A 114577-nucleotide genomic window follows, 5' to 3' on the forward strand; every position below is an offset into this window, starting at 1 on the left:
AACCAGCTGGTGCCCCACGGAGCACCCCACCGGGCGCCCACCTCGATCGGTCCGGGCTCGGCCGCGAGCCCTTCGTCGACCGGCACGGGCTCGCCCGGCGCGTGCCACACGGCGACGTCGAGCGGGACGGACTCGGGGTACACGGCGGGACGGATGCGCTCGTCGAGGACGCGCCTGAGGCGGGCTTCCACCAAGCTGCGGTCGTCATGCATGTGGGGTGCTCCGTTTGTTCGTTACCGGTTACCAGGTGTGCGTGACGGTCACGGGATCCGACGAGGTGTACAGCTCCCCTACGGCACGCACTTCGAACCGTGCCGCCGCCTCGCCCTGCTCCGGCTGGAGCCCGGTCAGGTAATAGGCCCGCTGGCCGGTGGCGCCGAGGAAGCGCCGGGTGCCGTCGGGGAGCAGCCGGTGCAGGGTGTAGTGGCGCACAGCGCCGGGGGCGGCGTCCCAAGCGAGGCGCAGGTTTCCGCCGTCGGCCGCCGTGATCCCCGGGTCGGCGGGAGCGGCGGGAGTGCTCACCGCCTCCCGTACGGCTATGGCGCCGAGCCGCCACCGCACGGGCCCGCCGGTGGCGGTGAGCCGGACACCGAGGGCGTGGACGGTGCCGGAGAGGCCGGTGAGCGGGACGGTCGCGGTAGACCAGCCGTCGCCCGAGTCCACCGGCAGATAGGTGTACGGCGGTGCCGCTCCGGCGGTGCCCGGCTCGGCGGTGGCGACGGCGAGCTCGACGTCCACGGCGCCGGCGTCGGTCCGGTACGTCAGTTCGACAACCGTCTGTGCCGAGATCGGCAGCTGGGTCGCGTAGAGGTCCAGCACCACGGGCTGGTCCAGCGCACCGTTGACCAGCACGCTGCTGCCGCCCCGCCAGGCGTCCGCGAAGTCGAAGGTCACGGCCGGCCTGGTGCCCGCCGTCCGCACCGCCCACCGCCGGGACGGCAGCCGGTCCTGCAGACCGAGGTGGTTCCAGGCGGTGTCCGAGGTGACCTCGCCGTCCTCGTACCAGCGCAGCCCGTGCCCGGTGTTGAAGACGCTCGCGAACGGCACCGCCGACACCGTCGACCGGTCCGCCACCGACACGGCCGGCGCCCGCCACGGATCCGTGCCGTCCGGCAGGGACGGGTCCAGTGACCGCCCGGTCCAGAACCGGTCGTCGGCGGCGTGGAAGTCGCCGGGGGTGCGGCTCGCGGGGAGGTGGTTGCGGGTCCACTCGGGCCGGTAGAAGCCGATCGAGGTGACGTGCGCAGAGCCGCTGGGCACGATCGCGTCCCAGTTCACGGAGGTGCTGGACCCGTTGGACTCGACGTCGACACCGGCCCACAACTCATAGCGGCTGCGGCCCAGTTGGACTGCCTTGGTGCCCGAGGAGGCGAGCGTCGAGGTGCTCCAGCGGAAGTCGACGAACATGTCGTCGGCGGTCTGGAAGAAAGCCTGGTTCTGGCTGTTGAGCGCGCCCTGCCAGCTGACCGTCCCGTTCACGGTCATCGCGTCGTACCAGGTCACCCGCTGGCCCCGGCCGGCGGCGAGGGACTTCAGCTCGGTCATGAAACCGAGCATGGCGGTGCCGAGGGCGGTGTTGCCGCCGCCGGTCTCGGCGTTGACGAACCAGCCGTCGAAGCCGTAGGCGGCGGCCACCGCGACCAGTTGGGCGGCGAGCGGATAGTGCCCGGTGGAGTCCTGCTGGACCAGGTCGCGGGTCCACTGCAGCTGGCCGCCGTAGGCGGTGGGCGGCAGGAAGATGTTGCCGAGGACGGGCACGCCGTGCCGGTGGGCGGCGTCCACGATCGGCGCGTTCGGGGCGAGGACGATCCCCTCCCCCGCCGAGCCACCCCAGAAGACCAGCTCGTCGAGGTAGGACCAGTGGGTCAGCGCGTAGTAGTCGGCGGTGGCCGCGCCCTGGGAGGGGTTGCTGGAGGTGGGCCCGAAGGACACCAGCGCCTGGACGCGGGCCTGCCCGGAGCGGGCGGTGGTGTTGGCCGGGGTGGGGGTGAAACGGGCGGCGAGCGGCACGGAGGCGGCGTTGAAGGCGAGGTCCGTGTCCCCCGCCGCCGTCCAGCTCTTCAGGCTGTGCCAGGTGATGCCGGTGCCGGGGCTGCCGGAGGGGAAGGAGTCCGGGTACCAGTAGGAGGCGTACGGCGGGGTGACGGCCGTCGCCTCGGTCGCTGCCGTCGCCTCGGTCGCTGCCGTCGCCGGCAGTGAGCGGGCCAGGGCCGCCGCGGTGGCGGCGATCAGGACGGTACGTCTGCTGGGGTTCACGAGCGGGTGCCTCCTGGTGGGGTGGGGAGTACCTGATCGGGAGTGACGACCTCGGTGATGCCGCGCGCGGCGAGATGGTCCTGGTCGTCGGCGCGGGTGTCGAGGACGGTGGTGGGGCGGGCGCCGTCGGCGGCGAGCCGGAACCAGGCGTCGAAGACAGGCCCGCCTGGCGCGCACCGGGAGCGCCGGGCCGGGTCGGCGGGCACGACGAGCGCCGTGTCGCGTGCCTTCGCCGCCCTGGGCTCGGCCGCCGCGAGGGCGTGCGCGAGGTCCTTGGGCTTGCGGTCGTTGGTCATCAGACCGAGCCCGTATTCGAGTTCGGGGAAGTCGGCGAGGCTCCGGCTGACGTCGTGCGAGCACCACCAGGTGACGCCCCACAGATCTGGGCAGTCCAGTACGGCGGTCAGGGTCGCCTCGGTGAAGGCGGCCGCGTGCTCGGCGGGGATCAGCGGCGCGGGCGCGCCCACTTCCTGGAGCCAGACGGGCCGGTGCGGGTCCGCGGCCCAGGCCTTGCTCAGCTCCACCAGGTACGCGGCGTGCTGCTCGGTCTGCGGGGCGGTGCGGCCGTGGCGCTGGGCGGTGCCGTTGAACACCCAGGAGTGCACGGCGGTGAGGTCGCCGAGGCGGGCCGAGTGGGCGGGGGTGAAGGGCTGGTCGTCCTGGTACCAGGCGGCGTCGTAGGAGGCATGCAGGTGGAGTCTGCCGGGGGCGCCCTCGGCACAGGCGGCCAGCAGCCGTACCAGCCAGCGCTCCGCCTCCTCCTCGGTGGCCCGGTCCGGATCCGGATGCGGGCCGGCGGCGAACTGGTTGACCTCGTTGCCGATCGTCATGCCGATGAAGTTGGGCCGGTCCGCGAGCGCCGCGGCCAGGGTGCGGAGATAGGCGGTCTCCCCCGCCACGACTTCCGGGTCGGTGAAGAGGTTGCGCCGGTGCCAGGTCCGGGTCCAGGCCGGCAGGAAGTCGAAGCTGCTCAAGTGCCCCTGCAGTCCGTCCACGTTGACGTCGAGACCGCGTTCGGCGGCCGCGTCGGCGAGGGCGACGAGCTGCTCGACCGCGCGGGGCCGGATCAGGGTGCGGTCGGGCTGGAAGTAGGGCCACAGCGGAAAGACCCGGATGTGGTCGAGTCCCAGAGCGGCGATCGAGTCGAGGTCGGCGCGTACGGAGTCCAGGTCGAAGTCGAGCCAGTGGTGGAACCACCCTTCGCTGGGGGTGTAGTTGACGCCGAAGCGCACGGCCGGAGGCATGCGGTCTCCTTGCGGGAACGGGGGTTCAGCCTTTGACGGCGCCTTCGCCGACGCCGCGGAAGAAGTACCGCTGGAGGCAGGCGAACAGGGCGATGAGCGGGGCCACGGCGATCACGGTGCCGGCGGCGACGAGGCGTTCGTCGTTGGCGAAGGTGCCGTGCAGGTAGTTGAGGCCGATGGTGAGCGTGAACCTGGACGGGTCGCTGAGCACGATCAGGGGCCAGAGGAAGTCGTCCCAGGCGCCCATGAAGGCGAAGATCGCGACGACGGCGACGGTGCCCTTGACCGACGGCAGGGCGATCCGCAGGAACCGCTGCCAGACATTGGCGCCGTCGACGTAGGCCGCCTCCTCGATCTCGTAGGGCAGGTTGAGGAAGGCGTTGCGCATCAGCAGCACGTTCATGGCGCCGATGGAGCCGGGCAGCACGACGCCGATCAGGGTGTTGTTGAGGCCGAGTTCCCGCATGGTGGTGAACTGGGCGATGATGATCCCCTCCACCGGCACGAGCATCGCGAGGATGAAGACGAGGGTGGCCACGCGGCGGCCTCGGTAGCGCAGCCGGGCCAGGGCGTAGCCGGCGAGCGCCGAGCCGACGCAGTTGGTGACCACGCTCGCGCCCGCCACCTTCAGCGAGTTGAGGGCGTAGTCCCAGACGGGGATGGTGTCGGCGACCCGCTGGTAGTTGTGCAGGGTGGGATGCTCGGGCAGGAAGCTCGGGGGCGAGCTGAAGATGTCCTCGGTCGGCCCCTTGAGCGAGGTCGACAGCTGCCACAGGAAAGGTCCTACGGTGACCGCCAGCACGAGCAGCAGCAGGGCGTACCGCAGGACCAGTTCGCCGATCCGGATGCGGCGCCCGTGCTCGTCGGTGAAGCGTGCCCGGGAGACGCTCATGGGCGGTCCCTCCGGTCGGCGCGCAGCACCAGCAGCATCAGCACGACGGTGACGACGAAGACCACGACGGAGAGCGCCGAGGCATAGCCGACCCGTCCGGTCAGGCCGGTGCCGGTGCGCTGGACGAGCATCACGAGGGTGGTGTCCTCGCCTGCCGGGCCGCCGTCCGGGCCGGCCATCAGGTACACCTCGGAGAACACCTTGAACGCGGCTACCGAGGAGAGCGCGGCGACCAGCACCATCGTGGAGCGTACGGCGGGCACGGTGACGGAGAGGAAGCGGCGCACCGCCCCCGCGCCGTCCACGGCGGCGGCCTCGTGCAGCTCGCGCGGGACGTTGGCGAGCGCCGCCAGATAAATGATCATGTTGTAGCCCAGGCCCTTCCAGACCGTGACCGCCATCGCGCTCAGCAGGAGCAGCCACTGGTCGCTGAGAAAGCCGATCCGGCCGATCCCGACCGTCTCCAGCAGGGAGTTGACCAGGCCGCGTTCGTCGAGCAGCCACACCCAGATGAGCCCGACCACGACGATCGAGGCGACGACCGGGGTGTAGAAGGCGGACCGGAAGAAGGTGATGCCCGGGATGTTCTTCTGCACCAGCAGCGCGAGCAGCAGCGGCAGGACGACGAGGGCGGGCACGACCACGACGATGTACAGGGTGCTGTTGCGCAGGCCGGTCCAGAACATGTCGTCGTGGATCAGCTCACGGAAGTTGGCGAGGCCGACGAACCGGCCGGGGATCAGTGTGCGGCGGTCGGTGAAGGAGTTGACCACCGTCGAGACGAACGGATAGAGCACGAAGGCGCCGATGACCAGCAGCCCGGGAGCGGCGAACAGCCACGGACTGGTGGGCAGTTGACGCCGCACGCGGGACACGCCGGCCATGCCTCGCCCCTCAGCCCTGCTGCTGGAGCAGCTGGTCGCAGGCCTTGACAGCGTTGTCCAGAGCCGCCTTGGGGCTCTCCTTGCCCTGCAAGGCCTTGGCGACCTCGTTGCCCAGCGCGGTCTTCATCTGGTCGCTGAACAGCACCGGCGTGTAATTGACCGCGTTCTTCAGCGACTTGGCGGCGGCGATCCGCACCCGGGTCTCGTCGGTGCCGTCCTCCTTGGTGAAGTACGGGTCGTCGAGGGAACCGGCGGTGCTGGGGAAGATGGCGACCTTCTTGGCGAAGGACATCTGGTTCTGCGCGTCGGTCACGAAGTGCGCGAAGGCGACGGCGGCCGGCGTGTGCTTGGTCTTCGAGTTGACCATCACGCCCATCACGTACATGTTGACGTGCCCGGTGCTGGTGATCTGATCGGTGATGCCGATGTTCTTGTACAGGTTCGGCGCCTGCTTCTTGAAGTTGGCGAGGTCGAGGGCGCTGCCGGGGTTCATGGCGACGGCCTCGGTGAGGAACTTCTTGCCGGACGACTCCGGGGTGGCGGTCAGCGCCTGCGGGTCCAGTGCCTTCGCGTCGTACAACTCCTTGTACTTGGTGAGCAGTTCGATCCCCTTGGCATCGTTGAAGGCGAACCCGGTGCCCGCCTTGTCCATCAGCTCGGCGCCGTAGCGCCCGAAGTCCTCGACGGTGGGGACGTTGGCGAGGGTGGCGACCTTGCCGTCGCTCTGCTGGGCCATCTTCAGTGCGTCGGCGAAGAGGTCGTCATAGGTCTTCGGCGGCTGCGCGGGGTCGAGTCCGGCCTGCTTGAACAGGGCCTTGTTGTAGAAGAGCGGCCCGGTGTTCAGATACCAGGGGAAGGCGTACGTCCCGCTCATCCCCGGTATCTGATGGCTGGCCCAGGCCCCTTCCAGATACTCGGACTTGTACTTGCTCGCCGCCTTGTCGAGGTCGAGGGCGAGGCCCGCCTTGGCGAGCGGGGCGGCGAGGTCCGGGGAGACGTTGACGACGTCGGGCAGGGTGCCGCCGGCCGCGTCCGCGCTGATCTTGTCGGCGTAGCCCTCGGCGGGCTGGTCGATCCACTTCACCTGGGTGTCCGGGTACTTCTTCTCGAAGTCCGCGATCAGGCCCTCGAAGTACGACTTGAAGTTCGCGCGCAGGTTCCACGTCTGGAACGTGATGTCGCCCTCCACCTTGCCCGAGGCGTCGGTGGAGCCGCCGCCGTCCTCCCCGGAACCGCAGGCGCTCAGCGGCAGGGCGAGGAAGGCGGCAGCGGCGAGGGCGAGGGCTCTGCGGGAGATACGCATGGTCCGTTGCTCCTTTGCAGCGGGGGGTGGCCGAAGGTGCCGCGCCAGACCTTGCACGCCGTTTCCGCGACGAGTCAATGGATTCGGCAGAGCTAAAGTCATTAGTGGCTCAAAGCCCCTGCTCAGAAAGGTGTTACGAACGTATTGCGGTCGATCGCTAATGCGCTTTAGGGTGTTCGAACTCAAGCGCATTAGCGGATCACGGTCCCGACCGAATGAGGAAGTGAGTTGGCGGAGAAACGCGTCCCCGCGCGCCGGCCGACGATGAAGGACATCGCGCGCCGGTCCGGAGTCTCCGAGAGCGCGGTCTCCTTCGCGCTCAACGGCCGCCCCGGTGTCTCCGAGACCACCAGGGCCCGGGTGCACCGGGTCGCCGAGCAGCTCGGCTGGCGGCCCAGCACGGCCGCCCGCGCCCTGTCCGGCGAGGGCGCGGCCACGGTGGGCTTCGTCCTCGCCCGTCCCGCGCACTCGCTGGGCGTGGACTCGTTCTTCCTCCAACTGGTCTCCGGCATCCAGGAGGTGCTCGCCGAACGCCATCTCGGCCTGCTCTTCCAGATGGCTGAAGACGTGGCCGACGAGTGCGCGGTGTACCGCCGCTGGTGGGCGGAACACCGCGTCGACGGCATCCTGATGGTGGACCCGCGCGCCGACGACCCCCGCCCCGGCCTCCTCGACGAGCTCGGCCTGCCCGCGGTGGTGATCGGCGGCGCCCCCGACGAACGCCACCCCGGTCTCTCGACGGTCTGGGCGGACGACGCGGCCGCGATGGCGTCGGTGGTCGACGAGCTGACGGCACTGGGGCACCGCAGGATCGTGCACATCGCGGGTCTGCCGGGCCTCGCCCACACCCAGCGCCGGATCCGCACCCTGCGCACGGAGGCGGACGGTCGGGGGCTCTCCGAGGTCCGCTCGGTCACCACCGACTACTCCGACGCCGAGGGCGCGGCCGTCACCCGCCGTGTCCTGCGGGCGACCCCGCCCCCGACGGCCCTGATCTACGACAACGACGTGATGGCGGTGGCCGGGGTCGCGGCCGCCGCCGAACTCGGCTACTCGGTCCCGGACGACGTCTCCGTCGTCTCCTGGGAGGACTCGGCCCTGTGCCGCATGGTCAAGCCATGGCTGTCGGCGCTCTCCCGGGACAGCGCCGAGTTCGGCCGGGTGGCGGCACACGAACTGACGGCCCTCCTGGACGGCGGCTCGGCCCGGGCCATACGGGTGCCGGTACCCCGCCTGACGGTACGGGGCAGCACGGCACCCGCCGCGCGTTCCTAGGGCCTTTCCTGGACCGCCGGGGTCCTCCCTCCTGCGTCAGCCGTGCCACTCCACCTTGAACACCCACACATGTTCTCCGGCCCGCCGGGCCGACTCGGGCACGTCGATCACCAGTGCTCCGCCCACGACGGTCCAGGTCAGCGGCCGGTGGTGCCCGAGCATGGTCACCTTGTCGCCGGGCCGGACCGGTACCGGTGCCTCGACGGTGAGCTTGGCGCCGGGCCGGGCCAGGGAGTGGATGTAGAAGGCCTCGTCCGGGCGGACGGTGAACCGCAGGTCCTCGCCGAGCTGGGCCATGCGCGACCAGTAGGTGGTGCCGTGGATCGCCTCGCCGTTGACCGCGAGCCAGGCGCCGGTCTCCCGCAGCCGGGTCTGCATGATCTCCGGGATGGTGCCGTCGGCGCGGGGGCCGATGTCGAGCAGGAAGTTGCCGTTCTTGGAGACGATGTCGACCAGGCTGTGCACGACCTCCTCGGTGGTCATGTAGGCGTCGTCCGGGGTGGCCCGGTTGTAGCCGTAGCTGCGCGGGTCGAGGCCGCGGCTGGCCTCCCACTTGGCGACGACCGTGTCGGCGTACGTCGTGTACTCGGGCGTGGTGAAGTCGTGGAAGCCGATGCCCGAGCGGTCGTTGACGGTCACGTCGACCGGACGGGCCCGGTTCTTTGCGTGGTTGAAGTACTCGGCGAGGACGTGGACGCTGTCGTTCGCGCCGCCGATGTCGCACCAGATGATCTCCGGGTCGTAGCCGTGGATCAGTTCGAGCATCTGCGGGGCCTGGAAGTCCCGCACGTAGTCCTTGCCGGAGGTGTATCCGGTGTACGGCAGCGGCTCCAGCGTGTACGGGTTGCGCGGGGCGTGGCCCATCCAGGGGCTGTCGGGGTTGAACCACTCGGGCATGGAGAAGTAGAGGCCGCGGTGGAGTTCGGGCGCGTACCGGCGGGACGCCTCGAACAGCTCCTTGACCAGGTCCCGTTTCGGGCCCATCTTGACGGCGTTGCGGTCGGAGAGCTTGGTGTCCCACAGGGCGAAGCCCTCGTGGTGCTTGGAGGTCAGTACGTGGTACTGGGCACCGGCGTCCCGGAACAGCTCCACCCACGCCCGCGGGTCGAACTTCTCGGCGGTGAAACGCGGGATGAAGTCGTCGTAGGCGAAGTCCTCGCCGTAGGTGTCCCGGTGGTAGGCGTAGGTCGGGTTGTTCGGGTCCTGCATCTGGTCCCAGTACCACTCGGCGTACTGCACCCCGACCGGCGCCCACGCGGGCACCGAGTAGACGCCCCAGTGGATGAAGATGCCGAACTTGGCCTCGTTGAACCAGTAGGGCGCCTGATGACCGGTCAGCGAGGTCTCGGTGGGCTGGTAGTCGGCGGTGCCGAGCGTCAACGTGCGCTGGGCGGCGCCGACTTGGGCGCCGAGTCCGCGTACGCTCACCGTGCCGTCCCGCTCGGTGCCCGGCGCTGTGCCGGTGCGGCTGCGGATGCCGACGTGGACGCGGGCCTGTTCGCCGGGGTCGAGGCGGCGGATGCGGGCGGGCTCGACGGTACGGGCGCCGGGGACGTCGACGCGTACCGACACCGCGTCGCGGGCCAGGATCGCGACGGTGCCCGCGTTGACGACGGTGGCCTCGACGCTCTGGGCGCCGGTGGCGTCCAGCAGGGAGCCGGTGGAGCGGGCGTCGCGCAGGGCCAGCGCCCGCCCCTGGGCGACGGGCTGGAGGGAGAGCGCGAAGACGTGCAGGGCGGTCTTGCCCGCCTCGGCCGGGTCGCCGGCCGGCAGGGTGAGGGCGACGGCCTCGCGCTGCGGGTCGATCCACACCTCGGAGGTGCCGATCCCGACGCCGTGCTGGTCCTTGCCGCCGTCCGGCTGGTAGCGGTACGGCGCCGCCAGCGCGCCGCCCACCGCGTACCAGTCGCCGCCGCTCAGGCCGGCGGTGGTGGTCGTGCCGTCGGCGTAGTGGACGGTGGCCCGGCCGGAGGCGTTGCCGTAGCTGCCGGCGGTGAGGAAGACGGCGGACAGGTAGTGGCCCTGGGGGAGGCCGACGCGCTGGCCGCGTGCGACAACGTTGTTCTTGGCGCCCGCCGTCGCGGCGGGGAAGTCGAAGGGGATGCCGTCGACCTCGATACGGCCGGCCGGGAGTTCCTCGCCCGGGAACGTGTAGCCGGAGCCGTCGAAGTCACCGCCTCGGGCCTCGGCGGTGTCGATGCCGTCGTTGTCGTAGAGGGAGTCGAGCGGTACGGGGACCGGAGCGGGGACGGGGACCCATGGCGAGGCGGCACCCGCAGCGGCCGACCCGGCGGCGCGAGCCTCGGCAGGCTCGGCGGCGTGCGCCGGGGTCGACGCGGCGAGCGGCAGGGCGGCCGCCGCGGCGACGCCCGCCGCGGTCCCCAGCACCTGACGTCTTGGATAGGGAGACATGCTCATGCGCGGCTCCATTCATCGGATGTCTGATGATTGAGCGGGCCCAGAAGCCTGTCAATGGGGCGTGCACGTGCGAGAGTTGAGGAAGTGGTCGGATGATCTGCGGGAACAGCGCAGACACCGACGGACGGCCCGCGGCACACTCCGTCCGCATGTCCGGCGGCGGATGCTCTCGACGCGAAGCCCGCGGCGCGGCAGAGTGCCCTCTCGTACCGACGAGTAAGCCTCTCTCCCGCACCCCCAGGAGCGCCCGTGACCAGCTGGGTCGGCCGGACCGCCGCCGAGATCGCCGCCGCCGTACGAGAGAAGCGGGTCACTCCGCGGGAGGTGGTGGCCGAGCATCTGGAGCGGATCGCACGGCTCGACGGGCGGATCGGCGCGTTCCGGAAGGTCCGTGCCGAGGCGGCGCTCGCCGAGGCGGACGAGGTCGCGGCCCGCGCCGACCTCGGTGAACTCCCGCTGGCCGGTGTGCCGTTGGCCGTGAAGGACAATCTGGCGGTGCGCGGCGAGGCACATCGGGACGGTTCGGCCGCGACGCCGGACACACCCGCCGACGCCGACCATGCCACCGTGGCCCGGCTGCGGGCGGCGGGCGCGGTGGTCGTGGGACTGACGAACGTGCCCGAACTCTGTGTCTTCGGTACGACCGACGGGGTCCACGGAGTCACCCGCAACCCGTGGGACACGCTGCGCAGCGCGGGCGGCTCCTCGGGCGGCAGCGCGGCCGCGGTCGCCGCCGGGCTGGCGCCGCTCGCGCTCGGCAACGACGGCATGGGCTCGCTGCGCATCCCGGCGGCCAACTGCGGTCTGGTCACCATCAAGCCGGGGTTCGGGGTGGTCCCGGCCGGGATCGGCAACGGCGACTGGTTCGGCATGTCGGAGAACGGGCCGCTGGCGACCAGCGTCGAGGACGTCCGGCTGATGCTCTCGGTCCTGGCGGGCAAGGGGTTCGAGAGCACCACGCAGGGCACTCCGCTGAAGATCGCCGTCTCGCGGCGCAGCCCGCTGGCCGGGACGACCGTGAGCAGGCTGTATACGAACGCGGTGGCACAGGCGGCCGGGCTGCTGGCGGGCGCCGGGCACCAGGTGCGGCGCGCCGAGCCGCCGTACCCGGTGTCGATCGGCGTCACCGCGCTCCGGCACTGGACGGCGGGGACGGCCGTGGACGCGGCCGGTCTGGACCCGGCGCTGCTGACCCGGCGGACCCGGGTGCACGCGGCGATCGGCCGCCGTTTCCTGAACGGGGTCCGGGTGGGCGACTCCCGTGAGCGGCTGCGTGCCCGGCTCACCCCGTTCTTCACCGAGTACGACGTGCTGCTCACCCCGGCGCTGGCGCGCCGCGCCCCGAAGGCGGCCTCCTGGCACGAGCGCGGCTGGGTGCGCAACGCGCTGGCCGGCACCGCCTACTCGCCACTGACCCCGGCCTGGAACCTCACCGGCTGGCCGGCGATGTCGGTGCCGTTCGGCACACTGCCCTCGGGCGCCCCGTGCGCCGTACAGCTGGCGGGACGGCCGGGCTCGGAGGCGGCCCTGCTGGCGGTGGCCCGCACACTGGAGACCCTGCGCCCGTGGCAGCGGACGGCGCCCGTCGACTAGGGCTTCTTGGGCTCGGTCATCCGGCGGGCCGCCTCGACGACCGCCTCGCGGTGCAGGGCCAGCCGCTCCTGCGGCCAGGACTCGCTGACCTCCTTGGGGTCGACGCCCTCGGCGGCCCAGAACCAGGCCTGGGCCGCGGCCAGCACCATGGTCAGAAGGTCGTCGGGCGTCATGTCGCCGTCGAGGTCGCCGCGTCGCTGCGCCTCGGCCACGAGTGCCGCCTTGTCACGGAACGCGTCGTGTTCGAGTCCGGTGGCGGAGGGGCGCTCCAGCAGCTTCCACAGCCGCAGGCGCATCAGGTCCGGCCGCGCCACCAGGTGGTCGAAGATCGCACCCGCGTATCCGGGCAGGTCCCCGACGTCGAACGGTACGGACTCGGCGCCCGCCGTCATCGCCCGCTGCAACACCTCGTCGAAGAGCTGCTCCTTGTTGCCGAAATAGACGTAGATCAACCGCTTGTTCGCCCCCGCGGCCTCGGCTATCCGGTCCACCCGGGCACCGGCGATGCCGTAGGCGGCGAATTCGCTGAAGGCCGCGTCGAGCAGCCGGGCCTTGGTGGCACTGGAATCGCGTGACATGCCCACCACCCTAGCAGTAACTATCTAGTTATTGACATCGTCGGCGGGCGGGTCTACGGTCAAGGTATCTATCCAGTTAGTTATGGAATCGAGGGAACCTCATCATGGAACAGCGCGCACTCGGCGGCCAGGGTCTGACCGTCGGTGTCCAGGGCCTCGGCCTCATGGGCATGAGCGTCTTCTACGGCGCCACCGACGAGACGGAGTCCCTGGCCACCATCGACCGGGCGCTGGAGCTGGGCGTCACCCTGCTGGACACCGCCGAGAGCTACGGCCCCTTCGTCAACGAGCAGCTGCTCGGCAAGGCCCTGTCCGGACGCCGCGAGGCCGCCGTGGTCGCGACCAAGACCGGCGTGGAGATCACCGACGACGGCCGGATGGTCGGCCTCAACGGCAGGCCGGAATACCTGCGGCACGCGCTGGAGCGCTCGCTGCGGCACCTGGGCACCGATCACGTCGACCTCTACTACCTGCACCGGATCGACCCCCAGGTGCCCATCGAGGAGACCGTCGGCGCCATGGCGGAGCTGGTCGCCGAGGGCAAGATCGGGCACATCGGTCTGTCCGAGGCCTCCGCGAAGACCATCCGGCGGGCCCACGCCGTCCACCCGGTCGCCGCCCTCCAGATCGAGTACTCGCTCTTCGAGCGCGGCATCGAGCACGACGGTGTCCTGGACACCCTCAGGGAGCTGGGCATCGGCCTGGTCGCCTACTCCCCGCTCGGCCGAGGCTTCCTGTCCGGCGCGATCACCAGCCCGGACGACTTCACCGCGGACGACTGGCGCCGTACCGACCCGCGCTTCCAGGGCGAGAACTTCGACCGCAACCTCGACGTCGTCCGCGAGGTCCGCCGGATCGCGGCCGAGAAGAACATCACTCCCGGTCAGCTCGCCCTCGCCTGGGTCCAGCAGCAGGGCGCGGTCGCCATCCCCGGCACCAAGCGCCGCCGCTACCTGGAGGAGAACACCGCCGCGACCGAGGTGACGCTCACCGCCGCCGACCTCGCCGCCATCGAGGCGGTCGCCCCGCACGGCACGGTCGCCGGCGACCGCTACGCGCCCGAGCACATGGGCACCCTGGGCGGCTGAGCGCCCTCCCTCCCGGACCCGCAGCTTTTCGAAAGGACCTCATCACCCATGCCCCAGCCCGCGAAGCGGTCCCGGATCTCCGTCGGCGACACGACGATCACCTATCTCCCCGACGGATTCGGCGCCCACGACCCCGACACCCTCTTCCCCGGCGTGGACTGGACGACCCGCCCCGGCCATCTCGACGACGGGCAGCTGCTCCTCACCTTCGGATCGTTCCTGATCCAGGCCGGGGACCAGCGGATCCTCGTGGACCTGGCCACCGGGAAGATCGATGTGGACGTACCCGGCATCGCTCACCTCGAAGGGGGCGCGCTGCTCAAGAACCTCGCCGCCGAAGGGCTGTCCGCCGCCGACATCGACACCGTCGTCTACACGCACCTGCACCTCGACCACGTCGGCTGGACCAGCGATGTCGCCCCGCTCCCCGGCACACCGGCCGCGCACGCGCCCGGCGGTCTCACCTTCGTCCGGGCCCGCCACCTCATGTCGCAGGCCGAATGGCAGTACTGGACGACACGGGAGGCCGACCTGGGCGGACCGGACGCCGAGGCGGTGCTCAAGCCGCTCACCGGTGTCGTCGAGTTCGTCGCGGGCGGCGACACGATCGCGCCCGGCGTGACCGTCGAGGCCACGCCGGGTCACACCCCCGGCCATCTGGCGGTCGTCGTACGGGACCCGTCGGGCGCCGGTACCGAGGAGGTCTGGATCGTCGGGGACATCGTGCACTCCCCCGCCCAGATAGCCGACCCCGACCTGGCCTTCGCCTCCGACGTCGCTCCGGACCAGGCCCGGCAGGTGCGCGACCGGGTGCTCGGGCGGCCGGACACGGTGATCGCCGCCGGGCACTTCACGGACGAGGTGTTCGGCCGGGTCACCCGCGAGGGCGACAACCGGCGCTGGACCCCCGTCGGCGGCACGCCGGCGTCCCGATAGGCAACCGGGCCGGGCACGGCCCGGCCTGATCCACTTCTCATCTCAGGAGACACCCCACATGTCCACATCCCAAACCCCCCGCACCTTCGCCGCCACCACCACCGCCGCCGAGGTCATCGACGGCGTCGACCTGCACGGCCGGCAGGCCGTGGTGACCGGAGCCAGTTCCGGTATCGGAGTGGAGACGGCCCGTGCGCTCGCCTCGGCCGGCGCCGACGTCACCCTGGCCGTACGCAACACCGACGCGGGCGACCGCGTGGCGGCCCGCCTGGCGGCGGATCTGCCGCCGGAGTCGGGCAAGCTGACCGTCGCCCGGCTCGACCTGGCCGACCGGTCGACGGTCGCCGCCTTCGTGGCCGGCTGGCAGGGCCCGCTGCACATCCTGGTCAACAACGCCGGAGTGATGGCGCCGTCGGAGATCACCCGCACGCCCGACGGCCGGGAACAGCAGTTCGGCGTCAACCATCTCGGTCACTTCGCCCTCACCACCGGCCTGCACCCGGCACTGGCGGCGGCGAACGGCGCCCGGCTCGTCTCGGTCAGCTCCACCGGCCATCTCTTCTCCCCGGTCGTCTTCGACGACCTGGACTACCGGTTCCGCCCCTACGACCCGTGGACCTCCTACGGGCAGTCGAAGACCGCGAACATCCTGTTCGCCGTGGCCGCCGCCGAGCGCTGGGCCGACGACGGCATCACCGCCAACGCCCTGATGCCGGGCAACATCGCCGACACCAACCTGGCCCGGCATATGGACATGCAGCAGGTCGCCGCGTTCATCGCCTCGGGCGAACTCACCCTGCCGCCGCAGAAGACGGTGGAGCAGGGCGCCGCGACCTCGGTGCTGCTGGCCGCCTCGCCGACCGTGGCGGGCGTCACCGGCCGCTACTTCGAGGACTGTGCGGAGGCCAAGCCGGTCACCGAGCGGGCCGGCTCGGTCGGCGGTGTCGCGCCGTACGCCCTGGACCGGGACAACGCGGCCCGTCTGTGGTCCGTGTCCGAGGCGCTCGTCGGGTAACCGTGCTCAGAGGGCGCGGTACATGATGTGCAGGCCGACCAGCCCGTGCTTCGGATGGTCGAAGACGGCCGGGATCGTGCCGACGACCGTGAAACCGAGGGACGTCCACAGGGCCACGGCGGGGTTGGTCTCGACGACCGCGTTGAAGACCATCGCCCGGTAGCCGTGGCTCCTGGCCTCCGCCAGGATGTGTTCGGCGAGGGCCCGCCCGATGCCCCGGCCGCCCTGGTCGGGGTCGACCATGAAGCCGGCGTTGGCGACGCCCGCGGCGGGGCCGCCGTAGTTGGGGGTGAGATAGGCGGAGCCCACGACGGCTCCGGTGGGGTCCTCGGCGACGTAGACACGTTTCGCCGGGCTCATCCACAGGGCGCGGGCCGCCTCCTCCGAGGTGTCGGGGTCCCAGCCGTACGTCTCGGCGGCGGCGACGATCCGGTGCCAGAAGGGCCAGATCAGCGGCCAGTCGGCCGCGGTGGCTGCTCTGATGTGCATGGGCGTGAGTCTCGCACGCCCATGCGTCGGCGATCGCGGATTGTCGACCCGCGGTCAGTCCACGCTCGGCAGGATGTGGGGCTCGGCGAGATCCTCCTCGTAACCCGCGAGGCGGATCGGGGCGGACCGGGCCCACACGTCGAGGCTGCCGAGCTGTCCGGGCCGGCTGCCCGAGCGCTCCGTGCGTTCCTTGGGGCGCTGCTCGCGATTCGTCTTCTCCGGTGTCACCGCGCACTCCTTATGTGTCGGTCACCCTCGGGGCGTACCGGACAGTCTGCGTACCGGTTCCTGAGCGCCCGCTCGGGTCTGGATGGAAGGCCAGTTCGGACGCGGTGGCGCCGGAAACTCACAAGAGAGCAGGCCGTTGTCGACCGGCTTGTCCCGGGACGGACCGTGGGTGTGGGTGGGACCCCTTACTGCTGCCCGTCCCCTACAGATTAACCAAATGAGCGCGGGTCCGCTCGATAGGGAGTGCAAACAAGGTGTAACTATCGCGAGTCGCTCCGCACTTCCGGCGCCCGCAAATACACCTGTTCGTAACATGATGCACCGTTTGCGCTCCACTCGCTCGGCCTAAAATGCCGAACGCATCTTCGAATAGCCGGACCTCGGCTCCTTTCACAGGCTGTGCAGTTCAGGTTGCGTTGGCCGGGTCGAAAACTCGACATGATCCGATGGCACAGGACGAAGGCTGTCTCGCGGAAGGACTGACGCATGGAGTTGCGCAGCGTCGAGGAGCTGATGGATCTGCTGCACGCCTGCCGGCACCAGCGCGCACTGCGCACCGCGGCCCTGCTGCGCCGCAGCCGCCCCGCCGACAAGGAGCTCCAGGTCGCGGGCCTGGTGCACGGTATCGAGGAACTGCTGGGCCCGGCCGACAGCGCCGCGCACGCGGTACGGCATCTGCTCGGGGAGCGGGTCTACCACCTGGTGCGCGGAGGCGGCGCCCCCGCCGACGACGATGTGCTGCGCCTGCGGCAGGCCGACGAGGAGAGCCGCACCGCGGGGTTCGACGCGGGCGTCCTGGAGGACTGGCGGACCGTCCTGGAACTGGTCGCGGCCCGCAACTCCCGCCTCGGGGCTGTTGACTGACGGTCCGTCATGAGACGGTACGGCGATGACGTCGTCGTACGGGCTCAGGGGCAGGGCGGCCGTCGTCACCGGCGGCACGCGCGGGATCGGGCGCGCGGTGGCCGGGGCGCTCGCGGCGGCCGGGGCGCTGGTGTGCGTGAGCGCGCGGGACGCGGACGAGGTCCGGCGTACCGCCGCGGAGCTGGGCGGGACCGGCCTGGCGGGCAGTGTCGCCGAGCCGGAGCACGCCCGGGAGCTGACCCGGCTGGCGCTCGGCGCGTTCGGGCGGCTCGACATCCTCGTCAACAACGCGGCCACCAATCGCCCGTACGGGCCGCTCATGGATGCCGATCCCGGGGCGTGGCGGGACGCGTTCACGGTGAACGTCGAGGCACCGCTGCGGCTGACGCAGTGCGCGTGGCGGGGCTGGATGCGGGAGCACGGCGGCTCGGTGGTCAACATCTGCACGGAGGGCGCGGCGCATGTCGGCCCCGACGTGGGCGCGTACGGCACCAGCAAGGCGGCGCTGCTGCACCTGACGCAGCAGCTGGCGGGGGAACTGGCACCCCGGGTGCGGGTCAATTCGGTCTCCCCGGGGCTGGTGCGCACGGAGATGGCCCGCTTCATGTGGGAGCCACGGGAGGAGGAGATCGCCGCCGGGCTGCCGCTGGGGAGGATCGGGGAGCCGGAGGACGTGGCCGGGGCGGTGCTGTGGCTGTGCTCGGACGCCGCACGGTGGGTGACCGGAGCGGACCTGGTGGTCGATGGCGGCACCCGGGTACGAGCGGCGCACCTGCCTGCCTGAAGGGGCGCGGGGAATCGCGCGACCAACCATGCACGACCCGCGCGGGCCCTCGCCCCGCACCGGTCCTCGGCCACACCGCCGGAGGCACCCGCACACCGGCGCCTTCCCGAACAGGGGGACGCCGGTGCCGGTGGCCGCCAACGATCAAGCGGGAACGATCAAGCGGGGTCTACCACTTGCCCGGCTCGTAGTCCTTCAGGAAGACCCCGTACACGTCCTCGCCCTGCTCACCGCGCACGACCGGGTCGTAGACGCGGGCCGCGCCGTCGATCAGGTCGAGGGGCGCGTGGAAGCCCTCCTCGGCCAGCCGCAGCTTGTCGAAGTGCGGGCGCTCGTCGGTGATCCAGCCGGTGTCGACGGAGGTCATGAGGATGCCGTCGGTCTGGAACATCTCCGTCGCGCTGGTCCGCGTGACCATGTTCATGGCCGCCTTCGCCGCGTTGGTGTTCGGGTGCCCGGCACCCTTGTAGCCGCGGCCGAAGACGCCCTCCATCGCGGAGACGTTGACGACGTACGACCGGCCGCGCGCCGCCTCCTTCGCCGCCGCGGCCATCGCCGGCCGGAGCGCGCTGATCAGGATGAACGGCGAGGTGTAGTTGCAGAGCTGGGTCTCCAGGAGCTCCACCGGGGAGATCTGGTCGATGGTCTGTACCCAGGTGTTGGTGTCGACGACGTCCGGGACGAGGCCGCCCGCGTCGATGGCGGTGCCGTCGAGGTGCCGGGCCACACTGGCGTTGCCCGCGACCAGCGCCAGGTCGGCGACCTGCTGGGCGTCGAGGCCGCTGATGCCGACGGGCAGCGCGGCGAGGCCGTCCACGGCACCCGAGTTGAAGGCGCCGATCACGTGGTGGGCGGGGAGTTCACCGGCGGGCAGCGGGGCGCCCTCGCCGTCGACCAGGGCCGCGTAGGCGGCGGGCAGCCGACGCACGGTCTGGGTCGCGTTGTTGATCAGGATGTCGAGCGGGCCCGCCTCGGCGACCCGCTCCGCCAGGGCGACGGCCTGCGCCGGGTCGCGCAGGTCGATGCCGACGACCTCCAGGCGGTGCAGCCAGTCCGCGGAGTCCTCCATCGCCTTGAAACGGCGGATGGCGTCCTTCGGGAAGCGCGTGGTGATCGTGGTGTGCGCGCCGTCCCGCAGCAGGCGCAGCGCGATGTACATACCGATCTTGGCGCGGCCGCCGGTGAGCAGGGCGCGCTTGCCGGTCAGGTCGGCGCGGGCGTCCCGCTTGGCGCGGTTCAGGCCGGCGCAGTCCGGACAGAGCTGGTGGTAGAAGTAGTCGACCTCTACATAGCGGCTCTTGCAGGTGTAGCAGGAGCGCGGACGCTGGAGTATCCCCGCGATCCTGCCCTCCTCGGTCCGCGAGGAGGGCAGCAGCCCCTCGGTCTCGTCGTCGATGCGCTCGGCCGAGCCGGTCGCGGTGGCCTCGGTGACCGCCTTGTCGTGCGCGGTCTTGGCGGCCCGGCGCTCCTGGCGGCGGCGCTGCTTGACCGTGCGGTAGACGCCGGCCGTGGCCCGGCGCACCGCGATGGCGTCCGGGTGGTCGACCTCCAGCTTGTCCAGTTCGTCGAGCACGCTGAGGCAGACGGCGAGCCGCTCGGGGTCGATGCCCGGGCCGTAGACCACCTGGTCCTCGGCCGTCGGGCCGTCCTGTGTCACCGTCATCGCGCTGCCGCTTCCCTGATCCACCAGCGGCGCTCCGACTCGCGCCCGCTTTCGAACAGGGAATTTTACGGAGCGCCGGGCAATACCTCCAAACCCGACCGGATCATGGACCGCAGACCGAGATCAGCGAGTCCACCTCGTCGGTCACCGCGCGGGCCAGTACATCGAGGTCCGGGACGGCGGCCGCGTCGGCGACGAGGCCGTAGTGGACCTGGTTGCGGTAGGTGGAAATGGCGACGGCGAGGGACTGGCCGGGCGCGAGCGGGGCCAGCGGGTAGACGGCCGTGAGCGGCTGGCCGCCCAGGCGCAGGCCGATGCCGGGCAGCGGGACGCTGGTGACCAGGATGTCGAACCAGAGCCGGGCGGCCTGGCCGACGAGCGGTCCGCCGAGCCGGTGTCCGAGGGCGGGCACATGGTCGGCGAGCAGCGCGACGGCACCGGCGCCCCGGTTGGGGCCGGCGTCCTTGTTGCGGACCATCGCCGTGCGGACGCGGTCGAGACGGGCGAGCGGGTCGGGGTTGTCGACCGGAAGCCGTATCAGATAGCCGGAGAGCCGGTTGCCCTGTGGGCCGGCGGTGCGCGGACGGCGCTTGGAGACGGGGATCAGGGCGCGCGGGGCGACACCCTCGGTACGGTCGCCGCGCTCCTCCAGCCAGCGGCGCAGTGCCCCGGCGACGACGGCGATGAGGACGTCGTTGACGGTGCCGCCGACGGCCTTGCGGACCCGGTGCACATCGTCGATGTCGAGGTCGACGCCGGCGATGCTGCGGGTGCCGGTGGGTTCTGATGTCAGCGCGGCGGAGGAGCTCACCCCGAGGGCGGACAGGGCGACGGAGGCACCGATGTCCAGGGCCCGGCCCACGTCCGAGAGCGCGCCGCGCACCAGCTCGGGCACCCTGCGCACGTCCGGCAGCGCCGGCAGCCGGCGCGCCGCCTCGATCGGGCGGGGGGCGCGCTCGGGCAGGTCGAGCGGGTCCATGACGCCCGCGGCCAGCTTGAGGGCGCGCAGCCCGTCGGCGAGGGCGTGGTGGAACTTGAACAGCACCGCGAAGGACACCCCGTCCTCGCCGGGCAGCACATGCGCCTCCCACGGCGGCCGGCCGCGCTCCAGCGGGCGTTGCATCAACCGGCCGGCGGCGGCCTGGAAGTCGGCGGTCGGGGCGTGCAGCCGGACGTGGTCGAGGGGGTCGAAGTCCGGGTCGGTCTCGCGGGCGGCACCGCCGAACCCGAGCGGCTGCCAGACGTCGCGGATGCGCATGCGCAGTCCGGGCACGGCGGCGGCGCGGGCCGCGAGCAGATCGGCCGCGTGGGCGCCGGCGGTCGGCGAGTGCGCCGAGAAGACGCCCAGCGCGCCGAGGTGCATCGGGTGCCGGTCGGACTCGATGTTCCAGAACGCCAGATCGAGAGGGGCGAGCAGATCAGCAGTCGCAGTCATCAAAGAGGGTGCCTCGCGTGGACGGAGGGGGATCAGCAGTCAACCGCAGTCAAACGCCGACACCTGATTACGGTCAAGTACGATCACGCTACGCTCAGTTAACACCAGATTAAGCCCCGCCTCCCCCGAAAGAGGCGGGACGCATGGGACACCTGAGGTCATCTCAGCGCCGGTGGCGCCGCCTGGGGTGACGTACCCCACTCTGACGGGCGCGGGCCGACCGTGAACGCCAGCGAGCGCAGGGTGCGCAGCGAACCGTTCGTCAGATAGGTCCGGCCGTACTCCGATCCGTCGACCCGGGCCGTCTGGACGTACCGGTGGGCGGCCGAGGTACCGGGCGCGGTCACCGTGAAGCCGCCGCTCGGCCAGTAGTGGCGGTCGAGGCGGACGTCGACCCGGTCGAAGACCGGCGTCGACAGGCCCCACGTGCCGTATCCCGGCTGGACGGGGAAGAGGCCGATGGACGACAGCACGTTCCAGGCGGACATGGTGCCGAGGTCGTCGTTGCCGGTCATCCCGGACGGCCCGTCGGTGAAGAGGGTGAGCGCCGCGTGCACCACATCGGTGGTCTTCCAGGGCTGGCCCGTGGAGAGGTAGGTGTACGGGGCGGTGAGGTCGGGCTCGTTCATCGGGTTGTAGACGGCCGCGTTGTAGTAGGCGTAGGCGTTGCCGTGCACCCACACCTCGCGCGCGGTCTTCTCCGGGTCGGCGAGCAGCCGGTCGTATGCGAAGAAGGAGTCGAGCCGCCGGTTGGCGGCGTGCTCGCCGCCGATCAGGGAGATCACCCCGGGCAGGTCCTGCGGGACCAGCCACTGGTACTGCCAGGCGGTGCCCTCGTGGAAGCCGATGCCCCGGGCCGGGTCGGGGTCGCCGGTGAAGGCGCCGGAGGCGTCCCGGGCGCGGAAGAAGCCGGTGGAGGGGTCGAAGACGTTGCGGTAGTTCTGGGCCCGGGTGGCATAGCGGGCCGCGTCCGCGCCATGGCCGAGGTCCCGGGCCATCTGGGCGAGCATCGCGTCGGAGAGCGCGTACTCCAGGGTGACGGAGGCGCCGTGGTCGTAGTCGGAGTCGCCGACCTTGGTGTGCGGGCGGCCCTTGGCGTAGGGCGCGAAGCCGTCGGCGAGGTACTCGGCGTTGGCTTCGCGGCCGACGCCCTGGTTGGCGGCCGGCGGCACGCCGTCGGCGTTCTTCCGCAGCACCCGGTACGCCCGCTCCTCGTGTCCCTTGAGCAGGCCCGCCTGGTAGGCGGTGGTCAGGAACGGGGTGACCGGGTCGCCGGTCATGATGTTCGTCTCGACCGTGCCGTAGCCCCACTTGGGCAGCCAGCCGCCGTCCTCGTCGACCTTCAGCACCGACAGCGCCATGTCCCGGGCCTCGCGCGGGGCGAGCAGGGCGAGCAGCTGGGCCTGGGTGCGGTAGGTGTCCCAGAGTGACCAGTTCTGGTAGTAGGTGAATCCGGCGGAGCGGTGGATCCGGCGGTCCCAGCCGGTGTACCGGCCGTCCGCGTCGTCGCCGACGTTGGGCGCCAGGAAGGCGCGGTACAGGGACGAGTAGAAGGTACGGCGGAGGGTCGCGTCGCCGCCCTGGACGCGCACCCCGCCGAGCCGCCGCTCCCAGGCGTCCCGGGCCTGTCCTCGTACCGCGTCGAACGAACGGCCGCCCTCGGCGCGCAGGTTGACCTCGGCGCCGTGCGCGTCGACGTAGGACAGGGCGGTGGTCGCCTCGACGGTACGGTCCCGGGTGGCGTCGAAGCGGACATAGGCACCGTCGGCTCCGGTACGGGCCCCCGGGGTGATCGCGGTGCCGTTCCAGGTGCCGTAGGCGGTGAAGGGGCGGCTGAAACGGGTGACGGTGTACACGGTGTAGGGGGCGGTCTCCCGGCAGAAGCCATGGCCGGTGATCTTCGTCCGGACGGTGTGGTCGTCGAGGATCTCGACCTCGCTGCTCACCGGCTTGTGCAGCGCCTGGCCCGCGTTGAGCAGGACGTTGGCCTTGTCGGTGGCCGGGAAGGTGTAGCGCTGGACGCCGGTGCGGGCGGTCGCGGTCAGCTCGGCGCGGACACCGGAGTCGAGGCCGACGCGGTAGTAGCCGGGGCTCGCCTGCTCGTCGGCGTGGTCGAACCCGGCCGCGTACCGGGCGTAGTCCGTCTGCGTGACGTCCCCGGTGGTGGGCAGCACGGGCAGGTCGCCGCCGATGCGGCAGCCGACGCCCGAGAGGTGGACCAGGGAGAAGCCGCGGATCCGGTGCTGGGCGTAGTCGTAGCCGGTGCTGTGCCCGGTGTCCGGGGAGAGCTGCACCATGCCGAAGGGCACGGCCGCGCCGGGGAAGGTGTTGCCCTCGTCCTGGGTCCCGATGAAGGGGTTCACCAGGTCGGTGAGGTGGCCGTCGGGCGGTTCGGCGGCACCTGCGGCGGGGACGGTGAGCAGCGCGGACGCTGTCAGCACCCCGGCCAGGCACAGCCGTGTGCGCCGGGTCCCTCTCATGTCGGATGACCTCCGAAGGTTCGACGTCGTTGTCTGCATCGTGAGGGGGAAAAGCCGCAAAGCCCGGCACATAGGGGTTTCACGCGCAGCGCGTCGCGCGAGCGGACGGGACAGGACGGGAGGGAACGGGGCGGGACGCGAGGAGACACCACGAGTGGGGCCCGGCGCGGGAACGGCGCCGGGCCCGGGGCGGGGAGAGGGGGCTACGAGACCAGCTGGCCCTTCCCGAGGGCGATCACCCCGCCCTTGGAGACGGTGTACAGCTCCGCGTCCCGGTCCGGGTTGACGCCGATGGTGGCGCCGGGCGGGACCTCGACGTTCTTGTCCAGGACCGCGCCGCGCACCACCGCACCCCGGCCCACGACCACGTTGTCGTGCAGGATCGACCCCTGGACCACGGCACCCGGGTCGACGCGTACGCCCGGTGACAGCACGGACCGGGTGACCTGTCCACGGATCAGGCAGCCGGCGCTGATGATGGACTCGCTCGCCATGCCGCCGGCGTTGAAGCGGGCCGGGGAGAGCTGGTAGGAGTGCGTGTAGATGGGCCAGCTGCGGTTGAAGAGGTTGAAGGCGGGCCGCTCGGCGATCAGGTCCATATGGGCGTCGTAGTACGCGTCGAGGGTGCCGACGTCCCGCCAGTAGCCGCGGTCGCGGCTGGTCTCGCCGGGGATGTGGTTGGTGCCGAAGTCGTAGAGCTGGGCCTCGCCGCGGGCGGTCAGCTGGGGCAGTATCGAGCCGCCCATGTCGTGCACGGAGTCGTCGTCCTCGGCGTCCCGGTGCAGGGACTCGACGAGGGCCTTGGTGGTGAAGATGTAGTTGCCCATCGACGCGAAGACCGTGTCGGGGGCGTCCGGCAGCCCCGGCGGGTCGGTGGGCTTCTCCAGGAAGGTCTCTATCGTCTGCCCGTCCGAGCCCGGGGTGATCACACCGAAGGCCGAGGACTCCACGCGCGGGATGCGGATGCCCGCGACGGTGACCCCGGCACCGCCCTCGATGTGCTGCTGGAGCATCTGCCGGGGGTCCATGCGGTAGACGTGGTCGGCGCCGAACACCGCGACGTAGTCGGGCTGTTCGTCATGGACGAGGTTGAGCGACTGCAGGATGGCGTCGGCGCTGCCCAGGTACCAGCGCGGGCCGAGCCGTTGCTGGGCCGGGACCGGGGTGACGTAGTTGCCGAGCAGGCTGGACATCCGCCAGGTGGTGGTGATGTGCCGGTCCAGCGAGTGCGACTTGTACTGGGTCAGCACGCAGATGCGCAGCACGTCCGCGTTGACGAGGTTGGACAGCACGAAGTCGACCAGACGGTACGTCCCGCCGAACGTGACAGCTGGTTTGGCCCGGTCGGCGGTCAGGGGCATCAGGCGCTTGCCTTCCCCGCCCGCGAGCACGATGCCGAGTACCGAAGGCCCACCACGACGCATGGCCGCTCCCCTCACCCTGGTGCTCCATGCCTGCCCTCGGAGCACTCCCGCTAAGCCTGTACCCGGATCGCGTCCAACAAGCGGCCTGCCAGTTACGACTGTTTGAGGATCTCCTCGTAGAGCCGGACCGTGCGCCGCGCCACCGCGTCCCAGCCGAACTCCCCCACGGCGCGCTCCCGTCCGGCCTCGCCCATCCGGCGGGCCGTCTCCCGGTCGCCGACGATCGCGTCCAGCGCCCGGGCCAGGCCTGCCTCGAAGTCGTCGTCGAGGTCGACCAGCAGCCCCGTCTTGCCGTCCTCGACGACCTCCGGGATGCCGCCGACCCGGGACGCCACCACGGGCGTACCGCAGGCCATCGCCTCCAGGTTGACGATGCCGAGCGGTTCGTACACCGAGGGACAGGCGAACACCGCCGCGTGGGTCAGGAGTTGGATCACGTCCGCGCGCGGCAGCATCTGCGGGATCCAGTGCACGCCCTCGCGGACCCGGCGCAGCTCCTCGAAGAGCTCACGGAACTCCCGGTCGATCTCGGGGGTGTCGGGCGCCCCGGCGCACAGCACGACCTGCACCCCCGGGTCGATGTCCCGTACGGCGCGCAGCAGATGTGGTACGCCCTTCTGGCGGGTGATGCGGCCGACGAACAGCACATAGGGGCGGCCCGGGTCGACGCCGATCCGGGCGAGGACGTCGGTGGAGCGGTCCGGCCGGTAGAGGGCGGTGTCGATGCCGTTGTGCACGACGTGGACCTTCGCCGGGTCCAGGGCGGGGTAGCAGCCGAGGATGTCCGCGCGCATGGCCCCGGAGACGGCGATCACCGCGTCGGCGGCCTCGATCGCGCTGCGCTCGGCCCAGCTCGACAGGGCGTATCCGCCGCCGAGTTGCTCGGCCTTCCAGGGGCGCAGCGGCTCCAGCGAGTGCGCGGTCACCACGTGCGGGACGCCGTACAGCAGCTTGGCCACATGGCCTGCGAGGTTGGCGTACCAGGTGTGGGAGTGCACGAGTTCGCGGCCTTCGAGGCCGGCGGCCATGGCGAGGTCCACGGAGAAGGTGCGCAGCGCGTCGTTGGCGGTGTCCAGCGCGGACCAGGGGCGGTGCCGGACGACGCCGACCCCGCGGCCCTCGCCCCAGCAGTGCACCTCCAGGTCGACCAGGGGCCGCAACTCCTTGGCGAGGAACTCCACATGAACACCCGCACCGCCGTAGACGTCCGGAGGGTACTCCCGGGTCAGCAGTCCCACTCGCACCCGCAACCCCCTGATCTCCACGGCCGGTTGTTCCATGGTCACCCAGATGCGGCGCCCGGGGAAGAGCGCGGTGGTTGTGTGAAACAACAGTCACCGCAGATCCCGCCGCCCGGTACCCGGTAGTAGAGACAGCAGCTGCGGCGCCGGAAGCCCTGGCCGGTGCGGATGCCGGTGGCGCCGAGCAGAGGGTGCTCGAAGAGGGCGTCGACCAGGGTGCGGGTCCGGTCCGCGGCCTCGGGGCGGCCGTCGGCACGGGCCCAGCGCTCCAGCTCGCGGGCGGCGCCGGCCAGCGCGGAGCCCGCGTTGCCCCACAGCAGGCCGGCGGCGACGCCGTAGCGGGCCCGCAGGGCCTGCGCCAGCGGTTCGAGATGGCCGTGCACGACGGCCTCCGCGAGCGTGTCCGGTCCGGCACCCCCGGGCAGCGGGCGGACCTCGGTGAGCCAGAGGTCGTCGGGGGCGGCGGCGCCGGCGTCCCAGCGGAGCAGACGGGGGTCCAGGTCAGGGAGGCGGCCGTAGCGGGCGGCACAGCCGAGGGCGACGGACCAGAGCCGGGCGGCGAGCCCCTGGTGGGCGATGGAGGCGGCGACCCGGGGCTCCGGGGCGCTGAGACGGGCCGCCACCAGCCCAACACGGAAAGTTAGGATATTTTCGTAAACATCCGATGTGCCTTTTTTATAAGCTTTTGCAAGGCTTGGGAGTTTGGTGATCCGTACCGCCTCCCGGTCTCCGGCCGCCGATCGGAGTGTCCGCAGCACGAAGAAGCCGCCGAGCGGCCGGAGCGCGGCGAGATCGGGGTCCAGGTCCACGAACAGCAGTAGTACCAGGCTTCTTAGGACTCCGGAGCCCCGGCTCTCCACCCGCCGACACCCACCCTGGGGATGATCAGAGACCTCCCCTACTCCATCGGTAGTACGAGGCATTGGGTGCTCAGGTACGACGACGGGAAGCGATCGGGCGGGCACAGTGTTGCTCATGGAAGCCGACCGTTCACCGTGCGGGACCGCCCTGCGGATCCGCCTGACGCAGAGGAGCCCTGCATGAGCGCCCTCGCGTTGTCCGTGCTGCTGTCCTTCGTGTCCGCCGTCGCCTACGCCGGCGGAGCGATCGTGCAGGAGCAGGTCGCGGTCACCTCCCCCGACGAGCAGTACGCGCCGCTGCGCCGCCCGAGCTGGTGGGGGGCGATGGCGCTGAACGGCCTCGGTGGCGTGCTGCACGTCGTGGCGCTGGCCTACGGCCCCCTCAGCCTGGTCCAGCCGCTGGGCGCGCTCACCATCGTGTTCGCGCTGCCCATGGCGGCCCTGTTCGTCGGCCGCAAGGCCGGCTCCACCGCCTGGCGGGGGGCGATCATGGCCACCGTGGGTCTGGCCGGCCTACTCTCCCTGGTGGGCTCCTCCGACTCCCACACCCTGGACTCCGCCGGCCGGACCGGGGTCGCGGTGGTCACCGGCGGGGCGATCGTCGCGCTGATGGTCGCGGGCCGGGCCGCGCACCGGCACCCGGCGGTGCGCAGCGTGCTGCTCGCCGTCGCGTCCGGCATAGCCTTCGGCATGTCCTCGGTGTTCACCAAGGTCGTGGCGATCGACTGGGACGGCGGGCTCGCCGTGTCCGACGCGCTCTGGCTGGCCGTGATCGGCGTCTACGCCGTCGCCGGCGTGATGATCTCCCAGTCCGCGTACCGCGGCGGCGGCCTCGCCGCGCCGCTGGCCACGCTGACGGTGGTCAACCCGGTGCTGGCCGCCGCGGTCGGCATCACGATGTTCGACGAGACGTTCCGCTACGGCACGACCGGCACCCTGCTGGCGCTGGCCTGCGGTGTGGTGGCGATGGGCGGCCTGATCCTGCTGACGACCGACCGCCTCGAGCACGCCCCCGCGGACACCGTCCCGGAGCCCGAGACATCACCGGAACCGCTGGTCGAGGCCCTCGTGGAACTGGCGGAGGCAGCCCTGCCGAAGCCCAACCTGCCGGAGGCGCACCTGACGGCGGCCGGTATGACCGAGACGGGTCTGGCGGAAGCCGGTACGACGGAAGCGGACCTCACGACCGCCCGACTGGCCGACATGGACCTGGCGGCTGCCGGCCTGACGCAGGCAAGCCTCACGGAAGCCGGTACGACGGAAGCGGACCTCACGACCGCCGGTCTGGCCGACATGGACCTGACGGTTGCCGGCCTGACGGAGGCGGGGCTCGCTGAGGCCGGTATGACGGAAGCGGGTCTCGCGATCGCCGGTTCGGCCGACGTGGACCTGGCTGAGGCCGGTCTGGTTCAGGCGGGGCTGGTGGGAGGGCTGTCGGTGGGGGGTGGAGTCCTTGCCGGGGCGGTGGCGGACGGCGAGGACCGGCCTGCGCGGGTCGAGATGCCCCAGCAGCGCACCGCGTCCGTGGCAGACGTGGCTGACGTCCTGCTCCCCGCCGCCGGCTTTGTGCCGGCCCCGGTACCCGACCGCCACCGGATGCGGGTCAAATTCTGACGCCGCCGGCCCGGAGATAGGCGACCGGGTCGATGTCCGTGCCGAAACCGGGCCCCGTCCGCACCTCGAAGTGCAGATGCGGGCCCGTGACATTTCCGGTGGACCCCGAGCGGCCGATCCGCTGCCCCGTGGACACGCTCTGCCCCGCCCGCACGGAGATGGCCGAGAGGTGGCCGTACTGCGTGTAGCGGCCGTCGGCGTGCCGGATGACCACCTGGTAGCCGTACGAACCGCCCCAGCCGGCCGTGACGACCTGCCCGGCCTCGACCGCCTTGACGGAGCTGCCGGTGGGCGCCAGGAAGTCGACGCCGGTGTGGTAGCCCTTCGACCAGTGCGAGCCGGACGCGTGGTACGGCGTACCGATCGGGGCGTCGACCGGGGCGACGAGGGAGTGGTCGCTGTGGGAGGAGGCCTTCTTGGTCCGGGCCTCCGGCTTGGCCTTGGTCTTCGTCCCGGCCGGCTTGGACGTCTTGGCCGCCGTCTTCTTCGCCGACGGCTCGGTCTTCGCGGCCTCGGTCGCGTGGCCCGTCAGGCTCAGCCGCTGGCCGGGCAGAATGAGGTCGGGATCGGAGCCGACGGTCGCACGGTTGGCCGAGTACAGCCGGTGCCAGCCGCCGGTGACGTCGTGTTCCTCGGCGATCCCGGAGAGCGTGTCGCCGTGCACCACGGTGTACATCTCGGCCTTGCCGGCCCGGGACTGCGGTGTGGTCTGCGGCTGTACGTCCCGTACCGAACTCTTCGCCGGGCGGGTGGTCGCGCTCTCGGTGTGCACCTCGGGCGTGCCGCCGCCGCGGGTTAGCCCGGCCTGGACCGAGCAGACGGGCCACGCGCCCGGCCCCTGCCCGCCCAGGACCTTCTCGGCCACGGCTATCTGCTGGTCCTTGGTGGCGAGGTCGGCACGCGGCGCGTACCGGGTGCCGCCGTAGGCCTCCCAGGTGGACTGGGTGAACTGAAGCCCGCCGTAATAGCCGTTGCCGGTGTCGATGCCCCAGTCGCCGCTGGACTCACAGGCGGCAACCTTGTCCCAGGTGGACACGGAGGCCGCGTCGGCGCTCCCGGCCGCGGCCAGCGGAAGCGCCAGCCCGGCGCCGCCCGCCGTGACGGTGAGCGAGGCGCGGTTGATCCTGTTCGGCTGGTACCGGCGGTGCCGGCCGCGTTCGGCCATGTCTGAGATCCCCCTCGCCACGCGCGTCAGGAAGGCCAAAAGTAAGCGCCCCGAACAGGCCATGACAAGACAGCAATCAGCCGCTCTCGCACCTGGGGACACGGCCGTCACGCCGTGAAGCCGCGCGGGGCGAAACCAAGTTGATGCGTCGTCAGCATGGTGGACCGCACAGCACTCCCACGAAGGGTCTCCTGAGGCTACTGAGGCGTCGGCGCCTGTGGTCCGTATCTGCAAGTGCGGCCGGTCGAACGGCGAGTCAGGATGGCCTTTGGGCAATACTGGCGGGCATGAGCGGCGGCAGCATCCCTTGCACGTTCTACGGGATCGACTTGATCTTTGAGGAGCAGGCGGTATGAGCACTTCGGCGCAGATCGGCGTCACGGGTCTCGCGGTCATGGGCCGCAACCTCGCCCGGAACTTCGCGCGCAACGGCTACACGGTGGCGTTGCACAACCGCACGGTGTCGAAGACACACGAGCTGGTGGAGAACTTCGGGGACGAGGGCGACTTCATCGCGGCCGAGACCGCCAAGGAGTTCGTGGAGGCCCTGGAGCGGCCCCGCCGGCTGGTCATCATGGTCAAGGCCGGTGACCCGACGGACGCGGTGATCGAGGAGTTCGCACCGCTCCTGGAGCCCGGGGACATGATCATCGACGGCGGCAACGCGCACTTCGCGGACACCCGGCGCCGTGAGAAGGCGCTGCGCGAGCAGGGCATCCACTTCGTCGGCATGGGCGTCTCCGGCGGCGAGGAGGGCGCGCTGCACGGGCCGAGCATCATGCCGGGCGGCCCGAAGGAGTCGTACGACTCGCTGGGGCCGATGCTGGAGAAGATCTCGGCGAAGGCGGCCGACGGCGCGCCGTGTGTGACGCACATCGGCCCCGACGGCGCCGGGCACTTCGTGAAGATGGTCCACAACGGCATCGAGTACGCCGACATGCAGCTGATCGGTGAGGCGTACCAGCTGCTGCGGGACGTCGCCGGGTACTCCCCCGCACAGATCGCGGACGTCTTCCGGACCTGGAACACCGGCCGGCTCGACTCGTACCTCATCGAGATCACGGCGGAAGTACTGGCGCACGTGGACGCGGCGACCGGCAAGCCGTTCGTGGACGTGGTGGTGGACCAGGCCGAGCAGAAGGGCACCGGCCGCTGGACCGTCCAGATCGCGCTCGACCTGGGCGTGCCGGTGTCGGGCATCGCCGAGGCGGTCTTCGCGCGCTCGCTGTCCGGTCACGCCGACCTGCGGGCCGCCTCCCGGGGCCTGGCCGGTCCGAAGCCGACGGCGCTGTCCGAGGCGGAGGCGGGGGCCTTCGCGGACCGGGTGGAGCAGGCGCTGTACGCGTCGAAGATCGTGTCGTACACACAGGGCTTCCACGAGATCCAGGCGGGCAGCGACGAGTACGACTGGGACATCGACCTCGGTGCGGTGTCCTCGATCTGGCGGGGCGGGTGCATCATCCGGGCGGCGTTCCTGGACCGGATCCGGGCGGCGTACGACGCGCGGGCGGACCTGCCGAGCCTGCTGTCCGACGAGACGTTCGCCCGGGAGATCGCCGGGGCGCAGGACGACTGGCGTGAGGTGATCATCGCGGCGACCCGGGAGGGGGTCGCGGTGCCCGGCTTCTCGGCGGCGCTGGCGTACTACGACGCGCTGCGGGCGGAGCGGTTGCCTGCGGCGCTCACGCAGGGGCAGCGGGACTTCTTCGGGGCGCACACGTACCGGAGGGTGGACCGGGAGGGGGCGTTCCACACGCTGTGGGGCGGGGACCGCAGCGAGGTCACCGCGTAGCCGGGCCGGGCCGGGCCTGGCCTGGGTTGTCGCAGACGGGTGCGGGTGAGCTGCGGATTCGCGCAGTTCCCCGCGTCCCCCCGGGGGGGTGGGGCCGAGCTTGTCGGGTGGGTGCGGGTTCGTTGTGGGTTTTGCGCAGTTCCCCGCGCCCCTAAGGGGGGTGTGGGGGCCGAGCCTCTCGGGTGGGTGCGGGTTCGTTGTGGGTTTTGCGCAGTTCCCCGCGCCCCCAAGGGGCTGTGTGGGCCGAGACTCTCGGGTGGGTGCGGGTTCGTTGTGGGCTTTGCGCAGTTCCCCGCGCCCCTAAGGGGCGGTGTGGGCCGAGACTCTCGGGTGGGTGCGGGTTCGTTGTGGGTTTTGCGCAGTTCCCCGCGCCCCTAAGGGGCGGTGTGGGCCGAGCCTCTCGGGTGGGTGCGGGTTTGCGGCCCCTTCGGGGGACTTCAGGTGAGGGGTGGGCCCGGTTCTGGGGTGGGGTCCGGGTTCGGGGGAACGGGGGGCGGGGTGGGAGTAGGTACGGGTGGGGTGGGGACGGGGCCCGGGGCCGGGGGTGGTTCGGGGGTGGGGACCGGGCTGGGGAAGGGGTCCGGAGGCTGAGGGTCAGGGGGTACCGGGGTGGGCTGTGGGTTCGTCATGGCGTCCTCCGGCCAGTGGCTCGACTTCACCTCTGGGGTGTACAACCCACGTACCCGAACCGGGCTGGTGCACTCACCCTGCCGCCCGTGCCGCCGCCGCGAGGCCGGGGCGCGGACTGGAGAGGATCGGGACGGCCGCGGTCGTCAGCCGCTGGGCCGAGGCCATCGAGGCCTGAGCCAGGACGATCACGTCGGCGTCGGTCACGGCGTCCGCGGCGGCTGCCACCAGACGGGCGCATCCTTCGATGTCCCCGGCCTCGAAGTGGGTCCAGGCGTCCGCCACGACCTGGGCGCGGGCGCGGATCGGGCGGTCCGCGCGCCGGGCCTCGTCCTCGATCAGGGCCAGGGTCGGGGCCAGGGTGCTCTCGACCGTCGCCAGGACGGCGATGCGGGAGCCCGCTGCCACCGCGGCCGTAGCCATCGGACGGTCGCCCCGGACTATCGGGACGCCGACGCTGTCGGCGGCCCGCTCCGCCACCTCGCCGATCGTCGAGCAGGTACAGAGCACGGCGCGTACGCCGTCCGCCGCCGCCCGCTCCAGCGCCGCCGTGACCTCCGGCGCGACCGCTTCGGGGCCCTCCCGGCGGGCCCGGGCCAGGAGTTCCGGTGCCACGAGGTGCCGTAGCTCCAGGCCCGGGTGGTCCTCGTCGCGCAGGGCGTCGAAGACGGGGATGTGGAGGGGGGACGTATGGAGCAGGGCGAGCACGCGCGGTTCCTCAGAAGCGGCCGGGGTGGGCGACCAGCCATTCCTTCGCCGCGCGCAGCAGCTCGGGGTCCGCTGCCGGCGCCACCTCGGGGTGGCGTTCGGCCCACCTGACGACGTACGGGCAGAGCGGGGCGACCGGGGTGGCCTCGCGCTCGGCGATCGCGTACAGCTCGCGGGCCAGGGAGCCCGCGATGCCCTTCCCCTCGTGCTCCGGTTCCACGATGGTGTGGACCGGCACCAGGGCCCGGGAGGGCGACTCCAGTACGAAGTACTCGACGTGACCGACGACTTCGTCGCCGGCGACCGCCTCCAGACGGCCCGCCGCACGGTCGTCGCGGATCTCGATGTCGCTCATGTCGCCCTCCTGGTCCGCCGGTCAGGCCGATACGGCCTGCGGGCTGCGCTCCTGGTCCGAGCCCGGTACCGGCTCGGACGGGTCGGCGCCGAGGGCCACGACGCGGTTGTCGTGGTCGACGTGCACGACCCGCGGCCGAAGCGTACGCGCCTCGGCGTCGGTGACCTGAGCGTAGCTGATGATGATCACCAGGTCTCCGGGGTGCACGAGATGGGCGGCCGCCCCGTTGATTCCGACGACCCCGGAGCCCCGCTCGCCCTCGATGACGTACGTCTCCAGCCGGGCGCCGTTGGTGACGTCGACGATGTGGACCAGCTCGCCGGGGAGCAAGTCGGCTGCGTCGAGCAGGTCGGCGTCGATGGTCACCGATCCCACGTAGTGCAGGTCGGCCTGGGTGACGGTGGCTCGGTGGATCTTGGACTTGAACATGGTGCGCAGCATGTGGATGCTCCTGCGGGTCGGCTCCCTGCCTGCTTTTGCAGGTCAAGGGCGCTTTCACTCTACAGGGGCCGGCATCGGACCGACCTTGACGGACTGCACACGGCATCTGGTCGGTCGGCTGGGGTGCTTGCCTCAGTTCGCCATGGGCGGCGCTTGAGGACCTCCGGTCCGGAGGGTGTCCGCTTCCGTCGCCCTCCCCGCTTCCATCCTGACGACGACCGTCGCCGTCACGCAGCGCGGGCAGCCGGTGTGTGATCACCACCAGAGTCGTGGAGGCGATCCTCTCCAGCAGCTTCTCGAACACAGCTTCAGAGGTAGCCGTGTCCAAGCCGCTGGAGAACTCGTCGAGGACCAGCAGTGGTTGGTCCGACAGCGGCGCGCGTGCGACGGCCGCCCTCGGAACCGGCAGGCCGTTCGCCGGTCATCACCTCGGGGTTGACGTGACCGCCGGCGCGCCGCCGGGATCGGGCTCGCGGGACACGCGGCGAACGCCCGGTGTACGCAGGTGGGCCGCCGGCGGTCTGTTCCTCGCCGTTGTTCAACGGTGGTCCGGTGGGCGCGGCTTGTTCCGGCCCTTCCCCGACGACACCGACCACCGCTGAACGGCTCCGGAAGGACGACCCCGTACCGCGGACGGCTGCCGGGTCACGCGGCGCGTCTTCCGAACGGGAGCCGCGCGATGACCCGACCGGCCCGGCCGGGAGTGCTTGCCCGGCGGCTCTTCGGGTACGGCGTTTGCATAGGTGATACCTGCAATGACACCTGCAATGACAGCGGGACTCTGAAAGTGATGCCTCCGTGACCGGTCTGAGTGGCTCCAGGGACGAATCATCAGGCGGACCGCGCGACGGCCCCGCCTCCCTCTCCTCGACGCTGGCCGACGCTGTGGACCGTCTGACCCACCTCTGGTCGGACGCCGCGCAGAGCGCGAACCTGCGCCTGTCGCCGCACCAACTGCGGGCACTGCGGATTCTGGAGGACGAGCCGGGCCTCAACCTCACCGCCTTGGCGGTGGGCATGAAGATCGGGCTGCCGACCGCCAGCCGCCTGTGCGACCGGCTGGAAGCGGCCGGTCTGCTGGAGCGCGTGCTGCATCCGCGGAGACGGCGCGAGGTACGGCTGCTCCTGACACGGCAAGGCCACCGGATCCTGGACGAGGTGGCCGTGCGCAGAGCGCGCGCCCTGGCCGTCGTGCTCGGGGCCATGGAGCCGGCCGAGCGGGAGGCTCTCGGGCACGGGCTCCAGGGTTTTCTGGCCGCCGCCCAGGAGCGCGGAGCGCACGATCGTCACGGCGGCGGTCCCTGACCGGGCCCGGCGCGTCGGCCCCGCCCGGGGCAGCGGCGGGTGGCGTCGGTCCCGCGGACAGGTCGCGTCGGACGGCAGGCCCGCGCTGCCGAGAGGGGCGGCGGGCACGCGCACACGCCCGCGCACGGCCGGATCTCCGCCGGCAGAAGCGCACCGGCACTGTCGCGGCAGCGCCCTTTCGACGTGTCGTCCTGGCGCTACCGCGACGGTGCGGCCCAGGGGCCCGAACCGCCTGATCGAAGGCCGGGCGGCCGTCCCGCTCGGCACAGCGGGCCGTCCGCCACCGACCGTTCCCCCCGGGCGTTCGCGCGGTGGCGGGACGGACCGGAACCCGCGTCCCGGGTCACTACGGGCGGGGGCGCCCGCGCCAGTCCAGGCAGACGACCAAGGCGTCGTCGGTGGCCATGACGGCCTCGCCCCGGTGGCCTGCCAGTTCACGCAGGATGGCGCGGGGTACCTCGGCGGCGGGCAGCAGCCGGGTGGAGTGGATGGCCCGGGCGAGCGCCCGATCCCCGTATGCCTCGCCCTTCGGGGAGTGCACCGCGTGGACGCCGTCGCTGACGAAGACGAGCCGGTCTCCGGGCTCGACCGCGAATTCCTGCGCCACGTAGTCCGTCTCCTCGAACATGCCCAGGGGCAGTTGCGCCTCGAAGGGGACACGTTCGACGGTGCCGCCACGCAGCCGCAGGAGCTGTGGGGAGCCCGCGTCCACGACACTCACCCGCCCGGTGTCCAGGTCGAAGTCGAACATGAGGACGGACAGATAGCAGCGTCCCCGGTAATGGGCGTAGACGGCCTGGTCGGCCAGGGCCGCCTGGTCGGCGATGGGGATTCCGGCGCGGCGCGCGTTGCGCAGGGCGTTGATGGCGAGGCTGGTCAGCAGAGCCGCCTCTATGCCCTCGCCCATGCCGTTCGTCACGTACAGCATCAGACGATCGGCGGTGGCGGACCAGTCGAAGTTGTCGCCGAAGACTGCGTACGCGGGCTCCAGCTGGCCGCCCAGGTCGTACTCGGGCCGGGTGCAGGAGCGACCGGGGAGCAACTGCCACTGCATCTCGGCCGCCAGGGTGAGCCGGTCCTTGCGCCGGGCCTGGAGATACAGGTCCGTGTCGCGCTCGGCCACGAGCACCTCGTGCGCCAGCACCTCGGCGATCTCGGCCAGTTCGGGCACACACCCGCGTGCCGCGTCGCCGCCGGGCAGCGTCACGGACAGTACGCCGAGCCGGTCGCCGCGCACGCTGACCGGCAGGTGGACGCGCATCCGCCGGTCCTGGCCCTCCTCGCAGTAGGGCTCCTGCGAACCGAAGGCCCGGCCGGCAGGGCTGCCGTGCACCGGCACCGGTACCAGGTTGTGCGGCCGTACCGACACCGGCTGCAGTGCTGTCAGGCCGTAGTCGGCCATGAAGAGCTCGACAGCCTCCGCGCCGTACAGCTCGGTCAGCACGACGCGGACGGCGTCGAGCAACTCGTGGGGAGCCGCTGCGCGCACGGCGCGCTCAGCGGTCTGGAATCTGTTCACGATGAGGAATGCACCATTCTTTCTCCCGGCAACGGGCGGGCCCGGCCGCGTGGGCGGGGCTTCGCGAAGAGCCGCGTCGGTCGTTCCGAGGGGGGTCCGTGTGGGCTGGGGCTCCTAGTAGGCTGAAAGATGCCCCAGTGCCTGCGAGAGTGTGATCGTGACTGCCTTCCGCCGCCGCCCAGAGCCCGATGAGGTCGCACGCGTGACCACCAAGGCCGTTGAGCTGCTGGAAGTTGTGTGGGGCCGTGCCTCGACCGCGCCTACCTCCGCCTCCCAGTTGCGGGTGCTGCACATCCTGGAGCACCACGACGGCATCAATCTGCGCACTCTCGCCGAATCCCTGGCCTCCACCCCTCCGTCCACGAGCCGACTGTGCGACCGGCTACAGGCCGCGGGCTTCATCGAGCGCATGGTGGGTGCGGAGGACCGACGCGAGGTACGGCTGCATCTCAGCGGCCGGGGCCGCTCCTTCCTGGCCGATCTGCGTGCCCGCCGGGAGAGTGAGCTGCAGAAGGTGCTGGCGGACATGCCCGCCGCCAAGCGTGTCGCCCTCCTCGAGGGGCTTGAGGCGTTCTGCGCCACCGCGGCGACGCAGATACCCGACGAGGCCCCCGAATCCGACAGCCGGACCGCCTGAACAACCCTTCACGGCACCGGTGCCACCACCGCTCCGTGACGATGGCGACCGGTCGCCAGGGGCGGTCCCTGTCCACCGGAACATTCCAGGTCCTTCCCCGTGTACGTCCGACTCGGCTACTCTGTTGCCTCATGGCTATTATTGTCAAACGACAACAGTCATGGATGCTGCTCTTACCTGGTCCGAGTACCCCCGTATTGATGCGATGCGCGGTAACTGTGCGATATGTCTCGTAACTTCGGAGACTGGACGTGATCTCGAACGACCCAAGGGTGACCGGCGCGCGCGCCGGTGTCGCACGGACGTCCCGGCGCACGCACCAAGGGCTCCCCTCGGCTCGCCCGTCAGCTTCGCGACGTGGCCGGCCCGTCGGAAGCCGTGACACGAGGATGGTGCGATGCCCTCGGCTCCCGAACTGAGAGTGCATATCGACCGCGGCGAGCAGACCTTCGTGATCACCGTGCGCGGCCAGGTCGACTACGCCGACGCCGAGGGCTTCGAACAGGCCTGGGAGGCGGCCGATCGTGCGGCGATGCCCGTGACAGCGGTCGACCTGACGCAGGTCACCTTCGCCGACAGCATGCTCCTCAACGCCCTCATCGAGGCCCGTCTCCGCCATCGGGCCACCGGGCGCGACCTGGTGTTGATCGGCCCCCTGCGACCGGCCGTCAGCCGGCTCCTGACGATCACCGGGGCCATCCGGCTGTTCACCATCACCGGGACCGGCGGGTGACGGTCAGCGGGCCACGCGGCGCCGTCCCGCGTGGCGGAGTCTGACCGCGGCGTAGACGAGGTCGGCGAGAAGCACCACCGCACCGATGACCAGCAGGTAGAACAGTCCGTGAGCGGTGAACCCGATGATGCCCAGGACGAGGGCCACGAGGATCAGAAGCAGGAACAGGCTCATCGGCTCTCCTTTCGGCTGTCGGCTGTCGGCGGGTCAGCGGCGGGCGAGGCGGCGCTCACCGCCGGCGCCCGGGGTGTAGTCCAGTGCGTAGTGCGCGAAGACGGCAGGCTCCTGCGCGGCCGGCAGTTCGCCGTCCGTGTCGATCGCGGGAGCCTTCTTGACCGTGTCCTTGTCGTAGGCGACCTTCAGATAGCCCGGACCGACGGTCGCGTTCGCGAGCGGAACGAACACCAGGCGGCGACGGGTGGGCAGACCGACCGTCACGGTGGCGTAGGAGGGTTGGTCGGTCGCGGTGTCGACGTAGACCGATTCCAGGACGCCGACCTTGTGCCCGGAGACGTCGACCACATCGTGACCGCGCCACTCTCGGATATCGCCTGCTTCGAACATTCGGATACCTCCGTGGGGCCGGGTACCCCTGATCGCCCGGTTGACGCCGTCGGCCACCGGACCGCCGCGAGGCCGGCCGGTCGCACCGTGCGTCAACGGGGCGCCGCTCCCCTTCACCCGGCGGTACCGAGGCCCCCGTCGCGGAAGCGGGTCGTCAGCACGGCGCCACGCGGATGCCCACGAGGCAGGTGTCGTCGTCGGTGTCGGATCTGCTGTGGGTCAGCAGGCGGTCCAGCTGCTGCTCCAGGGTCGGCGGAACCGTGCGCGCGGTCGTCAGCATCTGCGCCAGGGACTCCTCCACGGACCGGTCACGGCGCTCGATCAGGCCGTCCGTGTACATCAGCAAGGTGTCGTCGGCAGCGAGTTGCACCTCGTGCTCCTGGTACTCGGCCTCGGGCACGGCACCCAGCAACAGCCCCTTGACCAGAGGCAGCGGCTCCGCCTCACCGGCACGGACCAGCACGGGCGGCAGATGACCGGCCCGTGCCCAGCGCAGGGTGTGGCGGTCGGGGTCGTAGAGACCGCACACCGCGGTGGCGGTGACGGAACCGGTCAGGTGATAGGTGACCATGTTCAGCCAGGACAGCAACTGCCCCGGTCCGGCGCCGGTCACGGCGAGCCCGCGCAGCGCGTTGCGCAGGACGACCATGCTGGTGGCCGCCTCGATGCCGTGTCCGGCGACATCGCCCACGCACACCAGCACCAGCCGGGACGGCAGTACGACCGCGTCGTACCAGTCGCCGCCGACCAGATGCTGGGTCTCCGCGGGCCGGTAGCGCACGGCCAGGTCCAGCCCGGCGACCTCCAGCGGGGCATGGGCCGGCGGCATGATGGCGTGCTGGAGCTGGAGGGTGAGTCGGTCGCGTTCGCTGGCCTGCTGCTCGGTGTGGGCGAGCTGGTCACGGGTCGCGGCGAGAGCGACCTCGGTCCAGTGGTGTGCGGAGATGTCCTGGTAGGCGCCGCGTACGACGTACGGCTGCCCGCCGGAGTCGAGGACCGGTTCGGCCACCACCCGGATATGGCGGGTGACGCCGTCGGGGCGCTGCAGGCGGAAGGCCGTGGACGCGGGCCGGCGGTGGTGCAGCAGGGTGCGCAGGAAGCGGCCGATGGTGACGGCGTCGTCGGGGTGGGCATGGGCGGGCAGGTCCTCCAGCGGCACCGGGGCGCCGGAGGCGGGCTTGCCGTAGAGGTGGTAGAGCTGACCGTTCCAGGTGATCTCGCCGGTGAGGAGGTTCTCCTCGAAGCCCCCGATACGGCCCAGGCGCTGCGCGTGCTGGAGCAGGCTGGCCAGTCGGGCGGTCTCGTCCTCGATGCGCCAGATGAGCAGGACGCAGCCGCCGTGCCGGCTGATGTTGATGTCGGCGACCGCCGCCAGCGGGACGTCGTCGACCAGGGCGGTGAGCCGCATGCGGTGGGCGCGGTAGGGCTCGCCGGTGGCGTAGACGCGCTCGATCCGCTCGAAGAGCTCGCTGTGGCCGGCGGCCATCGGATAGGTCTCCAGCAGCAGGGCGCCGTTGATGACGGCCCGCGGCCTGCCGCCGGGGTCCAGGAAGCGGCCGTTGACGTGGTGGATGCGGAAGTCGACGAGGTCACCGTCGGCATCCAGCTGCGGCATGAGCACCAGGGCGGGGTCGTGGAGTCCGTCGGCCAGGTCCATCAGCTCGGTGACGCCGGGCAGGACGGGCCGGCCGGAGTCTCCGTGGGCCTGGTCCGGGGATCCGGTGTCCAGGGTGTGCGCGCACAGCTCGGCCAGGGCCTCGATCTGCCGGACGACCGGTGCGGGAGGGGTGCCGTGCAGCGGGGCGGGCCAGACGATCTCCAGGACGCCGTGGATACGTCCGCCGGTGCCTGCCGCCACCGCGACCCGGCCGCCGTCGGGATGGTGGTGCTGGCCGATGGAGGGCAGCCCGGTCTCGGCCAGGCTGCGGATCCAGTGCCCCGAGCGCTCGGCGAGGCCGCGGCGGCCCACCGTCGCCACGCCCGGCGGCACATGCCGCCAGCGCCCGGCCTCGGCGGAGGAGAATCCGGCGTTGCCCACCAGGGTGAGCGAGCCGTCGGCGCCCAGTGCCCAGATGGCGACGGCCTCCGCGCCCAGGGGGGCCAGCGCATGCTCCAGCAGGGACTCGGCCACGGCCTGGGTGTCCTGGGCGGCCAGTGCACCGCTCTCGGCGGCCCGCAGCCGTACGGCGGAGGAGTGGGCGCCCTCGGGGTCGACCGCCTCGGTGCGGGCCGCGGTGGCCGCGAAGAAGGCGGCGGTCACCTCCGACATGCGGTCCCGGGCGGCCTGGTTGATGACGTCGACCGCGAACTCCAGGGGTGTCACCCCTGCCTGTTCGGCGAGTTCGGCCAGCTGCCGGGCCGCCTGCGCCGGGCCGCAGCCCAGCCGTTCGACCAGGATGCCCTTGGCCAGCTCGATCAGGGCCCGCCCGTCGGCCTCGGCGTGCGCCGCCCGCACCTCGCGGCGCAGCCGCTCCACGGTCGCCGCCAGCCTGCCGAGGGGGGACGACCGGTCGTCGTCCGGCTCACCGGTGGCGGCTCCCCGGGTGCCGTCGACGGCACCGGGCGGCTCGATGCCCATCGGGCCGGCGCCTTCCGGCGTGCGTGGGTCGTCCCCCAGGTCGTCGGAACCGGGCGGTTCGGGATGTTCGGGCGATGGACGGAGATCACTCACGGTGGGCCTGTTTCTGGGCTGGGACGCCCCGGGGCGCTACGCGGCCGTCGGGTGGACGCGGTGGCGGTGGCTCGTTGTCACACGGCCAGCCAGCGACGGACGCGGGCGATGAGGTCGTTCGTGTCGACGGGCTTGGTGATGTAGTCGTTGGCCCCCGAGGCGAGGCTCTTCTCCTGGTCGCCCGGCATCGCCTTGGCGGTGACGGCGATGATGGGCAACTCCGCGTACTGGGGCATGGCGCGGATCTCCGCGGTGGCGGAGTAGCCGTCCATCTCCGGCATCATCACGTCCATCAGCACCAGGCAGACGTCCGGGTGGGCGAGCAGCATCTCGATGCCCTTGCGGCCGTTGTCGGCGTGCAGGACCTGGAAGCCGTGCAGTTCCAGCACTCCGCTGAGGGCGAAGAGGTTGCGTGCGTCGTCGTCGACCACCAGGACCGTCCGGCCGAGGAAGGAGTCGTCGACCACCTGCGCGGCCGGGCGGTTCGGCTCCTCGGCGCGCACCAGCGACAGCACGTCACCGGGCTGTTCGGCGGACAGGTGCAGGGTGATGCGCTCGCGCAGCTCGTCCAGACTGGACAGGAAGTCCAGCGGCCGGCCACCCGCGAGGGCACGCAGCGCCTGCTCCTGGGCCAGATCCACCCGGTGCCCGGTGTGCACCAGGACGGGCACGCTGGCCAGTGCGGAGTCGCCGCGCATGGCCTCCAGGAAGTCGGCGCCCTCCTTGCCGGGCATGCCGAGTTCCAGGACGACGCAGTGGCAGGGCTCGGCGGCCAGCGTGCTCGCCGCCTCCTGCGCCCCTACGGCGGTGATGAGGTCGATCGCCCCGTGCGGGTCGCCGGGATCCTGCGTGAGGTCCGCGACGGCCCGCTCGGCGACCAGGGCGAGCAGACCACGCGGGCGCTCCTCGATCACCAGGAGCCGGCGCCTGCGGTGCTCGGGGACCGGCACGGCGGCGGACAGCAGCCGGGGCGCCGGTGCCACCTCGGAGGCGGTCACGGCGCGGGGCTGCTCCACCGGCCGCCCGCCGGTCTCCAGCAGCTCCTCGAAGTCGGCGCGCGCGACGGGCAGGTACAGCGTGAACGTGCTGCCCTGACCGGGAGTGCTGTCCACGGTGACGGCGCCGCCGAGCAGGTGGGCGATCTCCCGGGTGATGGACAGGCCGAGGCCGGTGCCGCCGTACTTGCGGCTGGTGGTCCCGTCGGCCTGCTGGAAGGCCCCGAAGATCGTCTCCAGTTGCTGGTGCGGGATGCCGATGCCGGTGTCGACGACCCGGAAGGCCACCACCGGACCGCCGCGCAGGACACCCGGCGGCACCTCCCGGTCGGCGGCCGGTTCGATCCGCAGCTGGACGCCGCCCTGTTCGGTGAACTTCACGGCGTTGGACAGCAGGTTGCGCAGGATCTGGCGCAGCCGGGAGTCGTCGGTGAGCAGGTCGGCGGGCGTGCCGGTGGCGGTGGCCACCGTGAACTCCAGGCTCTTCTGGGTGGTCATCGGCCGGAACGTCGCCTCGACGTACTCCAGCAGCTGGCGCAGCGGGACCCGCTCGGGCGCCACGTCCATCTTGCCGGCCTCCACCTTGGAGAGGTCGAGGATGTCGTTGATCAGCTGCAGCAGGTCCGAGCCCGCCGAGTGGATGATGCCCGCGTACTCGACCTGCTTCGGGGTGAGGTTGCGCGAGGGGTTCTGCGCCAGCAACTGGGCCAGGATCAGCAGGCTGTTGAGCGGGGTGCGCAGCTCGTGGCTCATGTTGGCCAGGAACTCCGACTTGTACTTGGAGGCCAGCGCCAGCTGCTGCGCACGGGTCTCCAGTTCCTGCCGCGCCTGCTCGATCTGCAGGTTCTTCGCCTCGATGTCACGGTTCTGGGAGGCCAGCAGGGACGCCTTCTCCTCCAGCTCGGCGTTGGAGCGCTGCAGTTCGTCCTGCTGCACCTGCAGCTCCTCCGACCTGGCCTGCAGTTCGGAGGTGAGCCGCTGGGACTCCCCCAGCAGCTCGTCGGTGCGGGCGTTGGCCACGATGGTGTTGAGGTTGACGCCGACGGTCGGCACCAGCTGGGTGAGGAAGTCCTGGTGGATCTGGGTGAAGCGGGTCAGCGAGGCCAGTTCGATGACGCCGAGGACCTGCTCCTCGACCACGATGGGCAGCACCACCAGGGCACTGGGCACGGCCTGCCCGAGTCCGGAGGAGATGGTGACATAGCCTTCCGGCAGTTCCTCGACGATGATGACCCGCCGGTTGCGCGCGGCCTGTCCGACCAGGGAACGTCCGACCGGGATACGGGTGGGCCGCTCGGTGTCGTCCGGATAGCCGTACGAGCCCACCAGGCGCAGTTCCTGGCCGCGCTCGGTGTCCTCCGCCAGGTAGAAGGCGCCGTACTGGGCCGACACCAGCGGGGTCAGCTCGTCCATGATCAGCTCGGCGACCACGGGCAGGTCGCGGTGGCCCTGCATCAGGCCGGAGATTCGGGCGAGGTTGGTCTTGAGCCAGTCCTGTTCCTGGTTGGCCCGGGTGGTCTCGCGCAGGGACTCCACCATGGAGTTGATGTTGTCCTTGAGGTCGGCGACCTCGCCCGACGCCACCACGGTGATGGAGCGGGTCAGATCGCCCTCCGCGACGGCGCTGGTGACCTCGGCGATCGCCCGCACCTGCCGGGTGAGGTTCCCGGCCAGTTCGTTGACGTTCTCCGTGAGCCGCTTCCAGGTGCCCTCGACACCCTCCACCTCGGCCTGGCCGCCCAGCCGTCCCTCGCTGCCCACCTCGCGGGCGACGCGGGTGACCTCGGCGGCGAACGACGACAGCTGGTCGACCATCGTGTTGATGGTGGTCTTCAGCTCCAGGATCTCGCCCCGGGCGTCCACGTCGATCTTCTTCGACAGGTCGCCGCCGGCCACCGCGGTCGTCACCAGGGCGATGTTGCGGACCTGCCCGGTGAGGTTGTTGGCCATGGAGTTGACGTTGTCCGTCAGGTCCTTCCAGGTCCCGGCCACGTTCGGCACATGGGCCTGACCGCCGAGACGTCCCTCGGTGCCCACCTCGCGCGCCACCCGGGTGACCTCGTCGGCGAACGCCGACAGCGTGTCGACCATGGTGTTGATGACGTCCGCCAGCGCGGCGACCTCGCCCTTGGCCTCTACGGTGATCTTCTGCGAGAGGTCGCCGCGCGCGACTGCCGTGGCGACCTGGGCGATCGACCGGACCTGCCCGGTCAGGTTGGACGCCATCACGTTGACGTTGTCCGTGAGGTCCTTCCACGTCCCCGACACGCCCGGCACGATGGCCTGGCCGCCGAGGTTGCCCTCGGTGCCGACCTCGCGGGCCACCCGGGTGACCTCGTCGGCGAAGGCGGAGAGCTGGTCGACCATCGTGTTGATGGTGTTCTTCAGTTCGAGGATCTCGCCCCGGGCATCCACCGTGATCTTCTGCGAGAGATCGCCCTGCGCCACCGCGGTGGCCACCTGGGCGACATTGCGGACCTGGGAGGTGAGGTTGCCCCCCATGAAGTTCACGGAGTCCGTCAGGTCGCGCCAGGTGCCCTTGACCCCCTTGACGTCCGCCTGGCCGCCGAGACGGCCTTCGGTGCCCACTTCACGGGCGACGCGGGTGACCTCGTCGGCGAAGGCGGAGAGCTGGTCGACCATCGTGTTGATGGTGTTCTTGAGCTCCAGGATCTCACCGCGGGCATCGACGGTGATCTTCTGCGAGAGATCGCCCTGCGCCACCGCGGTCGTCACCTGGGCGACGTTGCGGACCTGGGAGGTGAGGTTCCCGGCCATGAAGTTGACCGAATCGGTCAGGTCCCGCCAGACACCGCCGACGCCGGGAACCTGCGCCTGGCCGCCCAGACGTCCCTCGCTGCCCACCTCGCGGGCGACGCGGGTGACCTCGTCGGCGAAGGCGGAGAGCTGGTCGACCATCGTGTTGACGGTCTCCTTCAGCTGGAGGATCTCCCCGCGCGCGGGCACGTCGATCTTCTGGGACAGATCGCCTCTCGCCACCGCCGTGGCCACCTGGGCGATGTCACGGACCTGCGTGGTCAGGTTGCCCGCCATGGCGTTGACGGAATCGGTCAGATCCGCCCAGGTGCCGGAGACCCCCGGGACCTGCGCCTGACCGCCCAGCGTGCCCTCGGTGCCCACCTCGCGTGCCACCCGCGTCACTTCGGAGGTGAACAGGGACAGCTGGTCGACCATGCCGTTGAAGACCGTGGCGATGTCGCCGAGCAGGCCCTGTCCGTCGGAGGGCAGCCGGGTGCCGAAGTCACCATCCCGTACCGCCGTCAGGCCGGCCAGCAGCTGCCGCAGCTCCTGCTCGCCCGGTCCCTTGACCTGGGCGTCCATCGACATGCCGCTCATGCACACCCTCGTTCCGCTCCCCAGAGTCCCCACCCCGAGGACCCGAAACCTCGCCGGAGCCGTAGAGCTCCGCCCACCAGCGGCGATTCCGCGTTCGGCGGCCTCGTCCGTTGGGAAAATCGGTCGCAGATTAACTCAGTTGTCGGCCGACAACCAAAGCCTGGCGCGTAGGAGAGCAGCGCACCGCATTCAGGGGTGCGAAGGGCGGAATACCGAAGCCGGTCCGGGGTACCCGGGAAGGTTCGCCGTAGGCGGCCGGGAGGGAGACCGGCCTCGTCGTCACGCCGCGATGGCGTCCCGCACGGTCGGGTGGCAGGTGGCGAGGGTGTCGAGTCCCACCAGCTGCACGGTGCGCAGCACGGAGTCCCGGACGCCCGCGAGACGCAGCCATCCCTGCGCGGCCCGGGTCGCCTGGTGGGCGGCGATCAGGGCGTTGATCCCGCTGGAATCCATGAAGGTGACCCCGCTCAGATCGACGACGATCCGCGAGCCGGCGGTGGGGTCCGCCGGAGGCATGGCCCGGGTCAGGGCGCCCGCACTCTCGTAGTCGATCTCGCCGCGGAGGCCGAGTACGGTGATGCCGTCGACGTCGGTCCGGGTGACCGACAGCTCGCCGTGATCCATTGCTTTTCGCTCGTCTGCCACGTGCGTCCTCCGCCCCCTCGGTCCGGGCCGCGCCACCTGTCTGCAGCCAACGTGCCCAGGGATGCGGAGTGCGATGCACGGGACGGGCAACCGGATCCGGGCGGCGTGGGAGTGACCCGGCGGATCTCCGGGTAGACGCGGGTCCATGAACGGGGTATCGCAGTTCGCCGGCAGGAAGTCCGTCGCACCCGAGGAGTGTTTCCGGACGGCGGACGCCGCACCTGCCGATGCCGCCATCGCTCTGGACGGGGCGGACGGCTGTATCGCCGACGCGCGGAGCCGGACATGGGAGTTCCTGACGCGCGCCGAGTCCGAGCAGGGACTGCGGGTGCCGGCCCGGACTCTGGAGCTGGCGCAACTGGTGGTCAGCGAGCTCGTCACCAACGCCCTGAAGTACGCGCCGGGACCGGTGCTGCTGCGCCTGGGTGTGGCCGGGGACACGATGAAGATCGAGGTGTGGGACACCGATCCGACCCTTCCGCTGGCCCGGGTGACCGACGCCGGACGGGTGGGCCAGCACGGACTGGAGATCGTGCTGGCGGTCGTGCAGGGCTTCGAGGCACGACGGGAGCCCGTGGGCAAGCGCGTCACCGCCCGGCTGGCCTTGTTCGGCTGACGGCCGTCGGCCGGTGCGGTCGTCCCAGCGGTGGAGTCGCCGGCCATCGGCCCGGCCACAGCGCGCACCGCACCCGTTCGGCGTAACGTGATCCGCTGGGGCGGCTTCGAGCCACGCAGGGTGCGCTGCCGTGCGTCGGCCGGCCGGTCCCCGTGGCCTGCACCTCCCACGAGTCAGGAGCGCATCATGGCGACACCTGTCCGCCGGCCCGCGGGCCGGGGCTCCGCTGCCCGGCGCACCGCCGTCGGGCTCGCCACCACCTTGGTCGCCGTCGGCGCGTGCAGCGCGCCGGCCGCCGGGGAGGAAGCCCACCGCGTGTCCGCCACCACCTGCGCCGACACGGTCTATGCGGGAATGACCCAGGCACAGCGGGTCGGCCAGCTGTTCATGGGCGGGGTCGCCGCCGCCCGCCCCAGCACCACGGACCTGCGCACCCTGCGTACCTACCATGTCGGGTCCGTCATGCTGACCGGGCGCAGCACCGCCGGCACCACGGCGACGAGGAAGGTCGTCGACGGGGTGCGCGCGCAGGCGGACACGGTCGCCGGCCACCGGGTCGGGCTGCTCGTCTCCACCGACCAGGAAGGCGGACAGGTCCAGGTACTCAGCGGCCCGGGCTTCTCGGTCATTCCCAACGCCCTGACCCAGGGCACGTGGAGCACGACGACCCTGCGTGCCCGCGCCGGGACCTGGGCCAAGCAGCTCAAGGCGGCGGGCCTCGACCTCAATCTCGCCCCGGTCGCCGACGTGGTGCCCGCGAGCCTCGGCACCCGCAACGCTCCCATCGGGCGCTACTACCGCGAGTACGGCCACACCCCCGCCGTGGTGACCTCGGGCACCGGCGCCTTCGCCGCGGGCTTCCGCGCGGCCGGGGTCATGACCACCTTCAAGCACTTCCCCGGGCTGGGCCAGGTCACCGGCAACACCGACACCACCGCGAACGTCGTCGACTCGGTGACCACCGCCTCCAGCGCGAGCCTCCAGCCGTTCCGCAGCGGGATCGCGGCCGGCACGCCGTTCATGATGGTCTCCTCGGCCAAGTACACCAAGATCGACCCGAATCACCTGGCCGTGTTCTCCCCGACCGTCATCAACTCGCTGCTGCGCACCAAGTTCGGCTTCAAGGGAGTCGTCATCTCCGACGACATCGGCCAGGCGGTCGCGGTACGCGCCTACACCCCGGCCCAGCGGGCGGTGGGCTTCCTGACCGCCGGCGGCGACATGATCCTCACGGTCAAGGCGTCGACGGTGCCGGCGATGGTGCAGGGCGTGCAGGCCCGGATGGCGACGAGCGCCTCCTTCCGCGCCACGGTCGCGGCCTCCGTGCACCGCATCCTCACGGCCAAGGCCACGGCAGGCCGGCTCACCTGCGGCTGAGACCCGCTCTCACACAGCCCGGCATATTTACTTACGGCTGGTTGAGCAGTCCAGACTGATAAACCTAGTATTAGTACATGTGAAGACAGACATATCCTCCGGTGCCGGCGGTACACGCGATCTGAGCGACGCCTCCCTGCTCGCCTACGAGCTCCGGCTCGCGGTGGGCCGTATGACGCGGCGGCTGCGGCAGGCCCGCGCCGTGGGGGACGTATCGCTCTCGGGCGTGTCCGTACTCGCCCGGCTGGCCGCCGACGGACCCGACTCCCCCACGTCGCTCGCCGAGATGGAGCGGGTGCGGCCGCAGGCCATGGCGACCACTCTCGCCCAGCTCGAACAGCGCGGCCTGGTCCGCCGTACCCCCGATGCCGCGGACGGGCGGCGGAGCATCGCGGCCGTCACCGAGGAGGGGCGGGCGATGCTCGCCGAGCGGCGCTCCGAATCGGTGCAGCGGCTCGCGAACGTCCTCGACACGTTCTCCGCCGAGGAGCGCGCGACCCTCGGAGCGGCCGTACCGCTCCTCGCCCGGCTGGCGGAACAGCTGTGAGCGCGCGCGGCTGGCCCGGCACCCTGCGCTCGGCCCGCCACAAGGACACCCCTCCCGGGCCGGGCTACAAGTGGGTCGCGCTCTCCAACACCACACTCGGTGTGCTGATCGCCACGATGGACGCGTCGATCGTGATCATCTCGCTGCCCGCGATCTTCCGCGGCATCGGCCTGGACCCGCTCGCACCGGGCAACATCGGGTATCTGCTCTGGATGATCCTGGGGTACCTGCTGGTCTCCGCGGTCCTCGTGGTCGTGCTCGGGCGGCTCGGTGACATGTTCGGGCGGGTGAAGATCTACAACCTCGGCTTCCTGATCTTCGCCTTTGCCTCGGTCGCGCTGTCGCTCGATCCGTTCCGCGCGGGGGCGGGCGCGATGTGGCTGATCCTGTGGCGGATCGTGCAGGCCTTCGGCGGGTCCATGCTCACCGCCAACTCGGCCGCCATCCTCACCGACGCCTTTCCCGCCCGGCAGCGCGGCATGGCGCTCGGCATCAACCAGATCACCGCGCTGGCGGGCCAGTTCCTCGGGCTGCTCGCGGGCGGGCTGCTCGCCGTCGTCGACTGGCGTGCCGTGTTCTGGGTGAGCGTCCCGGTCAGCATCACCGGCACCATCTGGTCGTACCTGAGCCTGCGCGAGACCTCGACGGGCCGGCCCGGCCGGATCGACTGGCTGGGCAACATCACCTTCGCGACCGGCGCCGGCATCCTGCTGGCCGGGATCACGTACGGGATCCAGCCGTACGGCGACAGTGCCACCGGCTGGGGAAACCCGTGGGTGCTGACCGGCCTGATCGGCGGTGTCGGTCTGCTGCTGGCCTTCTGCGTCATCGAGACGCGGGTCGCCGAGCCCATGTTCAACCTGACGCTCTTCAGGAACAGGGCGTTCGCGGCGGGCAACGTGGCCGCCCTGCTGACCTCGATCGCGCGCGGCGGCCTGCAGTTCATGCTCATCATCTGGCTCCAGGGCATCTGGCTGCCGCTGCACGGCTACGACTTCGAGGACACCCCGCTGTGGGCCGGCATCTTCATGCTCCCGCTCACGCTCGGGTTCCTCGTCGCGGGCCCGGTCTCCGGCTATCTGTCGGACCGGTTCGGCGCCCGGTTCTTCTCCACCGCCGGCCTGGTCGTCGTCATGCTGTCGTTCCTGGGGCTGCTCGCGCTGCCCGTCGACTTCGACTACGGCCTGTTCGCGGCGCTGTTGCTGCTCAACGGGCTGGGCCAGGGCATGTTCTCGGCGCCCAACACGTCCTCCATCATGGGCAGCGTCCCGGCCGAGTACCGGGGTGTCGCCTCGGGCATGCGCTCGACCTTCCAGAACTCCGGTACGGCGCTGTCCATCGGCGTCTTCTTCTCGCTGATGGTCTCCGGCCTCGCCTCCTCGCTCCCCGGCACGCTGAAGAGCGGACTCATGGCACACGGCGTGCCGGCCGCCTCCGCCGCGCACGCCGCCTCACTGCCGCCGGTGAGCACGCTGTTCGCGACGTTCCTCGGCAACAACCCGATCGAGCACCTGCTTTCCTCCGAAGGTGTCCTGGACCATGTGACCAGCGCCCAGCGGTCCGTCCTGACCGGCCACACCTTCTTCCCGCAGCTGGTCTCCGGTCCGTTCCACCACGGCCTGGGCATCGTGTTCGGGGTGGCCGCGGGCATGGCCCTGGTCTCCGCCGTGGCCTCCGCCCTGCGCGGCAGTCACCGGCCCGACCAGGACCGCCAGGACCCTCAGGAGCCCAAGAACCTGCCCCCGGCGCGGACGGCACAGCCCCGGCACAACGCTCCGTCCTGAAAGACACGGGTGCCCCGGCGGAGATCCGCCGGGGCACCCGCGATCCGCTCAGGGAGCGACGGTCACGGGTACGAGGCGAGGTTCGCCACGTTGGTCGAGGAGTTCGACGGGCCTCCCGTGTTGTTGATGACGTGGCTGATGGTGCCGGTGCCGCCGAGGGAGACCGTCACCATGCTGGTGAAGCGGACGCCCGAGTTGTTCGGTGCCTCGACGGCGTGCGCCGCGACCACACTGGAGTTGACGTTGAAGTAGCAGTAGCTGCCGAGGCCGTACACCTGGTGGCTGGTGACCGAGTCGGCGACCTTGTAGGCCGCGTAGCCCTGGGTCGAGCCGTTCATCCAGGCCGCCTGGTTGGGCGGGTCGTACGGCATCTCGTTCTGGTAGAAGTACGTCCGGCCGCCGTTGCCGTTCCAGATGGTCTGGTACTTCTGGAAGTGCTCGACGAACAGGCCGTACATCGTCACGTTGTCGCCGTTGACGACCAGGCCGGTGTCGGCGGTGTTGCTGGTCCAGCCGACTCCGCTGCCGTGGTCGGCGCGCCAGATCCACATGTGGTCGCCGATGACGTTGTCGCTGTTGACGACCAGGCTGGTGGTGGCCTTGCCGACGCCCGCACCGCCGACCCGGAAGTACACGTCGTGCAGCGAGGTCGGGTCGGCCGCGTGCGAGGCCGAGGAGTTGCTCGGGCCGACCTCCACCAGGGTGGACGAGTTGGTGGTGCCGGCGTCGAAGAGCAGGCCCGCGATGTTGACCCCGTCGACGTCCGCGACCTTCATGGCGGTGACGCCGTTGTCCGGGACGAAGGTGGCGAGGCCGAGGCCGAGGACGACGGTGTCGGCGCGGTTGATCTGCAGGGTCTGGTCGAGGTGATAGACACCCGGGGTGACCAGGAGGTTCTTGCCCGCCGTCAGGGCCGCGTTGATCTGGGAGGCGGTGGCGCCCGGCTTCACGATGTAGAAGCTGTCCAGCGAGAGCGACGAACCGGCCGCGGAACCCGAACTCCAGCTGGTGCCCGAGGAGTTTGAGCGCGTGGACGGCACGAACACCTGGTAGTTGCCGGAGCCGTCGACGTACAGGAACGGCTTCTCACGGGTCACCGGGCTCTGCGCGACCGTGGTGTCCGGCGGGCTGGGGAAGGTGGTGGACGGCACGCCCGTGCTGCCCACGAAGACCATGTTCCAGTTGGAGCCGGTCCAGCTGCCGAGCTGCGAGTTGCGGGTCAGCCACTGCTGCTGGCTGCCGGAGTTGACCTGCCCGTTGATCTGGCTGTCGGCGATCAGGCCGCCGCTGGACCAGCCGCCGTCGTCCAGGGCGAGGTTGCCGCGCAGATGCACCCGGCGGTAGGCGGACGCCTGCGAGACCGCCCAACGGTCGCTGCCGCTCGTCGGGTTGACGGAGAGGTTCTCCGCGCCGCGCCAGAAGTTCTGGGTGGCGTTGCCCTGGAACCAGTCGGCCTCGGCGTGCACCGCGCCGTTGACCGAGACCGCGTCCGGGGACAGACCGAGGCCGAGGACCTGGGTGTAGAAGCCGACGTTGACGTCCGCGCTGTAGGCGCCCGGCTTGAACATGACGGCGTAGCGCTGGGAGCCGAACTGGTTGGTCTGCTGCTGCTGGAAGATCGAGTCCAGCTTGCTCTGGATGGTCGCGGCGGACATCGACGGGTCGAAGATCACCACGTTGGAGCCCAGATCAGGGTTGCTCGTCTGAGCCACGGGCACGACCTGGAAACGCTGGGCGGCGGTGCCGTTGCAGGTGTACTGGACGAACTGCACGCTGTCGGCGGTGGAAGCAGCGGGGTCGTCCAGGCACTTGCCGCTGTTGCGGTTGACGAAGTGGTAGGCGCCGCCGCCGTCGTCCACCGGCAGCCACTGCTGGTTGGTGCCGCCGCCGTAGGTCCACAGCTGCACGGTCGCGCTGTCGGCCGTGGAGACGCCGGTGACGTCCAGGACCTCGTTGGTGTTGTTGGCGTTGTTGATGCGGACGTAGCCGTCGCTGGTGGTGGTGAAACTCCACTGCTGGGCGGTGGAGTTGTTGCAGGCGTACTGCTGGACGACGGTGCCGTCGGCGGTGGCGGCCGCCTTGGCGTCCACGCACTTGCCGCTCGCCGCGTTGAGCAGGGTGACGTTGCCGGTGGGCAGCGTGGCGGCGGACGCGGGCGCGGCCGCGCCGGCCGCGGTCAGCAGGGAGGCGGCGACAACGGCCACCGCTGCGGCGGCCGTTGCTCTGCGACGCCGGGGAAGGCTGGGCACGAGTTCTCCTGTTCGGGGGTTCAGCCGGTGTAGCCGGCGAAGACGCGCGTGTAGTCCCAGTTGGACTGGCTCACGCCGGAGCAGCTGTCGGCGGAGCCGCCGGTGCAGGGCCGGTCGCGGTTGGCGGACCAGAAGGTGAGCCGGGCCAGGTGGTGCTGCTGGGCGTAGGCGAGGATGGTCCGGAAGTCGGCGACCGTCACGGTCTCGCTGTTGTCGGTGATGCCGTTCATGGACGAGATGCCCATGTCCCGGTAGGCCGTGTCGTCGCTGTAGCCGTACGCGTTCTTCAGCGCGTTCTTGAGCCCCTCGGCCGCCTGGGTGGTGAGGTTGCCCATGTTCTGGCCCGCGCCGCCGAAGTCGAACGGCATGATGGCCCAGGCGTCGACGGTCAGTCCGGAGGACGCGGCCCGGTTGATCAGGCTGGTGTCGGGGCCGCTCTGGCCGGTGCCGATGGTGATGTACACCTTCAGGCCGGAGTTGTTGGCCTTCACCGTCTTCAGCGCGTCCACGACCCGCTGCTGCACGGTCCCGTTGCTGTAGGCGTCGGCCTCCAGGTCGATGTCGATCGCCTTGAGACCGCCGTAGGCGTTGATGACCTTCTGGTAGGCCGCCGCCAGCTCGCTCGCGCTGGAGCAGGAGCTCTCCAGCTTGTTGCCGCTGTAGCCGCCGAAGGACGGAATGACGTCACCGCCGTTGGCGCGCACGGTGTTGATGGTGCTCTGGTCGACGCCGCCGGTCAGCGCCCGGCTGCCGTCCCACTGCGGGTTGCAGTAGCCGTTGCTGAGGACGAACGCGAGCGTGTAGTACTTCACGCCGGTCGCGTTGGTGATCGTGGTCGGGCTCGGCGGGTCGCCCCAGCCGTTGTACAGGTACGGCGCCACGGCCATCGGCGAGGACGGGGTGGTGCCGCCGCCGGCCGCCGGAGCCGTCCACTTCTGGTTGGCGCCGCCCGAGCAGGTCCAGATCTGGGCACGGGTGCCGTTGGCGGACGAGTTGCCCGTGGCGTCCAGGCACTTGTTGGCCTGCGGGTTGACGATGTCGTGGGCGGCGGAGACCGTCCACTGCTGGTTGGCGCCGCCGCTACAGGTCCACAGCTGGGCCTTGGCGCCGTCGGCGGTCGAGTTGCCGGTCACGTCGAGGCACTTGCCGAGGGCGCGGATGGTGCCGTCGCTGCCGACGGTCCACTGCTGGGCCGCCGTGCCGTTGCAGTCGTAGAGCTGGACGGCCGTGCCGTCGGCGGAGCTGGCGCCGGCGACATCGAGACACTTGCCGGCGAGGCCGGTGATGGTGCCGGTGGCGGCCTGCGCCGGAGCGGCGGTGAGCAGGCCTGCGGAGAGGGTCAGGGCGGCTATGGAGACAGCCGTGGGCAGGGGTCTGGCCATATGCGGGGGGTGGCCTTTCACGCGGGGGGTGGCAGCACGGTGTGGCCCAACACCCTTTGGTCAGGTGGGTGTTGGCTACACACGTGAGGCTTTGTTTAAGGCGTGAAGCTAAAGGTCCGGACCACCGCCGTCAAGTAGGGGAGCGCTCCCCTCCTCGACTCATAGGAAAATGTGACGGTGATGTGAACGCTCCGTCAGGGCGTGGTCACTTCCGCGAACTGAGTGCGGTGCAGTTCGGCGTACCGCCCGTCCGCCCGCAGGAGTTCCTCATGGGTGCCGCGCTCCACGATCCGGCCGGCCTCGACCACCAGGATCTGGTCGGCGGCCCGGACCGTGGACAGCCGGTGGGCGATGACCACGGCCGTGCGCCCCTCCAGCGCCTCGGTGAGGGCCTCCTGGACGGCCGCCTCCGAGGTGTTGTCCAGGTGGGCGGTGGCCTCGTCGAGGATGACCACGCGCTGGCGGGCCAGCAGCAGCCGGGCGATGGTCATGCGCTGCCGCTCGCCGCCGGAGAGCCGGTAGCCGCGCTCGCCGACCACCGTGTCCAGGCCGTCCGGCAGGGACCGTACGACCTCGTCGAGGCGGGCCCGGCCGACGGCGTCCCACAACTCCTCGTCGGTGGCCGCCGGCCGGGCGAGCAGCAGGTTGGCGCGGACGCTGTCGTGGAAGAGGTGGCCGTCCTGGGTGACCATGCCGAGGGTGGCGCGCAGGGAGCCGGCGGTCAGGTCGCGGACGTCGACGCCGCCGATGCGCACGGCGCCCTCGTCGACGTCGTACAGGCGCGGCAGCAGCTGGGCGATGGTGGACTTGCCGGCGCCGGAGGAGCCCACGAGCGCGACCGTCTGGCCGGGTTCGGCACGGAAGGAGATGCCGTGCAGGACCTCGGCGCCGCCGCGGCCGTCCAGGGTCGCGACCTCTTCCAGGGACGCGAGGGAGACCTGGTCGGCGGCCGGGTAGGCGAAGCGGACGTCCTCGAACTCGACGGCCACCGGGCCCTCGGGGACCTCGCGGGCGGCCGGTTTCTCCTCGATCAGGGGCTTCAGGTCGAGGACTTCGAAGACCCGCTCGAAGCTGACCAGCGCGCTCATCACCTCGACACGGGCGCCGGCGAGCGCGGTGAGCGGGGCGTACAGCCGGGTCAGGAGAAGGGCGAGGGAGACCACGGCGCCCGGCTCCAGGGTGCCGCGCAGCGCGAACCAGCCGCCGAGGCCGTAGACCAGGGCGAGCGCCAGCGAGGAGACGAGGGTGAGCGCGGTCATGAACACCGACTGGGCGGTGGCGGTGCGCACTCCGATGTCCCGGACCCGGGCGGCACGCGCCGAGAACTCCGCCGACTCCTCCTCGGGGCGGCCGAAGAGCTTGATCAGGGTGGCGCCCGGTGCGGAGAAGCGCTCCGTCATGCGGGTGCCCATGGCCGCGTTGAGCTCGGCGGCCTCGCGCTGCATCCGGGCCATCCGGCCGCCCATGCGGCGGGCGGGCACCACGAACACCGGCAGCAGCACCAGCGCGAGCAGGGTGATCTGCCAGGACAGGGTCAGCATGACCACGAGGGTCAGGAGCAGCGTGACCAGGTTGCTGACCACGCCGGAGAGGGTGTTGGCGAAGGCGCGCTGGGCGCCGATCACGTCGTTGTTGAGACGACTGACGAGCGCTCCCGTACGAGTACGTGTGAAGAACGCGACGGGCATGCGCAGCACATGATCGAACACAGCCGTTCGCAGGTCGAGGATGAGTCCCTCGCCGAGCGTCGCCGAGAGCCGCCGCCCGAGCACCCCGAGCGCCGCCTCCGCGACGGCGACCGCCGCGATCAGCAGCGACAGCCGTACGATCGTGCCGGTGTCGTGCCCCGACACGATCGCGTCGACGACGTGGCCTGCCAGCACCGGGGTCGCCACGGCGAGCAGAGCCGTCACCACCCCGAGCAGGACGAAACGGACTATGCCTTGCCGGTGCGGGCGGGCGAAGGCGACGATACGGCGCAGTGTGGCCCGGTCGAACGGGCGGCGCTCCTGCTGGGCGGTCATCACGCTGTGCAGTTGCGCCCAGGCGGTGGTCTCCATACTCATGAGGAAGAACGTAGGACCTCAAGCTTCGTTGAGGTCAATGTCCGCTCGCCGTCCCCTCGTACGAAGGACCCGATGAGCCTCCCGAAGGCCCCGCCCGGCTCCGCGCAAGCCCCCGTGAAAGCCCAGATGAGCCTCCTCCCCCACCCGCTTCCCGTCTGTCATCCGGCGTCTCCTCTTCCGCCACCCGCCGTTGGCGCGGCGCGGAAAACCTCTCCCGGTGTGACAGCGGTAAGAATCCCCGGCTTCCGTGAGGGCCGTCTCCCCCGGCTCGCCCGCCATGTCCCCTGGCGGCACATCCTCACCCTGATTCCGCTCCTGCTCGTCGCGGTCATCGCGGTGCAGCACTGGTCGGTCCTCGTCGAGGGCTTCGGCCACCTCCGTGACGCCTCCTGGCCCTGGCTGCTGGCGGCGGGCGCCGCCACCTGTCTGACCTGGGTGGCCGCGGCCTTCACCCGGCAGGGCGCGGTGGTCCAGCAACTGCCCCGCTGGCGGCTCCTTGCGACCCAGCTCGCGGCCGGCTCCGCCAACCACCTGCTGCCGACGGGACTGGGCTCCGGCGCGGTCAACCTGCGGTTCATGACCGTGTGCGGGGTGCCGCTCGCCACCTCCTCGGCCGCGCTCGCCCTGTATCTGCTCGCCGAGTCGGTGGCCCGGGTGGGCCTGATGGCCGTGTTCTTCGTGGCCTTCCCGGACGCGCTGCACCTCGGCGGCCTGCTCCCGCACGGGACGGTCGGCCCGATCGTGGCCGCCGCCGGCGCGCTCGCCGCCGTGGCGCTGGCCGCGCTGTTCCTCGTACGGCGGGTGCGCGAGCCCGTGTTCCGTTTCGTGCGCTCCGCCCTGAACGAGGCCCGCTCGGTGCACACCCGTCCGTCCCGGGCGCTGGCCCTGTGGGGCGGCTCGCTCGCCTTCCCCGCGCTCCAGGCGGCCGGTCTGGTGGCCGTGGGGCAGGCACTGGGCCTGCCGGTGCCGCCCGCGCACATGGCGCTGGCGTACCTGGCGGCCACGGTGGCCGTCGCGCTGATCCCCACGCCGGGCGGTCTGGGTTCCGTGGAGGCGGCGCTGATCGTGGCACTGGTGGCCGCGGGCGGCCCGGTGGCGGTCGCCACGGCCGTCGTCCTCGCGTACCGGATCATCACCGTGTGGGTGCCGTTGCTGCCGGGAGCACTGACACTGGGAGCGCTGGTGCGACTGAAGGTCATCTGACACGGGGTGACCTTCCGAAGGAACCGACGGAAGGAATCGCATGCCGGTCCGCCTGGAACGCAAGGGTCCTGTCACCACGGTGGTGCTCTCCCGGCCCGAGGTGCGCAACGCGGTGGACGGGCCGACGGCGGCCGGACTGGTCGCCGCCTTCCGGGAGTTCGAGGCGGACGACGCGGCCCGGGTGGCGGTGCTGTGGGGTGAGGGCGGCACCTTCTGCGCGGGCGCGGACCTGAAGGCGATGGGCGGCGAGCGCGGCAACCGGGTGGCGGAGGACGGGGACGGCCCGATGGGCCCGACCCGGCTGCGGCTGTCCAAGCCGGTGATCGCGGCGATCGCCGGGCACGCCGTGGCGGGGGGCCTGGAACTGGCCCTGTGGTGCGATCTGCGGGTCGCCGAGGAGGACGCGGTGTTCGGCGTCTTCTGCCGCCGCTGGGGCGTGCCCCTGATCGACGGCGGCACGGTACGGCTCCCCCGGCTGATCGGCGCCGGCCGGGCCATGGACCTGATCCTGACCGGCCGCCCGGTCCCGGCACCCGAGGCGCACGGGATGGGCCTGGCCGACCGCCTGGTCCCGCCGGGCCGTTCCCGCGCGGCGGCGGAGGAACTCGCCGCGTCCATCGCCGCTTTCCCGCAGGCCTGCATGCGCAGCGACCGGGCGTCGGTGCTGGACCAGGAGGGGCTGGACGAGCCGACGGCGATGCTCGGCGAGATCCGCCACGGCATGGCGGTGTTGGCGGAAGGACTGGACGGAGCGGCGCGGTTCGCGGCGGGAGCGGGCCGGCACGGGTCCTTCACGGGTGGCTGACCAGCCACTCCAGCACCGCACCGGCGGCCTGGACCCCGTCCCGGGTCGCCGTCCGGGCGTCCCGGCCCGGGTGCGGCAGACCGCCGACGGCGAAGACACCCGGACGGTCGGTGCCCGGCCCGTGGGCGAGGGTGATCCGGCCCCGGCGGGCCAGTTCGTCCTCGGCGACGAAGTCCCCGGTGAAGACGACCGTGTCGCAGGACAGGACTCCCGTACGCCCGTCGAGGTGCCGGATCCGGACGCCGGACAGCCGTCCGTGCCCGAGGATCTCGGTGACCGTGGTCCCGGTGAGCAGCGGGACACGGGAGCGGAGCCGGGCGTCCACGGCACGGACGGAGGCGGCGCGCGTCACGTCGGTGACGGCACGGACAAAGGCGACGCTCGGCCGGTCGGTGAGCATCGCGACGACCTCGGCGCCCGCGGCCCGTACCGTGCCGGCGGCCGCGTACGACACGTCCTCGGCCCCGACCACCACCGCCCGTTCGCCGATCGGCTGCCGGTAGCGGTGCACCGCCTGCTGCAGTTCTCCTCCGGTGTAGACCCCGGCGGGCCGGGTGCCCGGGATCAGCCGCGCCGTACGGGGGCGTTCGCGAGCGCCGGTGGCGAGTACCACGGCCCGTGCGGTGACCGTCTCCGGGCCCCGCTCGCCCACGGTGGCCAGGGAGAGCGGCCCGGCCCAGTCCAGGGCGGTGACTCCGGTACGGACCACCGCTCCGGCCCGCACGGCCGCCTCGGCGAGCAGGCGGGCGTACCCGGGTCCGGTCAACGGCCTGGTCCAGGTGCCGAATCCGCCGTGTGCGCAGTGCCGTGCCACTCCCCCGGCCTCCTGGTCCCGCTCCAGCACCTCCACCCGGCCCGCTCCGGCGACCGCGAGCCGGGCGGCGGCCGCGAGACCGGCGGGACCGGCACCGACGACCAGGACATCGACCCGGCGTTCGACGGTCATCGGGTGTGCCCGGTCCTCTCGAACAGGTCGCGTACGGCGGCCCCGCAGTGGAAGCCCTGGCAGCGGCCCGCCCCGGCCCGGGTGCGGCGGCGCAGGCCCGCGAGACTGCGCGGCGGAATCGTACTGACCAGGGCGGCACGGATCTCGCCGAGGGTCGCGCGCTCGCAGTGGCAGACGATGACGTCGCCGCCCCGCTGGTAGGGGCGGGGGAAGGCCTCACCGAGATTCGGCATCCGGACCGGTTCCAGGTCGACGGGGTCCTTCAGGTCGAGGCCCGAGTCCCGCAGCAGTCCGGTGACATGGGCGGCGATGGCGAGCGAGGCGGTGAGGCCCGTGGAGCGGATGCCGCCGACGGTGACGTACGCCTGTTCGGGGTGGGTGGAGATGCGGTAGTCGTCGTGCTCGGTGGCCGCGCGCAGACCGGCGTAGACGGCGGTGACCTCCTCGTCGGGGAGCGCGGGCAGGATCCGGCGGCCCTTCTCGCGCAGGACCGCCAGCCCCTCGGCGGTCGAGCCGGTGGCGGTCCTGTCGTCCAGGTCCTCGGCGGTGGGGCCCAGCAGGACGTTGCCGTAGACGGTGGGGGCGACCAGGACGCCCTTGCCGAGGGCGGTGGGGACCGGCAGCAGGATGTGCCGGACCAGGTCGCGGGCGAGCTTGTCGTAGACGATCAGCTGGCCGCGGCGCGGGGTGACGGTGAAGGAGCGGTGGCCGAGGAGCCGGTCGAGGGTGTCGGCGTGCAGGCCGGCCGCGTTGACGAGATGGCGGGTGTGCAGGGGCCCGCGCGCGGTCGTCAGGGTGTGCAGGCCGTCGTGCCGGCTCACCTGTGCCACGCGGGAGTTGAGGTGGAGGTCGACGCCGCCCCGCACGGCCTGGGTGGCGTAGGCCAGGGTCGTGCTCCAGGGGCAGATGATGCTCTCGCCGGGTACGTGCAGGGCGCCGAGCGCGCCCGGGCCGAGGCGGGGTTCGCGGGCGTACAGCTCGGCGGCGGTCAACAGGCGGGTGTCGTGGTGGTCGTTGCGTACGGCCTGCCGGGCGAGGCCCGGCAGGGCGGACCGCTGCTCCTCGTCCCAGGCCACCAGCAGGGCGCCGACCGGCTCGACCGGGATGCCGGACTCGGCGGCGTACGCGGTGAGGAGCCGGGAGCCCGCCCGGACCAGGCGGGCCTCCAGGGTGCCGGGGTGGGCGTCGAAACCGGTGTGCAGGAGGGCGGTGTTGGCCTTCGAGGTGCCCTGGCCGACATCGTCCTGGGCCTCCACCAGGGCGGCCCTGAGGTGCGGGTGACGGGCCAGTTCACGGGCGATCGCGCTGCCGACGACCCCGGCGCCGACGACCGTCACGTCGTACGGGACGGCGGGCAGCGGCCCGTCGGCGGTGACCGTCATCCGGGTGCTCCGGCCCCGGCGCCGGCGCGTGCGAGCAAGGCGGCGACAGCTGTCCGGAAGGTGCCCAGGCGGTCGGCGGCCTCGCCCGGGGAGATACGCGGCTCGTAGACGGCGGACGGTCCCCCGTCCGGCAGGAAGTCGGTGGGGTCGGTGCCGAGATAGGCCAGGGCGCCCACCCCGAGGGCGGTGGCGTCGGGCAGTGTGGACACCTCGACCGGGCGTTGCAGCAGGTCGGCCTGGATCTGCATGAGCAGGGCCGAGCGGGTGAGTCCGCCGTCGACGCGCAGCGCGGTCAGCGGGGTGCCGAGGTCGGTCTCGGCGGCTTCGGCGAGTTCCACCACCTGGGCGGCGAGGCCCTCGCACAGGGCGCGCACCAGATGCCCGGGGCCCGTGTCGAGGCCGAGGCCGGTGAGCGAGCCGCGCAGGTCGCCGCGCCACCAGGGAGCGGCGAGCCCGGCCAGCGCGGGGACGAAGGTGACCCCGCCGGTGTCGGGGACGGTGCCGCCGACCCGGTCGAGGTCGGCGGCACCGGAGATCACCCCGAGGTCGGTGAGCCAGCGTACGGCGGAGGCGGCCGTGTACACCTGGCCCTCCAGGCAGTAGCCGGTCTCTCCGGCGAGGCGCCAGGCGACACAGCTGACCAGCCCGGAGGTGCTGTGCCGGGGGGTGTCACCGGTGTGCGCGAGCAGGAACGCCCCGGTGCCGTAGGTGCACTTGGCGCCGCCCGGACCGGTGATCCGCTGGGCGAGGAGGGCGGCCTGCTGGTCCACGGCGAGTCCGGTGAGCGGGATCTCGCGCCCGAACTCCTTCGTCGTGCCGATGAGTTGGCAGTTGTCGACGATCTCGGGCAGGTGTTCGGCGGAGAGTCCGTAGAGGTCGAGGGCGCGGGGCGACCACCGCACCCGGTCCAGATCGAGGAGTTGGGTGCGGCCGGCGGTGGCGGCGTCGGTGACATAGGCGCCGGTGAGCCGGTGGATCAGCCAGGCGTCGGTGGTGGTGACGACGCCCTCGGTGGTGAGGTGACGGCGGATCCAGGCCATCTTGGGCGCGGCGAAGTAGGGGTCCAGGGGCAGGCCGGTGAGTTCCCGTAATTCGTCGGCGTGTTCGGCGAGTTCGGCGCAGACGGTCTCGGCCCGGCGGTCCTGCCAGACGATCGCGGTGGTGAGCGGGCGCCCGGTGCCGGGGTCCCAGGCCAGCACGGTCTCGCCCTGGTTGGCGAGGCCCAGCGCGGTGACCGGTTCGCCGGCCTCGGCGAGCGCCCGCCGGCCGGCGACGAGCACCGAGTCGTACAGCTCCTCGGGGTCGGCCTCCACCAGGCCGCCAGGCAGGTGCCGGGGTGTTATGGCGACGAATCCGGTGCCGATGACGCCCCGTTCGGGGCAGATCACCAGGGCCTTGGTGCCGGACGTGCCCTGGTCGACGGCGAGCACCGGACCTGTCATCGAGCCTCCCTGGTGATCACTGCGCGACAGCCTGCCGTCGTGCGGCGGCCGCGTCAACCAGCTTCTACGCCAGGGGAGTTCGACGGCTACGTGCGGACCGCCTCCTGGTTCTCCGCTGTGGCCGGTCCGATGCGCGCCCGGGCCGCGTCCCGGCGATCAAGCCAGGATAGGACAGGTGCCGTCATGATCGTGGTCACCAGGGCCACCAGCACCAGGACCGAGAACAGGGACTGGCTGACGATCCCGGCCGCCAGGCCGATGTTCAGCGCGATCAGCTGCATGAGCCCGCGCGCGTTCATCAGGGCGCCGACCCGCACCGCCACGGCCGGGGGTTCGCGTCTGAGGCGGGCCGCCGCCCAGCAGCCGCCGAACTTGCCGACCACGGCGAGCACGACGGCCACCACGCCGAACGCCAGCACGCCGGGGTCGGCGAAGACGTCGAAGCGGGTGTTGAGGCCGGAGTAGGTGAAGAACATCGGGACGAAGACCACCTGGGTGACGGGCTGGGTGGTCCGCACCAGGCGCTCGGCCTCCTCGCCGCGAGGCATGGCCATGCCCACGCAGAACGCCCCGAACACGGCGTAGAGCTGGATGCGGTCGGTGAACCAGGCGGCGCAGAACAGGACGGCGACGGTGCCGAGGAGCCTGGTGTCGTCGCGCAGGCCGGGCCGGTTCACGATCCGGGCCAGCAGCGGACGGCCGACCAGGTACAGCACCACCGCGAAGAGCAGCGAACCGCCGACGGCGGTCAGCACCCGGCTCGGCCTGCCCGAGGCCGCGCTGAGCACTCCGGCCAGCAGGATCCAGGCGACCACGTCGTCGGTGGCCCCCGATGCCAGGGACAGGGAACCGAACCGGGTGCCGGCCAGTCCGCGTTCGGTGATGATGCGGGCCAGCATCGGGAAGGCGGTGATGGCCAGGGCGACTCCGACGAACGCCGCGGTCACCCAGACCGAGACGCCGTCGACGAAGACGTCCACGTGCCCGTGTACCGCGAGTGTCAGTCCCAGACCGAGCACCAGCGGGAGGGTGACCCCGGCGGCCGACACGGCCATGGCGGTGCCGGCGAGCCCGCGGCCCGCATGGGTCCGGAACTCGTACCCGGCGTGGAACATCAGGGCCACCAGGCCGATCTGCCCGGCCACGTACAGCACCGGTTTCAGCTCGGCCGGGAAGACGGCGTCGGACGCGGCGGGCGCGATCAGCCCGAACAGCGACGGGCCGAGCAGCACACCGGCGATCATCTCGCCGACGACCGGGGGCTGCCCGAACCGGCCGCTCACGGCGACGACCGCACGGCAGGTGAGCAGGATGACGACGACGGCCGCGAAGAAGGCGGGCGCGAGTTCGACAGGTGTCATGGTCGCTCTCCCTCACCGGCTGCCGACGACGGACGGGGACGGGTCGCCGGGCGCGGCGGCGAAGTAGGTGCGGCACAGGCCCTGGCGGCGGGCGTCCCACACCATGTAGCTGCCGAGGACCAGCTGGGTGAGGCTGCGCGGGACGTTCGCCCAGTGGTCGGCGAGCCGCATCACCGCGAGCCGCAGCCGCAGCCGCAGCGACCCGCTGTCCTCGCGCGCGACCAGGAGGCAGGGGCCGCGGCTGGGCAGCGAGCGGGTGTGCTCGGCGGACGACTCCAGCCGGAACCGCCATAGCACCTCCTCGGCCGCGACCCGCATGGTCAGGACGGCGAAACCGCGGGCCGGGCAGGGCCGGTTGGCGGTGACACCGAACGGGATGGCGGCGGTGGGCCTGGTCTCCTTCGACAACCAGCGGTCGGGGTCGAAGCGTTCGGCCCCGGCCGTGCCCGAGCGCTGGTACTCGGGGTAGTTGAAGAGCAGGACCGAGCCGGCGGGGATGGCGGGGCGGCCGTCGCGCGGGATCTCGCCGGTGGTGATCCGGTGGGCCACGCCGAACAGCGGGAAGTGCTGGAGGGTCTCGTCGATGACGTGGTCGAGGTAGTCGGGGCCGGCCGACCTCAGGCGCTCCTGCACCTCCTGATGGGTGGCGAGGACGAGCAGCAGGTGGGCCATGGCCTCCGACATCTGCACCACGGCCGTGTTGAAGAAGGTGCCCTGGAGGTAGTACGCCCGCTCCCGTTCGGTGAGCGGCGCGGGCAGGGGCACCGGCGGCGGGTCGTGGGCGAGCCGCTCGCGCAGGTGGGCGGTGAGGCGGGCCCGGCGGTCCATGTGGCGCAGCCGGGTGCATTTCAGGGCGCTGACCACGTCGTCGGCGTTGCCGGTGATCAGGTCCCGTACCTCGCGCGGACAGGGGGCGCGGAAGACGACCTCGTAGTAGACCTCGGCCCACACGGGCATCATCAGATCGCGCAGCCGGACGTGGTGCACGCGCGCGTGGCCGTCGAGTTCGTCGAGGACGTGCCGGGTGCGGCGGCCGACCAGTTCGGTCCACTCGGCGCGGGACGGGCCGGCGAGGATCTGGCGGGTGGTGCGGGCCACGGCGTCGTAGCGGGGACCGGGCTCCAGGTGCTCCTGGTGCACCTCGGGGCCGGGCGAGAGCCAGTACCAGAACAGGTCGGACAGGGCGGCACCGCGACTGCGGCCGTTGGCCGCCGGGTGGCCGTACACCTGCTTGAACTCCTCGGCGGGCACTTCACGGCCGGGGGCGGGGATGCCCTCCTCGCCGTTGACCCACGCGAAGATGCGCACGCGCAGGGCGACGACCGACCTCGGCAGCCAGTACGGCAGGCTCGCCACCAGGGCGAGGGCGGCCACGACGGCGCTCCAGCCCGCGGCGCTCATGAGAGCGCTCCGCCGAAGTGCCGTCCCGCCCAGGCCGGGCGGACGAGTTCCGGGGTGAGTTCGTCGAGCCCCGCCGCCCCGCACAGGGCCAGCGCGTCCTCGATCTCCTCGCGCAGCAGTTCCAGCAGCCGCCGTACGCCCTTCTCCCCGTCCGCGGCCAGCGCCCACATCACGGGGCGGCCGATGCCCACCGCCCGTGCGCCGAGCGCCAGCGCCTTGACCGCGTCGGTGCCCCGCCTGATCCCGCCGTCCAGCAGCACGGGAATCCGTCCTGCCACGGCGCCGGCGATCTCGGGCAGCACCTCCAACGTGGCCGGGACGGTGTCCAGTTGCCGCCCTCCGTGGTTGGACACCAGCAGGCCGGCCACGCCGTGCCGGACGGCGAGGCGGGCGTCCTCGGGGTGCAGGACGCCCTTGAGGAGGATCGGCAGCTCGGTGATCCCGCGCAGCCAGGTGATGTGGTCCCAGGAGAACTCCGGGGACATGGCGATCTGGCGGACGTGCCCGCGTTCGCCGTCGCGGAGGTCGACGAGGTTCTCGCAGCGGAGGCCTGCGGGCAGGTCATGGAAACCGTTGCGCCGGTTGCGCTCGCTCGCCCCGAGCACCGGGGAGTCGACGGTGACCACCAGGGCGGTGCAGCCCGCGTCGGTGGCGCGGCGGACCAGGGCCTCGGTGATGTCGGGGTCGGGCTGGAGGTAGAGCTGGAACCACAACGGCACGATCTCGCCGGGTGCGGCCGCGGCGCGGCCCGCGGCGGCGACCTCTCCGACGGCGACGGTCGACGCCATGCTCGCGATCATGATCGCCCCGGCGGCGGCCGCGGCCCGGGCCGTGGCCAGTTCGCCGTCCGGGTCCACGAGTCTGTGGAAGGCGGTGGGTGAGACCAGCACCGGCGTCCGGGCCCGGCCGCCGAAGAGGGTGACGTCCAGGTCCGGCACCGCGCGGCCGCGCAGCACGCGGGGCAGGAGCCGCAGCCTGCTGTAAGCCTCCTCGTTGGCGCGTACGGTGATCTCGTCGCGGGCTCCGCCGGCGACGAAGTCGGCGTGGACGGGGTCGAGTCTGTCGCGGGCGGCGGTCTCGAAGTCCTTCGCGCTGAACATCACGGCCGCCTCACCGCCGGCCCGGTCCTCGGTTCGGGCTTCAGTTCACTGGTGAAGAAGCCGGCGAGCGGGGCGTGGTGGACGTCCGGGTGGTCCCACTGGTTCTCCAGGTTCTCGGCCAGGTGGTGGGTGCCGAGAAGCGCGCCGTCGCGGAAGTGCCGGATCACCGGATGGAGGTACGACGCGTCGAAGGCGTCGTCGACGGAGTTCTGCGCGGTGCGCCGCACGGTGATGTCGAAGGGGTCGACCTTGTCGTGATCGGGCCCGTACTCCAGAGTGACGGTGAAGTAGTCGCGGTCACGGGTGAGTTCGCTCAAGTGTGCGTAGTCGACGGGGACTTCCTCCTGGTAGCGGGCCGTGCCGTCGTCCTCCGTGACGATCAGGTCGCCGATCACGGCGAACTGCTGCCACAGCGCGGAACTCCGGTTGACCCGCGCCACCACCGCGTCCGCGAGGGCCGACGGGTCGGTGGTGAGCGGGCGGTGCGGCCAGGGCCGGTCGTGGTGGCGTTCGTCGAGGATGCGGCTCAACGCCCGTACGGCGTACCGGAATCCGTGGATGAAGCCGCCGGTGGACTTCTTGAAGTCGCGCTGCTGCATCAGCGTTCCGGCGAAGTACAGGCCGGGCACGTTGACGGACTCGTAGGCGGGGGTCAGCGCGGCGAAGCGGTCCTTGATGACGAGTTCGGGACGGCACGTCTCGTCGAACGGCGAGGCGTCGAAGCGGAAGCCCGTGCAGACGATCACCCGGTCGTAGGCCAGTTCCTTCACGACCTCGTCGGCCCGGGAGAAACTGAACCGGACGCGATAGCGGTCGCCGTCCCTCTCGATGGACTGGACGTGACCGTCCAGCAGGGCGTTCAGCGACTTGAGCTGGTAGGTGTCGAGGAAGTTGTTGTTGACCGCCCGCAGGTGGCCGACGAAGTGGGTGTTCCAGGCCAGTCTGATGGAGTGCGGTCCCGCCACATGGATCACGGCGGCCGTCTCGACAAGGTTGTCAGCGGTCTCCAGGGCCGAGTTGCCCTTGCCGAGGATCAGGACACGCTGGTCGGTGAAGTCGTCAGGGTCGACGGAGACGTCCGGGTACAGCTCGGCCGTCTCGATGCCGGGGATGTCCGGGACGTAGGGCCGTGTCACGCCGGTGGCCATGACCAGGCGGCGGGCGCGGTGTTCGGCGCCGTGCTGGTCGGTGACGGTGAATCCGCCGTCGTCGCGCGTGATGCGGACGGCCCGGGTGTCGTAGGCGATGTCCAGTTTGAACGCCTCGGCGAAGTCGGCGAGATAGCGCACGATGTCGTCGGCCGCCGGGAAGTAGCGCTTGGAGTAGCGCTTGAACAGCAGGTCGGGATCGTCGGACAGGAGTGAGTTCCAGTCCATCCGGAGGTTGAGCTCGGGATCCGATGTGCCGTTGTGGACCTTGTTGATGGAGATCAGCTGCCGGTGGCGGGGGAAGGTGCGGAAGAAGGTGCCCGGTGTGCCGCCGCTCTCCAGGATGCGGTGGTCGTGCCCGGCGGCCTGGAGGAGTCGTCCGAGCTGGAGTCCGGCGGGACCTGCGCCGATGACGAGGTAGTCGAGCTGTTCGTGGTGCACGATGCCTGCCTTCCGATGGGGGGTGGGGGCCGGAGCAGACGTGCGGTGCCTCGGCGCAGAAGCCAAGTCCCCCAGGAGTCCCGGCGGAAGGCAGGTCCCCTACATCGACAGCAAGTTGACAGCTTCGGCACAGTCGCGGCGGACGGACGCCCGGTACGAACCTCCGTGCGGATACGGCAGGATGAGCGGTTGCACAGTTCGAATGGGAGGTAACCGGTGGACCGAGCGCTCACCGTCGATGACCTGGTCCTGGCCGGCATCGCCCTGGCGGCAGGCCTGTTGCTGGCCTTTCTGTCACGCGGCATGCTGCGCTGGCTGGCCAAGCACGCGAAGCGGACCCGTTGGAGCGGTGACGACGTCATCGTGGACGCGCTGCGCACGGTGGTCCCGTGGGCGGCGCTCTCGGGCGGTGCGGCGGCCGCCGCGGCGGTGCTGCCGCTGACGAGAACGGTCCAGCACCACACCAACCAGTGCCTGAAGGTGCTGCTCATCTTCGCGGTGACGGTCTCGGCGGCGCGGGTGATCGCCGGACTGGTGCAGTCGGTCACCCAGTCCCGCTCCGGGGTGGCCGGTTCGGCCACGATCTTCGTGAACATCACCCGGGTGCTGGTCCTGGCGATCGGCTTCCTGGTGGTGCTCCAGACGCTGGGCATCTCGATAGCGCCCCTGCTCACCGCCCTGGGCGTCGGCGGCCTCGCGGTCGCGCTCGCTCTCCAGGACACCCTGGCCAACCTGTTCGCGGGCATCCACATCCTCGCCTCCAAGACCGTCCAGCCGGGCGACTACATCCAGCTGAGCAGCGGCGAGGAGGGCTATGTCGTGGACATCAACTGGCGGCAGACGACCGTCCGTCAGCTCTCCAACAACCTGGTGGTCGTCCCCAACGGCCAGCTGGCGAAGACGAACATGACCAACTACACGCGTCCCGAGCAGGAGTTGACGATCCTGGTGCAGGTGGGCGTGAGTTACGACAGCGACCTGGACCACGTCGAGCGGGTCACGCACGAGGTCATCGCCGAGACGATGACCGAGATCACCGGCGCCCTGCCCGAGCACGAGCCGGCCATCCGCTTCCACACCTTCGGCGACTCGCGGATCGGCTTCACGGTGATCCTGGGCGTCGGGGAGTTCAGCGACCAGTTCCGGATCAAGCACGAGTTCATCAAGCGCCTGCACCGCCGCTACCGCGAGGAGGGCATCCGCATCCCGGCCCCGACCCGCACGGTGGCGCTCCAGCAGGGGGCCGTGGTGATTCCGCAGCAGCGCGTCCCGGACAACCTGTCGTCGGGCCTGCCGCACACCGACTAGCCCCCTGCCCATCGCGCCTACAGGGTGGCCGAGTTGTCGTGGTGGTGGCCGCCGCGCAGGCTGTGCGGGGTGGCCGGGGACGGCGTCACCGGGGTGACCGTCCAGTCGGGGTGGCCGGGCATCCGCGGGGTCGTGGTGCCGTAGAGCCAGTCCCGGAGGAAGCCCGACTGATCCTGGCCGGAGACCTCGGTGGCGACGGCGATGTAGTCCTCCGTCGACGCCGAGCGGCGCCGGAAGCGGTCCAGGAAGGTGCGCTCGACCCGGTGGAAGACGTCCTCGCCGACCAGCGCACGGAAGGCGTACAGCGTCAGGACGCCGCCGAGGTAGCGCTGGTTGTCGAAGAGGTTGACCTCGTTCGGGGCGGCCACCGGCCCCGAGTCGTGGCGCCACTGGTCGCCGCGGGCGTAGGTGTCCTTCATCCGGGCCTCCATGGTGGTCATGCCCAGGGAGTCCGGCCACCCGCGTTCGTAGCGGTAGAGCAGCCCGTAGAAGTCGGCGTGGCCCTCGTTCAGCCAGAGGTCGGCCCAGGTGGCGGGGGAGACCAGGTTGCCGAACCAGGAGTGGACCAGCTCGTGCATCATGTGCGAGCCGATCTTCGCCTCCTCCTGGAGCAGGAAGTTCGGCTTGTAGAGGGTGAGGGTCTGGGTCTCCAGCCCTGTGAAGTCGAAGGCGTTCGGGTCGTCGGAGTTGCAGGGCAGCAGGCCGTACGTCTCGAACGGGAAGGCGACGCCGAGCCGGTCCTCCAGCCACGCCACCTGGCCCGCGGTGAGGGCCAGCGCCGGCTCCAGGGCGGCGGCACGGGCGACCGGGACGACGTCCCGCAGCGGCAGGCCGTGCGGGCCCTGCCGGTCCTTGACCACATAGTCGCCGACGGTGACCTGGACGAGTTCCGTGGCGATCGGCGAGCGGGACCGGTACGAGTACGCCGTCCGGTCGCCGGGGAGGTTCTCGGTGCGGGTCGGCACGCCGTTCGCGACCCCGCGCAGGCCGCTCGGGACGGTGATGCGGAAGGTGAAGTCCGCCTTGTCCGAGGGATGGTCGTTGCACGGGAAGACGGTGTGCGCGGAGTTCGGCTGCGGGCAGACGGCGAAGCCGTCCGGGGTGGGCACCCAGGCGGTGTGCGGCAGGGTGCGGCGCGGATCGGCGCCGTACTCCACGCACACGGTGACGTGGTCGTGCTCCCCGAGCGGGCGGGCCGGGGTGATCCGCAGCTTCTCGTCGGCCTGCTCGAAGGCGGCGCTCCGGCCGTCGACGCGTACGGAGCGTATGTCGAGGCCGAGCGCGTCCAGAGAGAAGCGGGACAGATTCCGCGTGGTGCGGACGCGCAGCGTCGCGGTGCCGTCGACCAGGCGGGTCGTGGCGTCGTAGGCGAGGTCGAGGTCGTAGGTGAGAACCCGGTAGCCGCCGTTGCCGAGGGCCGGGTAGACGGGGTCGCCGAGGGTCTCCGGGCCCGGGGCGGGCGTCTTGCCCCCGACCCCCGCGTCGCCGCTTTTCTCCCCCGCGGAGAAGGGGCGCGCGAGGGCCGGGGTGCCCGTGGCCAGTGCGGTCGCCGTGCCGAGCAGGGCGGCCGCCGGGGCCGTCACTCTGGTGCGATTTCTCATGGTCCGCTTTCGCTCGGGCAGCCGGTCGGTCGGTCCGGCCGCCGGTCGATGGTGGCTCGCTTGTCATGACCACACTTTCGACCGATCCGGTTGCCCGTCGTATGACCATCGGATCTTCCGAGTCGCGGACCCCTGTCGAGCCCGGGTCGTTCACGAGATATCTTGATGTCGAGCAATGTTGCAGACGTGGAGCGGAGCACCCGGTGACTGACTCGACCATCTTCTACACCTACACAGACGAGGCCCCGGCCCTGGCGACGCACTCGTTCCTGCCGGTGATCCAGGCGTATGCCTCGCAGGCCGGTGTCGCCGTGGACATCCGCGACATCTCGCTGGCCGGGCGCATCATCGCCCACTTCCCGGAGTACCTGAACGAGGACCAGCGCGTCCCGGACGCCCTGGCCGAGCTGGGCGACCTCGCCAAGACGCCCGAGGCCAACATCGTCAAGCTGCCGAACATCTCGGCGTCGATCCCGCAGCTGAAGGCCGCCGTCGCCGAGCTGCAGGGCAAGGGCTACGCGCTGCCGGCCTACCCGGACGACCCGAAGACCGACGAGGAGCGCGAGATCCGCGCCCGCTACGACAAGATCAAGGGTTCCGCCGTGAACCCGGTCCTGCGTGAGGGCAACTCGGACCGCCGCGCCCCCGCCTCGGTGAAGAACTACGCCAAGACCCACCCGCACCGCATGGGCGCCTGGACCCCCGAGTCCAGGACCAACGTGACCACGATGGGCGAGAACGACTTCCGCTCCACCGAGAAGTCCGTGGTGATCTCCGAGGCCGGCGCCCTGAAGATCGAGCTGGTCGCCGAGGACGGCACCACCACCGTGCTCAAGGACTCCGTACCGGTCCTGGCCGGCGAGGTCGTCGACGCCTCCGTGCTGCACGTCGCCCAGCTCAACGACTTCCTGGCCGCGCAGATCGCCCGCGCCAAGCAGGAGGGCGTCCTGTTCTCCGTGCACCTCAAGGCCACGATGATGAAGGTCTCCGACCCGATCATCTTCGGTCACGTGGTGCGCGTCTTCTTCCCGAAGACGTTCGCGAAGTACGGCCAGACCCTGAAGGCGGCCGGCCTCAGCGCGAACGACGGTCTGGGCGGCATCCTCAAGGGCCTGGAGAACCTGCCCGAGGGCGCCGAGATCAAGGCCTCCTTCGACGCCGAGATCGCCGACGGACCGGCCCTGGCCATGGTCGACTCCGACAAGGGCATCACCAACCTGCACGTGCCGTCCGACGTCATCATCGACGCCTCGATGCCGGCCATGATCCGCACCTCCGGCCACATGTGGGGCCCGGACGGCCAGGAGGCCGACACCCTCGCGGTCATCCCGGACTCCTCCTACGCCGGTGTCTACCAGGCCGTGATCGAGGACTGCCGGGCCAACGGCGCCTTCGACCCGTCCACCATGGGCTCGGTCCCGAACGTGGGCCTGATGGCGCAGAAGGCCGAGGAGTACGGCTCCCACGACAAGACCTTCGAGATCGCCACCGCCGGCACGGTCCGCCTGGTCGACGCGGCCGGCAACGTCGTGATCGAGCAGCCGGTCGCCGCCGGTGACATCTTCCGCGCCTGCCAGACCAAGGACGCGCCGATCAAGGACTGGGTGAAGCTGGCCGTCACCCGCGCCCGCGCCACCGGCGACCCGGCCGTCTTCTGGCTGGACGAGGGCCGTGCGCACGACGCGCAGCTCATCGCCAAGGTCAAGCAGTACCTGGCCGAGCACGACACCGAGGGCCTGGACATCAGGATCCTGGCGCCGGTCGAGGCCACCAAGCTGTCGGTGGAGCGCATCCGCCGCGGCGAGAACACCATCTCCGTCACCGGCAACGTGCTCCGTGACTACCTGACGGACCTCTTCCCGATCCTGGAGCTGGGCACCAGCGCCAAGATGCTCTCGGTCGTCCCGCTGATGGCGGGCGGCGGCCTGTTCGAGACGGGCGCCGGCGGCAGCGCGCCGAAGCACGTCCAGCAGCTGGTCAAGGAGAACTACCTGCGCTGGGACTCCCTCGGCGAGTTCTTCGCGCTGGTCCCCTCCTTCGAGCAGTACGCCACGGCCACCGGAAACACCCGCGCCAAGGTGCTCGCCGACACCCTCGACCGCGCCACGGCGACCTTCCTCAACGAGGACAAGTCCCCGACCCGTCGCGTCGGCGGCATCGACAACCGCGGCAGCCACTTCTACCTGTCCCTGTACTGGGCGCAGGAGCTGGCCCGGCAGACCGACGACGCCGAGCTGGCGAAGGCGTTCGCGCCGCTCGCGGAGACGCTCAGCGCCAACGAGCAGCAGATCGTCGACGAGCTGCTCGCCGTCCAGGGCTCCCCGGCCGACATCGGCGGCTACTACCAGCCCGAGAAGGCCAAGGCGGACGCGGTCATGCGCCCGTCGGCCACCTGGAACGCGGCGCTCGCGGCCCTCTGAGCCGACACCCCGGACCCCAGCGGTCCGTATGAAGTCTCCGCCCCGGCAGGCACCCGCCCGCCGGGGCGGAGCCATGTCCGGCCCCCGTGGCGCGCGTATGCCGTTCGCGAAGTCTGCGTGTCTCGTGCGGCGCGGCCCCGTTGAGGGGCTCGATCAGGAGCACCGCGCCGATCCGGTCGGCCGCGCGGGCCGCGAGGGTCAGGTTCTCCAGTGCGGCTGGTCCGCCGTGACCTGCCGTGGTTCGCTCGACACATGACGGTGCTTGTGACCCGACGCCACGTGGACCACGCCCGTGTCACCACCACCGGGTGTCCCGCCGAGCTGGCCGCGCTGATCGCGTCGGCCGACGGGCCGCGGCTGATCGGGGCGCCGTACGGGCACGACGGCTTCCTGATCGAGACCGGACAGGTGGGCGGCCTGATCCGGGAGCTGCTGGGACCGTCGTCGATGTGACACCTTGATCCTGCACCCCGCCACCGACCACGCCCCGGGAGCCGCCCGTGTCCGAGCCCTCGTACGAACTGCTGCCCGGCGCCGCCGAGTCACCCGTGATCCTGCACGTGCCGCACTCGGCACGGACGATCCCGGCCGGGGTACGGGACGGCATCGTGCTCGACGACGCCGCGCTGGCACGGGAGCTGGACCACATCACGGACGCGCACACGGCCGAGCTCGCGGAGGCGGCGGCCGGGCTGGCCGGGGTGGTTCCCTGGCGGTTCGTCAACCGGCTGTCCCGGCTGGTGGTGGATCCGGAGCGGTTTCCGGACGAGCGGGAGGAGATGCTCGCCGTCGGGATGGGGGCCGTGTACACGCGGACCACGCACCGGGGTGTGCTGCGGGAGGAGCCGTTCGATGCCGGGCCGTTGGTCGAGCGGTACTTCCGGCCGTACGCCCGGGCGATGACGGAGGCCGTCGCAGGGCGGCTGGCGGCGACCGGGCGGGCGGTGGTGATCGACGTGCACTCCTATCCGAGCCGTGCGCTGCCCTACGAACTGCACGGGGCGGGGCCGCGACCGCCGGTGTGCCTGGGCACGGACGCCTTCCACACGCCGGCCGAGCTGACAGCTGCGGCCCGCGAGGCCTTCGCGGGGTGTGGGGAGACCGGGCTGGACAGTCCGTTCGGCGGGGCCTACGTGCCGCTGGAGTTCTACGGGTCGGACGCGCGGGTCGGCGCCCTGATGGTCGAGATCCGGCGGGACCTCTACATGACCGAGCCGGGCGGTCCGGCGGGGGCGGGAGCGGACCGGCTCGCCGCCGCCCTCGCCGCGCTCGTGGACTCCGTCGCCCGCTGACCCTCCGGCTGGAGCATTCCCGCAGGACACGTGGTGGGGGCCGTACGACCGTGGAGGCATGACCACGGAGATGACCGCGCCCACGACCACGGAGCCGGCCGAGCTCACGACGACGGAACAGGCCCCGCCCCTCGCGGCGGAGCCGGCCCCGCCCGTCTGCCCGGCGGCGCCGCCCGTACGGGACTGGCCCGCGTACGACCTGGAGGGGACCGAGTTCGACCCGATCCTCGCCGCGCTGATGCGGGAGGCGCCGGTGACGCGGATCCGGTTGCCGTTCGGCGAGGGCTGGGCGTGGCTCGCCACCCGGTACGAGGACGTCAGGACGGTCACCAACGACCCGAGGTTCAGCCGCACCGAGGTCACCCGGCGCCAGGTGACCCGGCTCGCCCCGCACTTCGCGCCCCGTCCCGGCTCACTGGCCTGGGCCGACCAGCCCGACCACAACCGGCTCCGCAAGCCGGTCGCCGGTGCCTTCACGGTCGGCGCGATGAGGCGGCTGCGGCCCCGGGCGCAGGAGATCCTCGACGAACTGGTCGACGCGGTGGTGCGGGAGGGGCCGCCCGCCGATCTGATCGAGCGGGTCCTCGAGCCGTTCCCGATCACCGTGGTCAGCGAGGTGATGGGGGTGCCGGAGGCCGACCGGGAGCGGGTGCACGCCTGGACCCGGCAGATCATCTCCACCTCCGGCGGCGCCGAGGCCGCCGACCGGGCCAAGCAGGGGCTGTACGGGTGGATCACCGAGACGGTACGCGCGCGGGCCGACGGCCCGGGTGACGACGTGTACTCGCTGCTCGGGGGAGCGGTGGCCCGGGGCGAGATCGGCGAGGAGGAGGCCGTCGGGCTGGCCGGTCCGCTGCAGATCGGCGGTGAGGCGGTCACCCACAACTGCGGCCAGATGCTGTACCTGATGCTCACCCGGCCGGAGCTGCTGGCACACCTGCGGGAGCGGCCGGGTCAGCGCGGGCCGGTCCTTGACGAGCTGCTGCGCTGGATCCCGCACCGCAGCACGGTCGGGCTGGCCCGGATCGCCCTGGAGGACGTCGAGCTGGGTGACGGCACCCGGATCGCGGCCGGCGATCCGGTGTACGTCTCCTACCTCGCCGCCAACCGCGACCCGGCCGTCTTCCCCGACCCGGACGGCATCGTCCCGGACCGCGAGCCCAACCCGCATCTCGCGTTCGGCAACGGCCCGCACTACTGCACGGGCGCGGTCCTGGCCCGGCTGCAGACGGAGCTGTTGGTCGACACCCTCCTCGACCGGCTGCCGGGGCTGCGGCTCGCGGTGCCGGCCGAGGACGTGGAGTGGCGCCGCAGGACGATGATCCGGGGGCCGCGGACCCTGCCCGTCGCCTGGTGAGACGGCGCCGGACTCAGGCCCGCAGCCACTCCGTGACGATCACGTCCCCGCCGGTCCGCAGCCGGAGCGCGAACGGGCCCGCGGGCGGGGTGTCACTGGCGAAACGGCCCATGCCGTCGGCCGTGAGCGGGCGGGCCGCCGCCGGACCGCCGAGCACCTCGATCCGCGCGGACTGCGGGGGCAGCACCTGGCCCAGCAGTCCCTCGTCGGTGACCTCGATGTCCACGGTGAGATCGCCCGCCTGGAAGGTCAGCATCCGGGGCGGGGCCTCGGCCCCTCTGACCGGGATGGCGTCGACCAGGGAGTCGAAGGTCAGCTCGGCGACCCGGGCGTCCAGGTCGTGCAGCGCATAGGCGTCCATGGCCAGTTGGAGCAGCCCGGCCGGGAGCGGGTCGAGGACGGCGGCCGCCTGACGCAGCTCCTCCTCCAGGAGGTCCGCGTCGAAGTCGGTGCCGTCGAGGTCCTCTTCCACCGGGAACCCGTCGTCGCTCATACCGCTCCCCTCGCGTCCAGCCGGGCCCGCAGCCGGCGCAGACAGCGCTGGCGCAGCGGGCCGATGCTGCCCACCGCGATGCCCAGCGCCACGGACACCTCGACATAGCTGGGCGGCGGTGAGGCCATCAGGACCCGCAGCAACTGCCTGCACCGGTCGCCGAGTTCCTCGAACTCCTGCCACAGCAGACGGATCCGCTCGGCCTCGTCCGCCCGGTCCTCCGCGTCGATCAGGGACTGTTCGGGCGTACGGTCCTCGCTGACCCGGTCCAGGACCTGCGGATCGTCGGTCGGCAGCAGCCGGGTCAGCCCGCGGATCACCTTCAGGCACTCGTTGCGTGCCGTACTGGCCAGCCAGGAGCCCGCCTTGTCGGGCTCCCGGATACGTCCCAGGTGCTGGGCGAAACGGAACCACACGGTCTGGTACACCTCGTGCCCGTCGGCGTCGGAGAGCCGATGCGCGCGCACCACGGACCACACCAGTGGGCTCAGCCCTTCCACGAGCGCCTTCCAGGCCGCCGCGTCGCCGTCGACGGCGGACTGGACCAGCGCGCCGACCTCTGCTCGGTCCACGGTCCCACCCCTCGTGTACGGCAAGTCATCGTACGCCGTGGAGGGGGGTGTTCCGGAACTCAGGCCGTCGTCACCAGCCTGACGACCGGGACCGGCTGCCAGCTCGCCGGGCGGAGCGCCGGTACAGCGGTGCCGCGCACCTCGGCGTACTCCGAGATGCTCTCCAGGAGCCGGCTGCCCGCCGTACGCGGGTCGGTCTCCTTGTGCGTGGTCATCCGGTCGGCGACCAGGCCGGCCACGATGGGGGTGGCGAACGATGTTCCGCTCCACTGTGCGAACCCTTCGAACATCACTTGGTCCGGTTTGCCGGGGCCGGTCGTCCCGGAGTCGGTCAACACGCCGGTGTGGCGCGGGTACTGGCAGGTGCAGGCGTAGGTGAAGCCGTACCGGCAGGCGTCGTAGGTGGTGTGCTGGTACACGTACGGCACGGGCGCGTCGAAGCCGGCCAGACCACCGATGAGTTGCTCGCCGGGGGCGTACACCTTGACCCAGCTGCCGTGGTTGGTGAAGCAGGCCCCGTACTCGCCGTCGCTGCGCAGCGCGCCGACCGAGAGGACGGCGTTCTCGTAGCCAGGCAGGTCGGCACAGGCGGCGGGCCAGAAGGAGGTGGCGCTGCCGTTGTTGCCGGCGGCGGCGACGAGCAGGGTGGACTGGTCGCGCAGGGCGTCCATGAAGGCCTCGACGGCGAGCAGTCCGTCGGCGCTGCCGTTCGAGGTGCCGGCGGAGAGGCTGATGACGTCCGGCCAGCCGTGCCGGTCGACCGCCTCGAAGAGCTTGCCGCCGAACTCGGACTCCAGGATGGCGCCCGCGTCGTTCATGGTGTTGGTGACGGTGATGTCCGTGTTCGGGGCGACGGCGGCGATGAGTCCGGCGATGAACGTGCCGTGACCGACGTACTGCTGAAGGACCCCGTCGGCGTCGGTCTCGGCGAGCTGCGGGTCGCCCTGTACGCGGTCGAGGAGCGGGTAGGTGCGGTAGTCGTGCACCAGACCGGTGTCCATCACCAGGACGCTGACGGCGCTGTCCGGGTCGTAACTCCCGGCCACGGGCTGCGGGTTGGGGGTCTGGGTGAGCAGGGCGGGGAGCGGTTCGCACGGGTTGCAGGAGTTGGCGTTCGTGGTGGACACCACGTGGTTGCGGCTGACCAGGCGGCGCCCGGTGCGGCCTTCCGCCTCCCGCAGGGCGCGCAGCGCGTGTCCGACGGCGTGGTCGCCGGTGCGGTCGCCGTGGTTCGGGTCGCCGACCCGGATGCGGGTGACGCCGGTGCGGTTGGTCTCCGGGCCCGCCCTGAGCACCTGGTCGGCGACCAGGCCCGTGGTCGCGGTGAAATGGGCGCGCACGGTGTCCTCGACGACCCGCGCCTCCTCGCCGTCGCGGGCGAGGACGACCCCCTTCTCGTACAGGAACTCGGCGGCGTCGTCCGGCCCCATCGCCAGTGGTACGTCCGGCATGGAGCGCTGGATCTGATCGAACTGCTCATGGAATCGCTGAGGTGCCATGGCCTGTCCTCCCCCGGTAACGGCGTTCTTCAGTCAGATTCACGGGCCCGCCGCTTGATACAGCGTCAAACCTGTGGGGCATGTATGCCCAGGCCACTACCATCCGAGGGGTGACTGCGCGAAGCGAATCGGTAACGGAACTCCTGCCGATGGTGTTCGCCGCCCCCGGTGAGGCCCTGGCGCGGGCCGAACGCGTCCTCCAGTCCGATCCGTCGCCGCTGGACGCGTCCGTCGCCCACCAGGTCATCGGCATCTGGCAGCGGGACTTCGGGGACCTTGCCGTGGCCCTCGATCATCTGCGGCGCGCCCGGGACTGCGCGGCGCGAGCGGACTCGGCGGAGCGGGAAGCGGATGTCCTCGGCACCCTCGGAGTCGCCCTGGTGCACGCGGGGCGCACGCGACAGGGGCTGGCCGCGTTGGACCGGGGGGTGGCCCGGGGCAACGGGCACACCCGGGCGCGGGTGCTGTACCGGCGGGCCTTCGCCTCGTGGGTGCTGGGCCGTCACAAGGAGGCACTGGAGGACCTGCGGCGGGCGATACCGGTGCTGCGGCAGGCCGGTGACGTCATCTGGACCGCGCGGGCGCTGAGCGTGCGGGCCACCGTGCATCTGGCGGTGGGTGCGGTGGAGCGGGCGGACGCGGACTTCACGGCGGCGGAGCTGCTGTGGGAGACGACGGGCCAGGAGCACGACAAGGCGGTCGCCGTGGAGAACCGGGGCCTGGCCGCGTACCGGTCCGGCGACATCCCGGCGGCGCTGCGGCTGCTGGCCGCGGCCAAGGAGCGGTACGACGAGCTGGGCACGCCGCCGTTCATGCTGTACATCGCGCGCTGCGAGGTGCTGATGGCGGCCGGGCTGGCGCCCGAGGCGCTGGCCGAGGCGGACGCGGCGATCGCGGCCCTGGACCGGATCGGCGGGCAGTCCACCCGCAAGGCCGAGCTGCTGCTGACCGCCGCCCGGGCCGCGCGTTCGGCGGGGGACGCACAGACCGCGATCGCCCGTGCCGCCGTCGCCGTACGGCTCTTCTCGGGACAGCGGCGCAGCTGGTGGGAGACGCACGCCCGGCTGGTGCTGATCGAGGCGCGGGTGGCGGGCGGGGCCGTTTCGGGGCGGCTGGTGCAGGACGCGGCGGCGGTCGCCGACCAGCTGGCGTCCTTCGGGGCGCCGGCCGCGCCGGAGGCCTCGCTGCTCGCGGGGCGGATCGCCCTGGCGCTGGGCTGGACGGCGGACGCGGAACGGCATCTCGCGGTGGCCGCGCGCAGCAGACACGGTGGACCGCCGCTGGCCCGGATGACCGGCTGGGCGGCGCAGGCGCTGCGCGCCCGGGCGGCCGGTTCGCGGCGGGGCGTACTGGAGGCCTGCCGGCGCGGCCTGGACGTCCTCGACGACCACCGGATGACGCTGGGTGCCTCGGAGTTGCGGGCCCGGGCCACCGCGCAGGGCGCGGAGCTGGCCGCGCTGGCCCAGCAGGCGAGCCTGGCGCACGGCGGACCGCGCCGGCTGCTGGAGTGGAGCGAACGCTGGCGGGCCACGGTCCTGTCCACTCCCCCGACCCGGCCGCCCGCCGACCCGGCCCTGCTCGCCTCGCTCACCGCGTTCCGTGAGATCGCGTCCCGCGCGGAGGACGCCCGCAGGCAGGGCCGCCCGGTGCCCGCCCTGGAGCGCGAACAGCGTCGTCTGGAAAGGGAGATCCGCTCCCGCACCCACCACATCCGCGGCGACGCCCCCGGCGAGGGCGACCGTTTCGACCCGGCCCGGCTGCTCGACCGGCTCGGCGACGGCCGCCTGGCCGAACTCGCCGTCCTGGACGGGCGGGTGCACATCCTGCTGTGCGGCCAGGGCCGGGTACGGCGCTTCGAGGGCGGCTCGCTGGCGGAGGCCGTCGCCGAGGCGGAGCACGTCCAGGCGGGGCTGCGGCGGCTCGCGCATCCGGGGGCGGAGGGTCGGCTCGCGGTGGTGGAGGCCGCCGGGCGGCGGCTGGAGGAGCTGTTGCTGGGCGGGGCCGCGGGCCAGCTCGGTTCGGGGCCGGTGGTGATCGTCCCGCCGGGGGCGCTGCACCGGGTGCCGTGGGCCCTGCTGCCCTCGCTGCGGGAGCGGGTGCTCAGCGTGTCGCCGTCGGCGGGGAGCTGGCTGCGGGCCCGGGAGACCGAGCCGCCGCCGGGCGGCCGTCATGTGCTGGTCCGCGGGCCCGGACTGGCGACCGGGGGCGCGGAGGTGCCCGAGGTGGCGGGCCGGTACGCGACGGCCCGGATCCTTGAACACGACGAGGCCCAAGTCCCCCGCGTGCTCGACGAGTTGGACGGGGCGACGCTGGCGCACATCGCGGCGCACGGCACCTTCCGCGCCGACAGCCCGCTCTTCTCCTCGCTGCGTATGGCCGACGGCCCGCTGATCGTCCACGACTTCGAGCGCCTCGCCCGCAGCCCCTACCGGATCATCCTCTCCAGCTGCGACACCGCCCGCCTCGCCTCGGTCGGCGCCGACGAACTCCTCGGCCTGGTCACGGCGTTGCTGCCGCTGGGCACGGCCGGCGTGGTGGCGAGCAGCGCGCCCGTCAACGACGCGGCCGTGGTCCCGCTGATGCTGGCCCTGCACAAGGGCCTGGGCGCCGGCCTGTCGCTGGCGGAGGCGCTGCGGGACGCCCGGGCCGCCCTCCCGGGCGACACCGTCCACCAGGCGACGGGCTGGGCGTTCGCGGCCTTCGGGGCGGCCTGAGCGGACCGAGCCAAGTCGGTTGCGGCTCGGTGGGGGCGCGGCGAAGGACCGTCGTCGGGTGCGGCGCCGTCGTGGCTGGTCGCGCGGTTCCGCGCGCCCCTTTGGGGCGCTGAAGCGTCACGCCGACTGCTGCGCGGGCTGTTCCACCAGCCACGGCAGTGCCGCCCGGTCGCTCGCGCCGAGGCGGGTGTACGCGCTGTAGAGGTGGTTGCCCACCGTGCGTACGGACAGGGTCAGCCGTTCGGCGATCTGGCGGTTGCTCAGGCCGGTCGCGGCGAGCGTGACGATCTGCCGCTGGCGGGCGGTGAGTTCGCCGAGGACCAGGCCGGACAGGGCCGGGGTGCGGGCGCCCTGGCAGCGGCGGGCGAGGGCGACGGCGCGGGTGCGGGACAGCCGGGCGGCCCGCGGGTCCCGGTGCGCGCGGACCGCCTGGGCGTGCGCCTCCGCCGCGAACAGCAGCAGACCGCGCTCGGCCAGTGCCTCGGCGGCCCGGTCCAGGGCGGGTCCGTCGCCCCGCGCGAGGGCCTCCGCGTGCCGCGCCAGGACGCCGTCCAGCCGCCCGGCGGCCCCCGCCGGCTCCCCCAGCCGTACTGCGCCGTAGTGCGCGAGACCCCCGTCCCCGCGCACTACGGCAGCTTCTCCCGCCTCGGCGGCGGCACAGGCGAGTTCGGTACGGCAGGAGGCGTCGCCCGGCGCCGTCCGCAGTCCCTCCCTCGCCCACGCCGCCGCCTCTCGCAGCTCCCCCCGAAGCCGCGAGTACCGGGCACGCACGGCCGCGTACCCGGCCGGTACGGGCAGGCCTCCCGACGCCAGCCACTCCCCCACCGGGGCCGGCACCTCCCGTACGTCCAACTGGTCTATGGATGTCGCTAGTCGCTCTTGCTCGTCCTTCAGAGCGGGCTCGCACTGGCTCGGGGTGCGGGCCAGGCGGCGAGACCGGAGCCGGCCCGCTCGGGCACGCAGGGCGGGCCCGAGCAGCGGGTGGGCCAGGCGGACCGCACCCCGGTCGTCGACCTGGATCAGGCCGTCCGTCTCCAGCCGTTCGAGGATGCCGAGGTCGAGGCCGTCGTCGAGGTGGGGCGGCAGCGGCTCGGCGAAGGCGAGCCGTTCGAGGGCGTCGCGTTCGCCGGGGTCCGGACGGTCCAGGAGGGGTGAGATCCGGTCCCGTACGGTCGCGGTGAGCGGCAGCGGGCCGTGCCAGGCCCATGCGCCGGTGTCTGGCGCCCGGGTCAGCGCACCGGACTCGCGCAGCGCGCCGTACAGCTCCCGCAGCAGCCGCAGATCGCCCCGGCACACCCGGTGCAGCCGGCGCACGGTGAGCGGCTCCATGCCGCCGCCGACGAGCAGTTGGGCCGTCTCGTCGTAGGGCAGCGGCTCCAGGGCGAGATGGGTGAGCAGTTCCCCGGTCCACAGCCGGGAGACCGCGCCGGGGCGGGGTGCCGGGTCGGCGGCGGCCACCACGAGCCGGGTGCGGCCGTGCACGGCGAGCTGGTGGACGAGGGCGGCCGAGGCCTCGTCGAGCAGGTGGGCGTCGTCGACGACGAGGAGCCGTACCCCCGAGAGGTGCTGGATCGCGCCCGGCAGCGAGAGCCGGCCGGGGAGCAGGTGCGCGAACGCCGCGAACGGGAGGTCGGAGGTCTCGGGGGTGCCGGTCACGCGGACACAGTCGGCGCCCCGGACGGCCTCCGTGATCAGCCGGGTCTTGCCGCCGCCGGCCGGGCCGGTCACCACGACACCCTGCCGGCCGATGCCCAGCGACCGCCTGACCAGCTCGAGTTCGTCCTCCCGGCCGGTGAACGGCCAAGGGAGTTCGAGGGTCCGCGCGTCCTGTTCGTAACTCGTCACGTGAGTATGAGTCGCGTTACTCAGCTCTGATACAGGGGGACTTGAGTAGCTCCCGACTCAGGCGTCCGGCCGGGGCGAACGGCAGTCTGGGCGCATGACCCGACGCTACTGCTCGCTTCCGCGGCAGTCGGACCCGGCGTTCGCCCCGGGGCTGGCCGCCGAGCGGCTGAGCGCGCTGGTCGGCGGGCGGCGGATGTGGGTCAACGGCACCGCCCTGCACTACTACTTCTTCGACGCCGACACCGACGCCTCGGTGATCCCGGTCCCGGGGACCGGGGAGACCCGCCGGGTGCCGTGGGCCGGGGCCAAGGAGCAGCGGGACGTGGTGCGCGAGTGCTTCCGGGAGTGGCGGGACCTGGGCATCGGGGTGACGTTCGCCGAGGTCTCCGACCGGTGCGAGGCCGAGCTGCGGATCGGGTTCCAGCTGGGCGACGGTTCCTGGTCGGCGGTCGGCCGGGACGCGCTCTCGGTGGGCGCGGGCGAGCGCACCATGAACCTGGGCTGGGACCTGACCGAGCCCGGCGGGCGCTGGACGGCCCTGCACGAGATCGGGCACGCGCTCGGAATGCGGCACGAGCACCAGAGTCCGTTCGCCGGTGTCCACTGGGACGACGAGGCGGTCTACACCGACCTCGCCGGACCGCCGAACCACTGGAGCCGGGACAGGACGGACTTCAACATCCTGCGCAGGCTGGACCCGGCCGAGGCCAACGGTTCGGTGTGGGACCCGCAGTCCGTGATGCAGTACCCCTTCGGACCGGGGCTGATCCTGGAGCCGGAGCAGTACCACAGCGGTCTGTACCCGCCGGGCTCGCTGTCCCCGGCCGACAAGGAGTTCGTGCTCCGCTGGTACCCGCCCGCCGAGGCCCCGGCCACGCTGGTGCCGTTCCACTCGGCGCCGCTCGGCCTCGGCCCGGGCGAGCAGGCGGACTTCGCCGTGGAGCCGCCGGAGACCCGCGTGTACAGCGTCGGCACCTTCGGAGAGAGCGACTCCGTCGTCGTGGTCTTCGAGGAGCGCGACGGGGAACCGCGCTACCTCGCCGGCCACGACGACGGGGGCACCCCGCACAACACCGCGATCAGGGTCCGGCTCGTCAGGGGCCGCCGCTACTTCGTCCGCGTACGTCTCCATTCCACGTGGGGATCGGGGGAGACAGCGGTCATGTGCTGGTGACACCGGCACACGACCGCGACGCGGAGGTCGGACCACTGTCCGACACCGGGGGAAGCGGTCGCGGCACGTAGCCTTCGGGGGAGGGATACGTGCCGCGGCCATACCGGACACGCCGCGGATACCCACGCAGGGGCGCGGGGCCGTATGTGATGTGCGGCTCCGCCGCGTGGGCGCGACCGGCCGAAACGCACCCGCGGCCGGCACCGCGCAGGGCCGCCCCTCCCTCTGGCCGCCCGACTCCAGCGACCGCGAAGGGTCCTTGGACATGGCGCTCGGCCCAGCCGGGGCGGCCGGAGGCGGAGCGGTGGTCGCCGTCGTGGCGGGGCGAGGGCGGCAGCGCGGTGGCGTCGACCAGGGGGCCGGGCAGCAGGGTGGTCATGGCGGCCGATCGTACGCCCGTGACCTGGACGTCTCACCTAATGGGCAAGGACGTCCCACATTCCGGACGCGGCTTGCGCGGCATACGGGAGCTGCGGTTATGGTTTCGGCCATCTACGCGGGAGCCCCTCCCCGACCGGGCTGAGAGGGCGTCTGGGATCCGTTCGCCGAGCGCGCGCGGTCCCCATGGGGACGCCGACCGCACCAGCAGCGCTTTGCGCCCCGCGTAGGAGTCCACGTGTCCACAGCAGTAGAGCCGCAGTCCCCGGTGCCTGACCGCGCTGCCCGCTCCTGTTGTTGTCGCACCTGCTGTCGCCGGTCCCGCTGACCGCCACCTCCCGCACCCCGCTCACCCTCGCGCGCCCGCGCACGCCATCTTCGGAGTACCCCCATGTCGCACATACGGGTCATGCTCGACTATTTCCATCCATGGCCCAATTCCGCCGGTCTCTACGTCGCCCGTGCCCGCCGCTGGTACGCGGCCGAGGGGCTGGACGTCGAGCTGGTGGTGCAGGATCCGGGGCGCGGGGACACGCTGGAGTACCTGGCCCGGGGCGAGGTGGACTTCGGGATCTTCCCGCCGAACCGGCTGCTCGACCGCCGGGCGGCGCTCGGCCAGCCGCTGGTCGCGGTCGCCGCGATCAACCACCGTGGGCTGGAGGCGATCCAGACCACGACCTCGACCGGCATCAACCGCCCCCGTGACCTGGCCGGCCGCCGGCTCGCCTTCAACCCGACCCCGCGCGGGCGGGCCATGGTCCGCCATCTGGTGGCGGCGGACGGCGGCGACCCCGACGCGGTGATCACGGTCGACGCGGGCGCCCGCGAGCTGACGGTGGACGACATCGAGGCGGGCGAGGCGGACGCGACCTTCGGCAACTACTGGTCCTGGGACGCCCTGCGCGGCGACCTGCCCGAAGGGCGGCGCCTGACCTGGCCGGTCGACGAGATCGGCGCACCCCGCTACCACAGCTATCTGCTCGGCACGAGCGAGCGGCTGCGCGACGAGCAGCCGGCCCTGGTGCGGGACTTCCTGACCGTGACGGCCCGCGGATACGCCACCGCCGCCGGGGAGCCCGACGCCACCCTGGAGATGCTGGAGCGGGTCATCCCGTACTTCCCACGCCCGCTCATCGCCCGCTCCCTCGCCCTGATCGCGCCCACCTGGACCGATCCGCGGGGGCGCTGGGGTGTGATCGACGAGAGCCGTATGGGTCCCTACGCGCACTGGCTGGCCGAGAACGGTGCCATCGCGCACGACCACGACTGGAACCGGTCCTTCACCAACAGCCTGCTGGACGTGACCGCATGACTCTGCTCACCCGGCGGCTCGCCGTCGACTTCAAGCGGGTGGACAGCGCGCTGTGTCGGGCCTGACCGCCCCACTCAGCCGCCCGACTCCCCTCCCCGTACGAAGGACCCCTCCAGCATGCTCCGCCGCACCGCGCTGTCGGCCCTGGCCGCCACGACACTGTTCGCCGTCACCACCGCCTGCTCGGCCGACGCCGACTCCTCGGCCGCCGCCAAGGACGGCACCACCACCGTCACCCTGGCCCTGGACTGGACCCCCAACACCAACCACACCGGCATCTACGTCGCCCAGGCCAAGGGCTGGTTCAAGGACGCCGGTATCGACCTGAGGATCATCCCCTACGGCTCGACCGCGCCCGAGACCCTGATCGCCAACCACAAGGCCGACTTCGGCATCTCCTACCAGGAGGGTGTCACCACGGCCCGCGCCGCCGGCCAGGACATCACCTCCGTCTACGCCGTCACCCAGAAGACGGACGTGACCGTCTCGGTGCGCGCCGACCGCACCGACATCACCTCGCCGAAGGACCTGGACGGCAAGACGTACGCCGGGTTCGGCGCCCCCTACGAGAAGCCGCTGCTCCAGAAGGTGATCAAGAACGCGGGCGGCACGGGTGACTTCAGGCAGGTCACCCTCAACACCTCGGCCTACGCGGCGCTGTACGCGGGCAAGGCGGACTTCGCGATGCCGATGCCGACCTGGGAAGGCCTGGAGGCGAAGCTCAGCGGCAAGCCGCTCAAGGACTTCCAGCTCTCCGACTACGGCTTCCCGGCGATCTACTCCACCCTGATCGCGTCCTCCGACCAGTTCCTGAAGCAGAACCCGGCAGTCGCGAAGAAGTTCCTCGCGGCCGTCGACAAGGGCTACCGGTACGCGGCCGAGAACCCCGACCGGGCCGCCGACCTGCTCATCGCCGCCAACAAGAGCGTGCTCACCAACACCAAGCTGGTGAAGGAGAGTGCGGAGCTGCTGGCCAAGGAGTACTACAAGGGCGCCGACGGCACCACCGGCACCCAGAGCGCCGCGCGCTGGAAGGCCTTCGCCGACTTCGAGTACGACGCGGGGCTGCTCGTCGACGCGAACGGCAAGAAGCTCTCCAAGGCTCCGGACACCTCGACGTTCTTCACCGACGCCTACCTCCCGGACACCAAGTGAGGCCCGTACTGCGGTCGTTGTGGCCGCCCCTGCTGGTGCTCGCCGTGGTGGTCGGCGGCTGGCAGCTGTATGTGACGGCGGCCGGTGTCGATCCGACCACGCTGCCCTCCCCCGCCCGGGTGGCCGAGCAGGGCTGGCTGAACCGTCAGGACCTGTGGGACCAGACGCTGCCCACGCTCCAGGAGACGCTGCTCGGGTTCGCGCTGTCGTTCGCGGCGGCCTGGCTGGTGGCGGTGGTGCTGGACTTCTCCGCCGCCGCCCGGCGGGGCCTGTACCCGCTGCTGGTCGCATCCCAGACGATCCCGATCGTGGCGGTCGCCCCGCTGCTGATCATCTGGTTCGGCTTCGGGCTGCTGCCGAAGATGCTGGTGGTGACGCTGACGACGTTCTTCCCGCTGGCCGCCAACCTGGCCGCGGGCTTCGCGGCGACCGATCGGGAGGCCATGCGGCTGCTGCGCTCGCTCGGCGCCGGGCGGTGGCGGGCGTTCCGGCTGGTGCGGGTGCCGAGCGCGATGCCGTACTTCTTCGCGGGGCTGCGGGTGAGCATCACCTACGCCGTGGTCGGCGCGGTGTTCGCCGAGTACGCGGGCGCCGAGTCGGGGCTCGGGATCTACATGCAGGCCCAGAAGAGCGCGTTCCGGACCGACCTCGTCTTCGCGGCGGTGGCGGTGACGGCCGCGCTGAGCATCGCGCTGTTCGGGGCGACCTATCTGCTGCAGCGGCTGGTGCTGCCCTGGGAACGGAAGGAGCGGCGGCCATGAGCGGTCTCAGTGTCGAGCGGGTGAGCAAGTCGTTCGGGGACCTCGACGTCCTGCGCGACCTCGACCTCACCGTGGAACCCGGCGAGTTCGCCGCCGTCATCGGGCCCAGCGGCAGCGGCAAGAGCACCCTGTTCAACCTGGTGTCGGGGCTCGACCGGCCGACCTCCGGACGAGTGCTGGTGGAGGACGAGCCGGCCGGGGTGGAGTCCGGCAAGGTCGCCTACATGCCGCAGAAGGACCTGCTGTTCCCCTGGCGGACGGTCCTCGACAACACCGCGCTGGGCCTGGAGGCGCAGGGCGTGCGGAAGAAGGAGGCGCGGGCGCGGGCCGGTGCGCTGTTCGCCGACTTCGGCCTCGACGGCTTCCAGCAGGCGTATCCGTCCCAGCTCAGCGGAGGCATGCGGCAGCGGGCCGCGCTGCTGCGCACGGTGGTCCTGGAGCGGCCTGTGCTGCTGCTCGACGAGCCGTTCGGCGCGCTGGACTCCCTCACCCGCACCGAGATGCAGCTGTGGCTGGCCGGCATGTGGCAGCGCCACCGCTGGACGATCATCCTGGTCACCCACGACATCCGGGAGTCGGTGCTGCTCGCCGACACCGTCCACGTCCTGTCCCCGCGCCCGGCCACCGTGGTCGACCGCGTCGAGGTCCCGCTGTCCCGCCCGCGCGGCGCCGACGACTTCACGGCGCCGGAGTTCGCCGCGACGGAACGGCGGATCCTGGACGCCCTGCGGGGGACGACGGCGGTGACGGCTCCGTGACCGCGCATCTCGCCCACGGTCTGGGCACCGAACCGGTCGAGCCGGACTGGCCGCCGCTGACCGACGCCGAGGTGACCGCCGTGACCGGCGCGGCCCGGGTGGTGTGGCGCAGCCCGCGTCCGCTGTCGGCGGCGGCCGTCGTGGAACGGGACGGGCGGCGGCTGTTCGTGAAACGGCACCACGTCTCCGTACGCACCCCGCGGGGCCTGGCGGAGGAGCACGCCTTCCTGCGCCATCTGCGGGAGCGCGGCGCGCCGGTGGTGGAGGTCCTGGACGCGGTGGAGCGCGGCGAGTGGACGTACGAGGTGCACTCGGCCGGGAGGGGAACGGACCTGTACCGGGACGCGCTGTCCTGGTCGCCGTTCCGCGGTACGGCCCATGCCCGGGCGGCGGGCGAGGCGCTGGCCCGGCTGCACCTGGCGGCGGAGGGCTTCGCGGCACCGCGCCGGTCACCGCAGCCGCTGGTCGCCTCGTTCACGGTGTTCGCGGCCTCGGACCCCTGGGCCGCGCTGAACACGTACACGGCCGGACGTCCCCGGCTGGCAGAGGCGTTGGCGGACTTTCCCTGGCACGAGGACACCCGCCGCGTGCTGCTCCCGCTCCACGAGCGCCTGGCCCCGCACCTCCCGGATCTCAGCCCCCTGTGGACCCACAACGACTGGCACGCCTCCAACCTCCTGTGGGGCGAGGACGGCGAGGTCGCCACGGTCCTGGACTTCGGGATGAGCGACCGCACCACCGCGGTCCACGACCTGGCCACGGCCCTGGAACGCAACACCGTGCAGTGGCTGGACCCCGACCGCCCGGTCCAGGAGAAGCACGCGATCGGGCTGCTGCACGGATACCAGTCGGTGCGCCCGCTCACCGCCGCCGAATCAGCGGCGCTGCCCGCCCTCCTGCCGCTCGTGCACGCCGAGTTCGCCCTGTCCGAGCTGGACTACTTCCACGGGGTCACCCGGTCCCGGGAGAACGCCCGGCTGGCGTACGAGTACTACGTCGGCCATGCCGAGTGGTTCTCGAACCGGGCGGGCCACCGGCTGCTGGAGCTGGTGGCCGCGCAGGTGTGAGCCTCAGCGCCGACGCCATTCCGCCGCGAGGAGTTCGTAGGAGCGGACCCGGTCGGCCTGGTCGTGGGTGATCGTGGTGATGAGCAGTTCGTCGGCGCCGGTGGCCTCCCGGAGCTGCTCCAGGCGGTCGGCGACGTGCTGCGGGCTGCCCACGAACTGGGTGTCGAGGCGGTCCTGGACCAGCTCCCGGTCCTCGTCCGTCCAGACGTGGGCCCGGGCCTCGTCGGGGGTGGGGAAGGGGATGGCCCCCTCCGCGGTGCGGATGCTGCGGACCCAGGCGCCGTAGCCGGTGGCGAGTTCGCGGGCGGTGGCGTCGTCCTCGGCGACCACGACGTCGGCGGAGACGCTGACGTACGGCTTGTCGAGGACGTCCGAGGGCTGGAAGTACGACCGGTAGCCGTCCACCGCCTCCAGGACCGTGGCCGGGCTGACGTGGTAGTTGGCGGCGAAGCGCAGGCCTCGGGCACCCGCGACCTGGGCGCTCTCGCCGCCGCTGCTGCCCAGGATCCACAGTTCGACGTCGGCGCCCTCGCCCGGGACGATGTGCGCCTCCACGCCGTCCTCGGTTCGGTAGGTGCCGGCGAGCAGCGCGAGGATGTCGTCGATCTGTTCGGCGTAGTCCTGGGACTCGGCGCCCGGGAGCTGGAGCAGCTTGCGGTGGAGCGCGATCCGCGGGGAGCCGAGGAGGCGGGCGAAGGAGAAGCGGGGCGGGATGACCAGGCCGTTGGGGGCCCGGCCGTCGACCACCGGGGTCGCCGTCGGCGCGGTCGTCTTCTCCCCCGGCGGGCGGCCGCCGGAGCGGCCCAGGCCCAGGTCGAGGCGGCCCGGGTGCAGGGCGTCGAGGAGGCCGAACTCCTCGACGGTGGCGAGCGCGGTGCGGTGTCCGAGCTGTACGGCGCCGGAGCCGAGCCGGATGGTGGAGGTCGCGGCGGCGGTGAGCGCGAGGACGACCGCGGGGGACGTGCCGGCCACCCCCGGGTTGAGGTGGTGCTCGGCGAACCAGTAGCGGGAGTAGCCGAACTCCTCGGTGCGCTGCGCGAGTTCGATGGAGTTGCGCAGGGCGTCGGCGGCGGTGGCACCGCTCGGGACCGGCACCAGGTCGAGGACTCCGAGCGGGATGTCAGACATGTGCGGGCTCCTCGGCGGCCGGGAGGACGGGTGCCCACGGGAACGGTGGGTCGGGGATGTCCTTGCGCAGGACCGGGGCCACCGCCGACTGGAACAGCTCCAGCGAGTCGCGGTGCTGGGTGTCCGTCAGCCCGCCGGCGTCGGCGTGCAGGTGCAGGACCGTGTGCCCGAACTGCTCGTGGTAGCGGTGCACCTTCTCGATGACCTGCTGCGGACTGCCGATCAGCGCCGAGCTGCGCTCGACGAAGTCCTCCAGGGTCTCGAAGACCACCGGTAGTCCGGCCCGCCGGAAGAAGGCCAGGTTCGCCTCGAACACCGGGCGGTAGGCGGCCAGCGCCTGCTGGGTGGTGGGCGCCACCAGGAGGCCCGCCGTGCCCGCGCCGACGGCGATGTCCGCCGGGTCGTGGCCGTAGTGCTCCCAGCGTTCCCGGTAGTGGTGGATCAACTCGGCATAGGGCTCGATGGGGTTGGTGACGTTCGCGGAGAACAGCGGGTCGCCGTAGCGGGCGGCGAGGTCGACGGACTCCTTGCTGGTGGCGCTGCCGTGCCAGACCCGTACCGGCCGCTGGTAGGGGCGCGGCCAGACCTCGGCGTCCGTCAGCTCCGGCCGGAACCGGGTCTTCGCCGTCACCTTGTCCTGCCGCCACAGCTGCCGGAACACCTCGTAGCTCTCGGCGTTGCGGTCCCACTGGTCCTCGGGCGTGACATGGAACAGCTCGCGCTGGGCGGTGCCGTTGCCCTTGCCGATGATCAGGTCGAGGCGGCCCTCGGAGAGGTGGTCGAGGGTGGCGTAGTCCTCGTAGGCGCGGACCGGGTCCAGCAGGCTCAGCGTGGTCACGGCGGTGAAGAGCCGGATGCGCCGGGTGAGCGCGGCGACATGGCTGAGCACCACCGTCGGCGAGGAGGAGATGAACGGCCGCTCGTGCCGCTCCCCCACCCCGAACCCGTCGAAGCCCAGTTCCTCGGCGAGCACGGCGTTGTCGAGGACCTCCCGGAACCGTTCGTGGGTGGACTTCTGTCTCCCCGTGACCGGATCCGGGCGGTGCACGATCAGGGTGATCGCCAGGAATCTCACGACGCCACCCGCTCGCCCCGCGGTGCGTCGGGGTGCGCGAGGCCCAGGTGGTCGCGCAGGGTGGGGCCCTCGTAGTCGGTGCGGAAGACGCCCTGTTCCTGGAGGAGGGGTACGACCTTGTCGGCGAAGACGTCGAGGCCGCCGGGGGTGATGTGCGGGACGAGGATGAAGCCGTCGCTGGCGTCCGCCTGGACGTACTCGTTGATGGTGCGGGCGACGGTGGCCGGGGTGCCGATGAAGTTCTGTCGGTTGCCGGTCTCGATGACCAGGTCGCGGATCGACCACTTGTTGGCGGCGGCCAGCTCCCGCCACTCCTGGGCGATGGCCAGCGGGTCGCGGTACATCCGCACCTGCGCCCGGCCGCGCGAGATGTGCTCCGCGCTGACGTCCGGATCGATCTCGGGCAGCGGGCCCTCGGGGTCGTACGACGACAGGTCCCGGTTCCAGACGAACTCCAGGTGCTTGAGGGCCGTGGCCCCGCTGACCTGCTGGCGGCGCACCTGGCGGGCCAGCTCTGCCGCCTCCTCGTCGGTGTCGCCGAGGATGAAGCTGGCGGCCGGCAGGATCAGCAACTGGTCAGGCGTACGGCCGTACTTGGCGAGCCGGGACTTCACGTCCGTGTAGAAGGCCTGGCCGCCTTCGAGGGTGGCGTACCGGCTGAAGATCGCGTCGGCGCCGGCGGCGGCGAACTCACGGCCCTCGTCGGAGTCGCCGGCCTGGAAGATCACCGGGCGGCCCTGCGGGGAGCGCGGCACGTTGAACTGCCCGTGGATGTCGAACTGCTCGCCCTGGTGGACGAAGGAGCCGGCCTTGGCGTCCCGCAGGAAGGTGCCGGTGGCCTGGTCGGCGAGGATCTCGTCGCCGCGCCAGGAGTCGAAGAGCTCGTGCGCGGTGGCGAGGAACTCCTTGGCGCGGGAGTAGCGCTCGTCCTGCGGCAGGTAGCCGCCGCGCCGGAAGTTCTCGCCGGTGAAGGCGTCCCAGGAGGTGACCACGTTCCAGGCGGCCCGGCCCCCGGAGAGGTGGTCGAGGCTGGCGAACTGGCGGGCCACCTCGTAGGGCTCGTTGAACGTGGAGTTGATGGTGCCGGTCAGCCCGAGGTGCTCGGTGACGGCGGCCAGCGCGGCCAGCACGGTGAAGGTGTCCGGGCGGCCCACGACGTCCAAGTCATATATCTTTCCGCCCTGTTCGCGCAGCCTGAGGCCCTCGGCGAGGAACAGGAAGTCGAACTTGGCGCGTTCGGCGGTCTTCGCGAAGTGCGCGAAGGAGCTGAACTCGATGTGGCTGCCGGCGGCCGGGTCGCTCCACACGGTGGTGTTGTTGACGCCGGGGAAGTGCGCGGCCAGGTGGATCTGCTTCAGGGGCTTGCTCATGTCGGGTGCGGTCCCTTCCGGCTCAGGCAGCGGCGTAGCGGTTGGCGGGGCGGGCGAGCCCGAGGAGTCCGCGCAGGGTGTCGGCCTCGTAGGCGGTCCGGAAGCGGCCCCGGCGTTGCAGCTCGGGTACCAGGCCCTCGGTGATGCGCGGCAGGTCGTGGCCGAGGACGGCGGGCCGCAGCCGGAAGCCGGTGAGCCCCTCCGCCGCGAACTCCTCCACCAGATCCGCGAGTTGGGTGGTGGTACCGGCGAAGATCCGGGCGTCGCTCGTGTACGGCGTCCCGGCCAGGTCGTCGAGGCGCTCCCGGCGGGCCGCCGCCTGGGTCTCGGTGTCGTCGAGGAAGACCACCAGGTCGCCGAAGACGTGCAGCGGCTCGGCGGCGCGGCCGGCCGCCGCCTGCTCGGCGCGGATCTCGGCGACGATCGCGCGGGCCTGACCGGTGTCGTGCGGGGTGACGTAGCCGAGGTCGGCCTGCCGGGCCACCAGCCGGTACGGGATCGTCTGGTGGGCGAGCGCGGTGACCAGCGGCTGGCCCTGCGGCGGGCGCGGGGTGATGGAGGGGCCCTTCACGCTGAAGTGGCGGCCCTCGAAGTCGATGTAGTGCAGCTTGTCGCGGTCGACGAACCGCCCGGTGGCCGCGTCGCGGATCTCGGCGTCGTCCTCCCAGCTGTCCCAGAGGCGGCGCACTACCTCCACGTAGTCGGCGGCCTCGTCGAACAGGTCGGCCACCACCGGGCTGTCGTAGGCCTCGATCTTCGGGATCGTACGACGGCCGAAGTGGCCGGCCTCGTTCGGGCGGGCGGTGATCTGGACGCGCAGCCCGGCGCGGCCGGTGCTGACGTAGTCGAGGGTGGCGATCGCCTTGGAGATGTGGAACGGCTCCGTGTGGGTGGCCACCACCGTCGGCACCAGACCTATGTGGTGGGTGAGGGGTGCGATCCGGGCGGCGATGAGCACCGCGTCGAGGCGGCCGCGCACCTGGTCGGTGCGCTCGTCCGGCTCCAGGAAGTGCGAGGACTGCGGGCCGAGACCGTCCTCGATGGTCACGAAGTCGAGCAGACCGCGTTCGGCCTCGGCGGCCAGGCCGGCCCAGTAGCCGGCGGTGAGCAGGTCGCGGGGGCGGGCGACCGGCTCGCGCCAGGAGGCGGGGTGCCAGCCGGTGCCGTCGAGGGCGACGGCGAGATGCAGGGGAGAACGAGATGAAGGAGATGAAGGAGATGAGGACACAGTGGTGCCTTCCTGGAGGTCCGTACGGGGGCGCGCCGAGGAGAGGGGCGCGGCGAGGACAACGGGTCAGGAACAACAGAGCGCGCCGGCCACGCGCACCAGGTCGATGTGCGGCCGGGAGTGCAGGACGGTACGGCGGCTGGGGCTGAGGACACGTGTCATGTCCCGCACCTCCCAGCCCGCTCCGTGTACATCTCGTCGTGACTCACAACAGCCCGGCGTTCGCGGTTGTTCCCGGGCTGCGCACCAGCAGGGTGCGGGTGCGCAGCCGCTCGGTGAAGCCGATGGACTGGTACAGCCGGATCGCCGTGGCGTTGCCCGGGGCGGCGTGCAGGAACGGGGTGTCACCGCGGTCCCGGATGCCGACGGCGACCGCGCGCACCAGGCGGGTGGCCAGACCCCGGCCCCGGTGCCCGGGGTCGGTGCAGACCGCGCTGATCTCCGTCCAGCCGGGCAGCCGCAGCCGCTCGCCCGCCATCGCGATCAGCCGTCCCCGGTGCCGGATGCCGAGGTAGGCGCCCATCTCGACGGTCCGCTTGCGGAACGGGCCGGGCTCGGTGCGGGCCACCAGGTCCAGCATCTCGGGCACGTCGTACGAGCCGAGCCGGACCGCCTCCGGGTCGGGTTCGGCCCGCAGCCCGGTGTCGACGAACTGGACGCCCACCCCGCCGCCGACCACCTCCCAGCCGGGCGGTGCTTCCTCGACCGGCTTGATCTTCACGGTGGTGCCGGGGCCGACGAGCGTGTGCAGGTCGGCCCAGGCCTCCGGGTCGGTGGGGTCGGAGAGAGCGGCGTAGGCGTAGATGTCGTCGGGGTAGCGGGCGGCCCGGCCGAAGCGCTCGGCGAGGTGCGCGTGCGGACCGGCGAGCGCGGACCAGACGGCGTTGTCCAGGACGCCGAGGGATGCTTCAACGGTCATGGTGGCGTTCTTCCCTGACGATGGGTCAGGAGTTGTCCAGCGGCAGTCCGGGCGGGTTGACCTCGGACTTGGCGACGGCCTCGTTGGAGAGGTTGTAGGCGGCCAGCCACTTGGCGTACTGACCGTTCTTGATCAGGTAGTTGATGGCGTCGGCGAGCGGCTTGGCAAGGCCGCTGTCCTTCTTCGCGGTGGCCGCGATCAGACCCTGGAGGCTGGCGCCCGCGCCGGAGTAGGTACCCGCGGTGCGGGTGGCGTTGGGTGTGTTCGCGGTCTGCCTGTTGTGGTACGCGATGCCGGGGTTGGGGCCGAGGTAGGCGTCGATCTTGCCGCTGTTGAGGGCCAGGTAGACGCTGTTGCTGTCCTGGTAGTACTTGACCGTGACCTTCTTGCCCTCCTTGGCCAGCTTGGCCTTCCACTCCAGGAGGATCTTCTCCTGGTTGGTGCCGGCGCTGACGGAGACGGTCTTGCCGGCGAGGTTCTCGTAGTTGTCGTCGAAGTTCCAGGTGCTCTTCTTCGGGACCGTGAAGGCGAGGTTGTCCTGCCGGTAGGACGCGAACTCGTACTTCTTCTTGCGCTCCTCGGTGTCGGTGATGTTGGAGAGGGCCACGTCGACCTTGCCGCTGTCGATGCCGACGAACATGTTCTCCCAGGTGAAGCTCTTCAGCTCGGGCGTGAGGCCGAAGACCGCGGCGACCAGCCGGGCGAGGTCGGGTTCGGAACCGGTGAGGGTCTTCTGGTCGCTGCCCACGTAGGCGAGCGGCGGGAATCCGGCGGGCAGGACACCCTCGCCGATGACGAGCTTGCCGCTCTTGCGGACGGAGGCGGGCAGTTCGGCGCTGATGGACTTGACCTCGGAGACCTTGACGGTGGTCTGCTGGGCGGCGCCGTTGGAGACCTGTCCGATGACGACCTCGCCGCTCTTGGCGCTGTCGGTCGTGGTCGCGGCGTCGCTGTCGCCCCCGCAGGCGGCGAGCCCGGTGGCGAGGGTCGCTACGGCGGTCGCCGTGGTGAGGCCGCGGATCAGGCTGCGTCGGGAGAGGAGCGTGGGCATGGCTGTCCTTCGTGTCTCAGTGACAAGTGAAAGGGGGGGTGGTTCAAGGGAAAGAGGGGGTGGTTCCAGTGAAAGGGGTGTGGTTCAGAGGACCTTGCGGAGGAAGTCCCGGGTCCGTTCGTGCCGCGGGTTGTCGAGGATCTCGGCGGGCGGGCCCTGTTCGACGATCCTTCCGGCGTCGATGAAGACGATCCGGTCGGCGACCTCGCGGGCGAAGCCGATCTCGTGGGTGACGATCACGAGGGTGGTGCCGCCGGAGGCCAGGTCCTTGATGACGGCGAGGACCTCGCCGACCAGCTCGGGGTCGAGCGCGGAGGTCGGTTCGTCGAAGAGGATGATGCCGGGCCGCAGGGCCAGGGCGCGGGCGATGGCCACGCGCTGTTGCTGGCCGCCCGACAGCTGCCGCGGGTAGGCGCCGACGCGCTCGCCGAGGCCGACCCGTTCGAGGAGTTCCTTGGCCAGCTGCTGGGCCTCGGGCCTGGTCAGCTTTCCGGTGGCGACGGGGGCGGCCGCGACGTTGTCGAGGACCGTCAGGTGCGGGAACAGGTTGAAGTTCTGGAAGACGAAGCCGATCCGGCTGCGCTGGGCCAGGATGGCGCGTTCGCTCAGCTCCTTGAGCCGGTCCCCGTGGCGCTTCACGCCGACCAGTTCGCCGCCGACGCTGACGTAGCCGGTCTCGGGCTTCTCCAGGTGGTTGATCACCCTCAGCAGGGTGGACTTGCCGGAGCCGGACGGGCCGAGGATGACGGTGACCTCGCCGGGGCGGACGGTCAGGTCGACCCCGTCGAGGACGCGATGGGCGCCGTACGACTTGTGGACGTCGTGGATCTCCAGGGCGGCGGGCGCGAGGTCCGGTGCGGTGGTCATGCGGCGGCCTCCCGGCGTATCCGTTCCCGCAGGTCGCCGAGGCCGGTGCGGAGTTTCTGGAGGGGGGTCGGCGGCAGCGTGCGGGTGGCGCCGCGGGCGAAGTACCGCTCGACGTAGAACTGGACGACGGAGACGGCGCTGGTCAGGATCAGGTACCAGACGGTGGCCACGAGCAGCAGCGGCACGATGTCGCCGGGGTAGGTGCTGCCCATGGACTGCACCGAGCCGAAGAGGTCGAGCAGCGAGACGTAGAACACCAGGGACGTGCCCTTGATCAGCCCGATGAGCTGGTTGACGTAGTTCGGCACGATGGAGCGCAGGGCCTGCGGGAAGACGATCCGGGTGAACTGGTAGCTCTTGGGCAGGCCGAGTGCGGCGGCCGCCTCGTGCTGGCCCTGGTCGACGGAGAGGATGCCGCCGCGCACCACCTCGGCCGCGTAGGCCGCCTCGTTGAGGCTGAGGCCGACCACGGCGACCACCATGTCGGTGGCGAGTTTCGACTCGTCGAAGCTGACGAAGGACGGGCCGAAGGGCACACCCAGGCTCAACGTCTGGTACAGGGCCGAGAAGTTGTAGAGGAAGATCAGCAGGACGATCAGCGGGATCGAGCGGAACAGCCAGGTGTAGGTCCAGCTGACGGCGCGCAGCACGGGGCTGCCGGAGAGCCGGGCGACGGCCAGTACGACGCCGCCGAGGAGGCCCAGCACGGCGCTGAGCGCGGCGACTTCGAGGGTGATGACGAGCCCGTCGAGGATCGTGGGCCGCAGGAACCAGTAGCGGAACCGGTCCCACTGGTAGAAGGGGTTGGTGGCCAGTCCGTGTGCGAACTGCGCGACGACCACCAGGACGACGGCGGTGGCGATCCACCGGCCGGGGCGGCGCAACGGCTGAACCCGCTGGGTTTTGACGGGTTTTGACGTATCGTCAGTTGGTGGCGGTGCCTCGGCGAGGGACACGGTGCCTGGGGGTTCGGTCATGGCGGGCTCCGGCGGAGTCGGACACCCCGGGCCCCACGGCCGGGACCGTACGACCGGGCCGCATGCGGGCGGGCGGCACGGTGCACGGGGGCGCGCGGGGCAGGGGGGCTGGGCGGACGGCGGCACACCGGGCGACCGGTGTTTCGACGGGGACGCTGAGGCGCGAAGCTGCGGGAAGCCGGCGGAAAAGCCTGGTCAGACCCGACAGCGGGCACAGCCCGGTGCGGTACACGCGCTACACAGGGCGCTGTTGACACGGAGCAGATCGACGGCACGGTCGGCGACGAGCGGGCTCGGATACGGGCGTACGCAGCCCGAGGTGCGGCGCTCGGCCGTCCTGGAGGCTGCGTACATGTCCGTCACCTGTCACTGTCGTGCTGGCCCTCGGGGGGCCTCGCGCTTACCGAATCGTCGCTTGCCGAAACGTCATCGGTCCGGTCGTCACCTGGGGCACCCCACCGCGATGCGAGGGTTGCCGGTCAGCAAGCCAGGGCTTGACGCTGACGCTCTTGACCGTTCTGGTCCGTAAGTAACGCAGTTGCCCGAACGAATGTCAACGCCTGTCCGACTGGCGAAACGGTTCGGGCCGCTCTCACCTGCGCGGAACGCCGGGAGCGTCCGCCGCGTGGCCCGCCCAGTCCAGGATCTGGACGGCCGCACCGGCGGCTTCCAGGCCCTGGCAACGGCCGTGGTGGCGACGGGCGATGCCGTCGAGGTCGAGGTGGGCGCCGAAGGCCGGGTGCGCGGCCAGCCGGCGGGCGTAGGCCCACAGCACCGGATGGCCGGCGATGCGGTGCACGGCGGAGGCGTCCAGGTGGTTGCGGTGCACGGTGTCGAGTTGCACCAGGGCCACCCACAACTCGACGTCCGCCGCCGTGAGTTGCCCGCCGACAAGGAACTCCGCCCCGGTCAGCCGGCACTCCAGCTCGTCCAGGGCGGCGAGCAGCACCTCCAGCGCCTCCGGGTCGCCGCCCACGCGCCCGGCGCGCTGCGCGGCCTGCTCGATGCCCTCGGCGCACAGCCGCTCGACGGCCTCGATCTCGGCCTCGGCACCGCACGGGTACAGCCGGGTGGCGCCGTCGCCGAAGTGGCGGTCCAGGTCGCGCAGGATGTCCCGGCTGTGGGTGGAGACGATGCGGCCGGACCAGTCGTCGCTGAGCACGGGTGCGAGGGCCGGTCCCGAGTAGTGGTGGGCGCTCGCCTCGTACAGCGGGCGCAGCGCCGTGTGGCTGCCGTCCGGACAGTCCGGGACGGCGGGCAGATAGGTGACCGGACAACAGTCGTCGAGGGCCAGCAGGCTGTGGCCGACGGCGATGCGGAGGCCGTCGGGACAGGCGGTGGCGAGGTGGAGCCGGTAGCGGCGCGGCACGGCGTAGTGGCCGCTGCGCGCGTCCCGGCCGATGCGCCCTCGGAAGGCGGGGGTGGTCCGGACGGACGGGAGGGCGGCGAGCGGAGTGATGGACATGCGTCTCCCCGGGGGTGCGGACGCGCGGACGTACGCGCGGCGGAAGCGTTCGTCGGCGGGTGGGCGTTCGGCGGGTGCGGCCGACGGCGGGCACCCGGCCGGTGCGGCTGGTACGGCCGGGAGCGGGGGCTCAGCCGGTGCGGCTGATGGCGCTGCGGCTGATGGCGCTGCACACACGCTGCAGGTCGATGTGCAGGCGGGAGGTGAGCAGCGGGACGGGGCCGGGCGTACGGTTCCCTCGGCGCTGTCTGCCGGTGACCGTGCGCAGCCGACCCATCTTTCCCTACCTTTTCACTAGGATTCCCACCTGGAGTGTCGATCGGCCTCCGCGTGCCGTCAAGGGGGCGTCCACGCCTGGGACACCCGGCCCCGGGTTGCCGCCGGGCGGGAGCCGCGGTCCGCTGGAGACGCGGGCCGAGTGACAGGAGCCGGATGCGATGAGCGAGCCCCCGGGTCCCGGGCCCGTGCCCGGTGCCGTGCCCGAGACCTTCGCGTTCAGCTGCGGGCGGTGCGGCAAGGCCTGGGAGGCGGCCTTCCAGGCGGTGTTCTTCACCGACCCGATCGCCGACCCGGACCTGCAGAGCACCCTGGAGTACGTCGACGAGGCCGGCCGGGCCGTGCGGTCGCCGCTCGCCGACGCGGTGTGCCCGCGCTGCGGCAGCCGGAAGGTGCGGATCACGGCTCCCGGGTCGTGACGCTCACCCGGATGGCACGCGCGGGTGGTCGTCGGCCGTGCCGGATGGTGGCGTGGAGGGACGTACCGCCGTCGCCCGCGGAGTGCCGCAGCACCGCCGCCCCGCGGAGTGACGGACCGCGTTCCCGAGGAGGCAGTCGCGATGATCCGTCCGTCCCGACCCGTGCGTGTTCTCGCCTCGGCCCTGGCGGCGGGGATCCTGCTCGCCACGGCGGCCTGCACGGACGGGAGCGGTAGCCTCAAGGCCGTGGCCGTCTCGCCGGCCGGCGAGCGCTCCCCCGCGTCTCCGTCGGCGACCCGCGCCCTCACCAGGGCGGGCGCGCAGGCCGCGCTGATCACACCGGCCGACATCGAGGACAACTGGCAGCTGGCCAAAGACGCGGCGACCTGGCGCAACTCGATGCTGGTCGGCAAGGTCGACGTGGCCGACTTCCTCACCGCCAAGTCCGCCGCCGCCGACTGCCAGCGCCTCCTGGACGGCCTCTACTCCGACAGCCTCCTCGGCCGCGCCTCCGGCGCCTCCGGGCTGCGCGGGTTCACCTCCGAGGACTCCCGGATGCTGTACCAGGTCGGCGACTACGGCTCGGCGAACCTGGACGCCACGCTGGCCTGGCTGAAGACCCTGCCGGACAAGTGCGACCAGTTCACGGCCACCGGCAAGGACGGTGGCAAGCGGACCGTGCAGGTCGTCTCGGCGAAGGTGCCGAAGTCGGGCGACGCGCGCGCGGCCCTGACGGTGACCGTCCAGGGCAACGTCCAGGGCCAGTCCGCCACCTACACCACGGACGTGGCGGTGCTGCGCATCGGCGCATCCGGGGCGGCGGTCACCAACGGCGGCCTGTCCGGTGTCGACCACGACAGCACCGCACTGGCCGTGCAGACCGGCGCCCAGCGCCTCAAGGACGTCCTGTCCGGCAAGACCCCGGCACCGCTGCCGAGCCAGTTCGACTAGTTCAGCGCGGCATCGGGTCCTCGGGGTTGCTCTGGGTGGTGCCCGGTTCGCCGTTGTCGCGGTGCCATTCGACGAGGAGTTCGTCCAACGGCCCGCTGCAGGTGTGCGACCGGCCGACCTGCAGGCGCAGAACTTGCGCATCATCAGACGTGCGACGATCGACCGCGTACTGCTGTTCGACGTTGCGCCTTTGCAGTCTGAGCGGCCCAAATACACTTGCTGCTCCCGTAACGAGAGCTCCAGCCACGACAGCATCGGCGATGTCACCTGGGCGGACGTCGGCAACGGCTACTTCCTCGATCCGGCCAGTGGCGTCCTGCTGCGACCCCAGGAGTACGGCGTTGTCGACGTCGGCACAGATCAAAAGGCCCATGGCCTGGTCGTCGGCTCGAACGGCGGCGGCCTGACCTATGTCGCAGGGCCTGATGGGGCGATTTACCGCACGCGGACGGCGTCGCTGGACGAACCGGAGCTCGACAAGGTCCCGATGACCTACGGCAGTTTCTGGAGCTGTTGGAGAGCTCCCTGACACGGTTTCGCCGACGGCGACCCGGATTACCTGTAAGCGCAGGCCCAGGCGCCCATTTTGTTAGCCGCTGTCACAGCCGTCCCGCCCATCACAAGAAGGGCACGAAGCCTCGGCGCACTGGACAGACGACGAGGTCAAGGACGCAAGACAGTGAGATCCTGGGCCCGTGGCTGGAGGCAATACACAGCATTCAGGCGACTGTGCAGGTGGCGACGAGGTGGCCTAGGCCAGCCAGTCCGGCCACTCCACGAGGGTTCGCCGGCGGCTCAACCTTCGGTACCCAGGTCGCCGTTGACTACTGGCTCGCGGGCCCGCTCCCCCGGAAGGGTGCACGACCTTCCCCAGGGTGAGCCGAGTTCCGCATCAGCTGGCCGGCCGGGAGCGGATCACGAGGACGCCTGGTGGATCTCATCGTCCGGCAGGGGCAGACCGACCCAAGTGGCGACAGCCGCAAGCAGAGCGCCGTAGACCCGGGTCTCCTCCGGCCCACCTGTTCCGGGACGCGACGATGGCGGCGTGCGGCAGAATGGCGCCCACCGATGTGCCATGACGCAGCCGTGACCGCAAGTGCCCTATTTCATGCGGTCCTTGGGCGTGCGAGGAGAGGAAGACGTGAGCGATAACCAGAGCGCCGACGCCGCAGTGCAGCGACTCGATACTGGGACGGCGCACAACGCTCGCGTGTGGAACTACTGGCAGGGCGGCAAGGACAACTACGCGGTCGACCAGCAGGTAGGCGATCACGTTGCCGGAATGATCCCCGTCATCCGCGACATCGCGCGCGCCGACCGGGAGTTCCTTGGCCGCGCCGTGCGCTGTCTGGCAGAGGAGCACGGCATCCGTCAGTTCCTCGACATCGGCACCGGCCTGCCGGCCTTGGAGAACACCCACGAGATCGCCCAGCGGATCGCCCCCGAGGCGCGGATCGTGTACGTCGACAATGACCCCATCGTGCTCTCGCACGCCCGCGCCCTGCTGACCAGTGCCCCGGAAGGCGCCACCGACTACATCGACGCCGATGTGCACGACCCGGACACGATTCTGCGCATCTCCGGACGGACACTCGACTTCACCAAGCCCACCGCACTCATGCTGCTCGGCATCCTCAACTTCGTCCTTGACGGTGACGAGGCACGGGCCATCGCACGTCGGCTCGTGGAGGCGCTGTCCCCCGGCAGCTTCCTCGTACTGACCCATCCCACCACGGAGCCCGAACTCGGCGGCGACCTCCAGCTTGAGGCGATGGAGTTCTGGAACGCCAACGCCAAACCGCCGGTCACCGCCCGCAGCAGCGAGGAGGTCGCCCAGTACTTCGACGGGCTCACGTTCCTGGAGCCCGGGCTCGTGTCCTGCTCGCTGTGGCGGCCGGAACCCGGCGAAGAGCCCACGGTCGTACCCCAGCTGGGAGCCGTGGCGCTGAAGCCGTGATCTCTCGCTTCACCTCGCTGCCGGGCACACTCACCGGCAGGCCCGCCCCCGTTCCCGACGGCGACCTCGCTGCCTACCGCCCGGTGGGACATCCTGGCGCTGGTCAACGCCGGCTCTGTTGAGGTGCGAAGGCACCCGGATACTTCTGGCGACGGCGTGCGACCTGGAGCCCTGCTGCCGAACGACTCCGGCCCCCGGCGACGAAATGTCGCCGGGGGCCGGATGTTGGTAGCGGGGGCGGGATTTGAACCACGCGACCTCTGGGTTATGAGCCCAGCGAGCTACCGAGCTGCTCCACCCCGCGTCGGTATCTCTACCGTACGGCATCCGCGCGGCGCCGGCAGGGATTTATGCCGCCGGGCCGTCCCTCGGGTCTGCCACTGTGCGGCACCCTTGGACCGTGGCATTCCCTGGGTGGGCATACTCGTGGGCACGAGAGTCCCGCTCCGCACCCGTCTGTGCGCGGCGTTGACGCTGCTGATCATGTGCGCGGGATCGGCCGGGGGGCATGCCGGGCTCCGGCTGGGCAGCTGGCTGGGCGCGGGCGCCGGTGCGCTCACCCGGAAGCCGTAGCCGCGGCCGAGCGCGGGCCCGTGGCCTACTCGTACCCGACGACCTCGAAGTCCTTGCTGACGAACACATGGTGCGGCCAGTTGACGCTGATGTTGTGCACCTCGTACTCGCCGTCGGCCAGTTGGACGACCCGGTCGTCGATGCCGCCGGGGACGACGGCCTGCGCGGCCTTGACCGCCTTGTCCGCGGTCCTGCCGCCGATGATCGTCCCTTCGCCCTCGGTGTAGTCGGGGATCCGACCGACCGACTTGTCCGGTGACGGGGTCCCCTGCTGGAAGGGGATCACTCCGGCCGCCTGGGCGGCCGCCGCTCCGCCGTCGCCGTGGCGCTGCACGACGACCCGGGTCGCCGTGACGGTCGCGCTGTCCACCGTGCCGAGGACGAGCACGCTCGCACCGGTCTTCACGGCCTTGGCCGGGCCGCCGACGGTCTTCGTGGCCGAGGTCTCGTCCACGGTCACCTTGACGCCGGTCGCCGTCGTCAGGGTGAAGCCGGACGAGGACGTGGAGTCGACGATGCCGGTCGCACCGCCCTCCGCGGGACCGGCCGCGGGAGCCGCCGAGGCGGACGTGCCGCCCAGGGTGACGGCGACCAGCGCACCGGTCAGCCCGGCGGCCATGACCCATTTCCTGCCGTACGCGCCCATGATGGCGTTCCCTTCGTAGGAGGTAGCTGCCACCGAGCCTGCGAGCCGTTCCTTTAATGACGCTCACACGTGCCTTAAGACATCCTCAAAACAGGACTAGACCATTCCGCGCCTGGCCCGCATGCTGCACACTCGTCTTGCCCCCCACCCACATCACCCCTTAACTCACGCCTTGAGCTATCCCCCCGGCTCCACCTCCCCCCTTCTTCACCCCGGCCCACGGAGTTCCCGCATGCCCAAGTCCCACCGCACCTCCCCCTGGACGCGCCGCAAGGTGCTCGGCGCGACCGCCGGCGGCACCGCGGCCGCCGCGCTGGGCACGTTCGCCGTCACCCGCGCCGCGTCGGCGGCCACCACCGCGAGCGCCCCCGGTGACGTCGTCGGCAAGGTCACCGTCGGCTACCAGGGCTGGTTCGCCTGCAAGGGCGACGGCGCTCCGATCAACGCCTGGTGGCACTGGGCCCCCAACAGCGCCTCGACCCCCTCGCCGTCCAACAACGGCATCAAGGCCTGGCCGGACATCCGCGACTACACGAAGACGTACACGACCGCGTTCGCGAACTTCGGCAACGGCCGCACCCCGGGGCTGTTCTCGTCGTACGACCAGCAGACGGTGAACACCCACTTCCTGTGGATGCAGCAGTACGGCATCGACACCGCGGCGCTCCAGCGCTTCAACCCGACCGGCGGCGAGGGCCCGACGCGGGACGACATGGCGCAGAAGGTGCGCAGCGCCGCCGAGGCGTACGGCCGGAAGTTCTACGTCATGTACGACGTCAGCGGCTGGACGAACATGCAGTCGGAGATCAAGACCGACTGGACGAACAAGATGTCGGCGCACACGGCGAGTTCGGCGTACGCGGTGCAGAACGGCAAGCCGGTCGTGTGCATCTGGGGCTTCGGATTCAACGATGACAAGCACGCGTTCAGCGCGGACGCCTGTCTCGACGTCATCAACTGGTTCAAGGACCAGGGCTGTTACGTCATCGGCGGGGTACCGACCTGGTGGCGGACCGGGACGAGCGACTCGCGCTCCGGTTTCTCCGACGTGTACCACGCGCTGAACATGATCTCGCCCTGGATGGTGGGCCGGATCGGCAACTCCTCGGACGCGGACAACTTCTACACCAACGCGACCGTGCCGGACCTCGCCGACTGCGCCGCCAACGGCATCGACTACCAGCCGTGCGTGCTGCCCGGCGACGTCAACGAACGCCAGCGCGCGCACGGCGACTTCATGTGGCGGCAGTTCTACAACATGGTCCGGGCCGGGGTGCAGGGCATCTACATCTCCATGTACGACGAGTACAACGAGGGCAACCAGATCGCCAAGACCGCCGAGTCACAGGCCTGGGTGCCGACCGACTCGGGGCTGCTCGCCCTCGACGAGGACGGCACCGCCTGCTCCGCCGACTACTACCTGCGCCTGACCGGCGACGGCGGCCGCATGCTCAAGGGCGGCCTGGCCCTGACCGCCACCCGCCCCACCCAGCCCTACGTCAACGGCACCTCGGCCGGCAGCCCGGCCACCGCCACGGTCACCCTCAAGGCGCGCGCCAACGGCAAGTTCGTGACGGCGGAGAACGCGGGCGCCGCCGCTCTGATCGCCAACCGCGACACCGCCGGCACCTGGGAGAGATTCGACCAGATCGACCTGGGCGACGGCGACATCGCGCTGCGCTCGCGGGCCAACGGCCAGGTCGTCTGCGCGGACGACGCGGGCGCCTCCGCCCTGATCGCCAACCGCACGGCCATCGGCGGCTACGAGACCTTCCAGCTGGTGAAGAACTCCAACGGCACGGTCAGTCTGCTGGCCGCCGCCAACGGCAAGTACGTGACCGCCGAGAACGGCGGTGCGGACGCGCTGATCGCCAACCGGACGGCGATCGGGACCTGGGAGCAGTTCGACCTGGCGACGGTCTGAGACAGCCTGGAGGCCCCGCGGGTGCTCGCCCACGGGGCCTCCGTGCCGTCGGGAGGTGTCAGCCGCTCACCGGCCCCCGTGCCGTGCGCGCCGCCTTCGCGAGGTCCAGGTCGGTGGTCTCCGGGGCGAGGAACTGGGAGACCAGGCCGCCGACCGCGAGCACCCCCGCCCCGATGAGCAGCACGAACTCCACGCCGAACCGGTCGAGGCCCATCGGCAGCAGGAACGTGCCGACGGCCGCGCCGACCCTGCTCATCGCGGTGGCGAAGCCGACGCCGGTGGCGCGCAGCGAGGTCGGGAACACCTCCAGCGGGTAGACCGCGGTGAGCGCGCTGGAGGCCGCGTTGAGGAAGATGAAGAACAGGAAGCCGGCCACGATGACGGGCGTCGAGTGCGGCCACACCGCGACCAGTGCCAGACAGCCGGCGGTGATCCAGAACGGCGGGATCAGCAGCCTGCGGCGGCCGATGCGGTCCACGACCAGACAGCCGGCGGTGACACCGGCGACCGCGGTGAACGAGTAGACGAGCAGCGCCGCGACGGCGTTGTCGCCCATGTGGAGGGCGTCGAAGACCTGGGTCCAGAAGGTGCCGATGGCGAAGTACGGCAGCACCAGCGCGGCCCAGAAGACGCTCGCGAACACCGTGCTGCGCAGGTGTTCCTTGCTGAACAGCGCCCAGAACCCGGCCTGTCCGGTCGCGGCCCGCTCGTCGAGTTCCGCGTCGACGTCGATCTCGATGCCGTACCGCTCGATGAGCGCCTCGGCCTCCTCCCGGCGGCCCTTGCTCAGCAGCCAGCGGGCCGACTCCGGGATGCCGCCCCGCAGCGACACGCAGATCACCGCGAGGACCGCGCTGCTGGCCAGGGACCAGCGCCAGCCGCCGTCGACGTTCGCGAACACGGCGCCGACGACCGTGGCCAGCGCGTAGCCGACGTACCAGCTGATCTCCAGGCTGGCCAGCAGCCGGCCCCGGCCCTGTCTGGGGGCGTACTCGGAGAGCAGCGGGGCGCCGATGGCGTACTCGCCGCCGATCGCCACGCCCATCAGCAGCCGGATCAGGAAGAGCTGGAGCCCGTCGGTGACGAAGAACTGCAGCACCGAGCCGACCAGGAAGATCACCATGTCGGCGAGGAACACCGGGCGGCGCCCGAAGCGGTCGGCGAGCCGGCCGAAGAGGGGACCGCCGACGAAGATACCGATCAGCGGGGACGCTCCGACCAGGCCTTCCATGAGGGTGGAGAGGTGGAGGTCGGCGGTGAGGGCCGTCATGGCCATGCCGATGCCGCCGATGATGTAGCCGTCGATGCCCTCGCCTATCTGGGTGGCGAGCTTCAACTTGGTGTGCAGACGACGGCGTTCGCGCGTGTGGTCGGGGGCCTGGGGGGTGCCGGGCGGTTGCTGGGTCGCAGGCGTCATTGCCATGAGCGGTCCTCGGGGTGAGCGGGTGAGCGGGCGGGGACGGGCAGCGGTGAAGGGATCAGAGAGGCCAGTCGAGGGCGATGTACTGCGTCTCCAGGAAGGCCTCGATGCCCTCCCGGCCGCCCTCCCGGCCGAGGCCGGACTGCTTGACGCCGCCGAAGGGCGCGGCCGGGTCGGACAGCAGACCGCGGTTGACGCCGACCATGCCGGCCTCCAGGCGCTCGGCGACGCGCAGCGCCCGGCCGACGTCACGGGAGTAGACGTACGAGGCCAGGCCGTGGACGGTGGCGTTGGCGCGGGCCAGCATCTCGTCCTCGTCGGTGAAGGTGGTGATCGGCGCGACGGGCCCGAAGACCTCCTCGTGCAGGACGCGGGCGTCGTCGGGGACGTCGACGAGGACGGTCGCGGGGTGGAAGTGGCCGGGCCCGTCCGGGACTTCGCCCTGGGCGGCGATCCGCGCGCCGCGCGCCAGGGCGTCGGCGACCAGGTCACGGATCTTGGCCACGGCCGCCTGGTCGATCATCGGGCCGAGCGTGACCCCGTCGGCGAGGCCCGGCCCGGTGCGTACGGCGGCCATGGCGGCGCCGAACTTCTCGGTGAACTCCGCCGCGACGTCGGTGTGGACGTAGAACCGGTTGGCGGCGATGCAGACCTCTCCGCCGCCGCGCATCTTGGCGTCCATCGCGCCGAGCACGGCGGCGTCGACGTCGGCGTCCGCGCAGACCACGAAGGGCGCGTTGCCGCCCAGTTCCATGGTCACGTTGACGACGTTCGCGGCGGCCTGTGCCAGGAGCAGCCGGCCGGTGGCGGTGGAGCCGGTGAAGGAGAACTTGCGGACCCGTTCGTCGCCGAGCCAGGCCGAGACGACCTCGGGGGCGCGGTCGGTGGGCAGGACGTTCAACAGGCCTTCGGGCAGGCCGGCTTCGGTCAGCAGCGCGGCGATCGCGAGGGCGGTGAGCGGGGTCTGAGGGGCGGGCTTGAGCAGCACCGGGCAGCCGGCCGCGAGCGCCGGGGCGATCTTCCGGGTGGCCATGGCGGCCGGGAAGTTCCAGGGGGTCACGAACGCGGCGACGCCGACGGGGTGTTTGCGTACGACGTGCCGGTAGCCGCCGGCCGGGGCGTCCCCGAAGGCGGAGCCGACCCGGACCGCCTCCTCGGCGAACCAGCGGAAGAACTCGGCGGCGTAGCCGACCTCGGCCGCCGCGTCCCGGTAGGCCTTGCCGTTCTCCAGCACGATGAGCCGGGCGAGGGTGTCGGTGTGCTCGCGCATCAGCGCGAAGGCCGTGTGCAGGATCTCCGAACGGCGCCGGGGCGGGGTCGCCCGCCAGCCGGCCGCGGCCGACGCCGCGACCTCTACCGCCGCACGGGCGTCCTTCGGCCCCGCCGCGGAGACCTCCCTGATCAGCCCGCCGGTGGCCGGGTCGTGCACGGGGTAGGTCCGTCCGTCGGCGGCCGGGAGCCAGTGGCCGCCGAGGAACACATCGCCTTCCGCGAGCGGCGCCTTGGCCAGGAGGTCGATGCCGGCGAGGTTCATGAGCTGCTCTTTTCTCCGTTCCGGACGAGGCTCGTCCGATGCGCGGTGAATTTACGAGCGCGTCATGGGGCCGACAAGGCACTCTCGGCGGATCGCAATGGGGGTTGCTCTGAGGGCAACTCGCCGATCTTGGGCGGGAGTACGGCGGTCAGGTGAGCCGGGCCAGTTGCGGCGGGGTGCGCCGGGGCTCCCAGCCGAGCAGCGAGGACACCCGGGCCGCGGCCCGTGCCGTGGTGCGCCCCGCCTCGTCGAGCCGGTCGCCCAGCCGGGGCTTGGGGGCGGAGATGTTGATGGCGGCGACGACCCGGCCCCGGAAGTCCCTGACCGGGGCGGACACCCCGACCAGCCCCTCCTCGAACTCCTCGCTGACGCGCGCGTAGCCCTGCCGTCGGGCGTCCTGGATGAGGGACCACAGCTCCTGGACCGGCATCTCCCCGCTGGTGCCGAAGCGGACGTACAGCTCGTCGGGGGTGGCGTCGGCGAGCAGCACGCGGCCCGCCGACAGCCGCCAGGCGGGCACCCCGCGCCCTTCCCAGCCGTGCACGCGGAAGGAGTGCCCGGAGACGGAGAGCAGGGTGAGGACGTCACGGTCGCTGAGCACGCACAGGTGGCTGGTCTCCTCCAGGTCCGCCGACAGGGCGTGCATGACCGGCTCGGCCACTCGTACCAGGCGGCTCTCGGAGGTGCGGGCGACCAGGGAGAACAGGCGCCAGCCGAGCCAGTACTCCAGGGTGTCGGGGTCGCGCTCGACGATGCCCTCGGCCGCGAGCGCCTTCAGCGCCCGGGAGATCTGGGTCTTCTCCCGGCCGACCAGCTGGGCGAGGCGGACGACGCCGAGGCCGCCGGCGTTCTGGGCCTCGTCGGAGGCGAGGGCCTCCAGGAGGTCGATGTCACGGCGCAGGCCGTGGCCGCGGGAGGCCGCGGAGGAGTCGGTCACAGGGGTCATCGTATGCGCGCTTTCGGGCAGAGGAACCCCAGGTCAGCATGGAAGTTGTCAGGAGAGCAACCGGCATTTCGATTCCCCTGGCCGCCTTGCGAGGGGGTGGTGACGGACCTAGATTCGCCGCATCGGGCCGCATGAACCGCACCGAATACGAGGTTCGTCCCGTACGAGGTTCGTCCGGTACGAGGTTCATCCCGTACGAGGTGCGTCCTTGCGCGCCCGTCGAATCACGCTTCCCAGGTCCAGGAGAGATCCGATGCCCACGCCGGTTTCCCCCGCCAGCCCGCCCGGCTTCGCCCCGACCGCGCTCATCGGCGAGTCCTTCGTCGGTGACGGGCCCGACGCCGCGCACACGAACATCGTGATCGGACGCAAGGGCGGCCCGGTCGAGACCGCGTGGGCGACGGCGCTGGCCACCCCGAGCGCCGGGCACGTCCCGTTCCTGACGGTGGTACGGCCGTCGGTGCCGGTGAAGCCGCTGACGCTGTTCGTGACCAAGGCCGCCGCCGCGGGCGAGCTGCACGAGCGGGCGACGTGGGGGTCCGCGCAGGCGGGGCTCGCGCAGGGGGTCGCGGACGCGGTCGAGGAGGGGCTGATCCCCGCCGGAGAGGCCGACGAGCTGCTGATCATCGCCGCGGTGTGGGTCAACCCGGCCGTCGCCGACCTGGACGTCTCCTTCCGCAACCAGCGCGCCGCCGCGTACGGCGCGGTCCGGGCGGCCGTCACGGGCACGCCGACCGTCTCCGACGTGCTGGCGGCCGCCGAGGAGGGCCCGACGAACCCGTTCTACACGCCGACCGCCGAGGTGCTCGCCCGATGAAGATCACCGACATCACCCTGGACCGGCTGCGGCTGGAGCTGGACCCGCCGTTCCGCGCCGCCTGGGATCCCGAGCCGCGCCGCGCCTTCGACGCCACGATCGTCCGCGTCCACACCGACGAGGGGATCACCGGCATCGGCTCCGGCGATCTGATGGACGGCTTCGAGACGTACAAGCACCTGTTCGTCGGCGAGGACCCGCTCGACATCACCCGGCACGTACGGGCGATCGAGACCGCCAACTTCCACGGCGCCCACTACTGGCCCCTGGAGGCCGCGCTGTGGGACGTCATCGGCAAGGTGCACGGCCGCCCGGTGTCGGAGCTGTTCGGCAACGCGGCCAGGAAGCTGCCCGCCTACGCCTCCTCCGGTGAGCTGAAGTCCCCCGCGGAGCGCGTCGAGACCGCCCTGAAGGTGCGCGCGGCCGGTTTCCGCGCCCTGAAGATCCGCATCGACCGCAACCGGGTCGACGAAGGCATCGCGGCGGTCCGCGCGGTACGCGAGGAACTCGGCGCCGACTTCGAGATCATGGTGGACCTCAACCAGTCCTGGCGGATGGCCGGCGACACCGCGAACGCCTCCGACCTCGCCAGGACGCGCAAGACCGTAGCCCGGCTCGCCGAACTCGACGTCTTCTGGGTCGAGGAGCCGCTGCCCTACGCCGACCTGCACGGCTTCAAACAACTGCGCGCCGAGAACCCGGGGGTGCGGATCGCCGCCGGCGAGATGCACCACTCCCCCACCGAGCTGCTGCGCTACCTCGAAGAGGACGCCCTCGACGTCTACCAGATGGACGTGGTGCTCGCGATCGGCATGCACCGCGCCCGCACCCTGGCCGAACTGGCCCAGCTGAAGCACCGTCAGTTCACCCCGCACAGCTGGACCAACGGCATCGGCGTGCTCGCCAACCTCCATGTGGCGGCGGGCGTCGGCGGCGGCCCGTTCTTCGAGTTCCCCTACGACCCGCCCGGCTGGACCCCCGAACGCCGTGACTTCATGCTCGCCGAGCCGGTCCGGGTGAACGCCGACGGCGATCTGGAGATCCCGGACCTGCCCGGCCTCGGCGTCGAACTGGACGAGGACGCGATCGACCGCTGGAGGATCAAGTGAGCTACCCGATCGACGAGTTGCTGGCGCGCTCGTACGACGACTGGCTGGCTGCGGCGGGCAAACTCACCTTCGAGACCCGGCCGTTCATCGACGGCGCCTTCACCGACGCCACCTCCGGCGGCTCCTTCGCCAGCGTCTCGCCGCGCGACGGCGCGGTGCTGGCCGAGGTGCAGGCCGCAGGGGCCGCGGACGTCGACCGGGCGGTACGGTCCGCGCGGGCCGCCTTCGAGGACGGCCGCTGGCGTGACCTCGCGCCGAAGGAGCGGAAGCGGATCCTGCTGCGCTGGTCGGAGCTGATCCTGGCGAACGCCGAGGAACTGGCGCTGCTCGACACCCTGGAGATGGGCAAGCCCATCACCGAGTCGGTGCGGATCGACGTGGCCAAGACGGCGGAGACCATCGCCTGGTACGCCGAGACGATCGACAAGACGTACGACGAGGTGGCCCCGGCCCCCGGTGACGCACTCGCGCTGATCACCCGCGAGCCGCTGGGTGTCATCGGCGTGGTCGTGCCGTGGAACTACGCGCTGCTGATCGCCAGTTGGAAGCTGGGCCCGGCGCTCGCCACCGGCAACAGCGTGGTCCTGAAGCCCGCCGAGCAGACCTCGCTCGCCGCCCTCCGGCTGGCGGCGCTGGCCACCGAGGCGGGGCTGCCCGACGGTGTGTTCAACGTGGTCCCGGGCCGGGGCGAGGTCGCCGGCCAGGCCCTCGGCCGGCACCCCGAGGTCGACAAGATCGCCTTCACCGGCTCGGCGGAGGTGGCCCGGCTCTTCCAGGTGTACGCGGGCCAGTCCAACGGCAAGCAGGTCGCCGTGGAGGCGGGCGGCAAGTCGCCCCAACTCGTGCTGGCCGACGCCGACATCGAGTCCGCCGCGACCGCCGTGGCCTGGGGCATCTTCTACAACGCCGGGCAGACCTGCAACGCGGGCTCCCGGGTCGTCGTGCACGCCTCGGTGAAGGACCGGCTCCTGGACGCCGTGCGGAGGATCACCGCCGAGACGTTCCGCGTCGGCGACCCGCTCGACCCGGCCACCGTCATGGGGCCCATCGTGGACGAGGGCCAACTGACCAAGATCCTGGGCTACATCGAGCGCGGGAAGGCGGACGGGGCCCGGGTCCTGCTGGGCGGCGGGCGCACGCGCACCGACAGCGGCGGCACCTTCGTCGAACCGACCGTGCTCGACGGCGTGGCGAACACGTCCGTCGTGGGCCAGGAGGAGATCTTCGGCCCGGTGCTGGCCGTCGTGTCCTACGACGGTGAGGTCGACGAGGGCGTACGGCTGGCGAACGAGAGCGACTTCGGGCTCGTCGCCTCCGTCTGGACCCGGGACGTGACGGTCGCCCACCGCACCGCGAGGCGGCTGCGGGCCGGCACGGTCTGGATCAACACCTTCGACGCCAGTGACGTCATCACCCCCTTCGGCGGCTTCAAGGCCACCGGTGCGGGCCGCGACAAGTCCCTGCACGCGCTGGACGCGTACACGGCGCTGAAGACCACCTGGATCAACCTGGCCTGAACGGCTCTTCCCCCACTTCACCCCTATCTCCCGTATCTAGCGAGGACAACGATGAGGATCGGTTTCATCGGCCTGGGCAACATGGGACGCCACATGGCCCGCCACCTGATCCACGCGGGACACCTGGTCACCGTGTACGACACCCGACCCGAGGCCGCCGTCGAGCATCTGGCGCTCGGCGCCCGCTGGGCCGACACCCCGGCCCAGTGCGTGGCCGACGCCGAACTGCTGATCACGATGCTGCCGAACCCGCGCGTCGTGGAGGAGGTGCTGCTGCGCGGCGGGGCGGCCGAGGCGCTGCCCGAGGGCGCCCTGTGGATCGACATGTCGACCTCCATCCCGGCCGTCGCCGACCGGATCGCCGCCGACGTCCTGGACCGGCGCGGGGTGCGCCGCCTGGACGCCCCGGTGAGCGGCATGGCGCACGGCGCCGAGGCCGGGCGGCTGCAGATATTCGTCGGCGGGGCGTCGGACGACTTCCGGATGTGCCTGCCCGTCTTCGAGACCCTGGGCGACCCCGACAAGGTGCTGCATGTGGGCCCGCTCGGCGCCGGCTACACCGTCAAGCTGATGATCAACCTGCTGTGGTTCAGCCACCTCGTGGCCACCTCCGAGGTACTGGCGATGGGCACGAAGGCGGGGGTGGATCTGGGGGTGCTGCGCAGTTCGCTGCTGGCCAGCCCGGCCGCCTCGCACTTCCTGGAGCGGGACCTGCTGTCCGTGCTGGTCGACGGCGACTACGACGACTCGTTCGCCATGGTCCTGGCCTGCAAGGACCTCGGCCTCGCGGTGGACCTCGGCCGCGATCTCGGCGTCGCCACGGAGCTGTCCGCACTCGTGGAGCAGATCTACCGCCGCTCCAAGGCCCAGCACGGCGACCTGGCCGGGGAGATGAGCCCGGTGCGTCTCTACGAGGCCCTGGCCGGACGGGAGTTCCGCCTCCCGCACCCGGAGGAGGCCCTGCTGAGCACCCCCGCCTGAGCCGAACCACACTCCCTCTTCCTCGCGTTTTCCCCGCGTTTCCAGGAGCCGTACGCCATGGGCGAGTCCCTCACCAGTCAGCTGACCGTCGATCCCACCTGCCGTATCGAGTTCGGCCCCGGCCGCCTCTCGCACCTCCCGGACCTGATCGCCTCCCTCGGCATGAATCGCGCGTTCGTGGTCACCGACCGCGGGCTGCGGGCCGCCGGGATCGTCGGCCAGGTGCTCAAGGTGCTGGACGCGGCGGGCGTCGAGCACGGGGTGTACGACGGGGTCGGCGCCAACCCGTCCACCCGCAACGTCGACGAGGGCGCCGCCCACGCGCGGGAGTTCGGCCCGGCGGTGGTCGTCGCCCTCGGTGGCGGCTCGGTCCTGGACGCGGCCAAGGGCATC

General features: G+C 71.6%; 96 protein-coding genes, 1 tRNA gene, 1 pseudogene and 1 riboswitch (1 of these 99 cut by a window edge). Of the genes and pseudogenes, 41 read left to right on the top strand and 57 right to left on the bottom strand.

The window, feature by feature from the left end:
* From ACZ5K7_RS11410 to ACZ5K7_RS11435, 6 genes are all read right to left on the bottom strand, one after another.
* A partial coding sequence (locus ACZ5K7_RS11410; RefSeq protein ID WP_468912625.1) for a hypothetical protein occupies positions 1-212 on the bottom strand: 212 nt, incomplete at its 3' end.
* A gap of 28 nt (positions 213-240) precedes the next feature.
* Positions 241-2256 (bottom strand): endo-beta-N-acetylglucosaminidase, encoded by a 2016-nt coding sequence (locus ACZ5K7_RS11415; protein WP_468912627.1) that lies wholly within the window; start codon positions 2254-2256, stop codon positions 241-243.
* Complete coding sequence (locus tag ACZ5K7_RS11420) at positions 2253-3500, bottom strand: glycoside hydrolase 5 family protein (protein ID WP_468912629.1); 1248 nt, start codon at positions 3498-3500, stop codon at positions 2253-2255. Before ACZ5K7_RS11420 ends, ACZ5K7_RS11415 begins: the two co-directional genes overlap by 4 nt.
* Before the next feature lie 25 nt (positions 3501-3525).
* The gene (locus tag ACZ5K7_RS11425) at positions 3526-4392 is read right to left on the bottom strand and encodes a carbohydrate ABC transporter permease (RefSeq protein WP_468912631.1); all 867 of its coding nucleotides are present in this window, start codon (positions 4390-4392) and stop codon (positions 3526-3528) included.
* Complete coding sequence (locus ACZ5K7_RS11430) at positions 4389-5276, bottom strand: carbohydrate ABC transporter permease (RefSeq protein ID WP_468912633.1); 888 nt, start codon at positions 5274-5276, stop codon at positions 4389-4391. The genes ACZ5K7_RS11425 and ACZ5K7_RS11430 overlap by 4 nt, the downstream gene beginning before the upstream one ends.
* 10 nt (positions 5277-5286) lie before the next feature.
* The gene (locus tag ACZ5K7_RS11435; RefSeq protein ID WP_468912634.1) at positions 5287-6579 is read right to left on the bottom strand and encodes an ABC transporter substrate-binding protein; all 1293 of its coding nucleotides are present in this window, start codon (positions 6577-6579) and stop codon (positions 5287-5289) included.
* A 264-nt stretch (positions 6580-6843) separates the two neighbouring features.
* On the opposite strand from ACZ5K7_RS11435, the gene ACZ5K7_RS11440 reads away from it, so the two are divergent.
* Positions 6844-7854 carry a LacI family DNA-binding transcriptional regulator gene (locus tag ACZ5K7_RS11440; protein ID WP_468913234.1) on the top strand — a complete coding sequence of 337 codons (1011 nt, stop codon included), beginning with the start codon at positions 6844-6846 and terminating at the stop codon, positions 7852-7854.
* Positions 7855-7890: 36 nt separating this feature from the next.
* On the opposite strand, the gene ACZ5K7_RS11445 is transcribed toward ACZ5K7_RS11440, so the two are convergent.
* The gene (locus tag ACZ5K7_RS11445; RefSeq protein ID WP_468913236.1) at positions 7891-10266 is read right to left on the bottom strand and encodes an alpha-L-fucosidase; all 2376 of its coding nucleotides are present in this window, start codon (positions 10264-10266) and stop codon (positions 7891-7893) included.
* Between the two features lie 255 nt (positions 10267-10521).
* On the opposite strand from ACZ5K7_RS11445, the gene ACZ5K7_RS11450 reads away from it, so the two are divergent.
* Entirely contained in the window at positions 10522-11865 is a 1344-nt protein-coding gene (locus ACZ5K7_RS11450) for an amidase (RefSeq protein ID WP_468912636.1), read from the top strand.
* Here ACZ5K7_RS11450 and ACZ5K7_RS11455 read toward each other — a convergent pair.
* Entirely contained in the window at positions 11862-12443 is a 582-nt protein-coding gene (locus ACZ5K7_RS11455; RefSeq protein WP_450972633.1) for a TetR/AcrR family transcriptional regulator, read from the bottom strand. The genes ACZ5K7_RS11450 and ACZ5K7_RS11455 overlap by 4 nt on opposite strands.
* Positions 12444-12547: 104 nt before the next feature.
* Between ACZ5K7_RS11455 and ACZ5K7_RS11460 the strand changes: the two genes are divergently transcribed.
* The 3 genes from ACZ5K7_RS11460 to ACZ5K7_RS11470 are packed head-to-tail and all read left to right on the top strand — an operon-like array spanning position 12548 to position 15482.
* Positions 12548-13531 (top strand): aldo/keto reductase, encoded by a 984-nt coding sequence (locus ACZ5K7_RS11460; RefSeq protein WP_468912639.1) that lies wholly within the window; start codon positions 12548-12550, stop codon positions 13529-13531.
* Between the two features lie 48 nt (positions 13532-13579).
* Positions 13580-14467: an MBL fold metallo-hydrolase gene (locus tag ACZ5K7_RS11465; RefSeq protein ID WP_468912641.1), complete on the top strand. Its 888-nt coding sequence runs from the start codon at positions 13580-13582 to the stop codon at positions 14465-14467.
* Between the two features lie 58 nt (positions 14468-14525).
* Complete coding sequence (locus tag ACZ5K7_RS11470; RefSeq protein ID WP_450972632.1) at positions 14526-15482, top strand: SDR family NAD(P)-dependent oxidoreductase; 957 nt, start codon at positions 14526-14528, stop codon at positions 15480-15482.
* Between the two features lie 6 nt (positions 15483-15488).
* Here the strand turns inward: ACZ5K7_RS11470 and ACZ5K7_RS11475 are convergent, their stop codons facing one another.
* Positions 15489-15971 carry a GNAT family N-acetyltransferase gene (locus tag ACZ5K7_RS11475; protein ID WP_351703580.1) on the bottom strand — a complete coding sequence of 161 codons (483 nt, stop codon included), beginning with the start codon at positions 15969-15971 and terminating at the stop codon, positions 15489-15491.
* A 54-nt stretch (positions 15972-16025) separates the two neighbouring features.
* Positions 16026-16199, bottom strand: coding sequence for a hypothetical protein (locus tag ACZ5K7_RS11480; RefSeq protein ID WP_351703577.1), 174 nt, complete (start codon positions 16197-16199; stop codon positions 16026-16028).
* A 486-nt stretch (positions 16200-16685) separates the two neighbouring features.
* Between ACZ5K7_RS11480 and ACZ5K7_RS11485 the strand changes: the two genes are divergently transcribed.
* Complete coding sequence (locus ACZ5K7_RS11485; RefSeq protein ID WP_351703574.1) at positions 16686-17063, top strand: hypothetical protein; 378 nt, start codon at positions 16686-16688, stop codon at positions 17061-17063.
* A 25-nt stretch (positions 17064-17088) separates the two neighbouring features.
* Complete coding sequence (locus ACZ5K7_RS11490) at positions 17089-17847, top strand: SDR family oxidoreductase (RefSeq protein WP_468912645.1); 759 nt, start codon at positions 17089-17091, stop codon at positions 17845-17847.
* Between the two features lie 169 nt (positions 17848-18016).
* Here the strand turns inward: ACZ5K7_RS11490 and ACZ5K7_RS11495 are convergent, their stop codons facing one another.
* From ACZ5K7_RS11495 to ACZ5K7_RS11520, 6 genes are all read right to left on the bottom strand, one after another.
* A complete protein-coding gene (locus ACZ5K7_RS11495) occupies positions 18017-19510 on the bottom strand; it encodes an SDR family NAD(P)-dependent oxidoreductase (RefSeq protein ID WP_468912647.1) in 1494 nt (497 codons plus the stop codon).
* A 103-nt stretch (positions 19511-19613) separates the two neighbouring features.
* The gene (locus tag ACZ5K7_RS11500; RefSeq protein WP_351703565.1) at positions 19614-20945 is read right to left on the bottom strand and encodes a wax ester/triacylglycerol synthase family O-acyltransferase; all 1332 of its coding nucleotides are present in this window, start codon (positions 20943-20945) and stop codon (positions 19614-19616) included.
* Between the two features lie 158 nt (positions 20946-21103).
* Positions 21104-23425 carry a GH92 family glycosyl hydrolase gene (locus tag ACZ5K7_RS11505; RefSeq protein WP_468912650.1) on the bottom strand — a complete coding sequence of 774 codons (2322 nt, stop codon included), beginning with the start codon at positions 23423-23425 and terminating at the stop codon, positions 21104-21106.
* A gap of 203 nt (positions 23426-23628) precedes the next feature.
* Positions 23629-24849 (bottom strand): glucose-1-phosphate adenylyltransferase, encoded by a 1221-nt coding sequence (glgC, locus tag ACZ5K7_RS11510; RefSeq protein ID WP_468912652.1) that lies wholly within the window; start codon positions 24847-24849, stop codon positions 23629-23631.
* A gap of 92 nt (positions 24850-24941) precedes the next feature.
* Complete coding sequence (gene glgA, locus ACZ5K7_RS11515; RefSeq protein ID WP_351703823.1) at positions 24942-26093, bottom strand: glycogen synthase; 1152 nt, start codon at positions 26091-26093, stop codon at positions 24942-24944.
* 38 nt (positions 26094-26131) lie between these two features.
* Entirely contained in the window at positions 26132-26899 is a 768-nt protein-coding gene (locus ACZ5K7_RS11520) for a (2Fe-2S)-binding protein (protein WP_468912654.1), read from the bottom strand.
* 231 nt (positions 26900-27130) lie between these two features.
* Between ACZ5K7_RS11520 and ACZ5K7_RS11525 the strand changes: the two genes are divergently transcribed.
* On the top strand, positions 27131-28564 hold the full coding sequence (locus ACZ5K7_RS11525) for a DMT family transporter (protein WP_468912656.1): 1434 nt from the start codon (positions 27131-27133) through the stop codon (positions 28562-28564).
* Here ACZ5K7_RS11525 and ACZ5K7_RS11530 read toward each other — a convergent pair.
* Complete coding sequence (locus tag ACZ5K7_RS11530; RefSeq protein WP_468912658.1) at positions 28554-29729, bottom strand: transglycosylase family protein; 1176 nt, start codon at positions 29727-29729, stop codon at positions 28554-28556. The genes ACZ5K7_RS11525 and ACZ5K7_RS11530 overlap by 11 nt on opposite strands.
* 352 nt (positions 29730-30081) lie before the next feature.
* On the opposite strand from ACZ5K7_RS11530, the gene gndA reads away from it, so the two are divergent.
* Positions 30082-31521: an NADP-dependent phosphogluconate dehydrogenase gene (gndA, locus tag ACZ5K7_RS11535; protein ID WP_351703547.1), complete on the top strand. Its 1440-nt coding sequence runs from the start codon at positions 30082-30084 to the stop codon at positions 31519-31521.
* A gap of 702 nt (positions 31522-32223) precedes the next feature.
* Here the strand turns inward: gndA and ACZ5K7_RS11540 are convergent.
* The 3 genes from ACZ5K7_RS11540 to panD are packed head-to-tail and all read right to left on the bottom strand — an operon-like array spanning position 32224 to position 33652.
* A complete protein-coding gene (locus tag ACZ5K7_RS11540) occupies positions 32224-32856 on the bottom strand; it encodes an aspartate/glutamate racemase family protein (RefSeq protein ID WP_468912661.1) in 633 nt (210 codons plus the stop codon).
* Between the two features lie 10 nt (positions 32857-32866).
* Positions 32867-33211, bottom strand: coding sequence for a GNAT family N-acetyltransferase (locus ACZ5K7_RS11545; RefSeq protein ID WP_351703541.1), 345 nt, complete (start codon positions 33209-33211; stop codon positions 32867-32869).
* A 21-nt stretch (positions 33212-33232) separates the two neighbouring features.
* Entirely contained in the window at positions 33233-33652 is a 420-nt protein-coding gene (gene panD / locus ACZ5K7_RS11550) for an aspartate 1-decarboxylase (protein ID WP_351703538.1), read from the bottom strand.
* Positions 33653-34450: 798 nt separating this feature from the next.
* On the opposite strand from panD, the gene ACZ5K7_RS11555 reads away from it, so the two are divergent.
* Positions 34451-34957 carry a MarR family winged helix-turn-helix transcriptional regulator gene (locus ACZ5K7_RS11555; RefSeq protein WP_351703535.1) on the top strand — a complete coding sequence of 169 codons (507 nt, stop codon included), beginning with the start codon at positions 34451-34453 and terminating at the stop codon, positions 34955-34957.
* 346 nt (positions 34958-35303) lie between these two features.
* On the opposite strand, the gene ACZ5K7_RS11560 is transcribed toward ACZ5K7_RS11555, so the two are convergent.
* Positions 35304-36476: a PP2C family protein-serine/threonine phosphatase gene (locus ACZ5K7_RS11560; protein WP_468912664.1), complete on the bottom strand. Its 1173-nt coding sequence runs from the start codon at positions 36474-36476 to the stop codon at positions 35304-35306.
* A gap of 202 nt (positions 36477-36678) precedes the next feature.
* Between ACZ5K7_RS11560 and ACZ5K7_RS11565 the strand changes: the two genes are divergently transcribed.
* Both ACZ5K7_RS11565 and ACZ5K7_RS11570 read left to right on the top strand, forming a co-directional pair.
* On the top strand, positions 36679-37113 hold the full coding sequence (locus ACZ5K7_RS11565) for a MarR family transcriptional regulator (RefSeq protein WP_351703529.1): 435 nt from the start codon (positions 36679-36681) through the stop codon (positions 37111-37113).
* 397 nt (positions 37114-37510) lie between these two features.
* Positions 37511-37846, top strand: a complete 336-nt coding sequence (locus ACZ5K7_RS11570) for an STAS domain-containing protein (protein WP_351703526.1) — start codon at positions 37511-37513, stop codon at positions 37844-37846.
* A 3-nt stretch (positions 37847-37849) separates the two neighbouring features.
* On the opposite strand, the gene ACZ5K7_RS11575 is transcribed toward ACZ5K7_RS11570, so the two are convergent.
* From ACZ5K7_RS11575 to ACZ5K7_RS11595, 5 genes are all read right to left on the bottom strand, one after another.
* Positions 37850-38020: a hypothetical protein gene (locus ACZ5K7_RS11575; RefSeq protein WP_351703523.1), complete on the bottom strand. Its 171-nt coding sequence runs from the start codon at positions 38018-38020 to the stop codon at positions 37850-37852.
* Positions 38021-38053: 33 nt separating this feature from the next.
* Positions 38054-38410, bottom strand: coding sequence for a PRC-barrel domain-containing protein (locus ACZ5K7_RS11580; RefSeq protein WP_351703520.1), 357 nt, complete (start codon positions 38408-38410; stop codon positions 38054-38056).
* Between the two features lie 154 nt (positions 38411-38564).
* Positions 38565-40988 carry a SpoIIE family protein phosphatase gene (locus tag ACZ5K7_RS11585; protein ID WP_468912668.1) on the bottom strand — a complete coding sequence of 808 codons (2424 nt, stop codon included), beginning with the start codon at positions 40986-40988 and terminating at the stop codon, positions 38565-38567.
* A gap of 170 nt (positions 40989-41158) precedes the next feature.
* A complete protein-coding gene (locus tag ACZ5K7_RS11590) occupies positions 41159-45433 on the bottom strand; it encodes a HAMP domain-containing protein (RefSeq protein WP_351703514.1) in 4275 nt (1424 codons plus the stop codon).
* Between the two features lie 279 nt (positions 45434-45712).
* A complete protein-coding gene (locus tag ACZ5K7_RS11595; RefSeq protein WP_351703511.1) occupies positions 45713-46078 on the bottom strand; it encodes an STAS domain-containing protein in 366 nt (121 codons plus the stop codon).
* A 145-nt stretch (positions 46079-46223) separates the two neighbouring features.
* Here ACZ5K7_RS11595 and ACZ5K7_RS11600 point away from each other — a divergent pair, with 145 nt between their 5' ends.
* From ACZ5K7_RS11600 to ACZ5K7_RS11615, 4 genes are all read left to right on the top strand, one after another.
* Complete coding sequence (locus ACZ5K7_RS11600; protein WP_351703508.1) at positions 46224-46694, top strand: ATP-binding protein; 471 nt, start codon at positions 46224-46226, stop codon at positions 46692-46694.
* A gap of 186 nt (positions 46695-46880) precedes the next feature.
* On the top strand, positions 46881-48071 hold the full coding sequence (locus ACZ5K7_RS11605; RefSeq protein ID WP_351703505.1) for a glycoside hydrolase family 3 N-terminal domain-containing protein: 1191 nt from the start codon (positions 46881-46883) through the stop codon (positions 48069-48071).
* Between the two features lie 79 nt (positions 48072-48150).
* Complete coding sequence (locus ACZ5K7_RS11610) at positions 48151-48618, top strand: MarR family winged helix-turn-helix transcriptional regulator (RefSeq protein ID WP_468912672.1); 468 nt, start codon at positions 48151-48153, stop codon at positions 48616-48618.
* A gap of 116 nt (positions 48619-48734) precedes the next feature.
* Positions 48735-50402: an MFS transporter gene (locus tag ACZ5K7_RS11615; protein WP_468913238.1), complete on the top strand. Its 1668-nt coding sequence runs from the start codon at positions 48735-48737 to the stop codon at positions 50400-50402.
* A gap of 62 nt (positions 50403-50464) precedes the next feature.
* Here the strand turns inward: ACZ5K7_RS11615 and ACZ5K7_RS11620 are convergent, their stop codons facing one another.
* From ACZ5K7_RS11620 to ACZ5K7_RS11630, 3 genes are all read right to left on the bottom strand, one after another.
* The gene (locus ACZ5K7_RS11620; protein ID WP_351703499.1) at positions 50465-52651 is read right to left on the bottom strand and encodes an RICIN domain-containing protein; all 2187 of its coding nucleotides are present in this window, start codon (positions 52649-52651) and stop codon (positions 50465-50467) included.
* Between the two features lie 20 nt (positions 52652-52671).
* Positions 52672-54033 carry an RICIN domain-containing protein gene (locus tag ACZ5K7_RS11625; protein WP_351703496.1) on the bottom strand — a complete coding sequence of 454 codons (1362 nt, stop codon included), beginning with the start codon at positions 54031-54033 and terminating at the stop codon, positions 52672-52674.
* A gap of 194 nt (positions 54034-54227) precedes the next feature.
* A complete protein-coding gene (locus tag ACZ5K7_RS11630) occupies positions 54228-56093 on the bottom strand; it encodes an ABC transporter ATP-binding protein (RefSeq protein WP_468913240.1) in 1866 nt (621 codons plus the stop codon).
* Between the two features lie 225 nt (positions 56094-56318).
* Between ACZ5K7_RS11630 and ACZ5K7_RS11635 the strand changes: the two genes are divergently transcribed.
* Both ACZ5K7_RS11635 and ACZ5K7_RS11640 read left to right on the top strand, forming a co-directional pair.
* Positions 56319-57302, top strand: coding sequence for a lysylphosphatidylglycerol synthase transmembrane domain-containing protein (locus ACZ5K7_RS11635; RefSeq protein WP_351703493.1), 984 nt, complete (start codon positions 56319-56321; stop codon positions 57300-57302).
* Between the two features lie 40 nt (positions 57303-57342).
* On the top strand, positions 57343-58107 hold the full coding sequence (locus ACZ5K7_RS11640; RefSeq protein WP_468912675.1) for a crotonase/enoyl-CoA hydratase family protein: 765 nt from the start codon (positions 57343-57345) through the stop codon (positions 58105-58107).
* Between the two features lies 1 nt (position 58108).
* On the opposite strand, the pseudogene ACZ5K7_RS11645 reads toward ACZ5K7_RS11640, so the two are convergent.
* The 7 genes and pseudogenes from ACZ5K7_RS11645 to ACZ5K7_RS11675 all read right to left on the bottom strand — a co-directional run.
* Positions 58109-59053: pseudogene (locus ACZ5K7_RS11645) on the bottom strand (NAD(P)/FAD-dependent oxidoreductase); the annotation flags it as partial.
* Complete coding sequence (locus ACZ5K7_RS11650) at positions 59050-60435, bottom strand: FAD-dependent oxidoreductase (RefSeq protein ID WP_468912677.1); 1386 nt, start codon at positions 60433-60435, stop codon at positions 59050-59052. The gene ACZ5K7_RS11650 and the pseudogene ACZ5K7_RS11645, both read right to left, overlap by 4 nt.
* The gene (locus ACZ5K7_RS11655) at positions 60432-61877 is read right to left on the bottom strand and encodes an FGGY family carbohydrate kinase (RefSeq protein WP_468912679.1); all 1446 of its coding nucleotides are present in this window, start codon (positions 61875-61877) and stop codon (positions 60432-60434) included. The genes ACZ5K7_RS11650 and ACZ5K7_RS11655 overlap by 4 nt, the downstream gene beginning before the upstream one ends.
* Positions 61878-61963: 86 nt before the next feature.
* Entirely contained in the window at positions 61964-63238 is a 1275-nt protein-coding gene (locus ACZ5K7_RS11660; RefSeq protein WP_351703481.1) for a cation:proton antiporter, read from the bottom strand.
* A gap of 12 nt (positions 63239-63250) precedes the next feature.
* Complete coding sequence (locus tag ACZ5K7_RS11665; RefSeq protein ID WP_468912682.1) at positions 63251-64639, bottom strand: cytochrome P450; 1389 nt, start codon at positions 64637-64639, stop codon at positions 63251-63253.
* Positions 64636-65739, bottom strand: coding sequence for an alpha-hydroxy acid oxidase (locus ACZ5K7_RS11670; RefSeq protein WP_468912684.1), 1104 nt, complete (start codon positions 65737-65739; stop codon positions 64636-64638). The genes ACZ5K7_RS11665 and ACZ5K7_RS11670 overlap by 4 nt, the downstream gene beginning before the upstream one ends.
* Positions 65739-67328 (bottom strand): NAD(P)-binding domain-containing protein, encoded by a 1590-nt coding sequence (locus tag ACZ5K7_RS11675; protein WP_468912686.1) that lies wholly within the window; start codon positions 67326-67328, stop codon positions 65739-65741. The genes ACZ5K7_RS11670 and ACZ5K7_RS11675 overlap by 1 nt, the downstream gene beginning before the upstream one ends.
* Before the next feature lie 216 nt (positions 67329-67544).
* On the opposite strand from ACZ5K7_RS11675, the gene ACZ5K7_RS11680 reads away from it, so the two are divergent.
* Positions 67545-68636 (top strand): mechanosensitive ion channel family protein, encoded by a 1092-nt coding sequence (locus tag ACZ5K7_RS11680; protein WP_351703469.1) that lies wholly within the window; start codon positions 67545-67547, stop codon positions 68634-68636.
* A 17-nt stretch (positions 68637-68653) separates the two neighbouring features.
* Here ACZ5K7_RS11680 and ACZ5K7_RS11685 read toward each other — a convergent pair whose 3' ends face one another.
* Complete coding sequence (locus tag ACZ5K7_RS11685) at positions 68654-70237, bottom strand: M1 family metallopeptidase (RefSeq protein WP_468912689.1); 1584 nt, start codon at positions 70235-70237, stop codon at positions 68654-68656.
* A 203-nt stretch (positions 70238-70440) separates the two neighbouring features.
* Between ACZ5K7_RS11685 and ACZ5K7_RS11690 the strand changes: the two genes are divergently transcribed.
* The 4 genes from ACZ5K7_RS11690 (at position 70441) to ACZ5K7_RS11705 (ending at position 75306) form a co-directional block, all read left to right on the top strand.
* Positions 70441-72657 carry an NADP-dependent isocitrate dehydrogenase gene (locus ACZ5K7_RS11690; RefSeq protein ID WP_468912691.1) on the top strand — a complete coding sequence of 739 codons (2217 nt, stop codon included), beginning with the start codon at positions 70441-70443 and terminating at the stop codon, positions 72655-72657.
* A 252-nt stretch (positions 72658-72909) separates the two neighbouring features.
* Positions 72910-73110: a hypothetical protein gene (locus ACZ5K7_RS11695; protein WP_468912693.1), complete on the top strand. Its 201-nt coding sequence runs from the start codon at positions 72910-72912 to the stop codon at positions 73108-73110.
* A 47-nt stretch (positions 73111-73157) separates the two neighbouring features.
* Complete coding sequence (locus ACZ5K7_RS11700; RefSeq protein WP_468912695.1) at positions 73158-73949, top strand: N-formylglutamate amidohydrolase; 792 nt, start codon at positions 73158-73160, stop codon at positions 73947-73949.
* Positions 73950-74019: 70 nt separating this feature from the next.
* Entirely contained in the window at positions 74020-75306 is a 1287-nt protein-coding gene (locus ACZ5K7_RS11705; RefSeq protein WP_468913242.1) for a cytochrome P450, read from the top strand.
* 13 nt (positions 75307-75319) lie between these two features.
* Here ACZ5K7_RS11705 and ACZ5K7_RS11710 read toward each other — a convergent pair whose 3' ends face one another.
* Genes ACZ5K7_RS11710 through ACZ5K7_RS11720 form a run of 3 tightly spaced genes read right to left on the bottom strand, consistent with a single transcriptional unit; the run spans position 75320 to position 77870 of the window.
* A complete protein-coding gene (locus ACZ5K7_RS11710) occupies positions 75320-75799 on the bottom strand; it encodes a hypothetical protein (protein ID WP_351703457.1) in 480 nt (159 codons plus the stop codon).
* The gene (locus tag ACZ5K7_RS11715; RefSeq protein ID WP_362728466.1) at positions 75796-76395 is read right to left on the bottom strand and encodes an RNA polymerase sigma factor; all 600 of its coding nucleotides are present in this window, start codon (positions 76393-76395) and stop codon (positions 75796-75798) included. Before ACZ5K7_RS11715 ends, ACZ5K7_RS11710 begins: the two co-directional genes overlap by 4 nt.
* A gap of 35 nt (positions 76396-76430) precedes the next feature.
* A complete protein-coding gene (locus ACZ5K7_RS11720; protein ID WP_468912698.1) occupies positions 76431-77870 on the bottom strand; it encodes a S8/S53 family peptidase in 1440 nt (479 codons plus the stop codon).
* Positions 77871-78019: 149 nt separating this feature from the next.
* Between ACZ5K7_RS11720 and ACZ5K7_RS11725 the strand changes: the two genes are divergently transcribed.
* A complete protein-coding gene (locus ACZ5K7_RS11725; protein WP_468913244.1) occupies positions 78020-80584 on the top strand; it encodes a CHAT domain-containing protein in 2565 nt (854 codons plus the stop codon).
* 117 nt (positions 80585-80701) lie between these two features.
* Here the strand turns inward: ACZ5K7_RS11725 and ACZ5K7_RS11730 are convergent, their stop codons facing one another.
* The gene (locus tag ACZ5K7_RS11730) at positions 80702-82429 is read right to left on the bottom strand and encodes a LuxR family transcriptional regulator AbsR2 (protein WP_468912700.1); all 1728 of its coding nucleotides are present in this window, start codon (positions 82427-82429) and stop codon (positions 80702-80704) included.
* Positions 82430-82523: 94 nt separating this feature from the next.
* On the opposite strand from ACZ5K7_RS11730, the gene absR1 reads away from it, so the two are divergent.
* The 6 genes from absR1 to ACZ5K7_RS11760 all read left to right on the top strand — a co-directional run bounded on the left by absR1 (position 82524) and on the right by ACZ5K7_RS11760 (position 89034).
* Complete coding sequence (gene absR1, locus ACZ5K7_RS11735) at positions 82524-83603, top strand: beta-glucuronidase AbsR1 (protein WP_468912702.1); 1080 nt, start codon at positions 82524-82526, stop codon at positions 83601-83603.
* Between the two features lie 769 nt (positions 83604-84372).
* Positions 84373-85293: an ABC transporter substrate-binding protein gene (locus ACZ5K7_RS11740; protein WP_468912704.1), complete on the top strand. Its 921-nt coding sequence runs from the start codon at positions 84373-84375 to the stop codon at positions 85291-85293.
* A gap of 117 nt (positions 85294-85410) precedes the next feature.
* Complete coding sequence (locus ACZ5K7_RS11745; RefSeq protein ID WP_468912707.1) at positions 85411-86448, top strand: ABC transporter substrate-binding protein; 1038 nt, start codon at positions 85411-85413, stop codon at positions 86446-86448.
* On the top strand, positions 86445-87209 hold the full coding sequence (locus tag ACZ5K7_RS11750; protein ID WP_468912709.1) for an ABC transporter permease: 765 nt from the start codon (positions 86445-86447) through the stop codon (positions 87207-87209). Before ACZ5K7_RS11745 ends, ACZ5K7_RS11750 begins: the two co-directional genes overlap by 4 nt.
* The gene (locus ACZ5K7_RS11755) at positions 87206-87967 is read left to right on the top strand and encodes an ABC transporter ATP-binding protein (RefSeq protein ID WP_468912711.1); all 762 of its coding nucleotides are present in this window, start codon (positions 87206-87208) and stop codon (positions 87965-87967) included. The genes ACZ5K7_RS11750 and ACZ5K7_RS11755 overlap by 4 nt, the downstream gene beginning before the upstream one ends.
* Positions 87964-89034, top strand: a complete 1071-nt coding sequence (locus tag ACZ5K7_RS11760) for a phosphotransferase enzyme family protein (RefSeq protein ID WP_468912714.1) — start codon at positions 87964-87966, stop codon at positions 89032-89034. The genes ACZ5K7_RS11755 and ACZ5K7_RS11760 overlap by 4 nt, the downstream gene beginning before the upstream one ends.
* A gap of 3 nt (positions 89035-89037) precedes the next feature.
* On the opposite strand, the gene ACZ5K7_RS11765 is transcribed toward ACZ5K7_RS11760, so the two are convergent.
* From ACZ5K7_RS11765 to ACZ5K7_RS11815, 11 genes are all read right to left on the bottom strand, one after another.
* Complete coding sequence (locus ACZ5K7_RS11765) at positions 89038-90162, bottom strand: MsnO8 family LLM class oxidoreductase (protein WP_468912716.1); 1125 nt, start codon at positions 90160-90162, stop codon at positions 89038-89040.
* Complete coding sequence (locus ACZ5K7_RS11770) at positions 90155-91237, bottom strand: LLM class flavin-dependent oxidoreductase (protein WP_468912718.1); 1083 nt, start codon at positions 91235-91237, stop codon at positions 90155-90157. The genes ACZ5K7_RS11765 and ACZ5K7_RS11770 overlap by 8 nt, the downstream gene beginning before the upstream one ends.
* Positions 91234-92607 carry an NtaA/DmoA family FMN-dependent monooxygenase gene (locus ACZ5K7_RS11775; protein ID WP_468912720.1) on the bottom strand — a complete coding sequence of 458 codons (1374 nt, stop codon included), beginning with the start codon at positions 92605-92607 and terminating at the stop codon, positions 91234-91236. Before ACZ5K7_RS11775 ends, ACZ5K7_RS11770 begins: the two co-directional genes overlap by 4 nt.
* A 22-nt stretch (positions 92608-92629) precedes the next feature.
* Positions 92630-93835, bottom strand: coding sequence for an LLM class flavin-dependent oxidoreductase (locus tag ACZ5K7_RS11780; RefSeq protein WP_468912722.1), 1206 nt, complete (start codon positions 93833-93835; stop codon positions 92630-92632).
* A 66-nt stretch (positions 93836-93901) separates the two neighbouring features.
* Positions 93902-93997 carry a putative leader peptide gene (locus tag ACZ5K7_RS11785; protein ID WP_351703418.1) on the bottom strand — a complete coding sequence of 32 codons (96 nt, stop codon included), beginning with the start codon at positions 93995-93997 and terminating at the stop codon, positions 93902-93904.
* A 43-nt stretch (positions 93998-94040) separates the two neighbouring features.
* Positions 94041-94754, bottom strand: coding sequence for a GNAT family N-acetyltransferase (locus ACZ5K7_RS11790; RefSeq protein ID WP_468912724.1), 714 nt, complete (start codon positions 94752-94754; stop codon positions 94041-94043).
* 25 nt (positions 94755-94779) lie between these two features.
* Entirely contained in the window at positions 94780-95805 is a 1026-nt protein-coding gene (locus ACZ5K7_RS11795; RefSeq protein ID WP_351703413.1) for an ABC transporter substrate-binding protein, read from the bottom strand.
* Between the two features lie 84 nt (positions 95806-95889).
* Positions 95890-96672 carry an amino acid ABC transporter ATP-binding protein gene (locus tag ACZ5K7_RS11800; RefSeq protein WP_351703410.1) on the bottom strand — a complete coding sequence of 261 codons (783 nt, stop codon included), beginning with the start codon at positions 96670-96672 and terminating at the stop codon, positions 95890-95892.
* Complete coding sequence (locus tag ACZ5K7_RS11805) at positions 96669-97649, bottom strand: amino acid ABC transporter permease (RefSeq protein WP_468912727.1); 981 nt, start codon at positions 97647-97649, stop codon at positions 96669-96671. Before ACZ5K7_RS11805 ends, ACZ5K7_RS11800 begins: the two co-directional genes overlap by 4 nt.
* Positions 97650-98040: 391 nt before the next feature.
* A riboswitch (SAM riboswitch) is annotated at positions 98041-98164 on the bottom strand.
* A gap of 77 nt (positions 98165-98241) precedes the next feature.
* Positions 98242-99114 carry a glutathione S-transferase C-terminal domain-containing protein gene (locus tag ACZ5K7_RS11810; RefSeq protein WP_468912729.1) on the bottom strand — a complete coding sequence of 291 codons (873 nt, stop codon included), beginning with the start codon at positions 99112-99114 and terminating at the stop codon, positions 98242-98244.
* A gap of 130 nt (positions 99115-99244) precedes the next feature.
* The gene (locus tag ACZ5K7_RS11815; RefSeq protein WP_450972621.1) at positions 99245-99391 is read right to left on the bottom strand and encodes a putative leader peptide; all 147 of its coding nucleotides are present in this window, start codon (positions 99389-99391) and stop codon (positions 99245-99247) included.
* A gap of 160 nt (positions 99392-99551) precedes the next feature.
* On the opposite strand from ACZ5K7_RS11815, the gene ACZ5K7_RS11820 reads away from it, so the two are divergent.
* The 4 genes from ACZ5K7_RS11820 to ACZ5K7_RS11835 all read left to right on the top strand — a co-directional run bounded on the left by ACZ5K7_RS11820 (position 99552) and on the right by ACZ5K7_RS11835 (position 102717).
* Positions 99552-99809 (top strand): RlpA-like double-psi beta-barrel domain-containing protein, encoded by a 258-nt coding sequence (locus tag ACZ5K7_RS11820; RefSeq protein ID WP_351703399.1) that lies wholly within the window; start codon positions 99552-99554, stop codon positions 99807-99809.
* Between the two features lie 141 nt (positions 99810-99950).
* Entirely contained in the window at positions 99951-100760 is an 810-nt protein-coding gene (locus ACZ5K7_RS11825; protein WP_468912732.1) for a hypothetical protein, read from the top strand.
* Positions 100761-100821: 61 nt separating this feature from the next.
* On the top strand, positions 100822-101289 hold the full coding sequence (locus ACZ5K7_RS11830) for a hypothetical protein (protein ID WP_468912734.1): 468 nt from the start codon (positions 100822-100824) through the stop codon (positions 101287-101289).
* A 612-nt stretch (positions 101290-101901) separates the two neighbouring features.
* Positions 101902-102717 carry an SAM-dependent methyltransferase gene (locus tag ACZ5K7_RS11835; protein ID WP_468912736.1) on the top strand — a complete coding sequence of 272 codons (816 nt, stop codon included), beginning with the start codon at positions 101902-101904 and terminating at the stop codon, positions 102715-102717.
* A 226-nt stretch (positions 102718-102943) separates the two neighbouring features.
* Here ACZ5K7_RS11835 and ACZ5K7_RS11840 read toward each other — a convergent pair.
* Positions 102944-103021: transfer RNA gene (locus ACZ5K7_RS11840), tRNA-Met, on the bottom strand.
* A gap of 110 nt (positions 103022-103131) precedes the next feature.
* Between ACZ5K7_RS11840 and ACZ5K7_RS11845 the strand changes: the two genes are divergently transcribed.
* Positions 103132-103290 (top strand): hypothetical protein, encoded by a 159-nt coding sequence (locus ACZ5K7_RS11845; RefSeq protein ID WP_468912738.1) that lies wholly within the window; start codon positions 103132-103134, stop codon positions 103288-103290.
* 25 nt (positions 103291-103315) lie between these two features.
* Here ACZ5K7_RS11845 and ACZ5K7_RS11850 read toward each other — a convergent pair whose 3' ends face one another.
* Positions 103316-103936, bottom strand: coding sequence for a hypothetical protein (locus tag ACZ5K7_RS11850; protein ID WP_351703387.1), 621 nt, complete (start codon positions 103934-103936; stop codon positions 103316-103318).
* 232 nt (positions 103937-104168) lie between these two features.
* On the opposite strand from ACZ5K7_RS11850, the gene ACZ5K7_RS11855 reads away from it, so the two are divergent.
* Positions 104169-105860, top strand: coding sequence for a DUF7910 domain-containing protein (locus tag ACZ5K7_RS11855; protein ID WP_468912741.1), 1692 nt, complete (start codon positions 104169-104171; stop codon positions 105858-105860).
* Between the two features lie 58 nt (positions 105861-105918).
* Here the strand turns inward: ACZ5K7_RS11855 and ACZ5K7_RS11860 are convergent, their stop codons facing one another.
* The 3 genes from ACZ5K7_RS11860 to ACZ5K7_RS11870 all read right to left on the bottom strand — a co-directional run bounded on the left by ACZ5K7_RS11860 (position 105919) and on the right by ACZ5K7_RS11870 (position 109760).
* Positions 105919-107283, bottom strand: a complete 1365-nt coding sequence (locus ACZ5K7_RS11860; protein ID WP_351703381.1) for an MFS transporter — start codon at positions 107281-107283, stop codon at positions 105919-105921.
* A 55-nt stretch (positions 107284-107338) separates the two neighbouring features.
* On the bottom strand, positions 107339-108814 hold the full coding sequence (locus ACZ5K7_RS11865) for an NAD-dependent succinate-semialdehyde dehydrogenase (RefSeq protein WP_468912744.1): 1476 nt from the start codon (positions 108812-108814) through the stop codon (positions 107339-107341).
* Between the two features lie 148 nt (positions 108815-108962).
* Positions 108963-109760, bottom strand: coding sequence for an IclR family transcriptional regulator (locus ACZ5K7_RS11870; RefSeq protein ID WP_468912746.1), 798 nt, complete (start codon positions 109758-109760; stop codon positions 108963-108965).
* A 253-nt stretch (positions 109761-110013) separates the two neighbouring features.
* Between ACZ5K7_RS11870 and fae the strand changes: the two genes are divergently transcribed.
* The 5 genes in view from fae to ACZ5K7_RS11895 are tightly spaced (at most 57 nt apart) and all read left to right on the top strand, a layout consistent with a single transcriptional unit that may run on beyond the window.
* A complete protein-coding gene (fae, locus tag ACZ5K7_RS11875; RefSeq protein ID WP_351703372.1) occupies positions 110014-110577 on the top strand; it encodes a formaldehyde-activating enzyme in 564 nt (187 codons plus the stop codon).
* Positions 110574-111686 (top strand): mandelate racemase/muconate lactonizing enzyme family protein, encoded by a 1113-nt coding sequence (locus ACZ5K7_RS11880; protein ID WP_468912749.1) that lies wholly within the window; start codon positions 110574-110576, stop codon positions 111684-111686. The genes fae and ACZ5K7_RS11880 overlap by 4 nt, the downstream gene beginning before the upstream one ends.
* Positions 111683-113203 carry an aldehyde dehydrogenase gene (locus ACZ5K7_RS11885; protein WP_468912751.1) on the top strand — a complete coding sequence of 507 codons (1521 nt, stop codon included), beginning with the start codon at positions 111683-111685 and terminating at the stop codon, positions 113201-113203. Before ACZ5K7_RS11880 ends, ACZ5K7_RS11885 begins: the two co-directional genes overlap by 4 nt.
* A gap of 51 nt (positions 113204-113254) precedes the next feature.
* On the top strand, positions 113255-114184 hold the full coding sequence (locus tag ACZ5K7_RS11890; RefSeq protein ID WP_468912753.1) for an NAD(P)-dependent oxidoreductase: 930 nt from the start codon (positions 113255-113257) through the stop codon (positions 114182-114184).
* 57 nt (positions 114185-114241) lie between these two features.
* On the top strand, positions 114242-114577 hold the start of the coding sequence (locus tag ACZ5K7_RS11895) for an iron-containing alcohol dehydrogenase family protein (protein WP_468912755.1). Its footprint extends 825 nt past the window's final position; the window shows 336 of its 1161 coding nt (coding positions 1-336); its start codon is at positions 114242-114244; the stop codon falls past the right edge of the window.

The organism is Streptomyces sp. NPDC031497 (genome assembly GCF_055580905.1).

Coding starts and splice junctions, on each gene's coding strand:
- ACZ5K7_RS11740 (WP_468912704.1), top strand. CDS start 84,373: ATGTCGCACATACGGGTCATGCTCGACTATTTCCATCCATGGCCCAAT.
- ACZ5K7_RS11445 (WP_468913236.1), bottom strand. CDS start 10,266: ATGTCTCCCTATCCAAGACGTCAGGTGCTGGGGACCGCGGCGGGCGTC.
- ACZ5K7_RS11605 (WP_351703505.1), top strand. CDS start 46,881: ATGGCGACACCTGTCCGCCGGCCCGCGGGCCGGGGCTCCGCTGCCCGG.
- ACZ5K7_RS11530 (WP_468912658.1), bottom strand. CDS start 29,729: ATGGCCGAACGCGGCCGGCACCGCCGGTACCAGCCGAACAGGATCAAC.
- absR1 (WP_468912702.1), top strand. CDS start 82,524: ATGACCCGACGCTACTGCTCGCTTCCGCGGCAGTCGGACCCGGCGTTC.
- ACZ5K7_RS11425 (WP_468912631.1), bottom strand. CDS start 4,392: ATGAGCGTCTCCCGGGCACGCTTCACCGACGAGCACGGGCGCCGCATC.
- ACZ5K7_RS11870 (WP_468912746.1), bottom strand. CDS start 109,760: ATGACCCCTGTGACCGACTCCTCCGCGGCCTCCCGCGGCCACGGCCTG.
- panD (WP_351703538.1), bottom strand. CDS start 33,652: ATGCTGCGCACCATGTTCAAGTCCAAGATCCACCGAGCCACCGTCACC.
- ACZ5K7_RS11855 (WP_468912741.1), top strand. CDS start 104,169: ATGCCCAAGTCCCACCGCACCTCCCCCTGGACGCGCCGCAAGGTGCTC.
- ACZ5K7_RS11705 (WP_468913242.1), top strand. CDS start 74,020: ATGACCGCGCCCACGACCACGGAGCCGGCCGAGCTCACGACGACGGAA.
- fae (WP_351703372.1), top strand. CDS start 110,014: ATGCCCACGCCGGTTTCCCCCGCCAGCCCGCCCGGCTTCGCCCCGACC.
- ACZ5K7_RS11800 (WP_351703410.1), bottom strand. CDS start 96,672: ATGACCACCGCACCGGACCTCGCGCCCGCCGCCCTGGAGATCCACGAC.
- ACZ5K7_RS11615 (WP_468913238.1), top strand. CDS start 48,735: ATGGACGCGTCGATCGTGATCATCTCGCTGCCCGCGATCTTCCGCGGC.
- ACZ5K7_RS11725 (WP_468913244.1), top strand. CDS start 78,020: ATGGTGTTCGCCGCCCCCGGTGAGGCCCTGGCGCGGGCCGAACGCGTC.
- ACZ5K7_RS11655 (WP_468912679.1), bottom strand. CDS start 61,877: ATGACAGGTCCGGTGCTCGCCGTCGACCAGGGCACGTCCGGCACCAAG.
- ACZ5K7_RS11585 (WP_468912668.1), bottom strand. CDS start 40,988: ATGGGCATCGAGCCGCCCGGTGCCGTCGACGGCACCCGGGGAGCCGCC.
- ACZ5K7_RS11785 (WP_351703418.1), bottom strand. CDS start 93,997: ATGACACGTGTCCTCAGCCCCAGCCGCCGTACCGTCCTGCACTCCCGG.
- ACZ5K7_RS11670 (WP_468912684.1), bottom strand. CDS start 65,739: ATGTTCAGCGCGAAGGACTTCGAGACCGCCGCCCGCGACAGACTCGAC.
- ACZ5K7_RS11485 (WP_351703574.1), top strand. CDS start 16,686: ATGGAGTTGCGCAGCGTCGAGGAGCTGATGGATCTGCTGCACGCCTGC.
- ACZ5K7_RS11805 (WP_468912727.1), bottom strand. CDS start 97,649: ATGACCGAACCCCCAGGCACCGTGTCCCTCGCCGAGGCACCGCCACCA.
- ACZ5K7_RS11490 (WP_468912645.1), top strand. CDS start 17,089: ATGACGTCGTCGTACGGGCTCAGGGGCAGGGCGGCCGTCGTCACCGGC.
- ACZ5K7_RS11465 (WP_468912641.1), top strand. CDS start 13,580: ATGCCCCAGCCCGCGAAGCGGTCCCGGATCTCCGTCGGCGACACGACG.
- ACZ5K7_RS11765 (WP_468912716.1), bottom strand. CDS start 90,162: ATGTCTGACATCCCGCTCGGAGTCCTCGACCTGGTGCCGGTCCCGAGC.
- ACZ5K7_RS11575 (WP_351703523.1), bottom strand. CDS start 38,020: ATGAGCCTGTTCCTGCTTCTGATCCTCGTGGCCCTCGTCCTGGGCATC.
- ACZ5K7_RS11475 (WP_351703580.1), bottom strand. CDS start 15,971: ATGCACATCAGAGCAGCCACCGCGGCCGACTGGCCGCTGATCTGGCCC.
- ACZ5K7_RS11440 (WP_468913234.1), top strand. CDS start 6,844: ATGAAGGACATCGCGCGCCGGTCCGGAGTCTCCGAGAGCGCGGTCTCC.
- ACZ5K7_RS11720 (WP_468912698.1), bottom strand. CDS start 77,870: ATGGCACCTCAGCGATTCCATGAGCAGTTCGATCAGATCCAGCGCTCC.
- ACZ5K7_RS11430 (WP_468912633.1), bottom strand. CDS start 5,276: ATGGCCGGCGTGTCCCGCGTGCGGCGTCAACTGCCCACCAGTCCGTGG.
- ACZ5K7_RS11650 (WP_468912677.1), bottom strand. CDS start 60,435: ATGACGGTCACCGCCGACGGGCCGCTGCCCGCCGTCCCGTACGACGTG.
- ACZ5K7_RS11695 (WP_468912693.1), top strand. CDS start 72,910: ATGACGGTGCTTGTGACCCGACGCCACGTGGACCACGCCCGTGTCACC.
- ACZ5K7_RS11630 (WP_468913240.1), bottom strand. CDS start 56,093: ATGGAGACCACCGCCTGGGCGCAACTGCACAGCGTGATGACCGCCCAG.
- ACZ5K7_RS11685 (WP_468912689.1), bottom strand. CDS start 70,237: ATGAGAAATCGCACCAGAGTGACGGCCCCGGCGGCCGCCCTGCTCGGC.
- ACZ5K7_RS11590 (WP_351703514.1), bottom strand. CDS start 45,433: ATGAGCGGCATGTCGATGGACGCCCAGGTCAAGGGACCGGGCGAGCAG.
- ACZ5K7_RS11470 (WP_450972632.1), top strand. CDS start 14,526: ATGTCCACATCCCAAACCCCCCGCACCTTCGCCGCCACCACCACCGCC.
- ACZ5K7_RS11775 (WP_468912720.1), bottom strand. CDS start 92,607: ATGAGCAAGCCCCTGAAGCAGATCCACCTGGCCGCGCACTTCCCCGGC.
- ACZ5K7_RS11865 (WP_468912744.1), bottom strand. CDS start 108,814: ATGAACCTCGCCGGCATCGACCTCCTGGCCAAGGCGCCGCTCGCGGAA.
- ACZ5K7_RS11625 (WP_351703496.1), bottom strand. CDS start 54,033: ATGGCCAGACCCCTGCCCACGGCTGTCTCCATAGCCGCCCTGACCCTC.
- ACZ5K7_RS11460 (WP_468912639.1), top strand. CDS start 12,548: ATGGAACAGCGCGCACTCGGCGGCCAGGGTCTGACCGTCGGTGTCCAG.
- gndA (WP_351703547.1), top strand. CDS start 30,082: ATGAGCACTTCGGCGCAGATCGGCGTCACGGGTCTCGCGGTCATGGGC.
- ACZ5K7_RS11790 (WP_468912724.1), bottom strand. CDS start 94,754: ATGACCGTTGAAGCATCCCTCGGCGTCCTGGACAACGCCGTCTGGTCC.
- ACZ5K7_RS11755 (WP_468912711.1), top strand. CDS start 87,206: ATGAGCGGTCTCAGTGTCGAGCGGGTGAGCAAGTCGTTCGGGGACCTC.
- ACZ5K7_RS11420 (WP_468912629.1), bottom strand. CDS start 3,500: ATGCCTCCGGCCGTGCGCTTCGGCGTCAACTACACCCCCAGCGAAGGG.
- ACZ5K7_RS11850 (WP_351703387.1), bottom strand. CDS start 103,936: ATGGGCGCGTACGGCAGGAAATGGGTCATGGCCGCCGGGCTGACCGGT.
- ACZ5K7_RS11495 (WP_468912647.1), bottom strand. CDS start 19,510: ATGACGGTGACACAGGACGGCCCGACGGCCGAGGACCAGGTGGTCTAC.
- ACZ5K7_RS11435 (WP_468912634.1), bottom strand. CDS start 6,579: ATGCGTATCTCCCGCAGAGCCCTCGCCCTCGCCGCTGCCGCCTTCCTC.
- ACZ5K7_RS11660 (WP_351703481.1), bottom strand. CDS start 63,238: ATGACACCTGTCGAACTCGCGCCCGCCTTCTTCGCGGCCGTCGTCGTC.
- ACZ5K7_RS11600 (WP_351703508.1), top strand. CDS start 46,224: ATGAACGGGGTATCGCAGTTCGCCGGCAGGAAGTCCGTCGCACCCGAG.
- ACZ5K7_RS11505 (WP_468912650.1), bottom strand. CDS start 23,425: ATGAGAGGGACCCGGCGCACACGGCTGTGCCTGGCCGGGGTGCTGACA.
- ACZ5K7_RS11665 (WP_468912682.1), bottom strand. CDS start 64,639: ATGAGCGCCGCGGGCTGGAGCGCCGTCGTGGCCGCCCTCGCCCTGGTG.
- ACZ5K7_RS11525 (WP_468912656.1), top strand. CDS start 27,131: ATGAGCGCCCTCGCGTTGTCCGTGCTGCTGTCCTTCGTGTCCGCCGTC.
- ACZ5K7_RS11545 (WP_351703541.1), bottom strand. CDS start 33,211: ATGAGCGACATCGAGATCCGCGACGACCGTGCGGCGGGCCGTCTGGAG.
- ACZ5K7_RS11860 (WP_351703381.1), bottom strand. CDS start 107,283: ATGGCAATGACGCCTGCGACCCAGCAACCGCCCGGCACCCCCCAGGCC.
- ACZ5K7_RS11890 (WP_468912753.1), top strand. CDS start 113,255: ATGAGGATCGGTTTCATCGGCCTGGGCAACATGGGACGCCACATGGCC.
- ACZ5K7_RS11820 (WP_351703399.1), top strand. CDS start 99,552: ATGAGCGAGCCCCCGGGTCCCGGGCCCGTGCCCGGTGCCGTGCCCGAG.
- ACZ5K7_RS11880 (WP_468912749.1), top strand. CDS start 110,574: ATGAAGATCACCGACATCACCCTGGACCGGCTGCGGCTGGAGCTGGAC.
- ACZ5K7_RS11745 (WP_468912707.1), top strand. CDS start 85,411: ATGCTCCGCCGCACCGCGCTGTCGGCCCTGGCCGCCACGACACTGTTC.
- ACZ5K7_RS11815 (WP_450972621.1), bottom strand. CDS start 99,391: ATGGGTCGGCTGCGCACGGTCACCGGCAGACAGCGCCGAGGGAACCGT.
- ACZ5K7_RS11580 (WP_351703520.1), bottom strand. CDS start 38,410: ATGTTCGAAGCAGGCGATATCCGAGAGTGGCGCGGTCACGATGTGGTC.
- ACZ5K7_RS11795 (WP_351703413.1), bottom strand. CDS start 95,805: ATGCCCACGCTCCTCTCCCGACGCAGCCTGATCCGCGGCCTCACCACG.
- ACZ5K7_RS11710 (WP_351703457.1), bottom strand. CDS start 75,799: ATGAGCGACGACGGGTTCCCGGTGGAAGAGGACCTCGACGGCACCGAC.
- ACZ5K7_RS11500 (WP_351703565.1), bottom strand. CDS start 20,945: ATGACTGCGACTGCTGATCTGCTCGCCCCTCTCGATCTGGCGTTCTGG.
- ACZ5K7_RS11570 (WP_351703526.1), top strand. CDS start 37,511: ATGCCCTCGGCTCCCGAACTGAGAGTGCATATCGACCGCGGCGAGCAG.
- ACZ5K7_RS11455 (WP_450972633.1), bottom strand. CDS start 12,443: ATGTCACGCGATTCCAGTGCCACCAAGGCCCGGCTGCTCGACGCGGCC.
- ACZ5K7_RS11810 (WP_468912729.1), bottom strand. CDS start 99,114: ATGTCCATCACTCCGCTCGCCGCCCTCCCGTCCGTCCGGACCACCCCC.
- glgC (WP_468912652.1), bottom strand. CDS start 24,849: ATGCGTCGTGGTGGGCCTTCGGTACTCGGCATCGTGCTCGCGGGCGGG.
- ACZ5K7_RS11640 (WP_468912675.1), top strand. CDS start 57,343: ATGCCGGTCCGCCTGGAACGCAAGGGTCCTGTCACCACGGTGGTGCTC.
- ACZ5K7_RS11825 (WP_468912732.1), top strand. CDS start 99,951: ATGATCCGTCCGTCCCGACCCGTGCGTGTTCTCGCCTCGGCCCTGGCG.